The sequence below is a fragment of the Candidatus Corynebacterium faecigallinarum genome (assembly GCF_052264515.1).
Classification (GTDB): Bacteria; Actinomycetota; Actinomycetes; order Mycobacteriales; family Mycobacteriaceae; genus Corynebacterium; species Corynebacterium faecigallinarum.
Map to the genome: position 1 here is coordinate 1 of NZ_JBQQOC010000009.1, position 111,208 is coordinate 111,208.

General features: G+C 66.9%; 111 protein-coding genes, 3 tRNA genes, 1 other RNA gene and 2 pseudogenes (1 of these 117 cut by a window edge). 77 read left to right on the forward strand and 40 right to left on the reverse strand.

Going from position 1 to position 111,208, the window contains the following annotated elements:
- Both ACTXPP_RS06215 and ACTXPP_RS06220 read right to left on the reverse strand, forming a co-directional pair.
- A partial coding sequence (locus tag ACTXPP_RS06215; protein ID WP_443341346.1) for a helix-turn-helix domain-containing protein occupies nt 1–519 on the reverse strand: 519 nt, incomplete at its 3' end.
- 35 nt (nt 520–554) lie between these two features.
- Nucleotides 555–1,163, reverse strand: a complete 609-nt coding sequence (locus ACTXPP_RS06220; protein ID WP_443341348.1) for a recombinase family protein — start codon at nt 1,161–1,163, stop codon at nt 555–557.
- Nucleotides 1,164–1,386: 223 nt separating this feature from the next.
- Between ACTXPP_RS06220 and ACTXPP_RS06225 the strand changes: the two genes are divergently transcribed.
- The gene (locus ACTXPP_RS06225; RefSeq protein WP_443341350.1) at nt 1,387–1,734 is read left to right on the forward strand and encodes a PadR family transcriptional regulator; all 348 of its coding nucleotides are present in this window, start codon (nt 1,387–1,389) and stop codon (nt 1,732–1,734) included.
- A 12-nt stretch (nt 1,735–1,746) separates the two neighbouring features.
- Nucleotides 1,747–2,166, forward strand: coding sequence for a DUF1129 domain-containing protein (locus ACTXPP_RS06230; protein WP_443341352.1), 420 nt, complete (start codon nt 1,747–1,749; stop codon nt 2,164–2,166).
- 330 nt (nt 2,167–2,496) lie between these two features.
- On the opposite strand, the gene ACTXPP_RS06235 is transcribed toward ACTXPP_RS06230, so the two are convergent.
- Genes ACTXPP_RS06235 through ACTXPP_RS06245 form a run of 3 tightly spaced genes read right to left on the reverse strand, consistent with a single transcriptional unit; the run spans nt 2,497 to nt 4,996 of the window.
- The gene (locus ACTXPP_RS06235; RefSeq protein WP_443341353.1) at nt 2,497–3,111 is read right to left on the reverse strand and encodes a gamma-glutamyl-gamma-aminobutyrate hydrolase family protein; all 615 of its coding nucleotides are present in this window, start codon (nt 3,109–3,111) and stop codon (nt 2,497–2,499) included.
- Nucleotides 3,108–3,755, reverse strand: coding sequence for a helix-turn-helix domain-containing protein (locus ACTXPP_RS06240; RefSeq protein WP_301495453.1), 648 nt, complete (start codon nt 3,753–3,755; stop codon nt 3,108–3,110). Before ACTXPP_RS06240 ends, ACTXPP_RS06235 begins: the two co-directional genes overlap by 4 nt.
- Nucleotides 3,756–3,772: 17 nt before the next feature.
- Complete coding sequence (locus ACTXPP_RS06245; RefSeq protein ID WP_443341354.1) at nt 3,773–4,996, reverse strand: NAD(P)/FAD-dependent oxidoreductase; 1,224 nt, start codon at nt 4,994–4,996, stop codon at nt 3,773–3,775.
- Between the two features lie 133 nt (nt 4,997–5,129).
- On the opposite strand from ACTXPP_RS06245, the gene ACTXPP_RS06250 reads away from it, so the two are divergent.
- The 3 genes from ACTXPP_RS06250 to ACTXPP_RS06260 all read left to right on the forward strand — a co-directional run bounded on the left by ACTXPP_RS06250 (nt 5,130) and on the right by ACTXPP_RS06260 (nt 9,130).
- A complete protein-coding gene (locus ACTXPP_RS06250; RefSeq protein WP_443341355.1) occupies nt 5,130–6,413 on the forward strand; it encodes an allantoate amidohydrolase in 1,284 nt (427 codons plus the stop codon).
- A 178-nt stretch (nt 6,414–6,591) separates the two neighbouring features.
- The gene (locus ACTXPP_RS06255; RefSeq protein WP_301520187.1) at nt 6,592–7,716 is read left to right on the forward strand and encodes a tyramine oxidase subunit B; all 1,125 of its coding nucleotides are present in this window, start codon (nt 6,592–6,594) and stop codon (nt 7,714–7,716) included.
- Between the two features lie 100 nt (nt 7,717–7,816).
- Nucleotides 7,817–9,130 carry an ammonium transporter gene (locus tag ACTXPP_RS06260; RefSeq protein WP_443341356.1) on the forward strand — a complete coding sequence of 438 codons (1,314 nt, stop codon included), beginning with the start codon at nt 7,817–7,819 and terminating at the stop codon, nt 9,128–9,130.
- A gap of 9 nt (nt 9,131–9,139) precedes the next feature.
- Here ACTXPP_RS06260 and ACTXPP_RS06265 read toward each other — a convergent pair whose 3' ends face one another.
- Nucleotides 9,140–10,084: a hypothetical protein gene (locus ACTXPP_RS06265; protein ID WP_443341357.1), complete on the reverse strand. Its 945-nt coding sequence runs from the start codon at nt 10,082–10,084 to the stop codon at nt 9,140–9,142.
- Nucleotides 10,085–10,213: 129 nt separating this feature from the next.
- On the opposite strand from ACTXPP_RS06265, the gene ACTXPP_RS06270 reads away from it, so the two are divergent.
- Nucleotides 10,214–10,825 carry a protein-L-isoaspartate O-methyltransferase family protein gene (locus ACTXPP_RS06270; RefSeq protein WP_301497846.1) on the forward strand — a complete coding sequence of 204 codons (612 nt, stop codon included), beginning with the start codon at nt 10,214–10,216 and terminating at the stop codon, nt 10,823–10,825.
- Between the two features lie 65 nt (nt 10,826–10,890).
- Here the strand turns inward: ACTXPP_RS06270 and ACTXPP_RS06275 are convergent, their stop codons facing one another.
- Nucleotides 10,891–12,333, reverse strand: a complete 1,443-nt coding sequence (locus ACTXPP_RS06275; RefSeq protein ID WP_443341447.1) for an MFS transporter — start codon at nt 12,331–12,333, stop codon at nt 10,891–10,893.
- Between the two features lie 142 nt (nt 12,334–12,475).
- Here ACTXPP_RS06275 and ACTXPP_RS06280 point away from each other — a divergent pair, with 142 nt between their 5' ends.
- The 3 genes from ACTXPP_RS06280 to ACTXPP_RS06290 all read left to right on the forward strand — a co-directional run bounded on the left by ACTXPP_RS06280 (nt 12,476) and on the right by ACTXPP_RS06290 (nt 15,548).
- A complete protein-coding gene (locus tag ACTXPP_RS06280) occupies nt 12,476–13,105 on the forward strand; it encodes a hypothetical protein (RefSeq protein ID WP_301497842.1) in 630 nt (209 codons plus the stop codon).
- Nucleotides 13,106–13,231: 126 nt separating this feature from the next.
- Nucleotides 13,232–15,016 (forward strand): alkaline phosphatase D family protein, encoded by a 1,785-nt coding sequence (locus tag ACTXPP_RS06285; RefSeq protein ID WP_443341359.1) that lies wholly within the window; start codon nt 13,232–13,234, stop codon nt 15,014–15,016.
- Nucleotides 15,017–15,089: 73 nt separating this feature from the next.
- Nucleotides 15,090–15,548: a hypothetical protein gene (locus tag ACTXPP_RS06290; RefSeq protein ID WP_443341360.1), complete on the forward strand. Its 459-nt coding sequence runs from the start codon at nt 15,090–15,092 to the stop codon at nt 15,546–15,548.
- Between the two features lie 5 nt (nt 15,549–15,553).
- On the opposite strand, the gene ACTXPP_RS06295 is transcribed toward ACTXPP_RS06290, so the two are convergent.
- Nucleotides 15,554–16,465, reverse strand: a complete 912-nt coding sequence (locus tag ACTXPP_RS06295; protein ID WP_443341361.1) for a 3-hydroxyacyl-CoA dehydrogenase — start codon at nt 16,463–16,465, stop codon at nt 15,554–15,556.
- A gap of 24 nt (nt 16,466–16,489) precedes the next feature.
- A pseudogene (gene citH, locus ACTXPP_RS06300) lies at nt 16,490–16,954 on the reverse strand (citrate transporter CitH); the annotation flags it as partial.
- Between the two features lie 13 nt (nt 16,955–16,967).
- Here citH and ACTXPP_RS06305 point away from each other — a divergent pair.
- A pseudogene (locus ACTXPP_RS06305) lies at nt 16,968–17,174 on the forward strand (helix-turn-helix domain-containing protein); the annotation flags it as partial.
- A 39-nt stretch (nt 17,175–17,213) separates the two neighbouring features.
- Here the strand turns inward: ACTXPP_RS06305 and ACTXPP_RS06310 are convergent.
- Entirely contained in the window at nt 17,214–18,101 is an 888-nt protein-coding gene (locus tag ACTXPP_RS06310; protein ID WP_301494779.1) for a quinone oxidoreductase family protein, read from the reverse strand.
- A gap of 77 nt (nt 18,102–18,178) precedes the next feature.
- Between ACTXPP_RS06310 and ACTXPP_RS06315 the strand changes: the two genes are divergently transcribed.
- Together ACTXPP_RS06315 and ACTXPP_RS06320 are read left to right on the forward strand one after the other, a co-directional pair.
- Nucleotides 18,179–18,658, forward strand: coding sequence for a hypothetical protein (locus ACTXPP_RS06315; protein ID WP_301524593.1), 480 nt, complete (start codon nt 18,179–18,181; stop codon nt 18,656–18,658).
- Nucleotides 18,658–19,503: a CoA transferase gene (locus ACTXPP_RS06320; protein ID WP_301494782.1), complete on the forward strand. Its 846-nt coding sequence runs from the start codon at nt 18,658–18,660 to the stop codon at nt 19,501–19,503. The genes ACTXPP_RS06315 and ACTXPP_RS06320 overlap by 1 nt, the downstream gene beginning before the upstream one ends.
- Nucleotides 19,504–19,522: 19 nt before the next feature.
- Here ACTXPP_RS06320 and ACTXPP_RS06325 read toward each other — a convergent pair whose 3' ends face one another.
- Together ACTXPP_RS06325 and ACTXPP_RS06330 are read right to left on the reverse strand one after the other, a co-directional pair.
- Nucleotides 19,523–20,131 (reverse strand): LppP/LprE family lipoprotein, encoded by a 609-nt coding sequence (locus ACTXPP_RS06325; protein WP_301494783.1) that lies wholly within the window; start codon nt 20,129–20,131, stop codon nt 19,523–19,525.
- A 10-nt stretch (nt 20,132–20,141) separates the two neighbouring features.
- Nucleotides 20,142–20,702, reverse strand: coding sequence for a GNAT family N-acetyltransferase (locus ACTXPP_RS06330; RefSeq protein WP_301494785.1), 561 nt, complete (start codon nt 20,700–20,702; stop codon nt 20,142–20,144).
- Nucleotides 20,703–20,822: 120 nt separating this feature from the next.
- On the opposite strand from ACTXPP_RS06330, the gene ACTXPP_RS06335 reads away from it, so the two are divergent.
- On the forward strand, nt 20,823–21,407 hold the full coding sequence (locus tag ACTXPP_RS06335) for a metallophosphoesterase family protein (RefSeq protein WP_301494787.1): 585 nt from the start codon (nt 20,823–20,825) through the stop codon (nt 21,405–21,407).
- An 18-nt stretch (nt 21,408–21,425) separates the two neighbouring features.
- Here the strand turns inward: ACTXPP_RS06335 and ACTXPP_RS06340 are convergent, their stop codons facing one another.
- The gene (locus ACTXPP_RS06340) at nt 21,426–21,746 is read right to left on the reverse strand and encodes a hypothetical protein (protein ID WP_443341365.1); all 321 of its coding nucleotides are present in this window, start codon (nt 21,744–21,746) and stop codon (nt 21,426–21,428) included.
- A gap of 168 nt (nt 21,747–21,914) precedes the next feature.
- Here ACTXPP_RS06340 and ACTXPP_RS06345 point away from each other — a divergent pair, with 168 nt between their 5' ends.
- Both ACTXPP_RS06345 and ACTXPP_RS06350 read left to right on the forward strand, forming a co-directional pair.
- Nucleotides 21,915–22,556, forward strand: coding sequence for a hypothetical protein (locus tag ACTXPP_RS06345; RefSeq protein ID WP_301494790.1), 642 nt, complete (start codon nt 21,915–21,917; stop codon nt 22,554–22,556).
- A 48-nt stretch (nt 22,557–22,604) separates the two neighbouring features.
- Complete coding sequence (locus ACTXPP_RS06350) at nt 22,605–23,558, forward strand: D-isomer specific 2-hydroxyacid dehydrogenase family protein (RefSeq protein WP_301494792.1); 954 nt, start codon at nt 22,605–22,607, stop codon at nt 23,556–23,558.
- A gap of 25 nt (nt 23,559–23,583) precedes the next feature.
- Here the strand turns inward: ACTXPP_RS06350 and ACTXPP_RS06355 are convergent, their stop codons facing one another.
- Complete coding sequence (locus tag ACTXPP_RS06355) at nt 23,584–24,186, reverse strand: DUF1990 domain-containing protein (RefSeq protein WP_443341366.1); 603 nt, start codon at nt 24,184–24,186, stop codon at nt 23,584–23,586.
- 118 nt (nt 24,187–24,304) lie between these two features.
- Between ACTXPP_RS06355 and ACTXPP_RS06360 the strand changes: the two genes are divergently transcribed.
- Complete coding sequence (locus ACTXPP_RS06360; protein WP_301494795.1) at nt 24,305–25,069, forward strand: chymotrypsin family serine protease; 765 nt, start codon at nt 24,305–24,307, stop codon at nt 25,067–25,069.
- Between the two features lie 17 nt (nt 25,070–25,086).
- Here ACTXPP_RS06360 and ACTXPP_RS06365 read toward each other — a convergent pair whose 3' ends face one another.
- A complete protein-coding gene (locus ACTXPP_RS06365) occupies nt 25,087–25,587 on the reverse strand; it encodes a flavodoxin domain-containing protein (protein ID WP_301494797.1) in 501 nt (166 codons plus the stop codon).
- Between the two features lie 85 nt (nt 25,588–25,672).
- Between ACTXPP_RS06365 and ACTXPP_RS06370 the strand changes: the two genes are divergently transcribed.
- Nucleotides 25,673–26,485, forward strand: a complete 813-nt coding sequence (locus ACTXPP_RS06370) for a TetR/AcrR family transcriptional regulator (protein ID WP_443341369.1) — start codon at nt 25,673–25,675, stop codon at nt 26,483–26,485.
- Between the two features lie 421 nt (nt 26,486–26,906).
- Here ACTXPP_RS06370 and ACTXPP_RS06375 read toward each other — a convergent pair whose 3' ends face one another.
- The 3 genes from ACTXPP_RS06375 to ACTXPP_RS06385 all read right to left on the reverse strand — a co-directional run bounded on the left by ACTXPP_RS06375 (nt 26,907) and on the right by ACTXPP_RS06385 (nt 28,932).
- Nucleotides 26,907–27,050 (reverse strand): hypothetical protein, encoded by a 144-nt coding sequence (locus ACTXPP_RS06375; RefSeq protein ID WP_301524595.1) that lies wholly within the window; start codon nt 27,048–27,050, stop codon nt 26,907–26,909.
- A 245-nt stretch (nt 27,051–27,295) separates the two neighbouring features.
- The gene (locus ACTXPP_RS06380) at nt 27,296–28,486 is read right to left on the reverse strand and encodes an MFS transporter (protein ID WP_301494800.1); all 1,191 of its coding nucleotides are present in this window, start codon (nt 28,484–28,486) and stop codon (nt 27,296–27,298) included.
- Nucleotides 28,487–28,548: 62 nt separating this feature from the next.
- Nucleotides 28,549–28,932, reverse strand: a complete 384-nt coding sequence (locus tag ACTXPP_RS06385; protein ID WP_443341370.1) for a MerR family transcriptional regulator — start codon at nt 28,930–28,932, stop codon at nt 28,549–28,551.
- Between the two features lie 295 nt (nt 28,933–29,227).
- Between ACTXPP_RS06385 and ACTXPP_RS06390 the strand changes: the two genes are divergently transcribed.
- The 3 genes from ACTXPP_RS06390 (at nt 29,228) to ACTXPP_RS06400 (ending at nt 32,281) form a co-directional block, all read left to right on the forward strand.
- Entirely contained in the window at nt 29,228–31,039 is a 1,812-nt protein-coding gene (locus tag ACTXPP_RS06390; protein ID WP_443341449.1) for a BCCT family transporter, read from the forward strand.
- A gap of 84 nt (nt 31,040–31,123) precedes the next feature.
- On the forward strand, nt 31,124–31,978 hold the full coding sequence (locus ACTXPP_RS06395) for a 3-hydroxybutyryl-CoA dehydrogenase (RefSeq protein WP_301494805.1): 855 nt from the start codon (nt 31,124–31,126) through the stop codon (nt 31,976–31,978).
- A gap of 93 nt (nt 31,979–32,071) precedes the next feature.
- Complete coding sequence (locus tag ACTXPP_RS06400; protein ID WP_443341372.1) at nt 32,072–32,281, forward strand: CsbD family protein; 210 nt, start codon at nt 32,072–32,074, stop codon at nt 32,279–32,281.
- A 78-nt stretch (nt 32,282–32,359) separates the two neighbouring features.
- Here ACTXPP_RS06400 and ACTXPP_RS06405 read toward each other — a convergent pair whose 3' ends face one another.
- The 5 genes from ACTXPP_RS06405 to ACTXPP_RS06425 form a co-directional block, all read right to left on the reverse strand.
- A complete protein-coding gene (locus ACTXPP_RS06405; RefSeq protein ID WP_301494816.1) occupies nt 32,360–34,234 on the reverse strand; it encodes an ABC transporter ATP-binding protein in 1,875 nt (624 codons plus the stop codon).
- A 17-nt stretch (nt 34,235–34,251) separates the two neighbouring features.
- Nucleotides 34,252–35,493 (reverse strand): MalY/PatB family protein, encoded by a 1,242-nt coding sequence (locus ACTXPP_RS06410; RefSeq protein ID WP_301494809.1) that lies wholly within the window; start codon nt 35,491–35,493, stop codon nt 34,252–34,254.
- 22 nt (nt 35,494–35,515) lie between these two features.
- A complete protein-coding gene (locus ACTXPP_RS06415) occupies nt 35,516–37,036 on the reverse strand; it encodes a carboxylesterase family protein (protein WP_301494811.1) in 1,521 nt (506 codons plus the stop codon).
- Complete coding sequence (locus ACTXPP_RS06420) at nt 37,033–37,698, reverse strand: TetR/AcrR family transcriptional regulator (RefSeq protein ID WP_301494812.1); 666 nt, start codon at nt 37,696–37,698, stop codon at nt 37,033–37,035. Before ACTXPP_RS06420 ends, ACTXPP_RS06415 begins: the two co-directional genes overlap by 4 nt.
- 66 nt (nt 37,699–37,764) lie before the next feature.
- A complete protein-coding gene (locus ACTXPP_RS06425; RefSeq protein WP_443341374.1) occupies nt 37,765–38,937 on the reverse strand; it encodes an oxygenase MpaB family protein in 1,173 nt (390 codons plus the stop codon).
- Between the two features lie 168 nt (nt 38,938–39,105).
- Here ACTXPP_RS06425 and ACTXPP_RS06430 point away from each other — a divergent pair, with 168 nt between their 5' ends.
- The 17 genes from ACTXPP_RS06430 to ACTXPP_RS06510 all read left to right on the forward strand — a co-directional run bounded on the left by ACTXPP_RS06430 (nt 39,106) and on the right by ACTXPP_RS06510 (nt 56,814).
- Nucleotides 39,106–41,214 carry a M3 family metallopeptidase gene (locus ACTXPP_RS06430; protein WP_443341375.1) on the forward strand — a complete coding sequence of 703 codons (2,109 nt, stop codon included), beginning with the start codon at nt 39,106–39,108 and terminating at the stop codon, nt 41,212–41,214.
- 18 nt (nt 41,215–41,232) lie between these two features.
- Complete coding sequence (locus tag ACTXPP_RS06435; RefSeq protein ID WP_443341376.1) at nt 41,233–41,508, forward strand: hypothetical protein; 276 nt, start codon at nt 41,233–41,235, stop codon at nt 41,506–41,508.
- 269 nt (nt 41,509–41,777) lie between these two features.
- Entirely contained in the window at nt 41,778–43,613 is a 1,836-nt protein-coding gene (locus ACTXPP_RS06440) for an AMP-dependent synthetase/ligase (protein WP_443341378.1), read from the forward strand.
- A 150-nt stretch (nt 43,614–43,763) separates the two neighbouring features.
- On the forward strand, nt 43,764–44,450 hold the full coding sequence (locus ACTXPP_RS06445) for a hypothetical protein (protein WP_301496246.1): 687 nt from the start codon (nt 43,764–43,766) through the stop codon (nt 44,448–44,450).
- Nucleotides 44,451–44,469: 19 nt separating this feature from the next.
- Nucleotides 44,470–45,663 (forward strand): radical SAM family heme chaperone HemW, encoded by a 1,194-nt coding sequence (gene hemW / locus ACTXPP_RS06450; protein WP_301496248.1) that lies wholly within the window; start codon nt 44,470–44,472, stop codon nt 45,661–45,663.
- A gap of 8 nt (nt 45,664–45,671) precedes the next feature.
- Nucleotides 45,672–46,733, forward strand: coding sequence for a heat-inducible transcriptional repressor HrcA (gene hrcA / locus ACTXPP_RS06455; protein ID WP_443341379.1), 1,062 nt, complete (start codon nt 45,672–45,674; stop codon nt 46,731–46,733).
- An 87-nt stretch (nt 46,734–46,820) separates the two neighbouring features.
- Entirely contained in the window at nt 46,821–47,969 is a 1,149-nt protein-coding gene (gene dnaJ, locus ACTXPP_RS06460; RefSeq protein ID WP_443341381.1) for a molecular chaperone DnaJ, read from the forward strand.
- A gap of 8 nt (nt 47,970–47,977) precedes the next feature.
- Nucleotides 47,978–48,733 carry a 16S rRNA (uracil(1498)-N(3))-methyltransferase gene (locus ACTXPP_RS06465; protein ID WP_443341384.1) on the forward strand — a complete coding sequence of 252 codons (756 nt, stop codon included), beginning with the start codon at nt 47,978–47,980 and terminating at the stop codon, nt 48,731–48,733.
- Between the two features lie 61 nt (nt 48,734–48,794).
- On the forward strand, nt 48,795–49,190 hold the full coding sequence (locus ACTXPP_RS06470; RefSeq protein ID WP_443341385.1) for a hypothetical protein: 396 nt from the start codon (nt 48,795–48,797) through the stop codon (nt 49,188–49,190).
- Nucleotides 49,191–49,263: 73 nt separating this feature from the next.
- Nucleotides 49,264–50,370: a PhoH family protein gene (locus ACTXPP_RS06475; RefSeq protein ID WP_443341386.1), complete on the forward strand. Its 1,107-nt coding sequence runs from the start codon at nt 49,264–49,266 to the stop codon at nt 50,368–50,370.
- Complete coding sequence (gene ybeY / locus ACTXPP_RS06480; RefSeq protein WP_443341388.1) at nt 50,367–50,996, forward strand: rRNA maturation RNase YbeY; 630 nt, start codon at nt 50,367–50,369, stop codon at nt 50,994–50,996. The genes ACTXPP_RS06475 and ybeY overlap by 4 nt, the downstream gene beginning before the upstream one ends.
- Nucleotides 50,989–52,401, forward strand: coding sequence for a hemolysin family protein (locus tag ACTXPP_RS06485; protein WP_443341390.1), 1,413 nt, complete (start codon nt 50,989–50,991; stop codon nt 52,399–52,401). Before ybeY ends, ACTXPP_RS06485 begins: the two co-directional genes overlap by 8 nt.
- Nucleotides 52,398–53,420 carry a GTPase Era gene (era, locus tag ACTXPP_RS06490; RefSeq protein WP_301494364.1) on the forward strand — a complete coding sequence of 341 codons (1,023 nt, stop codon included), beginning with the start codon at nt 52,398–52,400 and terminating at the stop codon, nt 53,418–53,420. The genes ACTXPP_RS06485 and era overlap by 4 nt, the downstream gene beginning before the upstream one ends.
- Nucleotides 53,421–53,483: 63 nt before the next feature.
- Nucleotides 53,484–54,020: a DUF4282 domain-containing protein gene (locus tag ACTXPP_RS06495; protein WP_443341391.1), complete on the forward strand. Its 537-nt coding sequence runs from the start codon at nt 53,484–53,486 to the stop codon at nt 54,018–54,020.
- An 18-nt stretch (nt 54,021–54,038) separates the two neighbouring features.
- Complete coding sequence (gene recO, locus ACTXPP_RS06500; RefSeq protein ID WP_301494367.1) at nt 54,039–54,833, forward strand: DNA repair protein RecO; 795 nt, start codon at nt 54,039–54,041, stop codon at nt 54,831–54,833.
- 77 nt (nt 54,834–54,910) lie between these two features.
- The gene (locus ACTXPP_RS06505; protein ID WP_301494369.1) at nt 54,911–55,636 is read left to right on the forward strand and encodes an isoprenyl transferase; all 726 of its coding nucleotides are present in this window, start codon (nt 54,911–54,913) and stop codon (nt 55,634–55,636) included.
- Nucleotides 55,633–56,814 (forward strand): VIT1/CCC1 transporter family protein, encoded by a 1,182-nt coding sequence (locus tag ACTXPP_RS06510; RefSeq protein ID WP_443341392.1) that lies wholly within the window; start codon nt 55,633–55,635, stop codon nt 56,812–56,814. The genes ACTXPP_RS06505 and ACTXPP_RS06510 overlap by 4 nt, the downstream gene beginning before the upstream one ends.
- Nucleotides 56,815–56,839: 25 nt before the next feature.
- Here the strand turns inward: ACTXPP_RS06510 and ACTXPP_RS06515 are convergent, their stop codons facing one another.
- The gene (locus tag ACTXPP_RS06515) at nt 56,840–57,253 is read right to left on the reverse strand and encodes a Fur family transcriptional regulator (RefSeq protein ID WP_301494373.1); all 414 of its coding nucleotides are present in this window, start codon (nt 57,251–57,253) and stop codon (nt 56,840–56,842) included.
- Between the two features lie 386 nt (nt 57,254–57,639).
- On the opposite strand from ACTXPP_RS06515, the gene ACTXPP_RS06520 reads away from it, so the two are divergent.
- Nucleotides 57,640–59,022 (forward strand): glycine--tRNA ligase, encoded by a 1,383-nt coding sequence (locus tag ACTXPP_RS06520; protein ID WP_301494375.1) that lies wholly within the window; start codon nt 57,640–57,642, stop codon nt 59,020–59,022.
- 17 nt (nt 59,023–59,039) lie between these two features.
- Nucleotides 59,040–59,642 (forward strand): hypothetical protein, encoded by a 603-nt coding sequence (locus ACTXPP_RS06525; RefSeq protein ID WP_301494377.1) that lies wholly within the window; start codon nt 59,040–59,042, stop codon nt 59,640–59,642.
- A 135-nt stretch (nt 59,643–59,777) separates the two neighbouring features.
- Here the strand turns inward: ACTXPP_RS06525 and ACTXPP_RS06530 are convergent, their stop codons facing one another.
- On the reverse strand, nt 59,778–61,850 hold the full coding sequence (locus ACTXPP_RS06530; RefSeq protein WP_301494379.1) for a TPM domain-containing protein: 2,073 nt from the start codon (nt 61,848–61,850) through the stop codon (nt 59,778–59,780).
- A 50-nt stretch (nt 61,851–61,900) separates the two neighbouring features.
- On the opposite strand from ACTXPP_RS06530, the gene ACTXPP_RS06535 reads away from it, so the two are divergent.
- Entirely contained in the window at nt 61,901–62,560 is a 660-nt protein-coding gene (locus tag ACTXPP_RS06535) for a YdcF family protein (RefSeq protein ID WP_301494381.1), read from the forward strand.
- 10 nt (nt 62,561–62,570) lie between these two features.
- The gene (locus ACTXPP_RS06540) at nt 62,571–63,875 is read left to right on the forward strand and encodes a deoxyguanosinetriphosphate triphosphohydrolase (protein WP_301494383.1); all 1,305 of its coding nucleotides are present in this window, start codon (nt 62,571–62,573) and stop codon (nt 63,873–63,875) included.
- A gap of 24 nt (nt 63,876–63,899) precedes the next feature.
- Here ACTXPP_RS06540 and ACTXPP_RS06545 read toward each other — a convergent pair whose 3' ends face one another.
- Nucleotides 63,900–64,367: a guanyl-specific ribonuclease gene (locus tag ACTXPP_RS06545; RefSeq protein WP_301494385.1), complete on the reverse strand. Its 468-nt coding sequence runs from the start codon at nt 64,365–64,367 to the stop codon at nt 63,900–63,902.
- 121 nt (nt 64,368–64,488) lie between these two features.
- Between ACTXPP_RS06545 and ACTXPP_RS06550 the strand changes: the two genes are divergently transcribed.
- Entirely contained in the window at nt 64,489–65,343 is an 855-nt protein-coding gene (locus tag ACTXPP_RS06550; RefSeq protein WP_301494387.1) for an SDR family oxidoreductase, read from the forward strand.
- Between the two features lie 30 nt (nt 65,344–65,373).
- Here ACTXPP_RS06550 and ACTXPP_RS06555 read toward each other — a convergent pair whose 3' ends face one another.
- The gene (locus ACTXPP_RS06555; RefSeq protein ID WP_443341394.1) at nt 65,374–67,131 is read right to left on the reverse strand and encodes a GMC oxidoreductase; all 1,758 of its coding nucleotides are present in this window, start codon (nt 67,129–67,131) and stop codon (nt 65,374–65,376) included.
- Nucleotides 67,132–67,295: 164 nt separating this feature from the next.
- Here ACTXPP_RS06555 and dnaG point away from each other — a divergent pair, with 164 nt between their 5' ends.
- The gene (gene dnaG, locus ACTXPP_RS06560) at nt 67,296–69,284 is read left to right on the forward strand and encodes a DNA primase (protein WP_301520477.1); all 1,989 of its coding nucleotides are present in this window, start codon (nt 67,296–67,298) and stop codon (nt 69,282–69,284) included.
- Between the two features lie 18 nt (nt 69,285–69,302).
- Here the strand turns inward: dnaG and ACTXPP_RS06565 are convergent, their stop codons facing one another.
- Nucleotides 69,303–69,689: a hypothetical protein gene (locus tag ACTXPP_RS06565; protein WP_443341395.1), complete on the reverse strand. Its 387-nt coding sequence runs from the start codon at nt 69,687–69,689 to the stop codon at nt 69,303–69,305.
- A gap of 181 nt (nt 69,690–69,870) precedes the next feature.
- Here ACTXPP_RS06565 and ACTXPP_RS06570 point away from each other — a divergent pair, with 181 nt between their 5' ends.
- The 3 genes from ACTXPP_RS06570 (at nt 69,871) to ACTXPP_RS06580 (ending at nt 72,193) form a co-directional block, all read left to right on the forward strand.
- Complete coding sequence (locus tag ACTXPP_RS06570) at nt 69,871–70,989, forward strand: S-(hydroxymethyl)mycothiol dehydrogenase (protein WP_301494391.1); 1,119 nt, start codon at nt 69,871–69,873, stop codon at nt 70,987–70,989.
- Nucleotides 70,986–71,657 (forward strand): MBL fold metallo-hydrolase, encoded by a 672-nt coding sequence (locus ACTXPP_RS06575; protein WP_301494393.1) that lies wholly within the window; start codon nt 70,986–70,988, stop codon nt 71,655–71,657. The genes ACTXPP_RS06570 and ACTXPP_RS06575 overlap by 4 nt, the downstream gene beginning before the upstream one ends.
- Before the next feature lie 155 nt (nt 71,658–71,812).
- Nucleotides 71,813–72,193, forward strand: a complete 381-nt coding sequence (locus ACTXPP_RS06580) for a metal-sensitive transcriptional regulator (RefSeq protein WP_443341451.1) — start codon at nt 71,813–71,815, stop codon at nt 72,191–72,193.
- Nucleotides 72,194–72,196: 3 nt separating this feature from the next.
- Here ACTXPP_RS06580 and ACTXPP_RS06585 read toward each other — a convergent pair whose 3' ends face one another.
- A complete protein-coding gene (locus ACTXPP_RS06585) occupies nt 72,197–72,661 on the reverse strand; it encodes a hypothetical protein (protein WP_443341396.1) in 465 nt (154 codons plus the stop codon).
- Between the two features lie 176 nt (nt 72,662–72,837).
- On the opposite strand from ACTXPP_RS06585, the gene ACTXPP_RS06590 reads away from it, so the two are divergent.
- Genes ACTXPP_RS06590 through ACTXPP_RS06605 form a run of 4 tightly spaced genes read left to right on the forward strand, consistent with a single transcriptional unit; the run spans nt 72,838 to nt 75,138 of the window.
- On the forward strand, nt 72,838–73,314 hold the full coding sequence (locus tag ACTXPP_RS06590; protein ID WP_443341397.1) for a hypothetical protein: 477 nt from the start codon (nt 72,838–72,840) through the stop codon (nt 73,312–73,314).
- The gene (locus tag ACTXPP_RS06595) at nt 73,311–73,841 is read left to right on the forward strand and encodes a hypothetical protein (protein ID WP_443341398.1); all 531 of its coding nucleotides are present in this window, start codon (nt 73,311–73,313) and stop codon (nt 73,839–73,841) included. Before ACTXPP_RS06590 ends, ACTXPP_RS06595 begins: the two co-directional genes overlap by 4 nt.
- Nucleotides 73,842–73,849: 8 nt before the next feature.
- Entirely contained in the window at nt 73,850–74,479 is a 630-nt protein-coding gene (locus ACTXPP_RS06600) for a sensor histidine kinase (RefSeq protein WP_443341453.1), read from the forward strand.
- The gene (locus ACTXPP_RS06605) at nt 74,476–75,138 is read left to right on the forward strand and encodes a response regulator (RefSeq protein WP_443341399.1); all 663 of its coding nucleotides are present in this window, start codon (nt 74,476–74,478) and stop codon (nt 75,136–75,138) included. Before ACTXPP_RS06600 ends, ACTXPP_RS06605 begins: the two co-directional genes overlap by 4 nt.
- Here ACTXPP_RS06605 and ACTXPP_RS06610 read toward each other — a convergent pair.
- Together ACTXPP_RS06610 and ACTXPP_RS06615 are read right to left on the reverse strand one after the other, a co-directional pair.
- The gene (locus ACTXPP_RS06610) at nt 75,119–76,045 is read right to left on the reverse strand and encodes a bile acid:sodium symporter family protein (RefSeq protein WP_443341400.1); all 927 of its coding nucleotides are present in this window, start codon (nt 76,043–76,045) and stop codon (nt 75,119–75,121) included. The genes ACTXPP_RS06605 and ACTXPP_RS06610 overlap by 20 nt on opposite strands.
- A 197-nt stretch (nt 76,046–76,242) precedes the next feature.
- Nucleotides 76,243–76,316: transfer RNA gene (locus tag ACTXPP_RS06615), tRNA-Ile, on the reverse strand.
- Nucleotides 76,317–76,536: 220 nt separating this feature from the next.
- Between ACTXPP_RS06615 and ACTXPP_RS06620 the strand changes: the two genes are divergently transcribed.
- Nucleotides 76,537–76,608 (forward strand) — tRNA-Asn (locus ACTXPP_RS06620).
- Nucleotides 76,609–76,782: 174 nt separating this feature from the next.
- Here ACTXPP_RS06620 and ACTXPP_RS06625 read toward each other — a convergent pair.
- The 3 genes from ACTXPP_RS06625 to aceE all read right to left on the reverse strand — a co-directional run bounded on the left by ACTXPP_RS06625 (nt 76,783) and on the right by aceE (nt 80,948).
- Entirely contained in the window at nt 76,783–77,640 is an 858-nt protein-coding gene (locus ACTXPP_RS06625; protein WP_443341401.1) for a serine hydrolase domain-containing protein, read from the reverse strand.
- Between the two features lie 5 nt (nt 77,641–77,645).
- On the reverse strand, nt 77,646–78,002 hold the full coding sequence (locus ACTXPP_RS06630) for an acyl carrier protein (protein ID WP_443341404.1): 357 nt from the start codon (nt 78,000–78,002) through the stop codon (nt 77,646–77,648).
- A gap of 138 nt (nt 78,003–78,140) precedes the next feature.
- The gene (aceE, locus tag ACTXPP_RS06635; protein WP_443341405.1) at nt 78,141–80,948 is read right to left on the reverse strand and encodes a pyruvate dehydrogenase (acetyl-transferring), homodimeric type; all 2,808 of its coding nucleotides are present in this window, start codon (nt 80,946–80,948) and stop codon (nt 78,141–78,143) included.
- Between the two features lie 354 nt (nt 80,949–81,302).
- On the opposite strand from aceE, the gene ACTXPP_RS06640 reads away from it, so the two are divergent.
- From ACTXPP_RS06640 to bsaP, 6 genes are all read left to right on the forward strand, one after another.
- A complete protein-coding gene (locus ACTXPP_RS06640; protein ID WP_443341407.1) occupies nt 81,303–81,731 on the forward strand; it encodes a DUF3052 domain-containing protein in 429 nt (142 codons plus the stop codon).
- Between the two features lie 69 nt (nt 81,732–81,800).
- Nucleotides 81,801–81,876, forward strand: a tRNA-Val gene (locus ACTXPP_RS06645).
- 302 nt (nt 81,877–82,178) lie between these two features.
- Entirely contained in the window at nt 82,179–84,662 is a 2,484-nt protein-coding gene (locus ACTXPP_RS06650) for an HtaA domain-containing protein (RefSeq protein WP_443341409.1), read from the forward strand.
- Nucleotides 84,663–84,668: 6 nt separating this feature from the next.
- Entirely contained in the window at nt 84,669–85,751 is a 1,083-nt protein-coding gene (locus tag ACTXPP_RS06655) for an SURF1 family cytochrome oxidase biogenesis protein (RefSeq protein WP_301496848.1), read from the forward strand.
- A gap of 80 nt (nt 85,752–85,831) precedes the next feature.
- Complete coding sequence (gene bioB / locus ACTXPP_RS06660; protein ID WP_301520525.1) at nt 85,832–86,830, forward strand: biotin synthase BioB; 999 nt, start codon at nt 85,832–85,834, stop codon at nt 86,828–86,830.
- Nucleotides 86,831–86,832: 2 nt separating this feature from the next.
- Nucleotides 86,833–87,069 (forward strand): biotin synthase auxiliary protein BsaP, encoded by a 237-nt coding sequence (bsaP, locus tag ACTXPP_RS06665; RefSeq protein WP_367618688.1) that lies wholly within the window; start codon nt 86,833–86,835, stop codon nt 87,067–87,069.
- A 14-nt stretch (nt 87,070–87,083) separates the two neighbouring features.
- Here the strand turns inward: bsaP and ACTXPP_RS06670 are convergent, their stop codons facing one another.
- Nucleotides 87,084–88,304, reverse strand: a complete 1,221-nt coding sequence (locus tag ACTXPP_RS06670) for an arsenate reductase/protein-tyrosine-phosphatase family protein (RefSeq protein WP_301498790.1) — start codon at nt 88,302–88,304, stop codon at nt 87,084–87,086.
- A gap of 127 nt (nt 88,305–88,431) precedes the next feature.
- Between ACTXPP_RS06670 and ACTXPP_RS06675 the strand changes: the two genes are divergently transcribed.
- The 7 genes from ACTXPP_RS06675 to ACTXPP_RS06705 all read left to right on the forward strand — a co-directional run bounded on the left by ACTXPP_RS06675 (nt 88,432) and on the right by ACTXPP_RS06705 (nt 92,233).
- Nucleotides 88,432–89,286, forward strand: a complete 855-nt coding sequence (locus tag ACTXPP_RS06675; RefSeq protein ID WP_443341412.1) for a Nif3-like dinuclear metal center hexameric protein — start codon at nt 88,432–88,434, stop codon at nt 89,284–89,286.
- Entirely contained in the window at nt 89,283–90,029 is a 747-nt protein-coding gene (locus ACTXPP_RS06680) for a zinc ribbon domain-containing protein (protein ID WP_443341413.1), read from the forward strand. The genes ACTXPP_RS06675 and ACTXPP_RS06680 overlap by 4 nt, the downstream gene beginning before the upstream one ends.
- Nucleotides 90,026–90,706 (forward strand): histidine phosphatase family protein, encoded by a 681-nt coding sequence (locus ACTXPP_RS06685; protein WP_301498346.1) that lies wholly within the window; start codon nt 90,026–90,028, stop codon nt 90,704–90,706. Before ACTXPP_RS06680 ends, ACTXPP_RS06685 begins: the two co-directional genes overlap by 4 nt.
- A 19-nt stretch (nt 90,707–90,725) precedes the next feature.
- An RNA gene (gene rnpB, locus ACTXPP_RS06690) (RNase P RNA component class A) lies at nt 90,726–91,156 on the forward strand.
- A 77-nt stretch (nt 91,157–91,233) separates the two neighbouring features.
- Nucleotides 91,234–91,656 carry a YidH family protein gene (locus ACTXPP_RS06695; protein WP_443341414.1) on the forward strand — a complete coding sequence of 141 codons (423 nt, stop codon included), beginning with the start codon at nt 91,234–91,236 and terminating at the stop codon, nt 91,654–91,656.
- A gap of 2 nt (nt 91,657–91,658) precedes the next feature.
- Nucleotides 91,659–91,976 (forward strand): DUF202 domain-containing protein, encoded by a 318-nt coding sequence (locus ACTXPP_RS06700; protein WP_443341455.1) that lies wholly within the window; start codon nt 91,659–91,661, stop codon nt 91,974–91,976.
- A gap of 59 nt (nt 91,977–92,035) precedes the next feature.
- Nucleotides 92,036–92,233 carry an SPOR domain-containing protein gene (locus ACTXPP_RS06705; protein WP_443341416.1) on the forward strand — a complete coding sequence of 66 codons (198 nt, stop codon included), beginning with the start codon at nt 92,036–92,038 and terminating at the stop codon, nt 92,231–92,233.
- A 16-nt stretch (nt 92,234–92,249) separates the two neighbouring features.
- Here the strand turns inward: ACTXPP_RS06705 and panB are convergent, their stop codons facing one another.
- Complete coding sequence (panB, locus tag ACTXPP_RS06710) at nt 92,250–93,092, reverse strand: 3-methyl-2-oxobutanoate hydroxymethyltransferase (RefSeq protein WP_301498350.1); 843 nt, start codon at nt 93,090–93,092, stop codon at nt 92,250–92,252.
- A gap of 85 nt (nt 93,093–93,177) precedes the next feature.
- Here panB and glnA point away from each other — a divergent pair, with 85 nt between their 5' ends.
- Nucleotides 93,178–94,521, forward strand: coding sequence for a type I glutamate--ammonia ligase (gene glnA, locus ACTXPP_RS06715; RefSeq protein ID WP_443341417.1), 1,344 nt, complete (start codon nt 93,178–93,180; stop codon nt 94,519–94,521).
- A 29-nt stretch (nt 94,522–94,550) separates the two neighbouring features.
- On the opposite strand, the gene ACTXPP_RS06720 is transcribed toward glnA, so the two are convergent.
- Nucleotides 94,551–95,660: a trypsin-like serine protease gene (locus ACTXPP_RS06720; RefSeq protein ID WP_443341419.1), complete on the reverse strand. Its 1,110-nt coding sequence runs from the start codon at nt 95,658–95,660 to the stop codon at nt 94,551–94,553.
- A 192-nt stretch (nt 95,661–95,852) separates the two neighbouring features.
- Between ACTXPP_RS06720 and ACTXPP_RS06725 the strand changes: the two genes are divergently transcribed.
- The 9 genes from ACTXPP_RS06725 to ACTXPP_RS06765 all read left to right on the forward strand — a co-directional run bounded on the left by ACTXPP_RS06725 (nt 95,853) and on the right by ACTXPP_RS06765 (nt 105,762).
- Nucleotides 95,853–98,993, forward strand: coding sequence for a bifunctional [glutamine synthetase] adenylyltransferase/[glutamine synthetase]-adenylyl-L-tyrosine phosphorylase (locus ACTXPP_RS06725; RefSeq protein WP_443341420.1), 3,141 nt, complete (start codon nt 95,853–95,855; stop codon nt 98,991–98,993).
- Nucleotides 98,994–99,084: 91 nt separating this feature from the next.
- Nucleotides 99,085–100,125: a FecCD family ABC transporter permease gene (locus ACTXPP_RS06730; RefSeq protein ID WP_301495326.1), complete on the forward strand. Its 1,041-nt coding sequence runs from the start codon at nt 99,085–99,087 to the stop codon at nt 100,123–100,125.
- Nucleotides 100,122–100,928 carry a heme ABC transporter ATP-binding protein gene (locus tag ACTXPP_RS06735; RefSeq protein ID WP_443341421.1) on the forward strand — a complete coding sequence of 269 codons (807 nt, stop codon included), beginning with the start codon at nt 100,122–100,124 and terminating at the stop codon, nt 100,926–100,928. The genes ACTXPP_RS06730 and ACTXPP_RS06735 overlap by 4 nt, the downstream gene beginning before the upstream one ends.
- A gap of 122 nt (nt 100,929–101,050) precedes the next feature.
- Nucleotides 101,051–101,704 carry a biliverdin-producing heme oxygenase gene (locus ACTXPP_RS06740; RefSeq protein WP_443341423.1) on the forward strand — a complete coding sequence of 218 codons (654 nt, stop codon included), beginning with the start codon at nt 101,051–101,053 and terminating at the stop codon, nt 101,702–101,704.
- A 23-nt stretch (nt 101,705–101,727) separates the two neighbouring features.
- Nucleotides 101,728–102,384 carry a hypothetical protein gene (locus ACTXPP_RS06745; protein ID WP_443341426.1) on the forward strand — a complete coding sequence of 219 codons (657 nt, stop codon included), beginning with the start codon at nt 101,728–101,730 and terminating at the stop codon, nt 102,382–102,384.
- Complete coding sequence (locus ACTXPP_RS06750) at nt 102,381–102,845, forward strand: NUDIX hydrolase (protein WP_443341427.1); 465 nt, start codon at nt 102,381–102,383, stop codon at nt 102,843–102,845. The genes ACTXPP_RS06745 and ACTXPP_RS06750 overlap by 4 nt, the downstream gene beginning before the upstream one ends.
- Nucleotides 102,846–102,869: 24 nt before the next feature.
- Nucleotides 102,870–103,616 (forward strand): fructosamine kinase family protein, encoded by a 747-nt coding sequence (locus ACTXPP_RS06755; protein WP_301495335.1) that lies wholly within the window; start codon nt 102,870–102,872, stop codon nt 103,614–103,616.
- Between the two features lie 143 nt (nt 103,617–103,759).
- A complete protein-coding gene (locus ACTXPP_RS06760) occupies nt 103,760–104,221 on the forward strand; it encodes a PH domain-containing protein (protein WP_443341457.1) in 462 nt (153 codons plus the stop codon).
- On the forward strand, nt 104,218–105,762 hold the full coding sequence (locus ACTXPP_RS06765) for a PH domain-containing protein (RefSeq protein WP_443341429.1): 1,545 nt from the start codon (nt 104,218–104,220) through the stop codon (nt 105,760–105,762). The genes ACTXPP_RS06760 and ACTXPP_RS06765 overlap by 4 nt, the downstream gene beginning before the upstream one ends.
- Here ACTXPP_RS06765 and ACTXPP_RS06770 read toward each other — a convergent pair.
- Nucleotides 105,719–107,047: a glycosyltransferase 87 family protein gene (locus ACTXPP_RS06770; protein ID WP_301495339.1), complete on the reverse strand. Its 1,329-nt coding sequence runs from the start codon at nt 107,045–107,047 to the stop codon at nt 105,719–105,721. The two genes, ACTXPP_RS06765 and ACTXPP_RS06770, sit on opposite strands and share 44 nt — an antisense overlap.
- Before the next feature lie 119 nt (nt 107,048–107,166).
- On the opposite strand from ACTXPP_RS06770, the gene ACTXPP_RS06775 reads away from it, so the two are divergent.
- The 3 genes from ACTXPP_RS06775 (at nt 107,167) to ACTXPP_RS06785 (ending at nt 109,873) form a co-directional block, all read left to right on the forward strand.
- Nucleotides 107,167–107,910 carry a sulfite exporter TauE/SafE family protein gene (locus tag ACTXPP_RS06775; protein WP_301495341.1) on the forward strand — a complete coding sequence of 248 codons (744 nt, stop codon included), beginning with the start codon at nt 107,167–107,169 and terminating at the stop codon, nt 107,908–107,910.
- A gap of 123 nt (nt 107,911–108,033) precedes the next feature.
- Nucleotides 108,034–108,456 carry a DUF4259 domain-containing protein gene (locus ACTXPP_RS06780; protein ID WP_301495342.1) on the forward strand — a complete coding sequence of 141 codons (423 nt, stop codon included), beginning with the start codon at nt 108,034–108,036 and terminating at the stop codon, nt 108,454–108,456.
- Between the two features lie 82 nt (nt 108,457–108,538).
- Nucleotides 108,539–109,873 (forward strand): MFS transporter, encoded by a 1,335-nt coding sequence (locus ACTXPP_RS06785; protein ID WP_301495344.1) that lies wholly within the window; start codon nt 108,539–108,541, stop codon nt 109,871–109,873.
- Here the strand turns inward: ACTXPP_RS06785 and moeB are convergent.
- Together moeB and ACTXPP_RS06795 are read right to left on the reverse strand one after the other, a co-directional pair.
- Complete coding sequence (moeB, locus tag ACTXPP_RS06790; protein WP_301520795.1) at nt 109,867–111,069, reverse strand: molybdopterin-synthase adenylyltransferase MoeB; 1,203 nt, start codon at nt 111,067–111,069, stop codon at nt 109,867–109,869. The genes ACTXPP_RS06785 and moeB overlap by 7 nt on opposite strands.
- On the reverse strand, nt 111,066–111,208 hold the 3' end of the coding sequence (locus ACTXPP_RS06795) for a thiazole synthase (protein ID WP_301495348.1). 670 nt of this gene lie beyond the right edge of the window; only the last 143 of its 813 coding nucleotides appear in the window; its start codon lies beyond the right edge, outside the window; its stop codon occupies nt 111,066–111,068. Before ACTXPP_RS06795 ends, moeB begins: the two co-directional genes overlap by 4 nt.

Below are 111,208 nucleotides of genomic sequence, written 5' to 3' on the forward strand. Positions count from 1 at the left end.
GATGATGGTGAGCCAGGGGCGAGTCGGCGTGCCGTCCGGGTTCTGGATGAGGATGTCGAGTTGGGTGTGATCGGCCTGCCAGATGGCGTTGGGGCGTTCAGCCCGGTGCCGGTAGACGAGTTCGTGTCGATCCCGGTAGGACGCCGGGCCCTCCAAGGCGAGGGTGACCATCGCCGGGTCAAGCGCTTGGATGATGCCACGCACCGTGGCGTAGCTGGGTGGTTTCACCGATAGTTGCTGTGCTCGGGAGTTCACCAGGCGGTGCAGGGCGGCCATCGATGGCCGTGGCCTGGTGAGTCCGAGGTGTTCTATGTAGGCGACCAGTTCCGCGGATATGCGATGTGCCCCGGCATCGGATCGTGTGGTGGTGCGCAGACCGTGGATTCCGTCGGCCCGGTAGCGGGCAGCCCACCGGGATAGAGTGCGGGTGCTGATGCCGGTGGACCGTGCCAGGTCGGTCAGGGTGATGCCGTCTTCGATGTGCAGGCGAAGGATCTCCCAGCGCTGCATCTCGTCCATCACCATCACCTCACGACCTGGTCATTGTGCCCGCATCAGGCGGGCAGTGCTGACTGTCGTCGTTTAGCACCCTGCAGATGCCGGTACAGTGTTGCCCTCGACCAGCCGACCATGCTCGCGGCGTCTTCGGCACTACGGCCTTTGGCTCTCTCCTCGGCGACGATAGCGAGCTTGCGGTCGACCACCTCTGGATCCACAGGTGGTCGGCCGAAGCGGGTGCCCTGGGCTTTCGCTGCGGCGATGCCGGCGTTGACGCGTTCGGTGATCAGTTCTCGTTCGTACTCAGCCAGAGTCCCCAGCATCCCGAGCATCAGCCGACCCGAGGACGTCTCCGGGTCGATGCCGTCAGAGACCGACTTAATCTTCACCTCTCGTTCGCGCAGCAGGTTCACCGTGTTGAGTACGTCGAGCAGGGATCGGCCCAGCCGGTCGATGCGCCACACCACCACCGTGTCACCGGGTTGGGCATAGGCGAGAAGTTTCTTCATTCCGGGACGCTCGATCGCATTCTTCGCCCCGGAGGTGACATCGCTGAAGACATCACGGTTCTGGACCCCGGCGGTGACCAAGGCGTCGTGTTGAAGTGTCGGATCCTGACCGACGGTGGATACCCGGGTGTAGCCCAACAGTCTCATACCCACCATCATGCCTCACTAAATCCCAGCATGGAAGAAGGCGGGACACTTTTCGGTGAGACAGGTTGGTAAGACATTTTTCGTGTTGGTTTCCGCAGGAGCCGCGGATTTTGAGATGCTCGTTGTGCGTGTCTTGTAAACCTTTAGATTTCCAAGACTGCGGGTCGAGTACCCGTTCAGGTCGAAACTACAACTAGTTGCTATAGAGACTACTTCTATATATGGTGTAGTCATGTCAGAGACTAAGAGCTTCGGAGAATGGTTGCGTCCTTCGCTTCCAGTGCTACTTCTTGGCCTGCTTAGCGATGATCCGTGCCATGGTTACGGTCTCGTCGAAAAGCTCCGCGCCGCTGGTATCTCTGCGCGGGGAACGACGGTGTACCCGCACCTGAGCAAACTGCAGGACGCCGGTTACATCGTTAGTCACTGGCAGACCCCGGAGACCGGGCCGGCCCGGAAGATCCTCACCATCACCGATGAGGGCAAAAATCACTACCAGCACCTGCAAGCCCAGTGGTCAGACGTCTGCGACATCCTCACAGCCACCGTCACCACCCCGAGCACCACGAAACCCAGCTAGGAGAGCACACCGATGAGCTACCACCATGACCTCGCATACGAACTTCGCCGCAGAGGCTGCGGCGAAGACAAAGTCGTCGAGGTGCTGCACACCGTCGATGATGCGGTTTCCTCCACCGGCGGCACCGCCGAACAGGAACTGGGCAGCCCGGAAGACTACGCCGCCCAGTTCGACGGGCCGCACAAACGCACACCCGGTCAGAAGGCCCTCAACGTGTTCGGCCTACTGGGTGTCATCTGTGTCGCTATCTACGCAGTCTGGCCTCAGTGGTTCGGGATAACCACCCCGGTACTGGAGCAGTTCGCCGGGATGATCGCGCTGCTGATACTCGTGGTAATCGGTGTGATAGTCGGGGCAGTCATCGACCACCGGCTGCCGCAGACATACAAACAGCAGCAGGTAGAAAGCACCAGCCAGTCACCTACCGTCTAGCATCGCCAGAGAAGAACGCTCGGTCATCCAGCACACCTGCCGGGGGATTCCTGAGGGGAGGAAACAACGTGAGCTTCAGGGCATTCGGCGCACCGCTGACTCCCCTAGTCATAGGGTGTCTGCTCATCGCGATGTCCGACACGCCGTCATCGTGGCGTGCCGTAGTCGGCTTCGCCTGCCTTGCCTTTGCACTTGTCGCGACTGTCCTCGCCTTGGCGAGACGACGGGGTAGCGCTCGGCCGGTAGATAGTCACCCTGACGGTGACAAGGGTCCGCCACGAGTCGAATGAGCGGCGAAGGGCGAAAGGACCCGATGCGGCGGTGACGTGGTCACCACCGAACGTGGCAGAGCTTCTGCCGGGACCGGCCTATGCACCAGTTCCGAGACCACGACACCGAGTCATCAAGATTCCACGCCATATAGCGATCACATTCACAGTCCAACCCCTCGCCGAGCCGGTCGATCGCCTGGTGGTGGGTGCAGAGCACCGGGTCATCAGCGAGAGCTCCCGTCACCACCGTCTCCACGAAGGGGTCGTCCCCGTGGTGTCGGTGACCGTCCAGGTGCTGGACCAGGGTGCCGCCGAGGGCGACATTGATGATCTGCAGGCCACGGCAGATCCCCAGCAGCGGGGTACGGTTCGCCACCGCGGTGCGGACCACCTCGATCTGGGCGGCATCGGCGGTGGGGACGAGATGGCCGACACCGGGGTAGGCGGTGGCGCCGCCGTAGAAGGACGGGTGGACGTCCTCACCGCCGACGATGACGATGAGGTCGGCGGGTGCACCGGCATCCCCGGCATCCCCGGCACAGAACACCGGGGTCCAGCCCAATGACTCGACGGTGTCACGCACCTGGTCGTTGAGCCCGGTGATCAGGGACTGGAATTCCGGGTCGTGCGGACGGTGGTCCGTGGGGTGGTGGATGGCCACGCGGTAGGTCATGAACGGTCCTGGGGGTAGGCGGTGACGGCGAGGAACCTGATCGGGAGTTCGGTGAGCTCGGTGGGGCCGTGGACGGCCTGGCCGTCCAGCAGCAGGGCATCGCCCGGACGCATCCGGAAGTCGGTGTCCTGGTGCCGGTAGACCATGTCGCCCTCGAGCATGTAGAGCAACTCGGTGCCGGGGTGCTGGAAGCGCGGGTGGGTCTCGGACGAGTCGTGCAGGGTCACCAGCACCGGCTCCAGGTGCGGGCCGGAGGTGGCGTCGCCCTGGCCGCGGAAGGAGCCGAGGAGTTCGTAGATGTGGTTGTGGCGGGAACCCCGTCCGGCGATCCGGGTTCCGGTGCCGGCCGGGGTGTAGGCGGCGGGACGCTCCACCTGGGCATCGTCGAACAGGGTGGACACCGGCACATCCAGGGCCTCGGCGAGGCTGGCGACGGAGGTCAGGGAACAGGAGGTCTGTGCGTTCTCGATCTTCGACATCATGGCCTTGGACAGCCCGGCCCGTTCGGCCAGGCCGGCCACCGACATGCCCCGGGAGTGACGCAGTGCGCGCACCCGGTTGCCCAGCCCGACCTCGATGGACCGGTCCTCGACCGGGGTCGTGTCGTCGAGGATCTCGTGGTCGGGGGTGATGTCGGAGGTCATGTCGACAGATCTTAACGTCATCTCATCTCCCCGGCGCCGACGTACGGGTGCAGGCTGACGGTGAGGTCGTTCTCGGCGAACCGGGACAGGCGGAAGTCGGCCGCACGGATGTCCGGGTCCCGGGAGTCGCCGAGCAACAGCAGGTCGGCGACCAGGTCGGCGACGGCCGGGGCGATCTTGTAGCCGTGACCGGCGAAGCCCACCGCGAGGAAGAGCCCGTCCACCCCACTGGGGCCGATGATCGGGTTGTAGTCCGGTGTGGTGTCGTAGCAGCCGGCGTAGGTGCTGGTCAGTGCGGGGTTCGGCATATCCGGCAGGCGGTGCATCATCTTGCCGATGGTCCACTCGATGAAGTTGTCGTCGGCCTTGTTGGGGTAATTGTCCGGGTCAGCCCAGTGAGGTTCGGTGTGGTCGGAATTGCCGCAGAGGATGTCGCCGTTGGGCTCCCCGCAGAGGTACTGCAGGCTGACCAGGTCGGACAGTACCGGCACCTGGCCCAGGTCCGCGCCGGGGTTGACCAGCATCAACTGGGCCCGCTGGGCGTACACCGGCAGATCGAGGCCGACCGTGCCGCCGAGTTCGCGGGCCCAGGCGCCGGTGGCGAGGATGACCTGTCCAGCGCCGACCGTCGTGCCGTCGGCCAACTCGACGCCGGTCACCGCACCGTCCGCCCCGGTGGTGAAACCGGTGACGGTGGTGCTGGTGCGGATCTTCGCGCCCTGCTTGCGGGCGGCCAGCGAGAAGGCCATGCCGAGCATCGGCGCGTCACCACGTCCACCGAGTGCTTCATAGGCGATGGAGGCGAAGTCGTCGACGTGCAGGCCGGGCCACAGGTCACGGGCGGTGTCCCCGGAGATGAACTCGACGTCCACCCCGAGACTCTGCTGCATGGCGATGTTGGCGGCCAGGGCGTCGGCGTTCTCCTCGCCGACGCCGACCATGTACCCGCAGTTGCGGAAGCCGCAGTCGTCGTCGAGGATCTCTGTGGCATTGTGCAGGAACTGCATGCCGTTCCAGCCCATCTTCGCCACCGAGGGGGAGCCGTAGTGGGCGCGGACCACGCCGGAGGATTTGCCGGTCATCCCGGCGCACAGCTGGTTGCGCTCCAGGACCAGGACGCTCTTCTCACCGCGGGAGGTCAGTCCCCAGGCGATGGCCAGGCCTTCGAGGCCACCGCCGACGATCACGTAGTCGTAGTTGTTGGGGTTGTTGGGGTTGTTGGGGTTGTCGTGTGTGTTCATGTTCTCCCACTGTCTGCTATCGTATGAACCGTGATTCTTGTCGTGAAATGCCAATCACTGACAGGAAACATAGGGAATGTGACGACTGTGTGACACGGCCGTTGCATTCTCACGACAGGAGAGACATCCGACCATGAACGAGCATCAAGAAACCACCACCGATCCCGTCGCCGCCGAGATCGACGTGACCGCACTGATGGAGACCTTCCGCACCATGTGGGGCGAGCTCAACGCCATCGGTGTGGGGGAGTCCGGCGTGCGCCGCTTCTCCTGGACCGAGGAGGACGCAGCACTGCGCGCCTGGTTCACCAGCCAGGCCGAGGCCCGGGGGATGGACGTCGCCACCGACGTCAACGGCAATATCCGGGCCTGGTGGGGTGAGCCGGCGGCCGGTGCCGTCGCCACCGGTTCCCACCTGGACTCCGTGCCCGACGGTGGATTGTGGGACGGCCCGCTCGGTGTCGTCCTCGGGTTCCTGGCGGTAGACGCACTGGCGGCCGCGGAGCGGAGTGGGACGCTGACCCGTCGGCGTCCCCTCGCCGTCGTCGACTACATGGACGAGGAGGGCGCCCGCTTCGGGGTGGCGTGCCTGGGGTCGAAACTGATGAGCGGTGCGATCGACCCCGAGGCCGCCCGGGGGCTGACCGATGCCGACGGGGTGACACTGGCAGAGGCGATGCGTGCCGCCGGTGCCGACCCGCAGGCGATCGGGGAGGACCATGAGGGGCTGGCGCGGACCGGCGCCCAGGTGGAGGTGCACATCGAGCAGGGAAAGAACCTCGTCGGGCTGGACGCGCCGGTGGGGGTGGCCACCGCCATCTGGCCGCACGGTCGATGGGAGTTCACTTTCGAGGGCGTGGCCGACCATGCCGGCACCTGTCGGATGGAGGACCGCCGGGATGCGGCCGTTCCTTTCGCGTCCACACTGCTGGCGGCGCGGGCGGTGGCCGAGGAGATGGACGGGGCGCGTGCCACCTTCGGACGCTTCCAGGTGGTACCGGGTGGGCCGAATGTCGTCCCGGCGACGGTCGTCGCGTTGCTGGATGCCCGGGCGAAGGATGACTGGACCCTCGACGAACTGGTCGAGCGGATCTCGCGCGTCGCCAGGGAGACGACCACGGCCAACGGGGTGACGCTGACGGTGACGCGGACGTCCTATGCTCCGGTCGTGGACTTCGACCCGGACCTGCGGGAGATGCACGCCAAGCTCGCCGCCGACGCCGGGGAGTATCTGCCGGAGCTGCCGACCCAGGCCGGGCATGACTCCGGGATCCTGGCCGCCCGGGTGCCCACATCGATGCTGTTCGTGCGCTCTCCCCACGGGATCTCACACTCGCCGTTGGAGGACGCCGCAGACGATGATGTGGTAGCTGGCCTGCGCGTTCTCGTCCGCGCATTGGCGCATCTCGTGTCATAGCTGAGGGTCCGGGGATCGTTAATCCCCCAGTAATGGAGTCGAGACACCACGGCAAAAGCGTGCTCATAGAGTTTCTCACTGTTCAACGTTGAACACTGTGATGAACGCAGCGATGAACACGCCAGTAGGCAGGCGAGAGACGCCCGCCCCGTGTCACGACCCCGAGGAGTCAGCAACCATGACGACCATCAACTTCCGGTACCTCAGCGAGCCCGACATGATCGAGGCCGGTGTCCTGGACATCGCCCGCTGCGTCGATGTCATGGAGGAGACCCTGATCCTGCTCAACCAGGGCGACTACATGATGGCCGGACTCAACCACAATTCCCATGGCGCGATGATCTCCTTCCCGAAGGATCCGGGGTTCGAGGGAATGCCCGCCGACGGCCCGGACCGTCGCTTCATGGCCATGCCGGCCTACCTCGGCGGGCGTTTCAACAACACCGGTGTGAAGTGGTACGGCTCCAATGCCGAGAACAAGCAGGACGGACTGCCGCGCTCCATCCACGTCTTCGTCCTCAATGACACCGTCACCGGTGCGCCGAAGGCGATCATGAGCGCCAACATCCTCTCCGCCGTGCGGACCGGGGCAGTCCCCGGTGTCGGCGTGAAGTACCTGTCCAACCCGGACTCCACCGTCCTCGCCGTCATCGGCCCGGGCGTGATGGCCAAGACGAACACCGACGCCATCATGGCGCTGCGTCCCGGCATCGAGACCATCAAGGTCAAGGGGCGCAGCCAGCGCGGCGTCGATTCCTTCGCCGCCTACATCAACGACAGGTACCCCGGCGTCGAGGTCGTCACCGCGGACTCCATCGAGGAGGCCGTGAAGGACGCCGACATCGTGATGGCGTCCACCACCACGGACGCCGCCGGGCCGTCCGCCTTCCCGTACTTCAGGCAGGAGTGGCTGAAGCCCGGTTGCCTTGTCGCCGCCCCGGCCGCCGCCCGCTTCGACGATGAGTTCCTCGCCGGTGATGCCCGCCTGGTCGTCGACGCCTACGGACTCTACGAGGCCTGGGAGGAGGAGTACGGCGACCAGGCGTTCGTCCTGCTCGGCATCCCCGGCACCAAGTGGTACGACCTGGCGCGTGAGGGTGCGCTGCCGAAGGAGAAGATCGAGGTCGTCGCCGATGTCGCCGAGGGCAAGGCCCCGGGCTGGGATCCCGAGACAGTGACGATCTACTCCGTCGGCGGCATGCCCGTCGAAGATGTCGCCTGGGCCACCGACCTCTACGCCGCCGCCGAGGAGAAGAACATCGGCCAGGTGCTGAACCTCTGGGACACGCCGGTGCTGGCGTAATCCGAGTTAATCCGAAAGAAACCGCGGCGGGATACCGCCGCAATGGCAGCACCATAGATTCATCAACGAACACGACATGACACACAAAGAGGAGTGAACAATGCCAGCTGCAGACGTAGCGTGGATTCTGGCCGCATTCGCCCTGGTTCTACTGATGTTCCCGGGACTGGCGATGCTGTACGGCGGAATGCTGAACGGACGAAGCGTCCTGAACATGATGATGATGGTGATGTCGTCCCTGGCGGTCACCACCGTCGTGTACGTGATGGTGGGGCATGGTCTGGTCCTCGGCGACACCGTCGCCGGACTCCGGTTGATCGGTGACCCCTTCGAATTCGCCTTCTTCAACGACCTGATGACCGACGACGGTGCCGGTACCACCCTGGACTCCGCCTTCTTCGCCCTCTTCGCGGCCATCAGTGTCGCCCTGGTCGCCTCCGGCGCGGCAGGACGCATGAAGTTCGACGCCTGGATGATCTTCTCGGCGATCTGGGTCCTGCTGGTGTACGCGCCGATGGCCCACTGGGTCTTCGCCGCCGATGACGAGGACGCAGGCACCAAGGGTGGCTGGATGGTCAACGTCCTCGACCTCCACGACTACGCCGGTGGTACGGCGGTCCACATGAACGCCGGTGCCGCCGGACTGGCCCTGGCCATCTTCCTGGGTCGTCGTCGTGCCAAGAGCGGCGACAAGCCGCACAACCTCCCGCTGATGCTGATCGGCGCCGGCCTGCTGGCCGTCGGCTGGATCGGGTTCAACGGCGGTACCGCCGGTGCGGCGGACTTCCTGGCCCAGTACGTGGTCATGACCTCGCTGCTGGCGCTGGCCGGTGGCATGCTCGGCTTCATCATCATGCAGCGACTGGTCAACGGCCACTACACCCTGCTAGGTCTCGGTACCGGCATGATCGCCGGACTGGTCGGCATCACCCCGGTGGCCGATGCGGTGCACCCGGTCGGCGCGATCTGCGTCGGTTTGCTCGCCTCGGCGGCCGCATTCGGTGCGATCAAGCTGGCCCGCCGCTGGGGCATCGACGACTCGGCGGACGTCTTCGCCGTCCACGGTGTCGGCGGTATGGCCGGTGCGATGTTCGTGGTCTTCTTCGGTACCGCGGCTGCCCCGGCGGAGCGTGCCGGAGTGTTCTTCGGCGGCTCCCCGGACCTGATCTGGCGTGAGATCGTGGCCATCGTGGTCACCGTCGGCTTCTCCTTCTGCATGACCTACGCCATCGCCTGGGTCATGGACAAGATCCACCCGATCCGCATCTCGGAGGAGGACGAGGGTGCCGGCATCGACCTGGCACTGCACTCCGAGGCCGCCTATGAGCGGTCGATGAACACCGCTGCGGCTGAGGCCGAGGTCGACAGTGACTTCGCGGACACCCAGACCACCGCCGACCAGAAGATTCAGTAGCCAGAAGAGTCAGTGGTAGGCCGGGGACCATTCCTTCGGCAAGGTGCCACTGCGGATCGAGCCGTAGAACTTGCTCGCCGCCGAGACCAACCACTTCAGGTGGAGACCCTCCGGGATCGGCTTCGTCCCGGAGGAGTACGGCTCCAGGTCGGTCGGGACCACCGACTCATTGGTGATGACCTGCCGCAGGATCCACTCCACGGCCGCCTGTTCGAAGATCTTCGTCTCCTCGGGCAGGAGGGACCGGAACTTCCGTTTCGGGGAGTCACCGTCGTGAGCGAGGACAAGGGCGGCGCAGGTGCGGACCACCGCTCCGAATTTCTCGTCGGCGTTACCGTCGGTGGTGTTCAGAGCTTCCTTGACCTGCGCATCGACCTTCCTTTCCCAGACCTGCGGGAACATATTCACCTGGTCGGCGTCATCGCCCTTGCGCTCCGAGCCGCTCTTCATACTGCGGGTGATCTTGATGATCTCTTTGAGACAGTCGTCCAGGGACGCGGGGTAGTCGGTCACGGCGAGTCGGTGGATCTCCGGCGGGGCCAGGAAACCGCGGGGGGGGGACTGGGACGGGCCGATCTTCACGGTGTTCCGGATGTCCCAGACATAGGACACCGGCCCCAGCGCCTTCTGGATCGAGATGGGATTGCTTCCCGGCTTCGGAGCTCTGTTCAACCGGTGCCACTCGTCCGGGGTGGCCAGGTAGGTCGCCTCCGGATCCGTCGTCAGCGCGATCGAGGCGTTGAACGGTGCGACCAGCGGGATCAGCCCCAGGCGGCTGAGATGGTCCATCACCAATCTGTGCTGTTTGGCCTTGGTGCAGTGTGCGTGCATGGTGTTCAGGGCCTCCATGATGAGGTCCGGATCCTTGTCACGGTCATCATTCTCATCACGGCGATCACGGTGAGTAGGGGGTTCAGCGGCGGTGGGGTCGAAGCGGTCCGGGTGGTTGTACATGGTGTCGTGGTGTCTCCTTGTCGAGGGGTGTGGCACTGAGGCTCATTGAGACTACCGGGGCGTCCGGACACGAAATGTTGGCGTTCGAACACAGTGTTCGAGAGATCCTATGTCGCTAGGCTGGGGGGCATGAGCCGCATCGACGATGCCATGCGAACTGTGGCCCGCGAGGCCTTCCTTCCCGAGAAGCAGAAGGGCAGCGCAGGTTTCGACATCGCCCTCCCCATCGGAGGCGGTTCAACCTGCTCGCAGCCCACCACCGTGCGCACCATGCTGGAACTGCTTGACCCGGTTCCCGGGAACAACGTCCTCGACGTCGGCTCCGGGTCCGGGTGGACGACCGCCATCCTCGCCGCGCTGATCCGGGAAGGTGGCACGCAGGACGGCACAGTGACAGGGGCCGTGACCGGGGTCGAACTGCTCGTCGAGATGGTCGACAGGTCGCAGGGCACCCTGGACGCTCTCGGGGTCACCAACGCCCGTGTCCTGCATGCCGATGAGTCCGTCCTGGGGTATCCCGACGGCGCACCTTACGACCGCATCCTTGTGTCCGCGGATGCCCGAGGCAGTGTGCCACAGGAACTCGTCGACCAACTGGCGCCCGGCGGGGTCCTGGTCTGCCCGGTCGACGGGGTGATGACCGTGGTCCGGAAGCCAGTCGATCCAGGGCAGGATGTGCAGGCCAGCCAGTACGGGTTGTACCGCTTCGTCCCGCTTGTCAGCCGACGCGATCGCCCCTGAGCGCCGATCGTGATCGCCCGTCCGTCGTCGTCACCGCAGCGACCCGGGTATTCGTGTCACGCGGTTCATTTCTCATCGCCGTGAACAGGACGGACCGGCCCCGACCCCGGTGCGCGCGGCAGTGACCAGGCCGACACGAGCAGCAGCACGGCGGCAACGACGACGCCGTAGAACACGCCGGTGGTGGCGTCCACGATGGTGGCCGGGTCGTCCGGCCCGGCGCCGTCGGCGATGATCCCGTTGGAGACCGTACCGTAGACGGCCACGGCCACGGCACTTCCCACCGAACGGGCGAACATCGTCAGCCCGGTGACCTCCGCTCGCTCGGACCACCCGACCGATGCCTGGGCAGCGACTACGTTCGGCGCGGCGACGAACCCCAGGCCCGCGCCGATCACCAGTGCCACGGCCACCACCAACCACACACTTGGGTGACCCACTATGACCAGCAGCAACAGAGCGCCGACCGTGGTGATGGTCGAACCCATGGTGATCGATGCACGGAAGCCGTGGGGGATGTAGATACGTCCTGCATTCGCACTCGCCAGCGGCCAGGCGATCGTCAGGGCTGCTACTGCGAGGCCAGCGGCGACCGGGGTCGCGTGTGCTGCGCGCTCCAGGTAGGTCGGCACGAAACTGGTGAGGCCGAGCACAATGCCGCCGATGGACGCGGAGATACATACCGCGTTGATGATCAGGCGGCGGCTGAGCAGATGCATACTGATCACCGGTTCAGCTGCGCGGCGCTCCACCAGCGCGAAGACCCCGAGGGCCAGTGCCCCACCGCCGAAGCAGACCAGGGACTCCTCGGAGGCCCAGGCCCATCCGGTGCCGCCTTCCAGCAGCCCCAGAAGCAACAGGGTGAGGGCGACGGTGAGCACGAGCGCACCTTCGACGTCGATCCGGTGGCGGGTACGCTCGACCTTCTCCTGGAAATTGCGCCAGACCATCACCGCGGCGAGCAGCCCCAGCGGAACATTGATCACGAATATCCAACGCCACGAGACATACTGGGCGAACACACCGCCGATCAAAGGCCCCATCACCGAAGACAGGCCCCACACACTGGCCAGGTAACCCTGGACGCGCGCCCGTTCCTTCACCGTGTAGATGTCTCCGGCGATGGTCTGGCCCATCGGCTGGACCGCACCGGCACCGATACCCTGGACGATGCGGCATATGATCAGCAGCGTCATCGACGGGGCGAACACGGCGATCGCCGACCCGATGATGAACATGGCGATGCCGGTGAGGATGACCGGTTTGCGTCCGTAGGTGTCGGCCAGCTTCGAGAAGATGGGGACGGTGACGGCCTGGGCCAGCAGATATCCGGAGAACAGCCAGGGGAAGCGGGAGAAGTCGCCGAGGTCGGCGACGATGCTGGGGACGGCGGTGGCCAGGATCGTGGCGTCGACGGCCATCAGTGCCGAGGACAGCATGATGGCGATGAGGATGGGGCCGCGGCGGTCCCGGAACACTGATCCTTCTCCTGACGTCATTCGCGCCAGGTTAGCGTCGGAATAGGCGGGGCGATGCCCGGGGGCCGTAGTAGGAAGGCACTCCTCATCACTTTCTCCACTTTCATTAACTTCCATAACATGGCACGGTGGAGGGGAGACACCGACAATCATCTGTGAAAGAGGTCCCGCCGTGCGTCGTACCCGCCGACCCGCAACCGTCACCACTGCTGCAGCCGCTGTCGCGGTCGCATTGGGGTTCGGGCTGACCTCGTGCAGTTCCGATTCGGACTCCACGGTGGAGGACGACCACGTCAACGCCGCCCTGTCGAGCTCAGACGCAGCGTATGAATCTGACGCTCCGGATCCCACCCTCGGTGACTCCGCACCGGCACCGGCACCGGCGACCCAGCAGGAGCAGTCGGAGCAGCCGGATCAGGACCAGGAGCAGGAAGCCACCCAGGTCGAGCTCGGTGACTACACCGTCACCATGTCCGACGGTACCGCACTGACCTGCATGTTCCGCGAGGACCAGGAAGCCGACGGCTTCGACTGGGGCTGCCAGGCCAATGTCGAGACCGAGTGGCCGGCCACCCGCGGCGGCGACGCCAACGGTGTGGCTTACCGCAAGGGTGGCGACCCCGAGCTCTACGCCCTGCTCGGCAACGCCGCCGGTGTCGACCTGGTCGGTGAGCTCGAGCCGGGCACGGTCACCCGCGTCGGTGACCGCTTCACCGTCGACCTCACCGAGGACGGCGCAGCCCTCATCTCCGCCGACGGCGTCACCGCCCGACTGACCCAGCAGGACTACTCCCTGCTCTAGGGTGAACCCGGGATGAACACCTGCCGACGATTACGTTGCCGCAGGTGGCTCACTTGGTAAACCCCGGTGGGCACCGATAGGCTCTCGTGACGTCATGATCCACAGGCGTCACCGAGGAGAACTTCAATGAAACGCCGCCGTTTCCTGGCAGGTGCAGCAGCAGGAGGGGCCGGCGTCGTCGCCGCACGGTTCGTCGGACAGGCGTCCGCCGGGGTAGCCACTGACGAGGCTACTGGCGGCGAATCCTCTGGTTCCGCACGGTCCGACGAGGTCTTCGCCCACTCCGTCGCTTCGGGTGACCCCCGATCCGACAGCGTCGTCATCTGGACCCGGGTGACCCCCACCGCCGACGCCACCCCGGGATCCGGGGCAGGGGAGCCCACCGAGGTGCGCTGGGAGGTCGGAACCACGCCGGACTTCGGCTCGGCCGTCGCGTCCGGCACCCTGACCACCGACGCCGACCGGGACCATACGGTGAAGGTGGACGTCACCGGGCTGTCACCGGCGACGACCTACCACTACCGTTTCACCGTCGTCGGCGGCCCGGCAGCCGGAGCGTCCTCCCGCGTCGGACGCACCCGCACCGCGCCGGCCGACGGCGACGACCCCGGCCGACTGCGCTTCGGGGTGGTGTCCTGCTCCAACTATGAGGCCGGCTACTTCCGCGCCTACCGCTCGCTCGCCGAGCGCGACGACGTAGAGTTCGTCCTGCACCTGGGTGACTACACCTACGAGTACGAGACCGGTGAATACGGCGCGGCCTACGACAACATCGTGCGCAGGACCGCGCCCGCGAACCGCACCACCACGCTCACCGATTACCGGATCCGACAGGGGCACTACCGGCGCGACGCGGACCTGGCGGACCTGCACGCCTCCAAGCCGATGATCTGCGTATGGGACGACCACGAGTTCTACGACAATGCCTGGCGTGACGGTGCCACCGGCGACTCGGACTACCCTGACTATGCAGCGGTGAAGCAGGCCGCCACCCAGGCCTACTTCGAATGGATGCCGGTGCGCGCCGGCGAGGGATTCGGCACCACCGACACCCGCCACCTGTACCGGCACCTGCGCTACGGCACCTTGTTCGAGCTGATCATCCCGGACCTGCGCACCTACCGGGACGCCCAGGTGCTGATGTCCGAATCGGAGTCCGGGGTGCCCGCCGACCCGGACTACCTACGCTCGGTCGGCAAGGATGAACGCACCATGCTGGGACGCACCCAGTTCGACTGGTTCGCCGACGTCCTGACCACCTCACCGACCACCTGGCAGGTCATCGGGAACTCGGTGATGTTCGCCCCGATGACCCTGCCGAACACCCTGGACCCGCGGGTGCACGACTGGCTGGTGACCCAGCTCGGCCTGCCGGAGGACGGCATCGCGCTCAACGCCGACCAGTGGGACGGCTACATGGCCGAGCGTCAGCGGATCGTGGACCTCATTACCGACCGCAACAACCGCGGCGAGGGCAATGTGGTGTTCCTGACCGGTGACATCCACACATCCTGGGCGTCCGACATCCCGGTGGACGCTGGGGCCTACCGGCTGGGCAGGGACACCACCGCGGCGGCCGCGGAGTTCGTCACCCCGTCGGTCACCGCCGCGAGCGCCTATGATTCCATCGCCCCTGCACCGGAGGTGAAACCGGTGATCGACGAGGTGCTGACGCTGGGGGAGCGGATCATCACCGAGGTCGACTCCTGGTACAAGTACGTCGACCTGACCCGCCACGGTCACATGGTGGTGGACATCGACCACCACCGCACGCAGGTGGACTGGTTGTACGGGGAGGTGCTGAGTCCGGGCGCCGGACTGTCCCACGGGGCGAGTTACCTGACGGACGCCGGGAATCCGGGAGTGCGGCGGGCGGCCGGGGAGTTGGACAGGTCGCAGACGGTGTACTGAGGCTGACTGGTCGGGTTCCTGCCCCTTTCACCGGGGGGGGGGGGGGGCTGATCAGCGCAACAATGGAGACGCCATGTTCTCCAGCAAAAGTAGGAAACGCCGGAAACGGAATGACCCCCGGAATGACAGCGGGCGGCCGGTGATCCTGTCCTTCGCGGCATTCGCCCTGGTTTTCGTGGTCTACCTGGCGCTGCTCTTCACGGGAACAGTGGATTTTTTGTTCGAGCACGGCTTGGTCGCGATGCTCGCGGGCGGTTTCGCCGTCACGGGTGCGGGCATCGCACCTCTGGCGTGGGCTGATTACCGGGGTACCACCTGTTCCGATACGCCGATGTGGATAGGCCTGTTCACGGGGCTGGCGCTCTGGTGCATCGGCCCAGTCCTGTCCATACTCGGGGGAGTGGAATGGACCGATTGGACCGGAGGAGGAACCTACAGAATGCCCTTGTGGGGGGTCTCCGCCGTCACCTGGGGTGCCATGGTGACTGTCGTCTGGCGCACAATCCGGCACCTGAGGTCAGGTGACTCGTGACGTCCCTACTCGTAGATGACCCAGTCCGGGTTGGGGCGGACGATATTGCCTTCCTCGTCGTACTCGTAGAATCCGACACCGTCGCCGAGGCCGGCCTTGCCCTGCTGGATGCCCCGCTCATCGAGCAGGTCGGCGAACTTCTGCTTCGCCTCGGTGGAGTTCGGGTTGCCGCGGGCGATGTTCACCGCCACATTGAAGCCGACGATGTCGTAGGTCTCGAACGGACCCTTCGGGGCGCCGGTGGAGACCTTCCAGTCCTCGTCGATGACGTGCGGGTTGGCGACCTCGTTGGCATAGAGATCACCGGCGGCGTCCAGCCACGGGATGAGCAGGCTGTTGAGCAGGTAGCCCGGGGTCTCCTTGTGGACCGGGAAGGGCTGCAGGTTGATCTCGCGGGCGAACTCGATGGTGCGCTCGAAGACCGCCGGATCGGTCTTCGGGGTCGCCATGACCTCACCGGTGTTCAGACGCCAGACCATGTTGGCGAAGTGCAGAGCCAGGAAACGGTCCGGGTGGCCGGTGGCGTCCGCGAAATCGGAGGGGCGCAGTGAGGAGGAGTTGGTCAGCAGGATCGCGGAGTCCTTGACCGCCTTACCGACATTGCCCCAGACCTCCTGCTTCAGCTCCAGGTTCTCCGGGATGGCCTCGATGACCACGTCCGCGGAGCCCACGGCCTGGGCCAGATCGGTGGAGGTGGTGATCCGCTCGATGGCGCTGTCGAACTTGTTGTCGAAGAAGTCGTCCAGATCGCGCTCGTAGTGTGCGCGCATCCACTCCCAGCGCTCGGGGAGCTTGTCCAGGAACTCCTGCTTCACGTCGTAGGCGACGACGTCCTTCCCTGCGTAGGCGGCCTGCATGACGATCTGTGAGCCGAGCACGCCGGTGCCCAGCACGGTAACTGTGGTGATTTCACTCATAGTTACCAAGAGTACGCTTAGAAATTAGCCGGTGTAGAAGGGGATGACTCCGATGAGTATCGCCACGGCGAGCATCACCAAGGAGACGATGACCGCGCGCCACAGGACCTTGCGGTGGTGGGCACCCAGGCCGACGTTGGCCAGGGACACCAGCAGCAGGATCGCAGGCACCAGCGGGGACTGCATGTGCACCGGCTGACCGGTGATCGACGCCTGCGCCATCTGCACCGGTTCGATGCCGTAATGGGACGCACTCTCTGCCAGAACCGGCAGGACTCCGAAGTAGAAGGCGTCATTGGACATGAAGAAGGTGAACGGCATCGACAGCAGGCCGGTGATCGGAGCGAGGTAGCCACCGAGCGAGTCGGGGATGACGGTGGTGACCCACTCGGCCATGGCGTCGACCATGCCGGTGCCGTTGAGGACGCCGACCAGGGTCGCGGCGGCGAAGACCATGCCGGAGACGGCGACGATCGAACTGGAGTGGGACGCGACGGCCTGGGCCACCGAGCAGCTCGTCCTTGCCGCGGTGGGCGACGAGGAACGGACCGCCACCGAGGTCGCCGAGCTCACCGGGGTGTCACGGGCGACCGCGCAGCGACGGCTGGCGACGATGGCCAGCCGCGGCGTGGTGATCGTCCGGCTGCGCTACGGGCAGTCGGGGCGTCCCGAGCACCTCTACTCCAAGTCGGGGAAGGCGCAGTGGTGATGAGGGCGACATGGACATGGGCGGTATGCACGGTGAACCTCAGGTGACGATGACGACCTTCCCGGCGGTGTGGCCGTCCTCGACGGTTGTGACCGCTGCCGCAGCATCCGACAAGTGGTGGACGGCACTGATGTGGGGGCGGACATGGCCGGCGGCGATCAGCGTGAGGATCTCGGCGAAAACCGGCCCCGAACGACGCCGGGTCACCGGAGGCCCACCGGCGGTACTGCGCACGGGAGCTTCGGCAAACCGGGCGGTGACTTCCTCGAGTACCGGTGGTCCGACGGTGTCGAGGATGGCATCAGCGTCCGCGACCCGGTCCACCCACCCCTCACCTGAGGCCACGAACGTCGCGCCCAGTTCGGTGACCAGCTCGCGTTTGGACTCCGAGGCGACCCCGACGACCTGAAGGCCCAGGTGGCGTCCCAACTGCACCGCGGCGTGACCGACTCCGCCACCGGCACCGGGGACGACGACCGTGCCACCGTCCGGCAGGCCAGCGTCCCGCAGTTCATGGAGGCCGTCCCACGCAGTGCCGAGGGCGACCGGGACGCACGCAGCCTGTTCGGGGGAGACACCGTCCGGAACCCGTGTGGTCTGGGTGGCGTCCAGCAGGACCCGTTCGGCGTAACTCCCGGTGCCCGCCAGCGTGCCGCCGACGACCAGGTCACCGACCTCGAATCCGGTGCCGGAGGAGGCGGCGAGGACACGTCCGGCGGCTTCGCGTCCCATCGCCATGGGGAAGGCGACCTCGACCTTGCCGATGCGCCCGCCCTGGCGCACCTTGATGTCGGCGGGGTTGACCGTGGTGGCCAGCATCTCGACCAGCACTGCGGTGGTGGAATCGCCGGGCAACTCAGCGTCGGGCACGTCCAGGAGGCCGGCGACCTCCGGGCCGCCGTAGCGGGTGAAACCGTGGATGAGCATGGGGTCGATGCTACGTGTTCGAACGAATGGGCGTAAGGAGAGGTTTCCTGTCCGTTCCATGACGTAATCTCTTGACCATGAGCCCGTACCAGGACGACATGTCCTCCTTCGTCAACCCGGCCGCCGTGGACCCCGCGATGCGGCTGCGCCTCTACCGCCCGACGGCCGGGAAGAAGGTCGCCGCCTGGGTGTCTCTCGGTGTCGGCATCATCATGTTGACCAGTGTGTTCACTGCTTCGTGGGAGAGTCTGGTGGGCGATATCCTGATGAGCATCGGGTTGGGGACCCTGTGTATCGTCCCGGGCGGGTACTGGTTGCTGTGCAACCGGCGTGACTCGAAGCTGGTCACCAACTGGATGGTGGCGAACCGGGACTACCAGGCCAACTGGGAGATGCTCGCCGCCGACGAGAAGGAACTGTTCTCCCGGCCCGAGGCACTGCCGGAGATCCCGGAACGTCGGTGGAAGACGGTGTGGCTGATCATGGTCGGTGCCTTCGCCGTTGCCATGGTCGGTGCCGCGTTCCTGCCCGACACGACCACCACCGGGGCCGCCTGATGACATCGTTGCCGTTGGAGGGTGTCCAGGTCGTCAGCCTGGCGGGGAACCTGCCGGGGCCGGCTGCCGCACGGAGGCTGGTGTCGTTGGGTGCCTCGGTGACGAAGGTGGAGCCGCCGTCGGGGGACATGCTGAGTCTCGCCGCATCCGACTACTACCAGTGGTTGTCGGCCGGGCAGACTGTGGTGACCCTGGACCTGAAGGACCCGGCAGGACGGGCCGAGTTGGACGCGCTGCTGGCCGATGCCGACCTGCTGCTGACCTCGCACCGTCCGGCGGCGCTGGAACGCCTCGGGCTGGGGTGGGAGACACTCCACTCGGCTTTTCCGACGTTGTCGCAGGTGGCGATCGTGGGCCACGGCGGCGAGGACGCCGACGTGCCCGGCCACGATCTGACCTACCAGGCGGTCGCTGGCACGCTGGGGAAACCCCCGGAGCTGCCGATGCTGCCGGTGGCGGACCTGGGAGGTGCCGAGCGATCTGTGGCGGATGCGGTTGCCCTGCTGTTCCAGGCGGCCCGGAGCGGGCGAGGTGGATACCGTGAAGTCGCCCTGGCCGACGTCGTGGAGGACATGGCCGCCTCGGTGCGTTTCGGACTCAGCGGTGCGGGCACCGCGCTGGGTGGAGCCATGCCGACCTACGGTGTCTATCCTGCGGCCGACGGTTTCGTTGCGGTTGCGGCCATTGAGCCGCACTTCGTCCTCGGCCTGGCCCAGGCACTGGGGGTGCCCGAGTTCGAGGACGTCACCGCCGATGCCCTCACCGAATTCTTCGCCACGAAGACGGTCACGCAGTGGACGCAGTGGGGTAGGGACAACGGGCTTCCGGTGCAGGGGATCGAGTGAGCAGTTCCAGGGCCAGCTTCTAGGGCTCGTTGGGGATACGTCCCTCAGTGACCACCGTGCCGTCCACCCAGCGGAAGGTGACCTCCTCGGTGTAGTTCGGGGCCTCGACATTCGCCCCACCTGCCTCATCCAGGGCCTCCCAGTCCTTGAACTCGACGGTGACGGAGTCCTCGGTGGTGTCGACCACCGTGTGCTGCTGGGGAGCGTCGGCCTGCGGGAAACCGGAGTACCCGCCCTGGTGGAAGAGCATGGGCTTGTTCTCGAACTGGGCGTTCCCCTGCGGGTCCTGCTCAACGGTGGCGTAGGTGAGGTCGTCGCAGACGTTGAAGTTCAAGTCACCCTTGTAGACCCACGTCGAGTCCGCCAGTCCCGGCGGCGGAAGATTGTCGATACCGTCGGTGATGACCGCGGACTCCGGATCGACCTCGCAGTCGGCGTCGTCCTCACCTGCCGGTTCCTCGACCTGGACCTCCTCGGTGACGGTGACGGTCTCGGACGGGGGAGCAGCGGCGGTGGGGTCGGCGGAACCGTCGGGATCATCCTCGGTTCCGCAGGCGGACAGGGCGAGAGCGCTGACGGTGGCGACGGCAGCGGCGACCCTGAATGCAGGTCGTGGTGGATACCTCATGATCCCGAACCTAGACGTCTACGGGGCGTCGCATAGCGATCCGCGGGGAGACATCCAGACCGGCGGCCCCCTCTGCCACCCGGATCCGGCGGAGGTCATCACCGAGCTCGGTCGGCGGTACTTCGACGAAGCCGAGACGCCGGTACAGCGGACCATTCCACGGCACCTCGGAGAAGGTCGTGAGGCACACCCCCGGGACACCGGTTTCGCGGGCAAGCGCGACGGCGTACTCCACCAGCCGGGTGCCTATCCGCTGGCCGCGGAAGGCGGGGTCCGCCGAGACCTGTTCGATCAACAGGTCGCCGTCCGCCTGCCCGAGCCACAACCAGGCAGCGAGACGTGGTCGGTCCCGGGAGGTGGTCGGGGCGTCCACGACGTGGATCTTCCCGTCTCCGATGGCGGCGGAAAGGTCGTCGTCACCGGGTGGATCGTCGTCGGCGATGGCGTCCAGACCGATGTCCCTGAACGGCGCACCCGCACGGCGCTCCAGCGCCTGGATATCGCCGACATCCGTCGTGGTCGCGCGGCGGATCAGTGGTCCTGAAGATCCAGGGACAGCGGATGTCGTCATGCCAGACAGGGTACCGCGACCCCGCCACCGACAGCGGGGGCGTCCGAGGACGGCTGCAGTGGCGGCTAGGATGGGTGACAGTCAGACGTCCGACCCGCCTGAACATCAGAAAGCGGTGCCATGGGGCAGCAGTGGTTCACCAGTGACCTACACCTGGGACACCGGTTCGTGTCCGACCTGCGCGGATTCGACGACACCGAGGAGCATGACCAGGTGATCCTGGACAACCTCGGCTCGGCGCTGCGTCCCGGTGACGCGGTGTGGGTCCTCGGCGACATCAGCTGTGGGCCGCGGGAGCACGAGGACCGGGCCATCGGGCTGCTCGCCGAGCTCTTCGACACCGCCGGGGTCACCGCCCACCTGGTGGCGGGAAACCACGACAGCTGCCACCCCCTGCACCGCCGGGCCCACCAACGCCAGCGTGACTACCTGCAGGCCTTCGCCTCAGTGCAGGCCTATCAGCGCATGGTGTGGCGCAAACAGGAACTGTGGCTCAGTCACTTCCCCCGGCCCGGCCTCGACCACGACGACATGTCCTCGCGCCATGACGACGTGCGCCTCAACGTCCCCCTGCTGGTGCACGGCCACCTGCATTCCCCGACGCCGGTGACGGGCCCCGGAATGGTCGACGTCGGCGTAGACGCCTGGGGCCTGCGACCAGTGTCGCAGGCCCGGGTACAGGACATCCTGTTCGACCCCGTCTAGAGGGTCGTCGTCCAGTTGTTACTGGGCGGGTGCCTCGGCCGGCTCGCCGCCCTCGACTGCGGTCGTGCCCTCGGCGACCCCGGTACCGTCGACTGCAGCGCCCTCAGCGCCCTCAGTGATGGGGGCGCCGTTCTCGTCGGTGGCCTCGGCCCCGTCATCGGCCTCAGCCTCGCCGGAGGTGGTGGCCTTGCCGGCACCCTCGTAGCCCGGGTCGGGGGTGACCTCGGTGACGACGGTGGTGTTGTCGCTTTCCTTCTCGTTGGGAGGGCTGCAGGCGGTCACGCCGAGTGCCAGGGCAGCGGCGGCGATCAGTGCGGTGGTCCGGCGGGTGCGGGTCATCTCATGTTCTCCTGGGGTCGTCACAATCTCGTCAGTCGCATCGAGTTCGTCCCTGATCATAGTGGGTGGAGGCCGTGGTCACGAACACGGCCCGCCCCTCGGGTGGATATGTGGGGGGCCGTGGTGCTGTAAAGTTCACGCCCATCGCAGCAAGGAAAGGACGTGTCAATGAACACGAACAACCAATGGGGGAACCCCGACGAGGACCCCACCGAGGTGTTCCCCGGTGTCGGGGGAGACAAGCCGCAGCCGCCGCAGTACCAGCGGCAGGAGGACCAGACCCAGTACCTCGGTCCGTACCCGGGCCAGAATCCGGGCCAGCCCCAGGACCCGTACCAGCAGCAGGGGGAGCCCTACTACCAGGACCAGTACCAGGACCAGTATCAGGGGCAGCCCCCGTACCAGGACCAGTACGCCGAGCCTCAGTTCGGTGCGGCACCGCAGCAGAACCAACCGAACCCGCCGAAGAAGGGGCGCACCGGGCTGATCATCGTCGTGGTGCTGGTCATCGCCGCCCTGATCGCGGTGGTGCTCCTGGCGGTCAACCTGTTGGGTGGCGACGACGACTCCCCGGCGCCGGCACCGGTGACCACCACAGAGAACGATCCGGAACCTGATACGGACACCAATCCGGACACCAACCCTGACTCCAACCCGGACGACGGCGACCTACCCAACGACTGGGAGATCCCGTCGGAGCTGCCTGACCTGCCGTCCGAACTCCCGGACGGCACCGACATCGAAGAGCGCCTCAACGAGGGCCTCGACGAGCTCGAGCGGCTGACTGAACAGTTCAGGAACGGCCGGTAGAAATGTTCGCAGTGCGCCTGGGAGACTGATCCGGGTATCAAGGAGCACATGAACACCACAGATTCTTCAGCTTCCGCGAACGTCTACTTCGCCGGCCACCCGCTGCCGCAGACCCAGGCCGCCCTGCAGGACGCCGGCGCCGCCATCGTCGAGAACCTCGACGAGGCAGACGCGGTGATCGCCCACGGCGTCTCACCCGAGAAATTCCCCGAACTGCCTGAGCGGGTGCGGTGGGTCCAGCTCTGCCAGGCCGGCATCGAAGCCTACTTCGACGCCGGGATCGTCACCGCTGGAGTGTCCGGCACCCGACGCTGGACGAATGCCGCCGGTATGTACGGACGCCAGGTCGCCGAGAGTGCGATGGGCCTGCTGCTCTCGGTGACCCACCTGCACAAGCGCATCGCACAGGCCGCGTCGTGGAGCATCTGGGAGGAGATCGACGAGCAGACCCGTTGGCTGGCGGGCTCCACCGTCGCCGTCGTCGGTGCCGGTGGCATCGGCCACCACCTGTCGGCGATGCTGGCACCGTTCGGGGCCGAGGTCCTCGCCGTCAACCGCAGCGGACGGCCGGTCGAGGGCGCGCGTGAGACGGTCACCGTCGACCGGCTCGAGGACGTCCTCGCCGTCGCCGACCACGTCATCATCGCCCTGCCGCTCACCGACGACACCCGGGGACTGTTCGACACGAAGCTGTTGGCGTCCTGCCGGCCGGGGGTGACGATCGTGAACGTCGCCCGCGGTCCGGTGATCGTCACCGACGACCTCGTCGCCGCGCTGGAGTCCGGTCAGGTCGGGGGAGCGGGGCTGGATGTCACCGACCCGGAGCCGCTGCCGGACGGTCACCCACTGTGGGCGATGGACAATGTCACGATCACCACCCACTCGGCCAACACCCGGGCGTCGATGGACAGGCAACTCGCCGAACCAGTGACCGAGAACTACCGGGCCTTCGTCGCCGGTGAGCGGATGCCCACCGAGTTCGAGCCGTCGCGGGGCTACTGAGCTCGAGACCTACCGGTTTCGAGACCTACCGGGAGGCCGACATCCCCCGGATGTAGAGCGTCGCCATCCGGTGCTGGGCCAGACGGGCCACCGGTCCGCCGATCCGGGTGAGCAACCGGGCGGGGCGGGAGAAGGCGCTGACCGTGGCGGTCACCGTGCCGTCGTTCTCCAGGGTGACCGCGAAGCGTTCCTCCCCGGATTCCAGGTGCCCGGGCAGCGTGCCGTAGATCAACTCGAAGGAGTCCGCCAGCGGCAGAGCGCTGGTGTCGCTGCGTCCGGCATTGAGCACCAGGCACGGTGAGGTCATGGGCCGGAACACTCCGACGCCCAAGGCCACGGTGACGGTGTCACCGGAGGTCAACGGGTGCTCCTCGTCGATCAGGCAGGAGTCACGGCGCAGCAGGGCACCAGCCCGACGGTGGGCGCGTCCGGTCAGCAGATTGTCGACCGCCCGCGTCATGTCCGCGTGGCCGTGGCCGATGACCTCGGTGCGCGACAGGGTGTGGAAGCCGGAGGTTTCCAGGCGCTCGGCCAGCTCCGGGAGGTCAGCGAGACGATGGATATAGGTCGACACCCCGACCAGGCTGCGCGGGTAGGTCAGTTCAGTGGCATCCGGTGGGGTGTCCATGTGACACAGGCTACAGAAAGAAGCGGGACGAATCGGCCGTCAGACGCTAGACTGCCCGTACCCCTTGTTTTCCGAGTATGAATAATCGTCCCCTAGGTACAAGTAAGGACCATGTCGTATGTTCCGTAAGTCTTTCAACCGTGTCCTCTCCGCCGGTGCCGTTGCTGTGGCAGTGGTCGCCGGTGGTGCGGTCGCGGCACCGACAGCAACCGGGGCCACCTCCACCCACGCCGGGGCGGGGATCATCGTCACCGACGAGCACGGCGCAGGTGGACTGTGCACGCTGAACTCGGTGACGGAGAAGAACGGGGACTTCTACGGGATGACCGCCGGGCACTGCCTGAACCCCACCGAATTGGGTGCTACCCCGGAGAAGGTCACCACCGAGTCCGGCCAGCTGCTGGCCGACAAGGAGGACATCGCCGCCGGCGGATACGTCAGCGGCGGCTCCGCCTCCCCGTTCGACCCGAATGCGCCGCTGGACGACTTCGGCTGGTTCCGGTTGGACGAGAGCGTGACCGCCAAGGCGTCCTCGGTGTCGAGCACCGCCAACACCGGCATCCCGCTGCTCGATGATGCGCTGCGCGGCCACTCGATGCCGCTGGGCGAGCCGGTGCCGGTGTCCCAGAACCTCGTGGGTCGTATCGTGTGCAAGGACGGCACCATGACCGGACGGACCTGTGGTCCGGTGCTGGACGTCAACGTGCGGTCCCAGGAGATCACCGCATTGATCCCGGCGATCGCCGGTGACTCCGGGTCGCCGCTGCACATCGCCGGTCGTGACGGAAAGCGCCACATCGTCGGCTCTCTGTCCAACGGCACCCCGGTGCTGTTCAACACCTTCGACGGCACCCGCGAGCACCTGCCGAAGGTGGGTGCCTGACGGTAGTTGTCGGCAAGTCAGAGAAGGGTCCGCGCCCAGGCGCGGGCCCTTTCTTTCTCGCCTGCTGCCAGGGGGCCGGGGACGTCCGTCACGGTGAAGTCCTCGCCACGGGTGGCGGTGACCCGCTTCTTCTTCAACCCCTTCACCGCTGCCTTGGCGGCGGACCCGGCCATGGCACCACCGGTGGTGGTGGACACGACGATGATGCGGGTGCCCGAGGTGGCCGAGGTGCCGGCCGCGGCGTCGATCCACTCGCGGATGCCGGCGGTGGCTACGGTGCCGGCGCCCTTGTCAGCGGCTTGTTGACGGGTCTTCGCCGTGGGCAGTCCCATGTTGTGGGTCGGGACTGCGAGGATGACCAGATCGGTGCCTTCGGTCCCGGCAGCAGGAGCTTCCAGGGCCTCCTCGGCGGTGATGACGCTGGCCTCGGCTCCGGCGGAGGTGAGCCCGGCGGAGAGCTCCTCGGCGATGGTGGCGGTGTTGCCGAAATAGCTTTCGGTGATGATCACGGATTTCATGGTGTTCTCCTTTCCGTGGCGGTGGATGCCCCACTGAGAGACCCAGGGTGAGACACTGTGTATCAACTAGGCTAACATGGGCTCCATGAACAGTCGAGAGACCGGGGGCGCCCGGGATGCGAAAGAGAGAATCGTCGACGCCGCCGTGGCCAGGCTGCACCGTGATGGCCTGACGGTCGCCCTCGACGGCATCAGTCTGGAGGAGGCGATCGCCGATGCCGGGGTCGCCCGGGCGACCGGTTACCGGCGGTGGCCCAACCGGCAGGACTTCGCCCGGGCAGTACTGGTCCGGGTCGTCCGGGAGGCCGACCTGGTGCCGGAGAGCGAGGACACCCTCGCCGCGATCCGCACCGCCGTCACCGAGGTCGTGTCCGCCGCCGAGCGCGGTGAGATCCACGACCCCGGACGCACCGCCGTGGTTGAGGCGCTGCGCATTGCCACCGAGGCCGACCACCACCGGCTCGCAGCGTCCCACCAGTGGCGTGACTACCTGGCGCTACGGGTGACATGTGAAGGGCTGCCGGACGAGGACCTACGCGGTGAGCTCACCGCTGAGCTGCGGCAGGCCGAGCGCGCCTTCGCCGCCCACCGCGGACGCACCTACGCGCGGGTCACCCGCGCGCTCGGCTACCAGGTCCAGGTGCCGGGACTGGGGGAGGACGCCAGCCTGGAGCTGATGTCGTCGACACTGGAGGCCATGATGTCAGGACTGATCATCAGCGGCGACGGCAGTGGGGACAGTGCCGAGTGCTTCACCTCCCGGGCCTTCGGCGCGGAGGTCGACGGGGAGTGGACTGCCGCGTCCTACGCGCTGACATCAAGTTTCCTGACGTTCCTTGCCCCTCCCGCGGTGCCGGCGGTGGACGCTGACCTGCGAGGCGTCCTGACTGAACTGTGACGGCACTTTGACGGACATCGCAGATCGTTACCAGGGAACTCCAACAACCGGGTCGTAGATTGAAATTATCGCCTCCGAGGGAGGGTTCATCGTCACAGGAACCCAACGCAGCGCTCGTCACGCTGACCCTTGATCGGGACCTCGGGGTGAGGTGATAGGACAGGAACGTCGTCGAAAGGACACACACCGTATACGGCAGTTGAGCATTCTCCTCTTGAAACGTCAGCAGTTGACCCCCGGTTCGTCAGGAGCCGGGGGCCAACTGTGTCCGGTGACAGTGTCGGAGAGGGTGTGTACTCTCATGGGTGTCAGAGTTTTCGGCTCCGGTCGGAGGCGCTGCGAATAAAACAGCCCCGGCGGTGTTGGTCCACCGCCAGGGTTACCCGAGCACCAACGTGCCCGACCTCTTCGGTTCAGGCTCCTACCCGAACCATCCGAGGATGTCGGTCACGATCTTTGTAACCTTGCTTGCCACGGTGATCCCTATCAGGATGGTGGCGGCGAGGTACTTTTTATCGCGACCGGGTCGGTTGTCGGGATCCTCACCCGAGGGTGAATCAACCAAGACAACCACCTCCTTCGCATAACGGTGATGGCCCCACGCCATCAGACGTGGACCCGCGCCCGGGCAACACGAACCCCTTCACAGCAGACCCGGGGTGACCGGGTAGCAAAGGGTCCACGCAGCAGCGAGGAGGGCGGCTACGATGAGCCGCACCGAGTCGAACTATATAGTGCGGTCCGGACACGTACCGGCGCTGTCAGTGCCAGCCTGCTGGCATCCGGGATAACACACTCTTTGCCATCACCTTATGTCGGGAACCGCCGCACGATCATCAGCGTCGCGGCCAGGCTGACCAGGAAGATCACAGCGGCGGCGACAGCAGTACCGGTGCCGTCGAAGCTCGCCACCGACCAGCCACCCACCGCACCCGCAATCGAAATACCGACATAGAGTGCGCTGGTGCTCAGAGCCACCGCCTCCGTTCCGGCCTCGCCCGCCAGCCGGAGGATCCGGGCGTTCATCGGCGGATTGAAACCCCACCCGGCGAAACCGTAGAAGGCCGAGAGGCTGATCACGAGCCACACCTGGGCGGAGTCCGTGGACAGCCCTGCCACCGCCAGACCGACAACAGCAACGGCCATCGACGCGAACGCCGAGACCAACGTACGGTCCGCACCCCACAGGTCGGTGAGGCGTCCGCCGACGAACGTCCCCACCGCGCCGGCCACGCCCACGACCGCGATGAACACTGCCAGCCATGCACCCTCCTGACCGCTGAGCGAGCGGGTGATCGGAACGATGTAGGTGTAGATCAGCAGGCCACCGGACGCACCCATCACCGTCCCCAACACAGAGGTCAGCACCGCAGGACGGCCCAGGACCCGCAGTTGCGCCCGCACCCCGATTTCCGGGGCGTCGGGCAGGCGGGGCAGTAGTCGGGCGTTTGACAGTGCCACCAGGATCGAGAAGCCGGCGACCGCGACGAACGTCGAGCGCCAGCCGAAGGTATCCGCCAGCAACGAGCCCAACGGAACCCCGATGAACAAGGAGACCGTCAATCCGGCGGCGACGACGCCCAGGGCACGGCCGTCCCTGCCCGGGGCGTCCAACCGCGCGGCCATTCCGAACACCGCCGGGCTGACCATCGCCGCGATCAATGCTGCCACGACCCGAAGCGCCATCAGTACCGCGTAGGACGGCGCAATCGCCGCCACCAGATTCACTGCGGCGAACACCGACAGTCCGCCGACGACCATCGGCTTGCGGGGGAGGCGGGCTGTGGCGACCGCAAGGGGAGGGGCGGCCAGAGCATAGGTAATGGAGAAGACGGTCACCAGCTGGCCGGCCGCGGCCTCGCTGACCGCCAGATCATCGGCGATGTCCGGGAGGATCCCCGCGATGATGAAGTCGTCCGTCCCGATGACGAACGTGACCAACATCAGGGAGACCAGCCAACCCGCGCGGGTAGGGGTCCTGGTTGTCGTTGTGTAACTCATGCCCCGGAGGCTAGAACCTTCACGCAAGTGTGAAGGTCAAGAAGGTGGGGTGAAAGAGCAGGTCAGTGGCGTAGTTTCTCGGCATACTCCGCCAACTGGTCGCGGGTTGCGGACAACCGATTAATCAGGTCGTCCAACCGCTGCAGCCGGGTGTTCACCGTCTCCAGCTCCGCCCCGCAGGCCGCGCCGCCTACGCTGTCCATGCCGTCTGCACCGTCCAGGCAACCCGCCTCCAGGTACCCACGGACATCGGAGACGGCCAGTCCGACGTCCAGAAGCCCCTTGATGTTCTCCGCACGCGCGATGTCCGTTTCGCCGTACACCCGGTACCCGTTGGCGCCCCGGACAGGGAACAGGAGTCCCTGCTCTTCGTAGTGACGCAGGGACCGGGTGCTCACTTCGATCACGTCCGCGAGTTCACCGATCTGCAACTGGCGTTGATCCATGTGTTCCACCGTAGACGGCTGGAACCCTGATGAAACACCGTCGGAACACCGCCGGAATACTGCTGGAATCCTGCAGGAATCCTGGCGGAGCATTGTCAGGAACCGGGAGCCGACGATGTCGTTTCCGCTACTGTGGTCAATGTTGTCCACCTGACCTCAATAATCCGGGAGCACTGGCTGCACGATTCGCCGGGGCCCCGGAGGAATCGGATTCGTTGTGACTTCTTCACCCGACAGCGCAACCACCCCGGCTGCCGCCGAGTCTTCGGCAGGCAGTGGGACGCCTGGGGGGGAGGTGAAGAAAAGAGGCCCAGACAAGCTGATCCTGGGGGTGTCAGCGGGATTCATCATCGTCTTCGTCTTCGTCTGTGTCGTCTTTGCATCTCAGGCGCGTGACGGCTTCGGCTCGGTCGCCAACTGGCTGATGACCAACCTGAACTGGCTCTACATTGGCGGAGTGACCATCTCGCTGCTCTTCTTACTGGGCCTGGCGATCAGCCACTTCGGACGCATGCGCCTGGGGCCGGACGGCGTGAAACCCGAATACTCCCTCGGCAGCTGGTTCGCCATGCTCTTCGCCGGTGGTCTCGGCGCCGTGCTGATGTTCTGGGGTGTCGCTGAACCCCTCAACCACGCGATCAACGTCCCGTGGCAGAACGAAGAACCGATGTCCCATGGGGCCGTGGACCAGGCCATGGGCTTCACCATGTACCACTTCGGCATCCACATGTGGGTGCTCTTCGCCCTGCCGGGACTCGCACTCGGGTACTTCATCTACAAGCGCAACCTCCCGCCGCGCTTGTCCTCCGCCTTCGCACCGATCCTGGGTGGTGCCATCTACGGCTGGCCCGGCAAGCTCATCGACGCGCTCGCCATCATCGGTACCGTCTTCGGCATCGCCGTGTCCTTCGGCCTCGGTGCCCTCCAGATCCAGTCCGGTATGGGAACGGTGTTCGGCATCGACGCCTCGACCCTGCTGCTGATCGGCATCATCGTGGCGATCGTCGCCCTGTCATGCTGGTCGGCGGCCGTCGGCCTGGACAAGGGAATCAAGAACCTCTCCAACATCAACATGATCATGGCCGTGTGCCTGATGCTCTTCGTCCTCATCGCCGGGCCGACCCTGCTGCTGCTCCGTGGCACGATGGACGCTGCCTCGCTGTACGCCGAATGGCTGCCGAAGCTGATGTTCTGGTCCGACTCCGACCAGATCTCCGCGGAAGGATGGCAGGGCACCTGGACCGTCTTCTACTACGCGTGGACGATCTGCTGGTCGCCCTTCATGGGTATGTTCCTGGCCCGCATCTCCAAGGGCCGCACCGTCCGCGAGTTCGTCGCCGGTGTCCTGGCTCTGCCCGCACTGTTCGTCCTGATCTGGTTCTCCATCTTCGGCTACGCCGGGATCAACGCTGAACGTGAGAACCCGGGAAGCCTGTCGGGACCGGTCGTCGAGGATGGCGATGCGCCGTCCTCGCTGTTCATTCTCCTGGAGACGATGCCATGGACCACCGTCGTCAGTGCGCTCGTTCTCCTGGTCGCCGCAATTTTCTTCGTCACCTCCATCGACTCGGCCGCGTTGGTCATGGACATGTTCGCCGTCGGTGAGGAGAACGTGACCCCGACCTGGCAGCGTGTGCTCTGGGCGGTGTCCATCGCCGCGGTCGCCGCAGCGATCCTGGTGATGTCGCCGGACGCCGGCATGGAGGCGTTGCAGGAGATTGCGGTCATCATCGGTCTACCGTTCTTCCTGATGTTCTTCGTGATGATGTACTCGATCCTCCGGGGAATGCACAACGACTACCACGCCCGACCTGAGCCCATCACCAGACAGTGGGACAAGGCCCACTCTCCCGAGGCGTTGGAGGAGAATGAGCGTAAGCCCGCGCCCGGCTACGACGAATCCGGTGACCAGCTGCCCCGGGCGTCCTACGACAGCGACGGCAACCTCATCGTCCCTGGCAATATCATCGTCGCCGGTGACATCGGCGTGGTCGGCGAGGTCGCCGACGCCGACGCCGGGGACTACGAGGTGCTGGAGGATGTCGATGTGCCGGACCTCAACAATGGCAGTTCGGCTCCTGAAGAGGATTCCGACGAGAAATCCTGAGGCCAAGGTTCGGACCGGGCACGTGACACCGGTTACACTATGCATGTATAGCAATGATCGACTTGAGCATGAAGGAGTACGACAATGGTTCAGCGCGTAGGCGTCATCGGAGCCGGCCAGATGGGCGGCGGCATCGCAGAGGTGGCCGCCAAGTCCGGTAGCGACGTCCTGGTCTGGGAGGCGAAGCAGGAAGCCCTCGACTTCGGCAAGGCCAAGATCGAGAAGTCCCTGTCCAAGGCCGTCGAGCGCGGCAAGCTGTCCGAGGAGGACCGCGACGCCGCCCTGGGTCGGCTGACCTTCACCACCTCGCTGGAGGACTTCGCCGACCGTGAGCTGGTCATGGAGGCGATCATCGAGAACGAGGAGATCAAGAAGGACGTCTTCTCCAAGCTCGACGCCATCGTGACGGACAAGGGCGCCCCGCTGTGCTCCAACACCTCCTCGCTGCCGATCCAGGCCATCGCCTCGGCCACCGAGAACCCCGGCCGCATCATCGGCCTGCACTTCTTCAACCCGGTGCCCGTGCTGCCGCTGGTCGAGGTCATTCCCGCGCTGACCACCGACGAAGCCACCATCGAGACCGCGAAGACCTACGCCACCGAGGTGCTCGGCAAGACCGCCATCCAGGCCAAGGACCGCTCCGGCTTCATCGTGAACTTCCTGCTGGTGCCCTACCTGCTCTCCGCCATCCGCATGGTGGAGCAGGAGGTGGCCACCAAGGAGGACATCGACACCGGCATGAAGCTCGGTGCGTCCCACCCGATGGGTCCGCTGACCCTGGCCGACATGGTCGGCCTCGACACCTGCGCCTTCATCGCCGATGTCATGCACGAGGAGTACGGCGATCCGTCGTACGCCTGCCCGCCGCTGCTGCGCCGTATGGTGCAGGCCGGCCACCTCGGTCGCAAGACCGGCAAGGGCTTCTACGACTACAAGTAGGGCTGCAGGTGAATTGATCTCCTGCACGGTAGCGGGACTTCAACTACCATCGGGAGAGTACGCACGCCACCGACAGTGAAGGAGCCCCACACCATGGCAGATTTCGATGAACTGAAGAACAAGGCAGAAGGCGCCGCCGGGCAGGCGAAGGAAGCTGTCGGCGACGCCACCGACGACAAGAGCCTGAAGGACGAGGGCAAGGCCGACCAGGTCAAGTCCGACGCCAAGGACAAGCTCAACGAGGCCAAGGACGCCGTCTCCGACAAGGCCAACGAGATCATCGGCGGATTCAAGAAGGACTGATGGAGGACTAGTTTTCTTCATCCCGCTGAGACAAGGACGACCCCACAGTGATGTGGGGTCGTCCTTGTCGTTTAGCCTCTATTCCTCGTCCCCTTCGTCACCATCGCCGTGGAAACCGAAGCTGCGCAGCCGCTTGCGGTCCTCGGCCGAGGAACTCGCGGTCAGCCGCAGCAACTCCCCGTAGATACCGCCACTGACCGCCAACTCCGCCGGCGTACCGATCTCGTCGACCCGGCCCTCAGACAAGGTCACTATGGTGTCCACCGAGGCGATCGTGGACAGTCGGTGGGCGATCACCAGGGTGGTGCGTCCCACCATCAGCTCCTCCAACCCGGCCTGCACCGCGCGCTCCGCGCGGGTGTCCAGCGCCGAGGTGGCCTCGTCGAGGACCAGGATCGGGGCGTCCTTCAGCATCGCCCGGGCCACCGCCACACGCTGCTTCTGCCCGCCGGACAACCGCAGGCCGCGCTCACCGATCACTGTGTCATAGCCCTGGGGGAAGGCGCGGATGAAGCCGTCGGCGTTGGCACGGCGGGCGGCGTCCTCGATCTCGGCGTCCGAGGCGTCCGGACGCCCGTAGGCGATGTTCTCCCGGATCGTGCCGGAGAACAGTGCCGCGTCCTGGAACACCACGCCGACCATGCCGCGCAGCTGGGCGGCCGACAGCTCGGCGATGTCGTGGCCGCAGACGCGCAGCGTGCCACTGGACGGGCGGTACAGACCAAGCAGCAGGTTCACCAGGGTGGACTTGCCACCGCCGGACTCGCCGACCAGGGCGACTTTCTCGTTGAACCCGGCGGTGAGGCTGACATCATGGATCACCGGATCATCCACGTCATAGCCGAAGGTCACGTTCTCGAACTCAACGACCGGGGTTCCACCGGGGCGGCTACAGCCTTCCAGCGGGGCCGGCGGATCGGGGATCGCATCGCGCACATCCTGCTCCGGGATCACCGAGGGGCCGTACTCACGGGAGGCGGCGAGCAGTACCGGGGATACGGTGGCCTCCTCGAGCTCCTCCATCGCCTCGAAGTACTCCCGGGAACCGGCGGCAGCGCGCTGGGCGGAGTCGACCATCCAGCTCATCATCGTCGCCGGCTGCTTGGCCATCGCCACGAGCTGCACCAGCAGCACCATGTCGCCGATGGTGAAATTGCCGTTGAGCGTCTGCAGGAACAGCACCAGGTAGATGGCGAAGAAGACGACGTTCATGCCGGCCATGCGGAAGATATCCATCATGTGCCACCAGCGGGACTGCTCCTTGGTGACTGACACCGTCTCGGCGAAGTGCTGCTGGAACAGGCGCAGTTCGCGCAGTTCCGAGACGAAGGACTTCACCACCTTCACCTGGCCGATGACCTCGGCGAAGCGGCCCTGGGCGGCGTCGACGTGGTCGTTCTTGGTCTTCTCCCACCGCATCCAGCGCTTACTGGTCAACGCGGTCAGCCACAGGTACATCGGGAAGATGATCACCAGCAGCAGGGCCAGCGGCCAGTAGTACCAGGCGGAGATCGCCAGCACCACGATCACGGTGAGGATCATCGAGAAGAAGTTGTTGGCGAAGGCCTGCAGGAACTGGGTCAGCCCCAGGATCGAGCGGTCCAGCCGGGAGATGATCGTGCCGGTGATCTGCTTGTCGAAGTAGCCCTGGGGCAGGGAGAGCAGCTTGGCGAAGTAACGGTTCGACAGGATCTGCCGCATCCGCATACCCATCACGTCACCGAACCAGCCACCGATGTTGTGGATCACGGTGTGCGCCAGTTCGGCGAGCAGCAGGCCGACGGCGACGGCGATGACCACCGTCGTCGCATCCTCCACGGTGACCGAACCATTGACGGTGTCGACGATGGTGTCGGTGGCGTGCTTGATGAGGAACGGCGACGCCATGGAGAGCAGCACGGTGACCGTGGCTGCCAGAATGACCATCACATAGTAGGGCCACAGCTCCCGCATGGAGCGGACGATTCGGCTCAGGCTTCGCACGCCGCTCCCTCACGGAGGTCGGCGGTGGCGATGCGGTCGAGGGTGGCGTCGATGATCTCGCGGGAGGTGCCGAAGTTCAGCCGGATGAACCCGGCCCCGGTCGGGCCGAAGTCGGTGCCCTCGTTGAACCCGACCCGGGCGAGCTGACGCAGCCGCTTCGCCGGGGCGGTGACCGTACCGTCCTCGCCGCGCAGCCGGTCGACGCCGGAGACATCCAGCCAGGCCAGGAAGGTCGCCTCCTGGACGGGCAGGACGATCCCCGGCAGCACCTCGGGCAGGCGTGCCTCCAGATGCCGCCAGTTCGCCTCCAGGTAGTCGACCTCCGCCTGCAGCCACTGCCTGCCGTCGCGGTAGGCGGCGGTGGCTGCGGCCAGACCGACGGTGGACGCCTCACCGGTGACCAGGTTCGACAGTCGGCCGAGTTCCCGGGCGTCTTCCTTGTTCGTGGTGATGATCTGCGCGCACTTCAGGCCGGCGGTGTTCCAGCCCTTGGAGGTGGCGGTGACGGTGACGGTGTTCGCCGCGGCGGTGTCGGAGACGGTCGCGGTCGGCACATGGTTGCCGGAGAAGACCAGTGGGGCGTGGATCTCGTCCGAGATCACCCGCACGTTGTACCTGGCGGCCAGTTCCGAGACCTCCACCAGCTCCTCGGCGGTGAAGGCCCGGCCCAACGGGTTGAAGGGGTTGCACAGGATGAAGCTGCCGACTCCGTTGGGGTTGTCGGTGGCGGCGAAGGCACGCTCCAGGGCCTCGAGGTCGAAGACGGCCTCGCCGTTGTCGCCGGTGGCCATCGGCACGTAGGTGGCCGGACGGCGCGTGGCGGCCGGCACCTTCTGGAACGGCGGGTAGGCTGGCAGCGGGATGATGATCGTGGAGTTGGCGGCGGTGAGGTTGTCGATCGCCACGATGATGCCCTTGACGACGTCGGGGACGATCACCACCGAGGCGGGGTCCACCGCCCAGCCGTGCCGCTCGGCGGAGAAGGCCGCCAGAGCCTCGGCCAGCGCGGTGGCGCCTCCGACCTCGGGGTAGCCGAAGTACTCGCGGTCCACGGCATCCTGCACCGCCGCGGCGACGGCCGGGCAGGTGTCGAAGTCGGTCTCGGCGACCCAGAGTGGCAGGACGTCCGGCTCGAAGGCCGTCCACTTCATCGTCCGGCGGGCGCGCAGGGTGTCGAGGTCGGGGAAAGACAGGAGGGAAGACAGGGAAGATTCGCGGGATGAGGCCATGCCCTCCACTCTATCCGCCGGGTCAGTACAGTTGCCCCAGGAGTTGGCGAAGTGGCCGCCAGGGGTCGGCGACCGTCCGGGGCGCGGAGGTATCTGACTCGCTGACCTCTCCAGACATGTCGAAGACCCGGGCGGTGCGCTCCGGTGCGGTGAAACGGGACCAGCCGGGGGAGTAGCCGTGGGCGATGTCCACCACCGCGGCACGGAATGCGGCGGCCGGTCCCCCGGCACCGGAGAGACGACGCACCGCGTCCGGGCCGCAGGCCGCGGCGACGTCGGCGCGTCCGACCGTGAGGGTGTCGAAGAGCTGCGGTAGTTCACCGCGGTGCAGGGCGTAGTGGCCCAGCTCGCCGACCCGGTCGCCGTCGCGACCGCCGATGAACTCATAGGCCCACACCGTCGCACCCCGGTCCAGGGCACCCTCGGCGATCGCCGAGGCCCACCGGCGGATCGCCCGGTCGCCGACGGTGCGGCCCAGCGGACGTACCGGTTTCGAGGTGGACACGAACCGGCACCAGGAGCGCAGGGTGCGCAGCGGTACGCCGAGGACGACCATCACCGGGGCCACCAGCCAGGCTGACAGGACCTTCGGCAGACGGAGTGCCCCGATGACCCGGCGAAGCAACCGGTCGGTGTCGACGACCAGGGGATAGGTGACGAACTCGTCGTGCATGGTGCCGACGAGCATGGGCACCGGACGTAACTGCCCGAGCTCCAGGGGGTAGGGGCCGACCGCGCAGTCGGTGGAGTGCAGTGCGGCGAAGCGGCGGTAGGCCCTCCGCAGCTGATTGGGGGACAACGACTCCAGGTAGGCGCGTGTCGGTCGCGCCCCGGGCCGCCCCGGTGACAGCAGGGCGGCCTGTGCGGTGAACCGGCGGATCCCACCGGTGCGACGGGGCAGACCCGGGGACATCAGCACCGCCCGGTGGAACAGCGGGTCGGCGGCGCGGACGGTGAGCAGCCAGGCGATGAGCCCTGCGCCGGCGGACTGGCCGGCCAGGGTCACGTTGCCGGGATCGCCACCGAGCCCACCGACGACCTCACGGACCCAGTGCAGTGCGGCGAGCAGGTCCTGGACCCCGCGTGGCTGGTCGGTGCCGGTATCGCTGCTGCTGGGGTCGTCGGCCAGCGGCAGAAAACCCTCGAAGCGTTTGCGGTAGTTCACGCTGACCACCACGCAACCGGCCCGGGCGAGCACCCCGCCGTCGTACCAGGGCTCGTCGCCGTGGCCCAGCTCGTAGCGTCCGCCGTGGATGAAGACGATCACCGGCGCGGTGGCTGGGGCACCTGGCGTTCCGTCCTCCGCCGGTGCGTAGACGGTGGCGGTGTGGGTGTCGCGCAGCGACAGTCGTTCGTCGGTGTCCGGGCACGCCAGAATCCCCTCCCAGCGCGGGGCGGGGAGGGGTTCGGCAAACCGGGTGTCGGCGGTGTCGTGCGTCGCGGTGACCGGGACGGCGCGGAAGACACGCGTGCCGTCGCCCCGGAGAGTGCCGCTGACGGTGCCGGAGGGGGTCTGCAGCACCGGGGAGGACACGTCGGTCACTTCGAGTGGGCCGCAGCTTCCTGCATGATGATCGAGATGACGCCCTGGGCATGCAGCTCCAGCTGGGCGCGCAGATCGGACTGGTCGTTCATCTCATGGTCCACGAACAGACCCTCGACCCCGGAGACCGTGTAGGTCACGATGGCCGTGCGGCGCTCCTCGGGGACGTAGCTGAAGTGGGTTGCGGCGATGGTGCACAACCGGTCGATGATGTCCTTTCGCATCTGCAGGTACATCCGCCGGGGCTGGGGGTCGTCATTGCGCTTGAGCAGAGCCAGCGGCAGACACAGCCGGATGAACTCGGGGTGGTTCTCCAGCGCGTCCAGCAGCTGCTCGGCGATCATCGGCAGCCGGAGGAGGATATCGCCCTCCGTGGCGATGTCCCAGGCATCGTTCCATGCGTTGAAGCTCTTCTCGATGACATGGGACATCAGGTCATCCTTGTCCCGGAAGTGCCAGTAGATGGAACTGGCCGGCAGACCACAGCGTCGTGAGATCTCGGCGATGCTGGTGCCGTCGTAGCCGCGGTCTGCGGCGATGGTGCTGGCGGCATCGATGATCCGCTGTCGGGATCGTTCGCCGTCCGCCCGTCGGTTGCGGGCGCGTTGGCGGGGTGCGGTCTTCTGGTCATCCTGGTCGGTGACCTTCGCCGGAACGGTCATGGGCACATCCTACTCAGAGAAGTCGTCAACGAAACAGGGGAGGGAAGCCCCGGGGGCCTCTCTCCACTAGGACGCCTTCGAGAATGCCTTCGTGGATTCTTCGACGGCGGCGAGGGTGCGCTTGGTGCTTTCCTCGTCATCGGCCTCGGAGAACTCCAGGATCTGGTCCACGTGGTTGTGGCCGTAGGAGTCCTGCCCGGCGCCCTTCCGGCGCTTCTCCAGCAGCTCCTCGCGCTGCTCCAAGGGGGTCAGCGGATTGCCGAACATGCGGCGTGCGACCTCGGGGGTGTAGACCTTGGGGCTGTCGGCCGGGACCTTGTAGTACACCGGCTTGATGTAACGCAGGGCGCGCGGGCAGATGCGCTCGACGACCCAGCTGATGAACCACGGCATCTTGTTCGCCGCGGCCAGGAACGGCTTCCAGCCCCAGAACATCAGCTGGTCCATCGCCTTCGACTGCTTCACGCCGAGCATCGGACGCATCCAGTGCGGGTAGGTGGCGATGATGCTACGACGGAACAGCGGGCGGAGGACCTTGCGGATCGGCGTGGGCAGGCCGACGAAGGCCGTGTCACCACCGTCGATGATGTGGTCGACGTTGCGGATCGCGGCTTCGGAGGCCGACAGCTTCTCACGCCAGTCGTCGAGGTGCTTCAGGACCTCACCGCGGGTCTTCGGGACGTCGGCCGGGTCGATCGGCTGGAACTTCGCGGCGGTGACCATCTGCTCCCAGTACTCGTTCTCCTCGTCACGGGAGAGCTTGCCGGGGCCGAACTTCTCGTAGGTGTAGAGGATGGAGTGCCATGCGGTGACCAGGATCCACAGCTGCGAGGACGGGCGGTTGGCCTCGTAGTCGTTGCCGGTGACCGGGTTGGTGCCGTAGGAGCGGTCGTGGACCTTCATGAGGATGTCGGACATCCGGGTGACGGTCTGCGCGTCGGCGAACAGGACCGCGGCGAAGTACTCCATGGTGCGGTCGTAACGGGTGGGGGTGCGCTTGTACACCTGGCCGGAGTCGTCGACGGCGGCGACCAGGTCCGGATCGAGGTGCTCGATGGTCACTGCGCGAAAGAAGCCCTGCAGTGCGGAGGTCGGGAAGGTCCAGACCTTCCAGGCGACGGAGCCGGGGCCGAAGAAGCCTTCGTCAGCACGGGTGGCCATGTCCTTGGCTGCGCCACGGGGAAGTGGGACCCGGGCGTCGGTGGTACGTTCCTGCGTCGCGGCGGTCGTGGGTGTCATGGGGAAACTCCTCGTAGAGGGTCGGGTGCAGATGCGGCCGGGACGCATCGTCATCGTGTCCCGCACGTTGTGATCTGTGACACTACAGAGTGTACATATCTTCTGTAGCGAAATGGACAGAAAACTCTGCGGAGAGCTTTTCCGGGCGCTCCCGATAGGGTGGTTGCCATGACTGGTGACAACCCGCTGCTGCAACCTTCCGACCTGGACCACGAACTGCCGGATTTCGCCCACATCCGGATCGCTGACCTGGTCCCCACCTTCCGTACCGGGCTGCTTGACCAGCAAGCCGAGATCGCGGCGATCACCGCGAACCCGGAGGAGCCCACCTGGGATAACACCATGGACGAGCTCGAGGCCAGTGGTCAGCTGCTGTCCCGGGTGTTGGCCATCGCCTTCAACTTCGCCGGTACCGACGCCACCCCGGAGGTAGTCGAGGTCGAGCAGACCATCGCCCCGGAACTGTCGTCCCACCTCAGCGCGATCACCCTGGACCAGGACCTGTACCAGCGCGTCCGCTCACTGCCCACCCCGCCCGAGGGGAGTGAGGAGGCCGCACTGTTGGACTACTGGCTGCGCCGTTTCCGCCGTGGTGGTGCCGCCCTGGACGAGTCCGGCCGCGCCGAGCTGCGAAAGATCGACACCCGGCTGGCGGAGCTGTCCACCGGTTTCGGACGCAACCTCGTCGACGCCACCGAGGCTGGCGCGGTGCTGTTCACCGAGGAGGCCGAGCTGGCAGGGCTTGATGAGACCCGCAAGGCCGGCCTCGCTGCGGAGGCGGACGCCGCCGGTCACCAGGGCTGGCTGGTCCGGCTGGGTCTGCCGAGCGTGCAGCCGATACTGGAGGAACTGGAGAACCCGGCATCCCGCAAGCGGGTGGCTGCAGCATCGCGCGGCCGGGGATCGGGGGAGGTCGGGAACAACACCGACAGCGTGCTGGAGATCGTCCGGCTCCGGGCGCGCCGGGCACGACTGCTGGGCTACACCAGTCACGCCGACTTCGTCGCTGAAGAGGAGACGGCCGGATCGGTGGCGGCGGTCGAGGATCTGTTGAACCGGGTGACCCCGGCCGCGGTGGCCAATGCCGGTGGTGAGTACAAGCGTGCCGCTGATCTGGCATCCACCTCGGGCGAGGCGGAGGGGCTCTCCGAGGCGGACTGGCCGTACTGGGCGGCGAAACTGCGGGCCGAGGAGCTCGCCGTCGACGAGGCGGAGCTGAAGAAGTACTTCCCGCTGGACCAGGTACTGGTGGACGGGGTCTTCTACGCCGCATCCCGGCTCTACGGCATCGAGGTTGCGGCGCGTCCCGACCTTCAGGGCTACCACCCGGACGTGCAGGTGTGGGAGGTGCGCGAGGAGTCGGACGACGGGCAGGGCGACTCCATCGGCCTGCTGCTCACCGACCTCTACGCCCGGCCGACCAAGCGGGGCGGGGCGTGGATGAGCAGCTTCGTCGAACAGAACAACCTGCTCGGCCAGACCCCGGTGGTGGTCAACGTGCTCAACATCGCCAAGCCCGTGGACGGCGCCCCGGCTCTGCTCAGCCTCGACGAGGTCGCCACCCTGTTCCACGAGTTCGGCCACGGACTCCACGGCCTGCTCTCGGACGTGCGTTACCCCAGCTTGTCAGGCACCAACGTGCCGCGGGACTTCGTGGAGTTCCCCAGCCAGATCAACGAGAACTGGGCGCTGGAGCCGGACGTCCTGAACAACTACGCCCGCCACGTCGACACCGGTGCGGCACTGCCGTCGGAGTTGGTGGCCGCGGTGAAGGAGCAGTCCCGGTGGGGGCAGGGCTTCGCCACCACGGAATACCTCGGCGCCTGCTGGCTGGACCTGGCATGGCACCGGCTGAGCGTGGAACAGGCCGATGCGGTGACCGACATCGCCGCCTTCGAACAGGAGGCGCTGGAACAGGTCGGCATCACCGACCTGGCGATCGCACCGCGGTATGCCTCGACCTACTTCAACCACATCTTCGCCGGCGGCTACTCCGCCGACTACTGGAGTTACCTGTGGGCCGAGGTGCTCGACGCTGACGGCTTCGAGGGGTTCGTGGACACCGATGCGGCAGTCTCGCCGGCCGCTGGCGGTGACACTGGCGCCGTCAATGTCGACCTGGACGACGTGCGCTTCGCCGGGGAGCGGTTCCGCCGGATGATCCTGTCCCGGGGGGCGACCATCGACTACGACGACGCCTACTGGATGTTCCGGGGTAAACAGCGCAGCGTCGAGCCGTTGCTGCGTCGGCGGGGACTCGCTGGTTCGGAAGCGTGACGGGTAAGCTGACGGACTGTGACCGACGGCATGACTGACGGCATCGAACAGTGGATCGTTGATCTGCCGGTGTGGATCCAGGCCCCGCTCGTGCTGGCCGTTCTTGTTCCGGTGGCCTGCGGTGTCGCCGCGGTGCTGACCATGGTGGTGGGCAGGATCCTCCCCACCTCTGCGGCGGAGCGGCGGGTGTTCGGCACCGACCCGGTGTCAGCAGGGGCACCCGAAGATGAACCCAGTGACGTGCACGGTGACGTGCACGGTGACGTGCACGGTGAAGAAGGAGAATCCCGGTGAAACACCATTCCAAGGTCAGGCAGGCACTTGCCCTGCTGATGGTTCTACTGGTCGTGGCGTGGGCCGTCTCGGTCCTGATGTGATCCAGCACAAGAAGTTCTGCGGTTGTGGGTATGGCAACACAGTTATTGATATATCATGGTGTTCTAGACCACGTTCTGCCCCGGTTGTGACAGCGTAGACTGCCGGGGTGGTGGACTGTCGGGGTGCTGCCACGGCGCGTCCCGACCGCATACCCAGCAACGATAATTTCAAGTGATTGGAGAGACATGCAGGAGTACACCTCGGAGGCGCTGTACACCATCGGCGAGAACGAGACCTGTCTGACCGTGCTCAGGGACAACACCCTCGAGCGACCCCAGACGATCCTGTACAGCCGGCCACGGAAGTTCGAGTGGGTCGACGTCCGGGCCGACGATTTCCTGCGTGAGGTGTATGACGTCGCCAAAGGACTTATCGCCAATGGCATCGAACAGGGCGACCGCGTGGCCCTGATGTCCGACACCCGCTACGAGTGGTCCCTGATGGACTTCGCCATCATGGCCGCCGGTGCGGTCTCCGTGCCGATCTACCCCTCCTCGTCGACCTCGCAGTGCGAGTGGATCGTCCAGGATTCCGGTGCCAAGATCGGCATTGCCGAGAAGTCCGGCCACGCCACCCGCCTGCGGACCTTCGTCCACGAGGGCCAGAAGGGTTCTGTCGAGGCCGGGGCCGCACAGCTCGACCGGGTGCTGTCCTTCTCCGAGGGTGCGGTCGACCAGCTGATCAAGGACGGCAAGGACATCGACGACGCCCGTGTCGAGGAGCGCATCGCCGCCACCAAGTCCTCCGACGTCGCCTCGATCGTCTACACCTCCGGTACCACCGGCCGGCCCAAGGGCTGCCGCCTGCTGCACTCGAACTGGCTCGGCGAGGCACGTGCCATCCTCACCAACCCCATCGGCGGCATCGCCGTCGAAGGCAACCGCGCGCTGACCTTCCTGCCGCTGGCCCACGTCCTTGCCCACGCCGTGTCCCTCGCCGTCACCCTCGGCGGCGCGTCCCAGTCCCACTGGTCCGAGATGTCCACCCTCGTCCCGGAGTTCTCCCGCGCCGAGCCGCACATTATCCTCGGTGTCCCCCGCGTCTTCGAGAAGGTGCACGCCGGTGTGAAGTCCAAAGCCGTCGACGGCGGCGGTATCGGAGCGAAGGTCTTCCCGCTCGCCGAGAAGACCGCCGTGGAGTACTCCAAGGCCCTGGACGGCGGACAGGGCCCCGGTGTGCTGCTCAAGGCCAGGCGCGCACTGTTCGACAAGCTCGTCTACGGCAAGGTCCGCGCCGCCCTGGGAGGCTCCCTGCAGTACTGCATTTCCGGCGGTTCCGCGCTGAACCCGGAGCTCATGCACTTCTTCCGGGGCATCGGCGTGCGGATCTACGAGGGCTACGGCATGACCGAGTCCACCGCGGCCATCGCGGTGAACTTCGAGCCGGACAACATCATCGGCACCGTCGGCAGGCCTGTCGGCGGGAACACCGTCCGCATCGCCGAGGACGGCGAGATCCTCATGAAGGGCACCGTGGTCTTCGACGGCTACTGGAACAACGAGGAGGCGACGAAGGACAGCTTCGACGAGGAAGGCTTCCTCAGGTCCGGTGACCTCGGCGCGCTGCTGCCCACCGGCCATCTGAAGATCACCGGCCGTAAGAAGGAGATCATCGTCACCGCCGGCGGCAAGAACGTCTCCCCGGGGCCGCTGGAGGACATCCTGCGCGCCGCCCCGCTGATCTCCCAGGCCATGGTCGTCGGTGACAATGAGAAGTTCATCGGCTCCCTGATCACTCTCGACGAGGAGGCCCTGGTCGGCTGGAAGAAGCGCAACGGCATCGCCGAGCACGTCACCGTCAAGGAACTGGCGAAGAACCCGGTACTGCGCACCGAGATCCAGGACGCCATCAACGAGGCGAACGATACCGTCTCCCACTCCGAGGGCATCAAGAAGTTCCGCATCTGCGCCCGTGACTTCACCGAGGAAGACGGTGAGATGTCCCCGTCGATGAAGGTCAAGCGCTTCGTGGTCTCCCAGCACTTCGCCGACGACATCGCCTGGATCTACTCCTCGAAGTAGGACCCTCGACGTAGAAGCCTCGAAGTAAATTCGAGAATTATCCCGACCCGCCCCGGCCCAGCCTCCCTGGACCGGGGTTCGGTCTGTCATACACTTGTGCCCTGCCCTACCGGGGACACGGCATACCGGACGTTGTGAGAGGAGACGCACGTGCACGACGCCGCCAGACTGCGACTGCGCGAGCTCACTCAGAGCGTGTACGACATCGGCGACGAGGTCGCCGAGTACATCGACAACCTCAGTGAGGCCATGGCTGACTGGGACACCGAACTCGTCGGCGACTGTGCCCTGGAGCTCCGTGAGGCGGTTGCCGGAGGACGTACCGAGGTGCGCGTCGCGCTCGCCGAGCTCAACGGCCTACGACAGGCCTTCGTCTCCGGCATCCGCTCCGGCTCTCTGTCGGCGTCGCTGTCGGCCAACGCCGTGATCGACGACCACCCGGGACGCACCCTGTCCTTCCTGCGTAACCAGCAGGTCGTCCCGGTGGAACAGGCGCCCGCCCCGGTGGTGAGCACCGCGACCCTGCGGCTGACCCTGCGCAAGCACAACACCGAAGTGATTGACCAGCTCACCGAACTCGCCGAATGGGTCGTCGAGCAGACCCGCTGCGCGATCGAGGAGCAGAGCGTGCTGCTGCCCCAGGCACTGGCCCGGGCGGAGAAGCACGCCCTGGAACTGGTCGACACCTGGAACGCCACGGTGGTCGGCGACCACCCGGCGTTGGTGACGGAACTGCGCGGGGAGGCCCCGCCACGCTTCCTCGCTGAACGGGCCCGGGTCGAGCAGATCGTGGGGAAGATCCGTTCCCGACGGGCCGCGGCCCAGCAGACCGGCTGAGACCGATAGCATGGGGGGAATGAGCAACGGTCTGTACATCCACGTGCCCTTCTGCAGCACACGGTGCGGCTACTGCGACTTCAACACCTACACCCCCGGTGAGGACGGGACGTCCTCCACCGCCACCTACCTCGACGCCCTGGAACGGGAGCTCGAGCGTGCTGCTGCCGACTGGGACCGCACGGGCCCGCCGGAGACCGTCTTCCTCGGCGGCGGCACCCCCTCACTGCTCGGGGCGGACGGCCTGGCCCGCATCCTGCGGGCGGTGAAGAACTCCCTGGGGCTGGCCCCCGGTGCCGAGGTCACCACCGAGTCCAACCCGGAGTCGACCTCCCCGGAGTTCTTCGAGACCCTGCTGGAGGCCGGCTACACCCGCATCTCCCTGGGTATGCAGTCCGCCGCCGGCCACGTCCTGAAGGTCCTGGAACGCGCCCACACCCCGGGCCGGGCACCCGAGGCCGCCGCCGAGGCACTGGCAGCCGGCTTCGAGCACGTCAACCTCGACCTGATCTACGGCACACCCACCGAAACCGATGACGACCTGCGGCTCACCCTCGAAGCCGCCCTGTCGACCGGGGTGGACCACATCTCGGCCTACTCGTTGATCGTGGAGGACGGCACGGCGATGGCGCGCAAGGTACGTAAGGGACTGCTGCCGGCCCCGGACGAGGACGTCTACGCCGACCGCTACGAGATGATCGACACAGCACTGCAGGATGCCGGTATGCAGTGGTACGAGGTCTCCAATTGGTCGAAGCCGGGCGGGGAGTGCGAGCACAACCTGGTCTACTGGCGTTCCGGCCAGTGGTGGGGAGCAGGGCCCGGGGCACACGGCTGTGTACGCCTGGCGCCGGGGGCCGAGGGCCACCACGACGGGCTGACCCGACTGGTGAACGCCAAACTGCCGCGACGTTACGCCGAGGCGCTGGAGGCAGGGAAGTCCCCGGTGACCACGGTGGAGCAGCTGAGCGGGGCCGACGTGCACACCGAACGGATCATGCTGGGCCTGCGGCTGCGCGAGGGATTGGACGACTCCCTGCTGACCCACGCGACCTCGGCCGTCGACCACCATGTGGGCCTGGGACTGCTGGAGCGGGTCGACGGGCGGACCCGGCTGACCGAGAAGGGACGACTGCTGGCCGACGGCATCATCACCGACATCCTGCTCGCCGAGGATGAAGAGGATGAGGCAGACGCGGTTCTTCGTGGATAATGGACCACATGAGTAAGAGAGAGGTCGCCGGCACATCATCCACCAGCCAACGGCGCGCGCAGGTGTTGCACGCGATCGTCGCCGACTTCATCTCCTCCCATGAACCCGTCGGCTCCAAGTCGCTGGTGGACCGTCACAACCTGGGGGTCTCCCCGGCGACGGTGCGCAATGACATGGCCGTCCTGGAGTCCGAGGGCTACATCATCCAGCAGCACACCAGCTCCGGGCGCATCCCGACGGAGAAGGCCTACCGCCACTTCGTCGACGGCATCGCACGGATCAAGCCGCTGAGTCGCCCGGAACGCCAGGCGATCATGGGCTTCCTCGAAGGCGGGGTGGACATGGAGGACGTGCTGCGCCGCAGCGTCCAACTGCTGGCCCAGCTCACCCGGCAGGTCGCCGTGGTGCAGATCCCGGACCTGCGCCGCGGCCGGGTCAAGCACTGCGAGATCGTGCAGCTGGCGGACACCCGCCTGTTGCTCGTGCTGATCACCGACTCCGGCCAGGTCGAGCAGCGCAATGTGGACCTCGCCGAGGCACTGCCCGCCGAGGAGCTGCCGAAGTTGCGCGAACTGATCAATGAGACACTCGTCGGTCACACCCTCGACGACGCCTCCGCGGCGATCGCCGCGATGGCCGCGGGCGAGGACGACCGGGTCCCGCCACTGCTGCGTAGACCCGCACTGACCTGCGCCACGGTGCTGGTGGAGACGATGCTGGAACGTCCCACCGACCGGCTGCTGCTGGCCGGCACCCCGAACCTGGTGCGCAGCGGTGAACTCGCCGGGGTGCTGGACGCCCTGGAGGAGCAGGTCGTCGTCCTGCGGCTGCTGTCTGCCGCCCGCGACCATGTGGCCGCCGACAACTACGGGGTCAGCGTGACGATCGGCGAGGAGAATGAACCGGCCGAGTTGCAGTCCGCCGCCGTCGTGGCCACCGGCTACGGGTCCCGTGACTCCCTGCTCGGCGGGATGGGCGTCCTCGGCCCGACCTACCTGGACTACCCGGGCACCATCAGTTCGGTGCAGGCGGTGGGCCACTACGTATCCCGCATTCTCGGCGGGGAGTAGAACGTACTACACTTAGAGGGGTTTTTGACCTCCCCACAGTGACACCCGTCAGCGATACCCATCAGCGATTAATGGAGCATATTTCCCTTGGCTCGTGACTACTACGGAATCCTCGGCCTCGACAAGGAGGCCTCGGAGCCCGACATCAAGAAGGCCTACCGTCGACTGGCCCGCAAGTACCACCCGGACGTGAACCCGTCCGAGGAGGCGGCGGAGAAGTTCCGGGAGGCCTCGGTGGCGCAGGAGTACCTCCTGGACCCGCAGAAGCGTCAGATCATCGACGCCGGTGGCGACCCCGAGCAGCAGGGCGGCTTCGGCGGCCCGGGTGCCGGTGGCTTCGGCGGTGCCGGCGGTTTCGGTGACATCTTCGACGCCTTCTTCGGCGGCGGTGCAGGCGGCGGTGGTGGCCCCCGGGCGTCCCGCGTGCGTCCCGGCAACGACGCCCTGCTGCGCATGCAGCTGACCCTGCAGGAGTGCTTCACCGGCGTGGAGCGCGAGGTCACCGTGGACACCGCGGTGGTCTGCGACAGCTGTGAGGGCAGCGGCTCGAAGACCAAGGCCGCCCCGACGACCTGCCCGACCTGTCAGGGTCAGGGCCAGGTCATGCAGGTGCAGCAGTCGATCCTGGGCCAGGTCCAGGTGGCGCGTGCCTGCCCGCGGTGCCAGGGCACCGGTGAGATCATCGAGGATCCCTGCGAGGAGTGCGCCGGCGACGGTCGCGTCCGTGCACGTCGCGACATCGACGTCAACATCCCGGCGGGTATCCGCGACGGGATGCGCATCCGGATGGCCGGCAAGGGCGAGGTCGGCCCCGGTGGCGGACCCGCCGGCGACCTCTACGTGGAGGTGCAGGTCAAGGAGCACCCCTATTTCCTGCGCGACAACGACGACCTGCACGTCACCGTGAAGGTGCCGATGGTGGACGCCGCCCTGGGCACCACCGTCGAGGTCCCGCTGCTGGACGACTCGGTCGCCACGGTGACCGTGGATCCGGGTACCCAGCCGGAGGCTGTGATGCGGGTGAAGGGCAAGGGTATTCCGCACCTGCGCCGTGAGGGGGCCGGTCACCTGATCGCGCACGTGGACGTGACCGTGCCCGACGATGTGGACCGCAAGCAGCAGGAGCTGCTCGAGCAGCTGCGTGAGCTGTCGAAGGAGTCCGCCGGGCTGCAGTCCGACGACGACGAGAAGTCCGGCGGCCTGTTCTCCCGGCTGCGCCAGAAGTTCGGACGCTAGGAGTTCCCATGACCGACCCGGTGTTCCTCGTCCCCGACCTCGCCGCGCAGCTGGATGCGGTGGGGGAGACCGGCGCGTTCGTCCTGCCGGACGCCGAGGCACGCCATGCGTCGGTCAAGCGCATCCGGGAAGGTGAAGCCGTGGTGCTCACCGACGGTGCGGGTCTGGGGGTCGCCGGACAGTGGGCCGTCGATGGCCGGGTGACCGGTTCGGCGGTGCTGGACGCTGCGTCCCACCGTCCGCGGGTGACCGTGGTCCAGGCGATCCCGAAGTCGGAACGCTCCGAGCTGGCCGTGGACCTTGCGGTGCAGGCCGGTGCCGACCGGGTGATCCCGTGGCAGGCCGACCGGTGCATCTCCCGGTGGGACAAGGATGCGAAGAAGACCGCCAAGGCGCGGGCGAAGTGGCAGGCCACCGCGGTCTCCGCGATGAAGCAGTCCCGACGCCTGTCGGGTGCGGACGTCGGCGAGCTGCTCGGCGACATCGCCGACCTGCCGCGGCACCTGGGCGACCTCCCCGGTTCGGTGCGGGTGCTCGTCCTGCACGAGGAGGCGGCGACCCCGCTGTCCCGGATCGACCTGGACGTCGACGACATCGTCCTGGTCATCGGCCCCGAGGGCGGGGTCAGTGAACGTGAGGTCGAGGCGGTGTCGGGCTTCGGCGGCCAGGCGGTCGTCCTCGGCCCCGAGGTCTACCGCACCGCCAGTGCCGCGGCGATCGCCCTGGGCGCGATCGGGGTGCTCACCGGACGCTGGGCGCGGTAGCGGCACCGGCCCCGGTGCTAACCTGGAGCCCAGGAACTCCGCGGACCAAGGAGTGGTTCCGATGCTCACCGATGCGGCACTAGCCAGGAAACTGCAGATCAAGACGGACACGGAAGTCTGGGTCTGGCCACCGGGAACGACCACGGCCGACACCGTCACCGAGGCACCGGTGGACGACATCACCGAGGCCGAGGTCGCGCTGCTGTTCACCGCTGACCGTGCCGCCGTCGACGAGGTCCTCGACGCCCACCGCGACGACCTGGCCGGCTACCGGGCGGTATGGATCATCTACGCCAAAGCAAGCTCGTCCGACAGCACCGACATCAACCGCGACCTGCTGTGGATCCAGCTCGACGGGTACAACTGGCGGGCGGTCTCCCAGGTCTCCTACAGCGACGACCTGTCGGCGCTGCGGGTCCGTCCACTGAAGGACGGGGAGACCTCGCCGGTGCAGTAGACTCAGCCGCAGCAGCAAGACAGAGAAACACAGCACAACCCACAACCCACAGCATGGAGAACCGAAGAACACTGTGAAGCAACCACCCAGGAAGATCGTGTCAACCACCGTCGACCTCGAGCCGGCGACCGCACCGATCGTCGCCGGCACCGCAGACGAGAACCTGCGGGTCATCGAGGACCTCGTGGACGCCGACCTGTTCAGCCGTGGACACCACGTCACCGTCCGGGGTGAGGCCTCGCAGGTGTCCCGTGCCCGCCAGGTGCTGCGTGAGCTGGAGTCCATGGCCGCCCGCGGTTCCGCGGTGACCCCGGACCTGACCCGCCGCACCGTCGACCTCGTCGACCAGACCAACGCCCAGGTGAGCGCCCCGACCGAGGACAGCGGGGCCGAGATGTCCGGCATGGCCGAGGTCACCCAGCCGGCGATCGTGACCCGTCGCGGCAAGACGGTGCGTCCGAAGACGCTCGGCCAGCGTGACTACGTCGACGCCATCGACAACTCCACCGTCGTCGTCGGTGTCGGCCCGGCCGGAACCGGCAAGACCTACCTGGCGGTCGCCAAGGCTGTCCAGGCGCTGCAGAACCGGGAGATCACCCGCATCATCCTCACCCGCCCAGCGGTGGAGGCGGGGGAGAAGCTGGGCTTCCTGCCCGGCACCCTCGGCGAGAAGATCGACCCCTACCTGCGGCCGCTCTACGACGCCCTGCGCGACATGCTCGACCCGGAGGCCATCCCGAAGCTCATCGAGTCCGGGGTCATCGAGGTCGCCCCGCTGGCGTACATGCGTGGACGCACCCTCAACGGTGCCTTCGTCATCCTCGACGAGGCACAGAACACCACCCCGGCGCAGATGAAGATGTTCCTCACCCGCCTGGGCTTCGGCTCCAAGATCGTGGTCACCGGCGACCTCACCCAGGTGGACCTGCCGAACCACCAGAAGAGCGGGCTGACCGTCGCCCACGAGATCCTCTCCGGGGTCGACGGGGTGACCGTCACCGAGTTCGACTCGCAGGACGTGGTCCGGCACCACCTGGTGGGACGCATCATCCTGGCCTACGACCGCTACGAGGCGGCCCAGGCGGCCGACGAGGAACTGGCCCGGCAGGACCGGGAGGAACGACAGGCGGAGCGCCGCTTCCAGCAGGTCAGGCGCAGAGAGGAAGGAAGGGTGCGATGAGCATCGAGGTTTTCAACGAGTCCGGCTACGGCGAGGTCAACGAGGAGGAGCTGATCGACGTCGCCCGCTTCGCGCTGTGGAGCCTGGACGTGCACTCCAGTGCCGAGCTGACGATCCACATCGTGGACCTGGACACCATCGCCGACCTGCACGTGCGGTGGCTCGACCTGCCGGGTCCGACGGACGTGATGAGCTTCCCCATGGACGAGCTGACCCCCGGGTGGGGACGCAAGGACGGCCCGCCCCCGGGCCCCGGCGTGCTCGGCGACATCATGCTGTGCCCGGAGTTCGCCCGCGGCCAGGCCGACCGGGCCGGCCACCCGCTGGCCCACGAGCTCGACCTGTTGACCGTACACGGTGTGCTGCACCTGCTGGGCTTCGACCACGTGTTGCCCGACGAGGAGCAGCGCATGTTCGCACTGCAGAACGAGATCCTCGCCGACTGGTACGACTCCCAGGAGGAACGCGGCGTCTCCTTCGGCCCGAAGCCCTCGGGGGCCGCGGCGTTCCCGAGTGCCGCCGACCGCGACGAGGAGGGCTGGAACAACCCGGTGCCGCCGCCGTACAGCGACAGCGCCGCAGACTCCGACGAGAGCGCCGACAGCGGCAGCGACGCTGATGCCTGACCTCCCGGTGGCGGTCGACGCGGTCATCGCCCTGCTGGTGATCCTGCCGCTGGCCGGTGTGCTGTCATCGATGGAGACGGCGTTGAGCTCGCTGTCCCTGGCCCGCGTCGAGTCCCTGGTGAAGGACGAACGCAGCGGGGCTCCCCGTCTGCTGCGGGTGATGAACAACCGCCCGACCTACATCAACCTGCTGGTGCTCCTGCGCACCGTGTGCGAAGCAGGTGCGGCGGTGCTGGTCACCGTCGTGGCCCTGGACCTCATCGGGGACAAGGGCTGGGCCATGACCGTGGCCATCGTACTGGTCTCTCTGCTGATCTACGTCGCCGTCGGCGTCGTCTCCCGCACCATGGGTCGACGCAACCCCTACACCCTGTCGATGCGGGCATCCTGGTTCCTCGTCGCGGTCACCAGGGTGCTGGGCCCGCTGGCCAGGGTGCTGGTGTGGTTCGGTGGACTGTTCACCCCGGGGCGGGCCCTGCGTGACGGACCCTTCGCCAGCGAGATCGAGCTGCGCGAGATGGTCGACATCGCCTCTGAGCGTGGCGTGGTGGAGGTCGACGAACGGCGGATGATCCAGTCCGTCTTCGACCTGGCGTCCACCACCGCCCGCGAGGTGATGGTGCCGCGGCCGGAGATGCTGTGGATCGAGGCCGACAAGAACGCCAGCCAGGCCGTACGTCTGTGCGTGCGCTCCGGTCTGTCCCGCGTTCCCGTGGTCGGGGAGAGCGTCGACGACGTGGTCGGCATGGCCTACCTCAAGGACCTGGTCGCCGCGACCTACGACTCCGATGCCACCTCCAGCCCCCGGACGACCCCGGTGTCCGAGCTGATGCGGGAGGCCGTGTTCGTCCCGGACTCCCGGATGCTCGACGACCTGCTGGAGGACATGCAGCGCGACCAGATCCACATCGCCGTGCTCGTCGACGAGTACGGCGGAACCGCCGGACTGGTGAGCATCGAGGACATCCTCGAGGAGATCGTCGGCGAGATCTCCGACGAGTACGACCGGGAGGACGACGCCCCGGTGGAGTACCTCGACCCGGGCCGCTACCGGGTGGACTCCTGGCTGAGCCTGGGCGACCTGGTGGAGGTCTACGAGGAGAACGGTGTTGACCTGGAGTTCCCGCAGGAGATCACCGATGAGGTGGAGACCGTCGCCGGCCTGGTCTCCTTCGAACTCGGCCGGGTGCCCCTCCCGGGTGCGGAGGTCGATGTGGCCGGACTGCACCTGACGTGCGAAGGTGGACGTGATCGTCGTGGTCGGGTGAAGATCCGCTCCATCGTGGTGGCCGGGCCGACCCCGGGGCCGGACGGTCAGGACGGTCCGGACAACCAGGACCCAGCCGACGACCGTGACGGTGATGACCGTGACAACCATGACGACGAGGACAAGGATCCACGATGAGTAACGACACAGAATCCCCGGACTTTCCGGATTTCCCGGACTTCGCCGACCTGCCGGAGGACGCCTATGCGCTGTCGACCACCCCGGCACCCGGGTCAGAGTTCGCCGCCCCGGAGGGTTTCCGCAGCGGATTCATCAGCTTCGTGGGCCGCCCGAACACCGGCAAGTCCACCCTGACCAACGCCCTGGTCGGTGAGAAGATCGCCATCACCGCCGACCAGCCGGAGACCACCCGGCACCCGATCCGTGGAGTCGTGCACCGTCCCGACTCCCAGATCATCGTGGTGGACACCCCGGGGCTGCACCGGCCGCGCACCCTGCTCGGTGAGCGGCTCAACGAGGTCGTCAAGGACACCTATGCCGACGTCGACGTCATCGGCCTGTGCATCCCGGCGGACGAGAAGATCGGCCCCGGCGACCGCTGGATCCTGGAGGCGGTGCGCACCGCGGCACCGAAGACCCCGGTGATCGGTATCGTCACCAAGCTGGACAAGGCATCGAAGGACCAGGTCGGCGCACAACTCATGGCGCTGCACGAGATGCTCGGCGGGGCTGAGTCGAATGCCGAGGTCATCCCGGTGTCCGCGACTGAACAGGTGCAGTTGGACGTCCTGCTGGACGTCATCACCGCCGCGCTGCCGGAAGGCCCGAAGTTCTACCCGGACGACCACGTCACCGACGACGACCGCGACACCCGCATGTCCGAGCTGATCCGCGAGGCTGCCCTGTCGGGGCTGCACGACGAACTGCCGCACTCGGTGGCGGTGCAGATTGAGGAGGTGCTGCCGTCCGAGGACCGGGAGGGCGTGCTGGACGTCCACGCGGTGATCTTCGTCGAGCGCGAAGGCCAGAAGCGGATCCTGCGGGGCAAGGACAACCGTCGTTGGGGACGGATCATCCACAACTCGCGGCAGTCACTCATCGATCTGCTTGGGCAGAATGTCTTCCTCAACCTGCACATGAAGGTGGCGAAGAACTGGCAGTCCGACCCCAAGCAGCTCGGCAAGTTGGGGTTCTGACCGCTGGCGGGTGCGCCGCGGTGTTAGTCTCGTCGGTGACCCATTGACACCTGGAGGAGACCCATGACCACCCCCGGCGACGGCAGCGGTGACGACGGCAACAGCGGCAACAGCGGCAACGACGGCTACGACCGTAACGGGTGGGGTGGCGCCGGACGTGACGGTGGCTTCCCCTCCTTCGGCAGCTACTCACAGGGTGACGGCAACCAGCCGCCGCTCTACGGGGCAGGTGCCGCCCCCGCCCCGCCGGTGAACACCGGAACCAACAGGGACCAGCTGTTCAGCTCCCTGTTCGACTTCGGCTTCACCCGCTACGCCACCCCGTCGATCGTGAAGATCGCCTACGCCTTGGGTGTGATCGCGCTGGGGCTGGCGTGGCTCGTCGCCATCATCACCGTGCTCTTCGGTATGGCGGTCGGGGACGCCGGCGCCGGGGACTTCATCCTCGGACTGGTTGGACTGGTGCTGCTGACGGTCTGGATGGTTTTCCTGTTGATGCTGCTGCGTATGGGCCTGGAGAATTTCCTGTCCAATGTCCGTATCGCCCAGGCGACCCAGGCCATGGACTACCGTCAGGCGGTCGAGCAGCAGCGACGTTAGCTGGCTAGACTGTCGGGCATGTCCCGGAGCCCTCGTCCCCACTACCGGGACGAGGGCTTTGTCGTGCGTACCCACAAACTGGGGGAAGCCGACCTGATCCTCGTCCTGCTGACCCGCGAGCACGGGCTGGTGCGTGCCGTGGCCAAGGGGATCCGACGGGTAGGGTCGCGGTTCGGGGCGAAACTCGACCGCTTCTGCCGGGTCAACGTCCAGATCTACCCGCCACGCAACGCCACCCTCTCCGGCGGGGGACTGGCCACTGTCACCGACGCCGCAACGGTGGCCACCTACGCCCCACAGATCGTCGCGGACGTCGACCGGTTCTACGCCGGGGTGGCGATGCTGGAGATCGCCGAGATCACCGTCCAGGGCTCTGTCGAGGAGGCCGGACACGTCGTTGACCTGTTGGACGCCTCGCTCGCCGACCTCGCGGCCGGCGACACCCTGCCACCGCGGACGACCGCCGACCGGTTCGTCCTGCAGGCCCTGGGGTTGGCAGGGTGGGCGCCGAGCCTGGTGGACTGCGCCCAGTGTGGACGACGCGGTCCCCACCGCGCCTTCCACCCGTTGGCCGGGGGAGCGGTGTGCACCACCTGCCGACCCCCGGGTGCGTTCACCCCGCCGCCGCAGGCTGTGCGGGTGCTGTGGCTGCTCTCCCGCACCGGGGAGGCGCAGCCGGCCGCGATGGAGACCCTCGCGTCGATCGCCGCCTCACCGGAGGGACCGCACCTGTTGTCGGTCGCCCATGACCTGTTGGCCGCCCATGTGCGGCACCAGACCGAGTCAGCCTGCAAGGCGTTCGTCGCGCTCTAACCACCGCACACCCCTGACTGTGTGTTTGGCCGGGTGGGTCCTGTCGGCGGACGCTAAGCTCTGGCACAATATGGACCGTGAACAACCCTGAGATCCCTGCCGCGCTGATCCCCAAGCACATCGCCCTGGTGATGGACGGTAACGGGCGGTGGGCCCAGGAGCGGGGGCTGCCGCGCACCGACGGCCACAAGCGGGGCGAGGCCGTCCTGATGGACGCCGTTGACGAGTGCCTGGAGCTTGGCGTCGACTACCTCTCGGCCTATGCCTTCTCCACCGAGAACTGGCGGCGCAGCACCGACGAGGTCCGCTTCCTCATGGGGTTCAACCGGGACGTCCTGCGGCGTCGGCGGGACGAACTCGACGCCAAGGGGGTGCGGGTGCGCTGGGCGGGACGCCGGCCCCGGCTGTGGCGCAGCGTGATCTCCGAGCTGGAGAAGGCTGAGCGGCAGACCGCGGACAACACGAAGATGACCCTGGTGATGTGCGTGAACTACGGCGGACGCGCCGAGATCACCGACGCGGTCCGTGCAATCGCCGAGGATGTCGCCGCTGGGCGGGTGCGTCCCCGTGACGTGAATGAGCAACTCGTCGCCGCCCACATGGATGAACCGGAGATGCCGGACGTCGACCTGTTCCTGCGCCCCTCCGGTGAGCAGCGCACCTCGAACTTCCTGCCGTGGCAGTCGGTGTACGCCGAAATGGTCTACCAGGACGTCCTGTTCCCGGACTTCACCCGCGCCCACCTGCGTGATGCGGTGTACGAGTACGCCAAACGGGACCGGCGGTTCGGCGGTGTGAAGTGAGTGACGTGAACGATGCGAATGCAGCCGGGATCGGGCCGACGCAGCCGACCAAGCGTCAGCTGAACCGGTGGCGCCGTTACCTCGCCGACGAGCGGGCCGAGGGGGCGGTGTACCGGGAACTGGCCCGGAAGAAGACCGGTGAGGAACGTGAGATCCTGCTGGCCATCGCCGACGCCGAGTCCAGGCATGAAGAGTACTGGCGTGCCCGGCTCGGCGACGAGGTCGGCCTGCCGCGCCGGGCCAGCCTGGACACCCGCATCCTGGCCTGGATGTCCCGACGTTTCGGCTCGGTGTTCGTGCTCGGGCTGATGCAGTCGGCCGAGACCCGTAACCACTACCTGTCGGACAACGACGCCACCGAGCAGATGGCAGCCGACGAGGCGATCCACGCCGAGATCGTCCGCGGGTTGGCGGCACGGGGTCGGGCCAAGATGTCCGGGGACTTCCGGGCGGCGATCTTCGGGGCGAATGACGGCCTGGTCTCGAACCTGGCCCTGATGTTGGGCATGTACGGTGCCGGGGCCGGTCAGAACACGATGCTCACCGCCGGTATCGCCGGCCTGTTGTCCGGCGCCCTGTCCATGGCCGCCGGCGAGTACGTGTCGGTGACCAGCCAGAAGGAACTGCTCGCGGCATCCACCCCGGATCCGGACACCCGCACGGCGGTGCCGAAGCTGGATGTCGAGCGCAATGAGCTGGAGCTGGTCTACCGCGCACGTGGGCTGGACCCGGAGGCGGCGAAGGAGAAGGCCGCGGCGGTGTTCGCCGAGATCGCCGAGCTGGAGGGTCTCCAGGAGCTCCGCGACGGTGCGGATCTGGAAGAAGAGCTGAACACCGAGCTGAACACTGACGTCACCGGTGGCGACATCGACACCGGGGCGGTGGTCGAGGCCGAGGAGGAGACCGGGTCCGGCATGTCCGCCGCGATCTCCAGCTTCCTGTGCTTCGGCGCTGGCGCGCTGGTCCCGGTCCTGCCGTTGCTTTTCGGAATGACCGGCCTGTCCGCCATCGTCGTCGCTGTCGTGCTGGTCGGCGTGGTGTTGATGATCACCGGTGGACTGGTCGGGATGCTCTCCGGTGTGTCCCCGTGGCTGCGCGCCCTGCGTCAGTTGGCCATCGGTGTCGGTGCGGCCGCGGCGACCTTCGCCTTGGGCAGCATGTTCGACGCGGTGGGGTAGCAGCCCTACCTGGGTGTCACTGCGCTCAGGACCGCTGCGCGCGGGCGCATTCGGCACACAGCCCGAAGACGTCGGCGGTGTGCCCGGTCAGCACGAACCCGTGGGTCTCAGCCACCTGGGCGGCCCACCCCTCGACCGGCCCGCCGTCGACCTCGACGGCCTTCCGGCAGGACGTGCAGACCAGGTGATGGTGGTGGTGCACAGAACTGCAGCTGCGGTAGAGCATCTCACCGCTGTCGTCCTGCAGGGTGTCGACCAGATCCTGCTCGTTGAGCTGCTGGAGCGTGCGGTACACCGTGGTGAGTCCCACCTTGTGTCCGTGCCGGGTCAAGGTGGCGTGGATGTCCTGCGCACTGGCGAAAGTGGTGAGGGAATCGAGCGTCTCGACGACCGCCGCGCGCTGGCGGGTGTTGCGCTGTCCGATCTGTGGTGTATTCATCGTGACCCAACCCTAACCCGAGATCGCTTCTGATGGAGTGTATCGCGTCGAAAACAGGGGTGGTCACCAGGCACGATGGTGTGATTTGACAGACATGCCACAACAGCCGTAAATTAGTGCCAGTTCCCTAGGGATCGCTTGTCCCCCCCCTAAGTCGATCCCATCAAACGGGGAACCAGGCCCCATCCTCTTTGAGGACAGCGTGGCCGGGACCCGCGATAACCCCCCCCTTCGCGGGTCCTTTTTTATACCCTGATGACGGTGGGAGGGCCGGGGGTGGCTTCGACCCGGTGCAACGGTAGGATAGTCGTGATCACCTGACCACCCTGTCAGGCCACGTTCCCTAATGTTCGTCAACGTTCGTCAATGAGGAGTACCCCGAGCTCATGGCTGCCAGCAATATCGAGACCGTCGTCAATCTCTGCAAGCGCAGGGGACTGGTGTTCCCCGCCGGAGAGATCTACGGCGGTACCCGTTCCGCCTGGGACTACGGCCCTCTGGGCGTGGAGCTCAAGGAGAACATCAAGCGTCAGTGGTGGCGCCACATGGTGACCTCACGTCAGGACGTCGTCGGTGTGGACACCTCCATCATCCAGCCCACCGATGTGTGGAAGGCCTCCGGCCACGTCGAGGTGTTCACCGACCCGCTGGTGGAGTCGCTGTACACCCACAAGCGCTACCGCGCCGACCACCTGCTGGAGGCTTACGAGGAGAAGCACGGCCACCCGCCGGCCAACGGCCTGGACGACATCAACGACCCGGTCACCGGCCAGCCCGGCAAGTGGACCGAGCCGCGGGAGTTCTCCGGCCTGCTGAAGACCTACCTCGGCCCGGTGGACGACAAGGAGGGCCTGCACTACCTGCGTCCGGAGACCGCCCAGGGCATCTTCATCAACTTCAAGAACGTCATGGGTGCCGCCCGCCAGAAGCCGCCGTTCGGCATCGCCAACACCGGCAAGTCCTTCCGTAACGAGATCACCCCGGGCAACTTCATCTTCCGTACCCGCGAGTTCGAGCAGATGGAGATGGAGTTCTTCGTCAAGCCCGGCGAGGACGAGGAATGGCACCAGACCTGGATCGACGACCGCTTCAACTGGTACGTCAACCTGGGTATCGACCCGGAGAACCTGCGACTCTACGAGCACCCGAAGGAGAAGCTGTCGCACTACTCCAAGCGCACCGTCGACGTGGAGTACGCCTTCAACTTCGCCGGTACCAAGTGGGGTGAGCTCGAGGGTGTGGCCAACCGCACCGACTACGACCTGAAGACCCACGCCGAGCACTCCGGTGAGGACCTCAGCTTCTTCGACCAGGAGTCCGGCGAGCGCTGGATCCCGTACTGCATCGAGCCTGCCGCCGGCCTGGGGCGCGCCATGATGGCCTTCCTGGTCGATGCCTACCACGAGGACGAGGCCCCGAACACCAAGGGCGGCGTGGACAAGCGCACCGTGCTGAAGCTGGACCGTCGTCTGGCCCCGATCAAGGTCGCCGTCCTGCCGCTGTCCAAGAAGGAGACGCTGACCCCGACCGCCCAGAAGGTCGCCGAGGAGCTGCGTGGTCTGTGGAACATCGACTACGACACCTCCGGTGCCATCGGCCGTCGCTACCGTCGTCAGGACGAGATCGGTACCCCGTTCTGTGTCACCGTCGACTTCGACACCCTCGAGGACAACGCCGTGACCGTCCGTGAGCGCGACACCATGAGCCAGGAGCGCGTCAGCCTCGACAAGCTGACCGGCTACCTCGCCGAGCGTCTCGCCGGCTGCTAGAAGGGAAACCCGCAGGAATGCCGAACCCGTCGATCCGTTGGTCCGTGCCGTCCGACGGCCACACCTTCCCGATCTACGCAGGGCCGCCCAAGGACATGGACCGGGTGGCGGAGTACGCCGAGGAGCGTGGCGTCGCGACGATCCGCTTCGGTGGGGACACCTGGCAGCTGGAGAAGGACAAGGGTCCGTTGATGCGGGCGACGACGGGGGAGGCCACCGGTTCCCAGGTGTTCACCGCCATCGGTGACGCCAACACCTTCGGCGCCTCCCAGGTGGTGACCTGCACCGCCGACCGCCACCGGGTGGTCGTGCGGGCGGAGAACCGCAAGGAGTTCGTGCTGTTCAATGCCTCCGATCTGGAGGAGGGTGAGCAGCTGGACCTGCGTAAGGCGGAGAAGATCGGCCAGTTCACCTCGGAGAACGGCGGGTTGAAGAACCTTCACCTGCAGTTCGAGGGGTCCGGCCAGACGCTGCCGTTGGACGTCCAGGTGTTCCTGTCCTGGGTAGCGCGTCACGCCATGGAGTCGCGGATGCTGTCCAACAGCTGGCGGATCTCGATCTTCCTGTTGATCCTGGTGCCGTTCATCCTGCTGTACCTGTTCAACTTCATCGACTTCTGAGGCTTCTGGGTCTTCGGGGTCTTCAGCTTCTGAGCGAATAAGCCCGGTAGGAGTGAGTGTCAGTACTCACTCCCACCGGGCTTGTTGTCTGTCCTCATAGTTCCTCAAGGTGCTGATGGGCGGGGGAGGGGGAGGCTAGAAGCTGCCGAAGTCTCCGCCGCCACCGCCGAAGCCGCCGCCTCCGCCGAAGCCACCACCTCCGCCGAATCCGCCGCCGAATCCGCCGTTGCCGCTGAGCAGCGAGCCGAGGAGCATACCGGCCACGAGGTTGCCTCCACCACCGCCGCCACGGCCGTGGTAGTTATTGCGACGGTTGTAGTCATCGACATCACGACGCACCAGGTCACCGGCCTGTTTCGCCAAGGCATTGGCCTGCTGGGCAGCATTGTAGGCGTCTCGGGGACGCTGGTCACGAAGCTGTAGAGCCTCGTCGATCAACTGGCCGGCGGACTGGGCGGCTGACCGTGCCTCCACCCCGATCATCCGACCGCGGTTGTGGATGCTGTCCTCCACCGAGCGCAGACGGTGCGTCGCGTCCGAGATCGTCCGGTCCACCATGCCGAGGGTGCGCTGGTAGTTGTTCTCCGCACCACGGGCCTCGTCGAGCTGGATGTCCAGCTCGCCGTCGGCCTCCAGCAACTCGGAGTAGGCGCCCAGCGGGTCGGTCTCGCCGATCTCCCGGGCCTTGGCCAGGGCTGTCGTGGCCATGTCCATAGCCTCAGCCAGGTTCTCCTTGTTGACCGGGGCACTGCTGGAGGCGAGCTGGTTGGCCTCGGCGATCTCCTCGTCGACCTCGTCGATCAGGGAGGCGAGGTTCGTGCGGGCCTCCTGCAGCTGGGACTCGGCGTGCTCGACCGCGGCGAGCTGCCGGTCGGCCTGCTGGATCGCCAAGTGTGCGGCACCAGCCTCGTCGACCAAGGCACCCTGCTGCCCGGCGGGCAGGTGCAGCAGATCGCGGGCCCGGCCGATCGCCTCCTCGGCAGCGTCGATCTCCGCCTCGGCGATGTCCGGGTTGTCGTTGACCGAGTCCAGCAGAACCGGATCCACCTTCGTGGCCAGGTCCTCCAGGATCGCCCGGGATTTCGGGATCCGCGAGCGCAGCTCCACGGTCTGCTGGAAGAACCGGTCGATGATCTCCGGGGCGTTGATCAGTTTCTCCCGCAGGGTGGAGAATCTCTCCGCCTGGTCGCTGAGGTGCTTTTCCGCCGTGCCGCAGGACGACACGATCTCGATCAGCAGGCTACGCTCCTCTGCCTCGCCACCGACCAGCCTGTTCTGTACCCGCTGGTGGGCGTTGTAGGCGTTGTTGAGGGTCTTCTTCGCCGACTCGACGGCCGAGCGCAGCTCGCGGGTGCGTTCGACACCGAACTCCGCCTCGGCGGTCTCCAGCTCGTTGCTTCCCTTGCGGATGGACTCGTCGGCCTTCTGCAGTTCCTCGGCGGCCAGTGTGCGCAGCACCTGGGTGGATTGCTGGGACAGGTCGGTGGTGTCCCCGGCCTCGATGGTGCGGGCGGCCTCCAGCTCGTTCGCCTCGTTCTCTCTGCGCTTCTTTCGGGAGTACCAGACCGCGCCACCGATACCGCCGCCCACGGCGACGACGGCGGCGCCACCCCAGGCGTAGGTGGAGGCCGGGGTGACGTCGGCGATGACGTCGGCGATGGCCTGGCCGCCGCCTGCCCAATTTCCACCGCTGAGGTTGTTGATACCTGCGTCGTAAGCGTCCTCGCCAATGGAAGTGGATACACCGCTTCCGTAAGAGGTGGCCAACTGGCCGCTCGTCTCGGACTGAACGTCGATGACGGCCACCAGGACGTTGTTCCCACCTTCCTGCTCCCGCAGTGTTTCTGCGAGAGCGTCGACATTGCCGCCGATATTGTCCGTGTAGACGATGTAGCCCTTCACCCCGGTCTCCGAGACCCCGTCCGACAGCGTGCTGGCGATGGAGGACTCCTCCGAGTCGGAGAGCACACCGGCCTGGTCGACGACCTGGGAGTCCAGGGTGATGTCAGTGCCGGTGTCCGTTGCGGTTCCCTGGGCCTGGATCGAGACGTCCTGACCCGCGGTGGCGAACGCCGCGGCGCCGGTCAATCCGACACCCACCCCGGCCACACCTGCGACGGCCACGGAGGCGGCGAAGCGGCGTACTCGGGCCCCAGCGGAGGGGGTACGGGAAGCGGTCGGATTCCAGAGAATATTGGCGGCGCACATGCACTCAACAATAACGGAAATCCGTGGTTGAGGTGCGTAGAGTTAGGCGCATGAACGTCGGCAGAACCATTGGATCAACCTTGGGCGCAGCTGTGCGCGGGGCGATCTACATGATCATCGGCACCATCGTCGTCGGCCTGGTCATCACCCTGGCCATGGCCGGTCATGTCTGGGCGTACGCACGGCAGGACAACCGTGATGCCGCCGACACCATCCTCGTCCTCGGTGCCGCCCAGTACAACGGCACGCCGTCGCAGTGGTTCGCCGCCCGTCTCGACCACGCCTACGAGCTCTACGAGGACGGGGTGTCCGACAGCATCACCACCATCGGCGGCAAACTCGAGGGCGACGTCTACACCGAGGCGCAGTCCGGGGCTCAGTACCTGCGGGACAAGGGCGTGCCGGAGGAGGCGATCACATCCATCGGCGAGGGGATGGACACCCTCGGTTCTGCAGAGGCCTTCGCCCCGGTCGCCGAGGAGAAGGGCTGGGAGTCAGTCGCCGTGGTCACTGACCCGAACCACTCGCTGCGGGCCACGAACATGATCGGCGGCCAGGGTTTCGACGCCCACGCCTCACCGACCCGCCAGGGGCCGGCGGTCTCCAGCCGCTCCGAGCAGATCAACGCGATCATCCACGAGACCGGCGGGATGATCTACTACCGCATCACCGATGAAGGCGCCGGCGACTACACCGTCGACGAAGACTAGAGGACGACACGTGGAACGCTACCGCTACACCGCACACGACCTGGCCCGTATCGTCGAGGTCCCCGTCAAAGCCCTCGGCGTCGACGGGGCGGTGCCGGACGCCCGGGATGACTTCGACCGTGACCGGGCGCGCGTCCTGCACAGTGCCGCCCTGCGTCGGCTGGCGGACAAGACGCAGGTCGTCGGACCCGGGTCCGGGGACACCCCGCGCACCCGACTGACCCACTCCCTGGAGGTCGGTCAGATCGCCCGCGGCATCGGTAAGGCTCTCGGCGCCGACCCCGACCTTGCCGACCTGGCAGGGTTGACCCACGACATCGGCCACCCGCCCTACGGGCACAACGGGGAGGACGCCCTGAACATCGCCGCCGCGGACTGCGGCGGGTTCGAGGGCAACGCCCAGACACTGCGTATCCTCATCCGGTTGGAGCCGAAGACCCTCGGGCCCGACGGGAGGTCCTACGGTCTGAACCTGACCCGGGCCTCGCTGGACGCCGCCTGCAAATACCCGTGGGGACCGATCGCGCCGGACGGCACGCTGCGACGCAAGTACTCCTGCTACGCCGACGACCTCGAGGTCCTGTCCTGGATCCGTGAGGAGGCCCCGGAGGGACGCAAGTGCCTCGAGGCCCAGATCATGGACTGGTCGGACGACGTGGCCTATTCCGTCCACGACGTAGAGGACGGGATCGTCTCCGGACGCATCAGCCTGCGGGTGCTGTGGGACCTGGTGGAACTCGCCGCGCTGGCGGAGAAGGGCGCCCGGGCCTTCGGCGGCTCCCCGGAGGAACTGCTGGACGCCGCCGACCGACTGCGCGCCATGGCACCGGTGGTCCGTGCCTCGGACTTCGACGGCTCACTGCAGGACCATGTGGCGCTCAAGGGCCTGACCAGTGAGCTGGTCAGCCGGTTCGTCACCGCCTCGGTGACCGCGACCCGCTCGGCCCACCTGAACCTGTCGACCGAGGGGGACCCGCGGATCCCGTTGGGACGCTACTCCGCCGACCTGATCATCCCGGACGAGGTCCGCGCCGAGGTGGTGCTGCTGAAATCCATCGCCGTGCTCTACGTGATGGACCAGGGGCGTCACCAGTCGGACCAGGACCGTCAGCGCGAGCGCATCTTCCGGGTCACCAAGTACCTCTCGGAAGGCGCACCGGGCAGCCTGGACCTGCTGTTCCGCCCGTGGTGGGAGGAGGCGTCCACCGACGCAGAGAAGCTGCGGGTGGTCATCGACCAGGTGGCCTCACTGACCGAGTCCAGGTTGGAGCGGTTGGACAAGTCGGCCTCGTCGATCAGCGCGGCCTGGGGTTGAGTGTATTCAGGCCACTCAGACTTCTCAGTCTTCAGCGTCGGGGATCTCGCAGAAGCTGTCGTAGTGGTCGGATGTGTAGTACCAGATGTCCGGATCGGTGTGGGTGCCGCCGCCGACGACGATGCGCCGGGCACCGCGGTGGTCGAGCCCGGGGGTCTCTACGGTGTATTCGCGGTAGAAGTCGTTCGACTCCTGCGGCAGCACGCCCTCGTAGTTGCCGAAATGCTTGCCGTCGTGGTCCGGGTGGTCGAAGTCCCCACCGTCGAGAATGGTGTCGATGACCCCGTCGGCCTCGGACGGCAGCGTGTCGACGGCACAGGAGTCGCCGGAGGCGGAATCGACGGCCTGTGCAGGATCGTCACTGGTCGCGGCGTCCAACCCGAAATAGCCGGCCACCAGGGCCACAGCCACTCCGGCGATACCGCCGACGATCTTCTTCGGGTCCTTGCCGTTGCCCGAACCACTGCTGTTGGTGCCTGCACTCCGATTCACGGAGACAAGTGTCGCACAGAACCTGATCGGGGTCGGCCAACAGGCCCTCCCGGGTAGGATCCTGGTGCAGGACATTGCCGTCCAGGACGGGGCCGGACCCATGAGCAGAGGTGAGTGAGAAGTGACTACTGTGCTGGTCGTCGGTGCGTCCGGCTATGCGGGAAGGTACATCGTCGCTGAACTGGCGGGCCGTGGTTACAGTGTTCGCGCAGTGGTACGGGACAGGGGCCGTGCCGAGGCGGAAGGACCCCACGGATCCCCGGGACTGGACGGCCGTGTCGCCGAATGGGTGGTCGGGGATGTCACCGATCCGACATTCACCCGTGATATCTCCGCAGGTGCCGAGAGGACCATCTCTGCGCTGGGAGTCACCCGACAGGGCAACGACCCCTGGGAGATCGATAACCTGGCCAATCTGAATGTCCTGAACTCTGTGCTGGCACACGGAGGACGCTCCTTCACCTACGTCCACGCGCTCGGGGCAGACGACTGCCCGGCACAGCTGACGCGGGCGAAGTCCGCGTTTGCGCAGACCCTCGCCACCGCCGAGGTCGTCGCCCAGATCATCCGCCCGTCGGGCTACTTCTCGGACATGCTGGAGATGCTCCCCATGGCACGTCGGGGCCTGGTGCCGGTCCTGGATCGCCAGGTGCGCGTCAACCCGATCCACGGTGCGGACCTCGCCACGTTCATCGTCGACCGGATGGAAAGTGGTGTCGGCGGCTCCTGGGATGTGGGTGGTCCCGAGATCTTCACCTGGCCCGAACTAGCGGAGGTCGCCGGTGAGGCCGCTGGCCGATCACCACGGACCGTGAGGATTCCCCGGATGCTCCTGGAACCGGCACTGCGTCTGATGGCGCTGGTCAATCCGCAGGCGGCGGATACCGTCCGGTTCCTGACGTGGAATATGGCGCACGACTGTGTCGGGGAGACGATGGGGGAACACCGTCTCGCCGACTTCTACGCCGGCTTTTGACACTGGTCGGGGCCTACCCGCTGACCGGGACTACACCGTGCTGCGCACCGGGGTGATCGGCAGGCGCAGCGCCGCCGGCGCCTCGTCCGGCACTACCGGGTGCTCCGGACGCACCGGCGTGACCCGCTGGTAGCCGGCCAAGGTGGTCGCCTGGTCGGGGCGGGGATCGACCTGCCCCTTGTTCGGCCACAGTGCCGCGGCACGTTCGGCATTCGCGGTGATCGACAGCGAGGGGTTCACACCCGGGTTCGCGGTGATCGAGGAGCCGTCGGTGACGAACATCGACGGATAGCCCCACACCCGGTGGTAGGGGTCGACGACGCCGGTCTCCGGGGAGTCCGAGATCGTGCAGCCGCCGAGGAAGTGCGCGGTCAGCGGGATGTTGAAGACCTCCGGCCACACACCACCGGCCACAGCCTTGTCGAAGTGGGCGGCACCGCGCCGGGTGGCTTCATTGCCCTCCGGGATCCAGGACGGGTTCGGCTCGCCCTCGCCCTGACGGCTGGTCAGCCAGCGCAGCGGGCCGATTTTCTTGAGGTTGGTGGTCAGCGAGTTGTCGCGGGCCTGCATGACCAGGTTGATCATGGTGCGTTCCGACCAGCCGCGCAGGTCGAGGACGAGCTTGATCGCCAGCGGGTTCTTCACCAGTAGGCGCAGGAACTCCACCCAGCGGGGCCATCTGGTGCCACCGTCGGTGTTGAGGGTCTGCAGCAGGCCCATGGCGTTGGATTTCAGTCCGTAGCGCACCGGCTCGATGTGGGTGTCCGGGGCGGGCCAGTAGCTGGAGGTGATCGCCACTCCCTTGTGGAAGTCGTACTCCGGCTCCTTCTTCCACAGTCCGACGCCCAGCAGGGCCTCGGAGTTGGTGCGGGTCAGCTGGCCGAGGTGGTCGGAGAGCTGCGGCAGGGTGCCGTCCTCCTTCTCCCGGTGCAGCAGGTTCTGGGTGCCCCAGGTCCCGGCGGCCATGATCAGGTAGTCGGAGGTGAAGGTGGAGGTCTTCTTCCGGCCCAGGATCGGTCCGGTCCGCTCGACGGTGATCTCCCAGCCGGGTTCGTCATCGGCACCGAGCTTGCGGATCGCAGTGACCGTGGACCGGTCGTGGACCTTCGCACCGGCCTTCTCCGCAAGGTAGAGGTAGTTCTTCAGCAGGGTGTTCTTCGCCCCGTGCCGGCAGCCGGTCATGCACTCACCGCACTCCGTGCAGGCGGTGCGGTCGGGGCCGACACCACCGAAGTAGGGGTCGGCGACGGTCTCGCCCTCCTCTCCCTCCAGCCCGGCCTTCTTTCCGAAGAAGACACCGACCGGGGTCATCCGGAAGGTGTCGCCGACCCCCATCTCCTCGGCGACCTGCTTCGAGAGCTTGTCGGCCGGGGTGACGGTCGGATTCGTCACCACGCCGAGCATTTTCCGGGCCTGGTCGTAGTAGGGGGTGAGCTCGTCCTCCCAGTCGGTGATGTGGTCCCAGGCGCGGCTGCGGAAGTAGTTGTCGCCGGGCTTGTAGAGCGTGTTGGCGTAGTTCAGTGACCCGCCGCCGACACCGGCTCCGGCCAGGATCATGGCGTCCTTGAGCAGGTGGACGCGCTGGATGCCGTAGAAGCCGAGCTTCGGTGCCCAGAGGAAGTCCTTGAGGTGCCAGGAGTTCTTCGCGAACTCATGGTCCGCGAATCGTCGGCCGGCCTCGATCACCCCGACCCGGTAGCCCTTCTCCGTCAGTCGCAGGGCGGTCACTGAACCTCCGAAGCCGGAACCGACGGTCAGAACGTCATAATGCGTGCCAGCAGATGGCATGGGGAGTCCTCTTCTCATGGTGCGACGGCGTCTCGTCGGTGTAGTCAGCACCTTCGGGCAGCCGTACTGGTTCTGCAGTCCTCCCCATCGTAGGACGTTGTGTCCTGCATCACAGTCGATTCGCTCTTCTGGGCCGGTCCGCTGGTGGCGCTATCATGGTCGCCATGGCACGAGGGCGGATTCCAGACACCGACATCGCCGCGATCCGGGAACAGACCCCGATCGAGGAGGTGGTGGGCGAGTATGTCCAGCTCACCCCCGGTGGTGTGGATTCTATGAAGGGTTTGAGCCCCTTCAAGGACGAGAAGACCCCGTCCTTCCATGTCCGCCCGAACAAGGGCTACTTCCACTGCTTCTCCACCGGGGAGGGCGGGGACGTCTTCAGCTTCCTGATGAAGATGGAGCACGTTACCTTCCCCGAGGCTGTCGAGCAGTGCGCTGAGCGGATCGGCTACCGCATCAACTACGAGGGCGGGGGGCCGGTCAACCGGGTGGAGCCCGGCACCAGACAGCGTCTGATCGCGGCGAACCGGGCGGCGCACGAGTTCTACATGGAGCGGTACGCCGACGAGCAGGACGAGGGGGCGGCCACCGCCCGGGCGTTCCTGCGCGACCGTGGGTTCTCCGAGGAGACCGTCGCCGCCTTCGGCTGCGGCTACGCACCCGCCGGCTGGGACACCTTGACCAAGCACTTGCTGCGCCGCGGGTTCGAGTTCAAGGAGTTGGAGGACGCCGGGCTGTCCCGGATGGGTAACCGTGGGCCGATCGACCGTTTCCACCGCAGGCTGCTGTGGCCGATCCGCTCGGTGGCCGGCGACGTCATCGGCTTCGGAGCCCGCAAGCTCTTCGAGGACGACAACCTGGGGAAGTACATGAACACCCCGGAGACGCTGCTCTACAAGAAGTCGAAGGTGCTCTTCGGCATCGACCTGGCCAAGAAGTCGATCGCCACCGACCACCAGGCGGTCGTGGTCGAGGGCTACACCGACGTCATGGCGATGCACGCCGCCGGGGTGACGACAGCGGTCGCCGCCTGTGGTACCGCCTTCGGCGAGGAGCACCTGCAGATGCTGCGCCGGTTCATGGTGGACGACCAGTTCTTCCGCGGCGAGATCATCTACACCTTCGACGGCGACGAGGCCGGGCAGAAGGCCGCGATGCGTGCTTTCGAGGGCGACCAGAAGTTCACCGGACGCAGTTACGTCTCTGTCGCCCCGGACGGCATGGACCCCTGCGACATCCGGTTGGAGCGCGGCGATGCCGCGGTCCGGGAGATGGTGGCCGACCGGATCCCGATGTTCGAGTTCGTCATCCGTACCATCCTGCGTGGCTATGACACCCACCACGTCGACGGTCGGGTGGACGCCCTGCGCCGTATCGTCCCGGTGCTCGCCGGGATCCGCGACAACGCCCTGCGCGACGAGTACGCACGCCAGGCCGCCGGGTGGCTGAGTTGGCCGGACCCCACCGAGGTGGTCACCCAGGTGCGCCGTGAGGCCGCCCGGGGCGGGCAGGACCGTTCCGGCACCCAGCTCAAGGAGGGGGTGGCCAGGCTGACCCGTCGGGCGCAGGAGGCTGAAGCCGCGGGCACCGGTGCGCGGGGTGGTGCGGTGGCGTCGATGTTGAGCCGTCCGAACCCGGATGACATCAACCTGGAACCGGCCCGCGAGGTGCTGAAGCTGATGCTGCAGGAGCCGCAGATGGTCGGTGCGGACGCCGACGGACTGCTGCCGGAGACCTTCGAGCACCCGACCTATGTCGCGGTCGCCACCGCGATCTCCGCGGCAGGCGGGGTAGGCAGTGTCGACACCGCCGACGGCCATGCCGCAGGTGCCGACTGGTTGGACGCGGTGACCGCGGCCACCGATGACGTGATGTGCCGCGCGGTGATCAGTGAGCTGGCGGTGGAGGAGCCACGGTGCAAGCCTGAGCGCCTGGAGTTCTACGCAGGTGCGGTGGTCGCCCGGATGGAGGAGCGCTGGGTCGGCGTGGAAATCGCCGAGCTGAAGTCACGGATGCAGCAGATGCGTCCGGACCAGGGTGGGGCGAAGAAGAAGGAGTACAACGACACCTTCGCCGACCTCATGGCGCTGGAGAAGTACCGGCGTACGCTGCAGGAACAGGCCCAGTCCTACGGGGAGCCGGGCGGCTAACAGAGGGGCTGGCAGTGACTACCGGCGGCCGAAGCGGCGACGTGAGGTGCCGCCGGAGCCGTCCTGCTCACTGACCGGTCGGCCCTTGGCGTCCCGCATCCGGGGCTGGTCCGACTCCACGATGATGTCCTCCTCGAACTCGAGGGCGTCGTCCTCCAGGTAGGCGTCCTGCGAACCGTCGAGCTCCCCGCGACGGTCGGCACCACGAACGTCGCGTAGCTCGCGCATCCGCGGCTCGGGATCGATGCGGTCGGCCAGGGCCTTGCGTCCTGCCTGGACGGCACGCCGGGTGACCGGGGAGTTGATCGTGGCCTCGTAGCCCCGCCGGATCTGCTCGTAGCGACGCCGTCCTGCCTTGGTACCGAAGACGTAGCCGGCGGCGGCGCCGATGACCAGCTGGATCATTGAGGGTGCTCCTTGGTGAATCGTGGGGCGAATCGTGGGGTGGAAGGCGACCGTAGAACTATGCCGCCATCATACCTGCCGCCCCGGGTGCCCGCGGGAACACCGGGATCCCCAGAGACGCGGATTTCTCCGTATGGTTGGGGGACCAACGAGACGAACCTGCATGAAAGGAACGGCACCAGTGAATACAACGGTCAAGGGTGTTATCGCCCGCGGTAAGGGTGCAGAAGTGGAACTGGTGGATGTCATGGTGCCTGATCCGGGCCCCAACGACGTCATCGTGGCGGTCCAGGCCTGCGGTGTCTGCCACACCGACCTGGCCTACCGGGACGGTGGGATCAGCGACGATTACCCGTTCCTGCTCGGCCACGAGGCCGCCGGTGTGGTGGAGACCGTCGGTGAGAACGTCTCGCACGTCGCCGTCGGTGATTTCGTGGTGCTGAACTGGCGTGCGGTGTGTGGCGAGTGCCGGGCGTGCAAGAAGGGCGAGCCGAAGTACTGTTTCGCCACGTTCAACGCCTCCAGGAAGATGACGCTGACCGACGGCACCGAGCTGGAGCCGGCGCTGGGGATCGGCGCGTTCATCGAGAAGACGCTGATCCACGAGGGACAGTGCACCAAGGTGGATCCGTCGGCCGATCCGGCGGCGGTCGGGCTGCTGGGCTGTGGTGTCATGGCCGGTCTGGGTGCGGCGGTGAACACCGGTGAGATCAAGCGTGGTGAGTCCGTCGCCGTGATCGGGTGCGGTGGTGTGGGGATGGCCGCGGTCGCCGGGGCGAAGCTGGCCGGGGCCACCAGGATCATTGCGGTGGACCTGTCGGACGAGAAGCTCGAGCGGGCGAAGGACTTCGGGGCCACGCACACGATCAACCCGTCGGCTTTGGGTGGGGATGCCTCGGCCACCGGTGAGGATCAGCCGGTGGTGCAGGCCGTCCACGAGATCCTCGGTGGTGTCGGTGCCGATGTCGTGGTTGATGCTGTGGGACTGCCGGGGACCTTTACCCAGGCGTTCTACATGCGTGACCTGGCCGGACGAGTGGTGCTGGTCGGTGTGCCGACCCCGGAGATGCGCCTGGAGTTGCCGCTGGCGGATGTGTTCGGGCGTGGTGGGGCGACCAAGTCGTCCTGGTACGGCGATTGTTTGCCGGAGCGGGATTTCCCGTTGTACACCGACCTGTATCTGCAGGGGCGGTTCCCGTTGGGTGACTTCGTGGATGAGCGGATCAGTATTGATGCGGTGGAGGATGCTTTCACGAAGATGAAGCAGGGGTCGGTGCTGCGATCGGTGGTGGAGCTGTGAGTGTCCCAGGAGAGTCCGAGAAGTTCGCCGGTGCCTCCGAGACGGGGCTGCGTATTGACCGGGTCGTGACCCACGGGGTGTTTGCGCTCGACGGTGGCGAGTGGGAGGTGGACAACAACATCTGGCTGATCGGTGACGATGAGGAGGTGATCGTTGTCGACGCTGCCCATGATGCCGATGCGATCGTGGAGGCGGTCGGTGGTCGCCGGGTGCGGTCGGTGATCTGCACCCACGCCCACAATGACCACATCACCGTGGCCCCGGAGTTGGCGGAGCGGTTGGATACCCGGATCCATGTGCACCCGGGTGACCAGATGCTGTGGAACCAGACGCACCCGGGTGTCGGGCACGAGGATCTGTCCGATGGGCAGGTCTTCGACATCGCCGGGACCAGGTTGCGGGTAGTGAATACTCCGGGCCATTCGCCAGGGTCGTGCTGTCTGTACCTGCCGGAGGCGAAGGTGTTGCTCAGTGGTGACACTTTGTTCGCCGGTGGTCCGGGTGCGACGGGCCGGTCGTTCAGTGACTTCGACACGATCATCGACTCGATCCGGGAAAAGGTGCTGACGCTGCCGGGGGAGACCGAGGTGTACACCGGGCACGGTGATGCCACCTCGATCGGTGCGGAGGCCCCGCACCTGGAGGAGTGGATCGCCCGCGGCCACTGAGTTGGACCGGCCCTGGCGTCCCACCTTGCGGGAAAGGCCCCGACGCTGATACCCTATAGGGGTATTAACCGGGGGCTTTTCTCACGCGAACAGGAGACATCATGAGTGAGGGTACCGAGGGCACCGTGAATGACGGCGCCGTGAACGGCAACCTGCTGGCGCACCAGGACGCGGGTGCGTCCTGCGGTTGCGGCTGCGGGGATTCGGCAGCCGGGGAGGGCAACGACGGCCACGAGGGTCACGGTGCGGACGCCGGTTCGCACGGCTACACCCCGGACAAGAAGCGTTACCTCGCCCGCCTCAAGCGCATCGAGGGGCAGGTCCGCGGGCTGCACCGCATGGTCGACGAGGACACCTACTGTATCGACGTGTTGACCCAGGTCACCGCCGTGCAGTCGGCGCTGAAGAGTGTGGCGCTGGCCCTGTTGGACGACCACATGCAGCACTGTGTTCTGCATGCCGCCCAGCAGGGAGAGGAAGAGGCGATGGAGAAGCTCGACGAGGTCTCCGCCGCCGTCGCGCGTCTGGTGCGGTAGGACTCACAGTGGTGCTCTGCGAAGGGCAGTCGGGGACACCCGCCGCCGGAAGGTCAGCGCGATCCCGCCAGCGACCAGTCCCCACCCGGCATTGATCAGCAGCATCGGGATTATCGCGACCGGGTTCGCCAGCGGGCCGGAGAACTCGCCATCGAGGATGGGGGAGAGGACCCCGCTGAGAACGGTCGAGAGCTCTGCGTAGACCACACCGGCAATCATCAGGGTGAGGACCGGGGATGGTGTTCGGGCGGAGACCACGGCGACGACCCACACCACGGTGATGCCGAGCGTGAGTAGAACGGGGACGGCCGCCGAAAGTTCGTAGCCAGCCTGGGTTGCGATGATTCGCACCACTGGTCGGATCAGCGCGACCACGCCGAGGGCACAGGCCAGCAACCAGTCCACTGTGGTTGTCGAGGGGGCCGAGGTGGAGGAGGGGGAAGGTGAAGTGCTCGGTGAAGGAGTCATAGCCATGACGCTATTGCGGCCCGAACAGCAGCACATCGGCCTACGGTCTCGACATCCCCATGCCATTGGTCGCCAATGGACGGCGTCGGACTGCAACGGACTACGTCGAGAAGCGACACCGGGAGACGCGCGTAGACGGATGTGCACCCTGCGGCCCGGCCGTAGCGTCAGTGAGCATGTACAGCAACACCGACACCGAGGTGGACCAGAGCCCACGCCTCGGGTTCTCCGTCCCCGTCCTCGTCCTTCTCGCCGCTCTCGGCGCACCTCGAGTGGTCTTGCACGATCTCGACATCATCCACGAGGGGACGTTGATCAACTCTTTGTTCGTCTTCGTCCCGCCGCTGATCTGGATCATCGCAACCCTCGTTGCCCGGGCGCAACGTCCATTCGTCACCAATCTGGCGATCGGGGCGATCTACGGGGTCTTCCTGTTGCTGGGCCACCAGATCTTCTGGGATTCGGCCTTCGGCGGCAACCCGCCAGCACTCGGCGGGAACCTCAGCGACCTGGATCCAGCGGTGGAGACGGTGATCCTCCGGGTGCTCTCCGGACTGTCGAGTCTGCTGACCGGAGTGATTGTCGGCGTGGCCACCGGGGCTGTCGCCGTCGCAATCTCCCGAGCTCGCCAGGCGTTAGGCTCGGGGGCGTGACCGACACCGACCGTGGTACCCCGAGCGTCCCGCCCTGGGTCGTCGACGTGTCCATGGCCGTGGCGGTGTCGACGGTGCTCATCAGCGTCGTCGCACTGTCCCAGGTCGGGACCGACCACGTACCGAGCCTGGCGTCCTACCTCTTCGTCGCGGCCTTCGGCGTGGTGCTTTTGGTCCGTCGGCAGCTGCCGCGGACGGTACTGGCCGTCAGTGTTCTGGGCACGTTCGCCTACTACGTCCTGGAGTATCCGCCGATCGGTGTGGCCCTGCCTGTCGCCGGTGCCCTGTTCTCCACCGCGGAGCGGGGCAGGCTGGGCTGGGCGGTCGGTGGCGGGTCGGTGGCGGGTCGGTGGTGTTCGCCGTGTCACTGTACTTCCGCCTGCGCGACGACCCCCAACCCGTCGGGTACCTGCTCGGCACCGAGTCGGTGTCGACGCTGGCGCTCATCGCCGCGGCGATCTCGCTGGGCTACGGGGTGCACGCCCGGCGGCGTCACCTCGCTCAACAGCGACACATCACCCAGCTAGCCGAGCAGGTGGAACGCCAGCACATCTCCCGTGAACTCCACGACTCCGTCGGGCATGGCCTGTCGGTGATCTCCCTGCACGCCGCCGTCGCCCGTGAGGAGATCACCGACGACCAACCGGCGGCCGCACCGCTGGACCAGATCAGATCGCAGGCCTCGAGCACCCTGAACCAACTACGCACCATGCTCCGCCTGCTGCGGGAACGCGACACCGACGGTGAGCGCAGCGTCCTGTCCCTCGACGACATCGGGGTGCTCACCGCCGACGTCGAGGCCGCCGGCATCGCCGTGGACGTCGACATCAGCACGCGCTCCGCCGACCTCACCCCGGCGGTGGACGCCGCGTCCTACCGGATCGTCCAGGAGTCGCTGACCAATGTGCTGCGCCACTCCCACGCCACCCGGGTGCGGGTCTCGGCGCACATTCAGGACGCCACGCTGGTGGTCACGGTGGCTGACAACGGTGGTGGCGGTGACACCGGTGACCGTAGCGGTGGTGGCTCGCTCGGCCACGGGGTCACCGGCATGGCCGAACGGGTGCGGGTCCTCGGCGGGACGTTCACCACCTATTCCACCGGCACCACCAGCCCTGCCGGATTCACCGTCACCGCGAGGATTCCGGCAAGGTTGGAACCATGATCCGTATCGTGCCCGTCGACGACCAGGAACTCGTCCGCGCCGGACTACGCCAACTCGCCCAACGCGACGGTGACATCGAGGTCGTGGCCGAAGCCGCCGATGGGGAAGTGGGCGTCAGCCTGGTCCGGCAGTATCGGCCTGATGTGGTGCTCATGGACATCCGCATGCCACGGATGGACGGCATCGCCGCCACGGAACGCATCGTCGCAGACCCGGACCTTGCCGAGGTACGGGTACTGGTGTTGACCACCTTCGACGAGGACCGTGACGTCCTCGCCGCGATCCACGCCGGGGCGTCCGGCTACCTGCTGAAGGACATCTCGCCGGTGGACCTGCGCGCGGCGATCCGTTCCGTCGACGCAGGGGACGGGTCGCTCTCGCCGTCGATCGCCCCGATGATCCTCGCCAGGCTCGGGGAGTTCGGTGTCTCAGCGACGCGTCCCGAACTGCTGGACGGGCTGACCGGCCGGGAACGGGAGGTGCTGGAACGGGTGGGGCACGGTGAGACCAACGCCGAGATCGGCGCGCACCTGCACATCAGCCCGGCGACCGCGAGGACCTACGTCAGCAGGCTCCTGTCGAAACTCCACGCCCGGGATCGCTCGCGACTTGTCGTCCTGGCCTACGAATCCGGACTCGTCACCCCTGGGGGACGGTGACGTCGGAATCCTCCGCACTGGCGGTGGTCGGGGCGTCCGACTTCTTCAACGCCCGACGGCGCCACACCAGCAGGGCGACACCGAAGATGTACATGGTCACGCTGAACAGCATGGCCGGCGCAGCGATCTCGGTCGAGCCGATGACCGACAGGGCGATCACCATCGACATCGTCGAGTTGCGTGTACCGTACTCGACGGCCAGGGTGACCTTGTCCTCCGCCGGACGCTTCAGCATTGCACCGACCGCCCAGCCGGTGGCCATCACCAGGGCGTTGAAGATGAGGACAGCGAGGCCAACCTCGCCGATCAGCGGGCCCAGCTCATCGCCGAGATCGATGACCAGGAAAGTGAACACGCCGACCAGGACGACCGCGCCGACGACCGCGATGATCTTCTCCAGCTTCGCGGCGATGCGCTCCGATTTCGCCCGGATGAACATACCGATGATCACCGGCACGCCGACAACGCCGACGACCAGTCCGATCGCCTCGCCCGGGGGGACGGTGACCGTTCCGACATCACCGGTGACGTCCTCGAACAGGCGCACGGTGATCCATACCCACAGCGGCAGGGTGGCCATCATCAGGATCGAGGTGATCACGGTCAGCACGATGGACAGCGGGACATTGCCCTTGGCCAGATGCGCGAACAGGTTCGTGGTGACACCGCCAGGGGCGGCGGCGAGCAGCATCAAGCCGACAGCCAACACAGGGGAGAGATTGAGAATGAACGCCAGCGCCAGGGCAATGAGCGGGACGACCACCACGTGACCGATCAGCCCCCAGGTGACGGTGGATGTGGAATTCACGCTGCGCCTGAACTGGGTGGGGGTGAGGGTGAGGCCGATGCCCACCATGATCACGGCGAGGCCGATAGGCAACAGTTGTGCGCCGATTCCATCCTGCATGTCTGACTCCCTGGGTTGGTGAACGGCGTTAGGTCGCCGATGGCAGGAAGTTTAGGGGGGGAAAGGTCCCATAAGTGTGATTTGCAAAACAAAGACTGAGGCAGTGTGAGGTAGGTCGTAGGCGGCGTGTGCCGGGTGCAGTCAGAGGGCATATCACCTGTGTGACGATATGCCCTCTGAACTGCTGGTACTCACTGTGGGGCCAGCGGGGCTTGAACCCGCGACCAGCGGATTATGAGTCCGCGGCTCTAACCAACTGAGCTATAGCCCCGTGCGCTTATTTAAGCACAGGCCTGTGGGGAAATTGTCGGGTGGGTGGTTGGGGCGAGGGGAGCGACAGTGAATCATGTCGGTGTAGTTCCGGTTGTCGTTCTTGCGGAGTTCGGGTGGCCATTTCCGTGTTCTTACCTGCAGATTTGATAGAACTCCGGTGTCTGGGTAGAGTATGTCCTCGTTGCCAGGGAGAGCTTCTTCCGGGACAGCAGAGACATTCCCTCATAGCTCAACGGCAGAGCATCCGACTGTTAATCGGAAGGTTACTGGTTCGAATCCAGTTGGGGGAGCAACACCACCCCCGGTGCGGAGACCTACGTAGGTCACCGCACCGGGGTCTTTCGTTGTGTGTTCCCCGTGTGGCCTCGTGTGCTCGCTGCGTTCTCACTCCCGCTCTCGGGTGGGCAGGAGGGGGTCGGACCACCCGGGAGTGGGAGTGAGAGCGAGGATGGGGCGCGTCGGCGTCAGAAGGCCGACCACAGGCGGTCGTTGAAGCCGTCCCAACGCTGCTTCGCCCAGTCCCCGAAGGGACGGTTAGCCAGGACGACAGCCGCGCGTCCCGTAGGTCGGTGGAACCACAGGAAGGTACCGGCCTGGCCGAAGTGGCCGGCGACCTCGGCGGGCATGCTGTCCGGCAGCCAGTGCGGCGACTTCTCCCCGTGCAGCTCCATGCCCAGGCCCCAGGGGCAGGGACGCTGCGACCCGTAGCCGGGGACCACACCGTCGAGTTCGGGGAACTGCGGGGTCAGCGCCTCGTCCCACAGCTCCTCGGAGATCAGCGAGGGGGAGAGAAACTCTGCGGCCAGCACCGCCAGGTCGCCCAGCCGGGCACCGAACCCGTGACCTGCCGAACCGGACAGGTGGACGTCGATGCCCAACGGCTCGCAGAGCCCTTCGCGGACGTAGGTGAAGAACGGGATGCCGGTCGAGGACACCAGGTCGGCGAGGATGTCGAAACCGGCAGAGGAGTAGATGCGGCGACTGCGGGCCGGTTTCTCCTGCGCCCGGGAGTGCATGCCGACCCCGGAGGCGTGGCTGAGCAGTTCACGCACCGTTACGTCCTGCGGTGCGTCCACCGTTGTGCCGTACTCTGCGGCGATGTCGTCCACGATGTCATCAAGGTCGAAGGCACCTTCCTCCACGGCGATGAGCACGCTGTAGCAGGTGATGAGTTTGCTGACGCTGGCCAGGGCGAACAGCCGGTCAGCGTCGCCGTGCAACACGGGCCCGTCTACGTCGGTCGTGACGACCGCGGCGCCTACGGTGCCTACCGGCCACTCGTCGACCTCGGCGAGGACTCCAGTGATTCCGTCGGCGGACATGGCGCTCACTCGCCGGTGCTGGTGCGCGCCTCGATGAACCGCACGATGTCCTTGACGGTACGTGCAGCGTCGATGTCCTCTTCCTCGATACGTACGTGGAAGGCGTCCTCGATGCGGATGGCGACGTCGATGCGCGACACCGAGTCGATGTGGAGGTCGTCGGTGATGTTGCTGTCGAGTTCGATCTCCTCGACGTCCACCCCGGTGGCCTCCTCGATGATCACCGCGATCCGGGTCGCGGTGTCCATCGCGGTGTTGCGGGCGTCCCGGGCGCTCCGGCCGGGCGCTGCCGCGGAGTCGGCGTCGTCAGAGCCAGTGAGTTTTCCGGCCAGCTTCTGCTGTGCCTCGGGGGAGATCTCCAACGCTTCTACGGCCTTTCGCGTCTACCGCCGACACCTGTGGGGTGTCGGTGAGTGGGGGCAGGGTTCTCCGACCCACTCTAGCAGCGCAGGACTCGCAGGCAGGGTTCGCAGGTAGGGCCCGCAAGCCCTACCTGCGACCTATGCCTTCGTCGGGTCGGTGAGGTTGAACTCCTCGGCGATGGCGCGCACGTCGTTCCAGGAGTACTGGTGGGCGCGGGCCAGGGCGGAGAGCACGGCCACCACGATCGACTCGGCATCGGAGTTGAAGTAGCGCCGGGCCGCTGCGCGGGTGTCGGAGAATCCGAAACCGTCGGTGCCCAGGGTGGTGTACTCGCCTGGGACGTAGGCCCGGATCTGTTCCGGCAGGTCGGTGGCGAAGTCGGAGACGCCGATGAACGGGCCGGAGGCGTCGTCCAGCAGGTGGGTCACGAAGGGCTTCGGGATCACTCCGTCGGGGTGGCGCAGCTCCTCCTTGGCCTGGGCAGCGCCCTCGCGGGCCAGCTCGGTCCAGGAGGTCACCGAGTACAGCGCAGCGCGCACACCGAAACGGTCCTGCAGCATCTCCTTGGCGCGGATGGCCTCGGTGACACCGACACCGGAGGCCAGGATATTCGCCTCGAGCTCGGACTCCGGGGCGTCACCGACGTCACCTGCGGAGTTCTCGCCGGTGCCGATCAGCTTGTCGGCGGGGGAGTACAGGTAGATGCCCTTGAGCAGGCCCTCGACATCCATGTCGTCCGGAGCGGCCGGCTGGTGCACCGGCTCGTTGTAGACGGTCATGTAGTAGATGACGTTCTCGCCGGGGCTGTTCTCGCCGCCGGAGCCTTCGCCGTACATGCGCTGGATTCCGTCGCGCATGATGTAGGCGATCTCGTAGGCGAAGGCGGGGTCCCAGGAGACCACGGCCGGGTTGGTCGACGCCAGCACGGGGGAGTGCCCGTCCATGTGCTGCAGACCTTCACCGGTCAGGGTGGTGCGTCCGGCGGTCGCGCCGATGAGGAAACCGCGGGCCATCTGGTCGGCGGCGGCCCAGATGCCGTCGCCGGTGCGCTGGAAGCCGAACATCGAGTAGAAGATGTACAGCGGGATCATCGGCTCGCCGTGGGTGGCGTAGGACGTTCCGGCGGCGGTGAAGGATGCCACCGCACCGGCCTCGTTGATGCCTTCGTGCAGGATATGGCCCTGCTCGGACTCCTTGTAGGACAGCATCAGGTCGGCGTCGACCGGGGTGTAGTTCTGACCGTGGTTGTTGTAGATCTTCAGGGTCGGGAACCAGGCGTCCAGACCGAAAGTGCGGGCCTCGTCCGGGATGATCGGGACAAGGCGCTTCTTGATCTCCGAGTCGCGCATCAGGTCCTTGAGGGCACGGACCAGGGCCATCGTGGTGGCGACTTCCTGGGATCCGGATCCCTTGAGCACGCTGCGCATCGAGCCCTTGACCTCGGGCACGGCCAGGGGGGTGTAGCCGTGGCGGCGCTCCGGCAACGGCCCGCCGAGGTCCTTACGTCGCTCCAGCATGTAGCGCACCTCGGGGGACTCCGGGCCCGGGTTGTAGTAGGGAGGCAGGTAGGGGTCCTTCTCGAGCTCCTCGTCGGTGATCGGGATCTCCTGCTTGTCGCGGAACTGCTTGAGGTCCTCCAGGGCCAGCTTCTTCATCTGGTGGGTGGCGTTGCGGCCCTCGAAGTTGTGGCCCAGGCCGTAGCCCTTGATGGTGTGGGCCAGGATGACGGTCGGCTGGTCCTTGGTGTCCAGCGCCCGCTGGTAGGCGGCGAAGATCTTGCGGTAGTCGTGGCCACCGCGGCGCAGGGCGAAGATCTCCTCGTCGGTCATGTCCTCGACCAGCTTGGCGGTTTCCGGGCTGCGCTCGAAGAAGAACTTGCGCACGTAGGCGCCGTCCTTGGCCTTGAACGTCTGGTAGTCACCGTCGACGGTGGAGTTCATCACATCCACCAGGGCGCCGTCCTTGTCCTTGGCGAGCAGATCGTCCCACTCGCGGGCCCAGACGACCTTGATCACGTTCCAGCCCGCACCCCGGAAGAAGCTCTCCAGCTCCTGGATGATCTTGGTGTTGCCGCGGACCGGGCCGTCGAGACGCTGCAGGTTGCAGTTGATGACGAAGGTCAGGTTGTCGAGGTTGTAGAGGGCGGCCTGTTGGATCAGCCCGCGGGACTCCGGCTCGTCCATCTCACCGTCGCCGAGGAACGCCCAGGTGTGCTGCTGGGAGGTGTCCTTGAGGCCGCGGTCGTGCAGGTAACGGTCGAACCGGGCCTGGTAGATCGCGTTCATCGGGCCCAGTCCCATCGACACCGTCGGGAACTCCCAGAAGTCGGGCATGCCGTGGGGGTGCGGGTAGGACGGCATGCCGTGCTCCGGCTTCGACTTCTCCTGACGGAAGGCGTCCATCTCCTCCTCGCTGAGGCGCCCCTCGAGGAAGGCGCGGGCGTACATGCCGGGGGAGGCGTGGCCCTGGAAGAAGATGTGGTCGCCACCGCCGGGGTGGTCCTTGCCGCGGAAGAAGTGGTTGAAGCCGACTTCGTAGAGTGCGGCGGCCGAGGCGTAGGTGGAGATGTGACCACCGACGCCGATCTCGGGCCGCTGGGCGCGGTGCACCATCACCGCGGCATTCCAGCGGATCCACCGCCGGTAGCGCTTCTCCATCGCCTCGTCGCCGGGGAACTCCGGTTCCATGGTGGTGGGGATGGTGTTGACGTAGTCGGTCGACAGCAGCGGGGGCAGGGCCACCCGCTGGGCCGAGGCGCGTTCCAGCAGACGCAGCATCAGGTATCGGGCACGGTCGGGGCCAGCGTCACTGAGCAGGCCATCCAGGGAGTCCATCCACTCCTGGGTCTCGTCGGGGTCGGAGTCCCTGAGATAGGACGCCACGCCGTCGCGGATGTTCCTGAAGTTGCTGTCGGAGCGTCCGCTTCCTGATGGTGTTGTCGTCATGAAATTTCCTCCTGGGTGTGGAAAGGACCGGTGCCACGGTGGGAATGTGTGATTCGGTGGCGGGAATTCGGTACCTGTCAGCACCCGATGTTACGGAAGTCCGGAACATGAAATGTTTCGGCGATCACACCAAAAAAGGTGGAAGTCTGGTCAATATCCGGTCCGTCACCTACTATTCACAAGTGATCGGTATGTGAATCTGCAGGTGGCACACGACGTGAGTCGCCAGTGGACGAGCGCAGCCGGACGGTTGGATGTCCAAGGTGACGGGCCAGCTGGAGAAAATCACCCTAGATAAGGGTGGAATTAGTAATGACGACAGATTTAATTCGACGAAAGGTCAGGGAACCGCAAGTGGGAGACGCCTCCGGCGCAGCAGTGCACGAACAACAGGAATGGGCCAGCCTCATGGAGGTCACGGCTGACCAGGTCGTGCAGGAGCTTGGTTGGGACGAGGACGCCGACAGTGCCATCAGCGAAGCGCTGGAGGAGGCGATCGGGGAGGAGCTCCTGGACGAGGAGACCGACGAGATGGTCGACTTCGTCCTGCTGTGGTGGCGTTCCGACGACGGCGACCTGGTCGACGGTCTCGTCGACGCCACCCGCAACCTCGGAGAATCGGGCCGTATCTGGTTGCTGACCCCGGCGGCCGGTACCGACGGGACCGTCGAGCCCGGTGTCATCGCTGAGTCTGCCCAGGTCGCCGGCCTGGTGCAGACCAAGTCCACCCGTTTCGGTGAATGGCAGGGGGCCTGTCTGGTTCCCCGTGGGATGAAGCGCTAGAGTTCTAGCCGGACCACGGTTCACCATGCGTGCCTCCCCACGTTCCGCACGGTACGTGGACGGTGCAACGCGCATTTAGCTCAGCTGGAAGAGCAGCTGGTTTACACCCAGCAGGTCGGCGGTTCGAACCCGTCAGTGCGCACCATCTTTGACCAGCGACTTTCCTCGGCGATTCTGCCGTCGGGTCGCTGGTCTTCTGTATCTGCCCCGTCGTTGCCCCGTCGTTGCACTGGCGATGTGTGAGATGGCAGGGCAGCCATGGCTGGCGCCCCCGGGCAATCATGACCCGACCCCCGATGGGGGTGGTTGTGCGGATGCTGGTGGCTGGTCAACAGAGGCATGGTCGACTAGCCTTGCCTAACTGAAAATAGGTGTAAATCCACATGCATCACGCCGGATCCCTGCGGGTCTGTGCGGGTCCATGTGATGACGTTGAAAGTGCACGCTGTGAACTCAAGGAAGTCCCTGCGGTCCGCCCGCTCACTGCGCATCGCCTCGGTCTCCGTTGTCGTCGCCACGCTGCCCCTGGTCGGAGCGGTCGCCCTGCCGGGCGTCGTGACGTCGGCTGCGGCAGAACCGGTCGTTGCCGAACAGGGGGCTGCAGCCGGTTCCGGGCAGATCTCCTCGGTTTCGCAGGGCACCTTGTCCTGGGGTATCAAGCAGTCTTTCCGTAACTACCTCACCGGCCCCATCGCCGGTGGTCACTGGAACCTCGACGGCATCGGGTTCACCGGCGGAGCCAAGACCGAGGACGGTGCCTTCCAGTTCTCCGCCGACCCGGCCGGAGCCCGGGTCCGGGGAGACGACGCCGACATCCCACTGAACGGCTCCATGACCCTCACCGGGCACGCCGGGCTGATCAACGTCACCCTGAGCAACCTCGAGATGCAGATCCGCGGTAACCAGGCGCAGCTGATCGCCGACGGTCGCTACCTCGCCGCGGACGTCGAGGCGGTGGTCAGTCTTGCCGGCGGCCCGCCGGCCTTCAGCGGCGAGCCGGTCGCTACCTTCACCCTGGACGAGGCGCTGTCCGAGGCAGGTGCCGCTTCCGGTGCGGCGACCGTGACCGGCGACAGCTGGATCCACGAGAACCTCAACAAGGCACTGCTCGGCAACTACGGTGCCGGCAAGAACGACGGTGACCGGTTCAGCCTGGACCTGACCACCACACCCGGTGGCGCCCAGGGCGTGGACAGCAGCGTGCAGATCGCCCGCTCGGCCGGGCAGTCGGAGGCAGCGGCACAGCCGGGCCCGCAGGCTGAGCAGGCCCCGGCGGCACAGCCCGCCCAGCAGGCTGAGCAGGCCCCGGCGGCACAGCCCGCCCAGCAGGCACAGCCCAACACCCAGGGACAGGTCGCGGCCGCGACGACACCCACCACCGGCGTCTCCCAGTGTGGTGAGATCCAGTCGGCTTCCGTCGGCTGGGGCATCAAGCAGTCCTTCCGCAGCTACCTCAACGGCCCGATCGCCATGGGCGGTTGGAACCTCAACGGTGTCGGCTTCTCCGGTGACCCTCGTGGCCAGGGCACGTTCGACTTCACCGGCGACGCGGGTGCCGCGACCCTCTCCGGGCAGGACGCCGACATCCCGCTCAACGGCTCCGTCAACCTGCACGGCCACTTCGGGGCCCTGGACATCACCCTGTCGAAGATGTCGGTGAAGGTCCGCGGCACCACCGCCCAGTTCATCGCCGACTACCGCTCCACCACGGTCAGTGGATTCACCCCGGGTGCCGAAGTGACCGGTGCCGACACCGGCTCCCAGGTGGCGATCGCAGAATTCACCCTGGACCAGCCGATCACCTCCGCCGGCTCCGGTGACATCACCCTGTCCGGCCCCGGATTCATCACCGCCGAGGGCAACAAGGCCTTCGGCGGCAACTACGGCGAGGGCAACAACGAGGCCGACCCGCTCAACGTCACCCTGGCGACCGACGGTAACGATTGCGCCAGCGGAGCAGGGGAGGGCCTCGGCGCCCTGGACGCCGCCACCCCGGCCACCGGAGGTGGAGCTGCCGCAGGAGCCGGCGCCGTCGACACCGGCTCCGGTAACCCGGACCTTGGCGTGACCGCACCCCGGGTCACCGGTGTGGCCAACGACAGCGAGAATTCCTGTGAGGCCTCGGACGGGTCCACCCAGGTCGCCGAGGCCCGGATGGGCTGGGGCGTCAAGGAGTCCTTCCGCAGCTATATCCGAGGCAGCATCGCCAACGGTGGCTGGGACCTGGGAGGCGGCGCGGTCTACAGCGGCGGAGTCTTTGTGTTCACCGGCAACGACGGCACCGCGGAGGTCGCCGGTGGTTCCCTCACCAGCGCCAACCTGACCTTCGGTGGCTCGGTCCACTTCACCGGTCACGAGGGGGTGCTGGACACCACCGTGGCGAACCCCGAGATCCGGATCGACGGCAACACCGGCACCCTGTTCGCCGACGTGACGTCCAACGACACCGAGGGCAACCCGCACAACTACGGCCGTATCGCCGTGGCGGACCTGTCGGTCGACGGTGCCAGCGTCACCGACGGTGTCGCCGAAGGCACCGCGACGGTGACGCTCACCGCCGACGGATCGTCGGCGATGGGTACCTTCTACGAGACCGGTGCCGCGATGGACCCGCTGAGTTTCGCTGCGGCCCTGGGCTGCGACGGTGAGGCGGGCTCGCTGGGTGACATGCCCGAGGACGAGACGGAGGACGGTCGCGAGGACGATGACTCCGACGCTGATGCCGCCGACGGCGAGGTCACCATCCGCGGCAATGACGACGCTGACTCGGCGGCATCCGACAGCTCCGACGGCGATGACGAGAGCGCGCTGATGTCCTTCATCACCACCCCTGCCTCGGCGATCCCCAGCGCGATCGCCCTGATCGCGGTCATCGTGGCCGGTTGGCTCGGGCTACGACTGCGGGGAACACGGCAGTCGGGACTAGACTAGGCCGGTGTGACTGAGAACGACCCGGTGTCCACCCCCTCCACGACCTCAACCTCCGCCCCGACCGCACCGCGGTCCGGTGGTAAGGGTGACCGTCGTCGCAGGGGGTGGCGTTCGTTTCTGACCCCGGGATGGGTGATCACCGCAGTGGTCGCCATCGCCTTCTCCTACTTCGCCTTCACCGTGCTCGCGCCCTGGCAACTGGGCAAGAACCGGGACACCCAGGACTTCCAGGACCGTCTCGAGGCGGCCCTGGAGACCGACCCGGTGCCCGCGCAGGAGGTGCTCCCCACCGACGGCAGTAGTGCCGGGGTGGAGAAGGAATGGTCGAGGGTGGAGTTGCAGGGCACATTCCTGCCGGCCGACGAGGTCCTGCTGCGGAACCGTCCGGTGTCCAGCACCCAGGCCTACCACGCCCTGACCCCGTTCCGGCTCAGTGACGGGATGACGGTCATGGTCAACCGGGGATGGTTGGACGCCTCCGGCGACTTCGGCGCCGACGACGTCCCCGAGGTCACCGGGGAGCAGACCACGGTCACCGGGTTCGTCCGCATGTCGGAGGACGCCCCGTCGAACTCGCCGATCACCGAGGACGGCAGGGTGCAGGTCTACGGTATGTCCACTGCTGCGGTGGGGGACACGGTGGACCTCGACCTGGCGGACGACTACGTGCAGTTGGACGCCACCTCGGTGGAGGCGACCGACCCGTCCGGACGGCTGTCCGAGATCCCGCTGCCGGACCTGGACTCCGGGCCGTACCTGTCCTACGGGCTGCAGTGGATCGCCTTCGGGGTGATGGTACCGGCTGGTCTGGCCTATTTCCTGTGGGCGGAGATCCGGGAGAGGCGCCGTCGTCGCGAAGAACTCGCCGCCGCTGATTCTGAGGCTGCCGAGACTTCCACCAGTTCGTCGGACGCGCCGGCCACGCAGGAAGCGCCCGCGGAGCGGGACGCACCGGCGGAGCAGGAAGCGGACGGTGCACCCGCGACATCAGCGCCGATGTCGAGGGAACGCAAACTCCAGGAACGCTACGGCTCGAGCCGCAGCGGGCTCTTCGACCGTCGAAGCAACCGTGACGAGGAGAGGTTCTGACGCCCTCCTGACACACCGTCTGACCGTGGAGAATTGTTTTCGCGTTGGAACTTGAACACTGTTCAGTATACCGTGGTCGCATGACCGACATTCTCACCACTGCACGTGCCCGGGTCCTCGACGAAGGACGCGGCCTCGACTACGAGGACCTCATCAAGGTCCTCGACCTCCCCGACGACCAGATCCCCGACCTCCTCGCCCTCGCCCACGAGGTCAGGGTGAAGTGGTGCGGTGAAGAGGTCGAGATGGAAGGCATCGTCAGCCTGAAGACCGGTGGTTGCCCGGAGGACTGCCACTTCTGCTCCCAATCCGGCCTCTTCCAGTCCCCGGTGCGCTCCACCAAGCTGGACATCGCCGAGCTCATCGAGCAGGCACGCCAGACAGCCAAGACCGGCGCGACCGAATTCTGCATCGTCGCCGCCGTCAAGGGGCCGGACGAGAACCTCATGGTCCAGCTGGAGAACGCCATCGAGGAGATCTACGCCAACGTCGAGGGCATCGACGTCGCCGTCTCCGTCGGCACTCTCACCCCCGAGCAGGTCAACCGCATGAAGGCCGCCGGAGTGCACCGTTACAACCACAACCTCGAGACCGCCCGCAGCTACTTCCCGAAGGTCGTCACCACCCACACCTGGGAGGAGCGTCGGGAGACCATGGAGCTGATCAAGGACGCCGGCATCGAGGTCTGCTGCGGCGGCATCGTCGGCATGGGCGAATCCCCGGAACAGCGCGCCGAGTTCGCCGTGCAGCTGCGCGAGCTTGACCCGCACGAGGTCCCGCTGAACTTCCTGGACCCCCGCCCCGGAACCCCCTTCGCGAACATGCCGGTGATGGACGGCAAGGATGCCCTGCGGGCCATCGGCATGTTCCGCCTGGCCATGCCGTCGACCACCCTGCGCTTCGCCGGCGGTCGCGAACTGACGCTCGGCGACATGGGCGTGGAGCAGGGGCTGACCGGAGGTATCAACGGCATCATCGTCGGCAACTACCTGACGACCCTGGGCCGCCCGGCAGAGCAGGACATGGACATGATGGGTCGGCTGAACCTGCCGATCAAGGTTCTGTCGCGGAGCGTGTGACCGTGGCACGCGAGAGAAGGCGAGGTAAGGGCACCGGGCCCTTCGACCCCTACACCGGTGCCGACCTGGGGGAGGGCGAGCACATCGAGTACTCCCCGTCGCAGAAGGCCGGGCTGGACGCCCCCCGGTTCTGTCCGGAGTGCGGGCGACGCCGCGTCGTCCAGGTCACCCCGCACGGGTGGACGTCGACCTGTTCGCGACACGGCACGGTCGACTCGATGGACTTCGAGCTGCGGTAGCGGCCTGCAGGTATTCAGGCCCGGGCGGCGATCTGCGCCCGGGCCCAGTCGACGATCCCGGGGATGGACTCGGACAGCTGACGCGACACCACCGCGAAGCCGTCCGGCCCACCGTAGTAGGGGTCCTCGACCTCCTTGTCCCCGGCGGGGCCGAAACTGCGGACCAGGGCGATCCGGTCCTCGTCTACGCCCTGCTTCAGCAGTGCCTTACGGTGCGCGGCGGTCATGACCAGGAACAGGTCGGCATCCCGGTGCTCCGGGCCGAACTGGGCGGCACTGTGACCGGAACCGTTGAACCCGTCCTCCTGGAGCTGCGCGACGGCCCGCGGATCGGCGGCTTCGCCGACGTGCCAGCCATCGGTGCCGCAGGAGTTCAGTCGCACCTCGTCCTGCAGACCCGCCTGCACCAGGGCAGCACGCAGCATGATCTCGCCCATCGGGGACCGGCAGATGTTCCCGGTGCAGACCACGCAGATCAGCGGCCGTTTGTCGGCCCAGTCGGCGACCAGGCGTCCCATCTCCCACTGGTCGGCGACGGAGTAGTCAGCCTTCTTGTGCTCGGCACGGTTACCGTAACCCCAGTCCACCAGCGCGGCGCGGATGCCGTAGGCGTGGGCGCCCTCGACATCATGGATCCGGTCGCCGATCATGAGCATGTCCGGACGCCCGGCCGGCCCGCCGTCGGCGACGGATGTGGTGTCCAGTCCCAACAGTGACAGTGCCTGGGCGACGACCTCCGGCTTGGCACGGCGGGACCCGTCGTCGGACGCGGTGGCAAAGGCGTCGAAGAAGCCGTCCAACCCGAAATGACGCAGCAGACGCATCGCCGAGGACTCGGACTTGGAGGTTGCGGTTACCAGGGTGAAACCGGCGTCCTTCCAGCCACGCAGCAGGGCCTCGACCCCGTCGAAGGGACGGGCCTCCAGCCAGCCGCCACCGTCGTAGTGCTCGCGGTAGCTGGCCAGGGTGGACGTACAGGTCTCCTCGTCCAGGCCGAGACCACGCAGGGTGTCGATCATCGGTGGGCCGGCGATCATACGCAGCTGATCCTCCGACGGTACCTCGACGTCATTGTCCTCCAGGGCGCGCAGGAAACTGGAGCGGATCCCCGGGTAGGAGTCCACCAGTGTCCCGTCGACGTCGATCAGGAGGGTGCGGCCCGTCCCGTCGAGGGTGCCGGTGAGGTCCGGTGCACCCGAGTTGCCGTTGTCTGCTGCCCAGTCTGCGTCTACCACAGCAACCAGGGTGCCAGAACTTGAAGATGAATGCCGGTAATGAGGGGCACGGGTTGCGCCGGAATGCGGTAGTCACCCTGGGTCGCGGCAGTGACCCGGATGCAGACGAGCAGCTATCGTGGAGGGCGTGAACGCTCCCTCTGCACCTCCCGGACCCCCGACCGTCGCCGATGTGGTGGCGGTCATCGAAGAGGCGTACCCGCCGCATCTCGCTGAATCCTGGGACGCCTGCGGTCTGGTCTGCGGTGACCCGGCCGAGGACGCAACCCGGGTCCGGGTTGCCCTGGACTGCACCGATGCGGTGGTGGACGCCGCGATCGAGGAAGGTGCGGACCTGCTGTTGGTGCACCACCCGTTGTTGATGCGTGGCGTCACCGGTGTACCCGCCGACAGTCCGAAGGGACGCATCGTGCACCGGTTGATCCGCGCCGGAGTCGCCCTCTACTCCGCCCACACCAGTGCCGATTCCGCACGCCCCGGGGTCAACGACCGGCTGGCTGAACTTCTGGGGGTTACCCCCGGTGAGCCCCTGGCGCCGTGCACCCCGCAGGACGCCACGGAGACCGGCTACGGCATCGGACGGGTCGGCGCGCTGGACACCCCCATGACCCTGCGGGAGTTCACTGCCCGGGTCGCCGACCGGCTTCCGACGACCCGCTGGGGCGTGCGTGCCGCCGGCGACCCGGAGCACATGATCCACCGGGTGGCGGTGTCCTCCGGGGCCGGGGACAGTTTCCTGGGCACGGTCAAGGGCCTGGACGTCGACTGTTTCGTCACCTCCGACCTACGCCACCACCCGGTCGACGAGCACCTGCGTGCCGGTGGTTGCCCGGTGATCGACACCGCCCACTGGGCCAGTGAGTTCCCCTGGTGCGCCCAGGCCGCCGACCTCCTCGCGGCCGCCGACCCGCGCCTGGACACCGGGGTGATCGGTGTACGCACCGACCCATGGACCCTGCACGAGGGCGGTGACGGACGGTGACTGACAGCGTGTCCGGCGTCCCGACGGTGCTTCGGGAACTCACCGAGGTCGATGACCGTGCCCGGTCACTGACCGCACGGCGTCAGGCACTGCCCGACACAGAGCAGGTCACCGCACTGACCGCGGACGTCGACCGACGGCGCAGCGAGCTGGCCGGACTACGACGTCGCTCCGACGACCTCGACTCCACCGTGCGTCGCCTGCGGCAGGACGCCTCCCGCCTGCGGGAGCGCAGGCGGGAGGACATCGACGGGCTGCGCTCGGTCACCGACATCGAGCGTCGGCGCGACCTGCGCCACGACCTCACCGTCGCCGAACGCCGACTTGGTGAGGTCGAGGAGGCCATGGAGCGGGAGGAACGACTCCTCGCTGCCTTCATCAGCACTGACGGGGAACCTGACAAGGTCACCGCCGCGGTGGTCGCCCTTGAGACGGCGGTGGCCGAACGTGACCGGGCCCGGGACGTCGAGAAGGCTGTGCTCGCCGACATCGACCGACAACTGGAGGACCTGGCGGCGGCGTCGTCCGCCTTGCGCGACCGACTGCCGCTGGACGTCCGCGCGCGCTATGAGGAGGCCGAACGCAGCACCGGGGCCGGGGCGGCACTTCTGGCAGGTAACCTCTGCCGGTCGTGTTTCATGAGCCTTGACCCCCAGTCATTGGCCAGGATCATCGCCGCGCCGCAGGACCAACTGGTCACCTGCCCGGAATGTGACTGCCTGCTGATCCGGGAGGACTCATGAGTACATCGACGTCAGCGACGTCACGACCCGGGTGGATGGGGGAGGACTGTGCCGGGGCCGGCCTGCGGGTGCTGCTGCTGCGCCACGGACAGACCCCCATGTCGGTCGCCGGGGTGTTCTCCGGACGCAGTGACCCGGAACTGACCGAGACCGGCCGCGACCAGGCCGCCCGCGCGGCGGAGTACCTGGCCAGGCGGCAGGACGCCGGCGAGGGGATCACCCGGATCATCTCCTCACCGCTGACCCGGACCCGGCAGACCGCCGCTGCGGTGGCCGATGCTCTGGGGATGGCGGTGACCACCGACGACGACCTCATCGAGACCGATTTCGGTGACTGGGAGGGGCTGACCTTCTCCGAGGTGCACCGGCGCTGGCCGGACGAGCACCAGGCATGGTGCGACGACACCAGCGTCCCCGCCATCGGTGGGGAGCCCATGGGTGCGGTCGAACAACGCTGCGCCGCCCTGCTCGACCGCCTGCATGATGCACCGGAGATGCAGACGGTGCTGATGGTCAGCCATGTCTCGCCGATCAAGTCGATCCTGCGTCAGGCACTCAACGTCCCGGCCACGATGTACACCACACTGCACCTGGACCTGGCCGGCCTGTCGGTTGCGGAGTTCTACCCCCGACGTTCCGTGGTCACCGAGGTCAATGACACCCACTACCTGCGGTAGTGCTAACGTTGGACCTCGTCGAGAGGGCCGGGTGATCGCGGTTCCGGGGACGGCCCGTCACGGGACACGCCCGGAATCGAGGAAAGTCCGGACTCCACAGGGCACGGTGGTTGCTAACGGCAACCCGGGGCGACCCGCGGGCCAGTGCCACAGAAAACAGACCGCCCGGTCACCAGTGGCCGGGTAAGGGTGAAACGGTGCGGTAAGAGCGCACCAGTGCGTCGGGTGACCGGCGCAGCTAGGTAAACCCCACCAGGAGCAAGGTCAAGTGGCTGCACCGGCAACGGTGTGGCCGTGTCCCGTCGGCGGCCCGTCGGACAAGGGACAGGTAGACCGCGTGAGGCGGCCGGTGACGGTCGACCCAGATGGATGATCACCTCGCCGGGCAGGAACGGCACCGCCGGTCCTCGCCTGGTAGGACAGAATCCGGCTCACAGGCCCTCTCGACACCCAACTTCCTACCTCGACCCGGTGGCGTCGGGAGACAACCGGGATACAGGCGCGCTGTCCGACTAGAATGGCTCACCGTGAGTGCCAAGGACGACGCGACCAAGGGCAAGGCCACGGATGAGGCCACGGCGACCGGGGACCGACGGTCACTGACGACCCGGTGGTTCTTCCCTGACGGTGAGGAACCTGACCCTCGTTTCACGCTGGCCAATGAACGCACCTTCCTGGCCTGGATGCGTACCGCGCTGGCATTCGTCGCCGGTGGAGTGGGTATCGAGGCTCTGCCGGACTCGGTGCTCGAACCTGGACTGCGGACCTTCGCTGCCCTGGCGGCGATCGGTACCGGCGTCCTGCTCGCTGCGGGATCCGCGGTGCGTTGGCTACGGATCGAACGCGCGATGCGCCACGATAAACCCCTGCCTGCGCCGTCCATTGTGCCGGCGCTGTCGGCCGGTGCCATCCTCGCCGCGGTGATTCTCGCGCTACTGGTCATCGGGTGACCATGGTGCGGGATCCGGGGCTGCAGCCTGAGCGGACGAACCTGTCCTGGAGCAGGACGGCGATGCGCCTCATGCTCACTGCGACCGCAATGCTGCACTGGGTCAGCTCCTACGGTCGGCCAGTGGTCCTGGTGGCGGGACTCCTGGCGTATGTGGGCCTGGTGATCTACATGACCCAGGTCAGGCGTTATCGTCGGCAGTTCCTCGGAATGGAACGTGGCAGCATCGCGCCGTCCGTACTGGGAGTCGTGACGCTGACGGTGTCGACGGTGGTCCTGGGGCTGGTCTCGCTTGTCCTCGTGATCATCGGTGCACTGTGAGGCCCCGTCTCGGGCAGCGGAGCCGTCGAGCGGGCACACAGATGGTTACGATGGCGGGCATGACCACGAACACGGACAACACCGACAGCACCAACGGGTCCTGGTACTTCGACACCGCCACCGGCGAGGTGACCCAGGGCAAGACCTCCGGGTGGGATTCCCGGATGGGCCCCTATGCCACCCGGGCGGAGGCGGAACGCGCGCTGACCACCGCCCGTGAACGCACCGAGGCCGCTGATGAGTGGGACGAAGACTAGTTTCGCCTAGCGCCGCCTAGAAGCAGTGCTCCGCGGCGGGGAAGGTGCCCTCGGCAACCTCACGACGGTAGGACGCTGCGGCGGCGGTGAGGTCCGCGCCGACCTCTGCCCACTGCTTGGCGAACTTCGGACGGTGTCCATCGGCCGGCAGCGCGGCGATGTCGTGCCACACCAGCACCTGGGCGTCGGTGTCGGGACCCGCCCCGATGCCGACGGTGGCGATGTCGACCTCGGCGGTGGCATTCGCCGCCACATCCGCCGGCACCATCTCCAGCACCACGAAGTCGGCACCGGCGTCGGCAACCGCCTTCACATCGGCGATCAGCTGCTCGGCGCCGTCGCCGCGTCCCTGCACCTTGAACCCGGACAGGGCGTTGACCGACTGCGGCGTGAATCCGACGTGCGCGCACACCGGGATGCCCGCGGCGACCAGGGCCCGGATCCGCGGGACCATGCGCACCCCGCCCTCGATCTTCACCATCGCCGCACCGGACCGACGCATCATCTCCGAGGCGGACAGGACGGCCTGTTCATCGGAGGCCTCGTAGGTGCCGAAGGGAAGATCTGCGATGACCAGGGCGTTGCCGGCACCCCGGACCACGGCGGCGGCGAGGTAGATCATCTCGTCGAGGCTGATCTGCTGGGTCTGGCCGTAGCCGAAGACCACGTTCGCCGCGGAGTCACCGACCAGCAGGCATTCGATTCCACCGTCGGAAAGGGCCCTGGCGGTGGAGTAGTCGTAGGCGGTGAGCATGGCCCACTTGTCGCCGTCCGCCTTGCGGGCGCGCAGGTCGCCGATGCGGACCTGACGGGTGGGGGTGAGGTAACCGGTGGAGGGTCGTTGCGTGCTGTCAGCCATGTCCACATATTGTGCCACCTTCGCCGGACAGATGTTAACGAACTTGTCACAATCCGGGGCCCTCATCACAGCTACGATGGTCGGCATGAGCCGTCAACAGGAATACGTCCTGCGTACTATCGAAGAGCGCGATATTCGCTTCGTCCGTCTCTGGTTCACCGACATTCAGGGATACCTGAAGTCCGTGGCCGTGGCGCCAGCCGAACTGGAAGGGGCGTTCGCCGAGGGGATTGGTTTCGACGGGTCGTCGATCGAGGGCTTCTCCCGCGTGGTGGAGTCCGACACCATCGCCCGTCCCGACCCGTCGACGTTCCAGATCCTGCCGTTGGACAGCGGCACCGGCGACCAGTCGCTGACCGCACGCATGTTCTGCGACATCGCCATGCCCGACGGGCAGCCCAGCTGGGCTGACCCGCGCCAGGTGCTGCGTCGCCAGCTCAACCGTGCCGCGGACGAGGGGTTCTCCTGCTACGTGCACCCCGAGATCGAGTTCTTCCTGCTCAAGGAGGAGGACGGTCCGGACGGGCGCCCGGTGCCCTCGGACACCGGTGGCTACTTCGACCAGGCGGTCACCGATGCTGCCCCGCTGTTCCGGCAGGACGCCATCACTGCCCTGGAGTCCATGGGAATCTCCGTGGAGTTCTCCCATCACGAGGCCGCCCCCGGCCAGCAGGAGATCGACCTGCGTTTCGCGGACGCATTGTCGATGGCCGACAACGTGATGAGCTTCCGCTACATGGTCAAGCAGGTCGCCCGCCGCAATAACGTGCGGGCGACGTTCATGCCCAAGCCGTTCCATGACTACCCCGGTTCGGCGATGCACACCCACATGTCCCTGTTCGAGGGCGAGGACAACGCCTTCCATGACCCGGACGACCTGTTCTACCTCTCGACCACGGCGAAGTCCTTCATCGCCGGAATCCTGGAGCATGCCCCGGAGATCTCCGCGGTGACCAACCAGTGGGTCAACTCCTACAAGCGTCTGACCAGTGGGGACGAAGCCCCGATGGCGGCGACGTGGGGGGCGTCCAACCGTTCGGCGATGATCCGCGTGCCGATGTACACCGTGCACAAGCCGTCGTCGCGCCGGGTGGAGATCCGCACCCCGGACTCCGGGGCGAACCCCTACCTGACCTATGCGGTGTTGCTGGCTGCCGGCCTCAAGGGCATCAAGGAGGGCTATGAGCTCTCCCTGCCGGTGGAGGAGGACGTCGCCGGGATGACCCGTCGCGAACGCATGGCGATGGGGTACAAGGACCTGCCCGGTGACCTGGATCTGGCACTGCGCGAGATGGAGAAGTCCGAGCTGGTCGCCGATGCCCTCGGCGAGCATGTCTTCGAGTACTTCCTGCGCAACAAGTGGCGGGAATGGAAGGCCTACCAGTCCCAGGTCACTCCCTGGGAACTGGCCCACAACCTGGAGTTCTAGGTTCCCTCAGCCCGACATCAGGCCCGACATCAGAAGGCGTAGATCTTCAGGTTCTGGGCGTTCATCACCGATTCCACGGTCTTGGCCCCGGCGGTGGCGGCGTCCTCGTACCGCAGCCAGCTGGTGACACCGACGGCGTAGATCGAGGTCTGCGAGGAGTCGGACGGGTCGAAGGCCCACACGGCTCCGCCGGAGTCCCCGTGGTCGGAGATGGCGTCGTAGGTCATGGAGATGTCATTGGTCATCTGCTGGAAATTTCCGCAGGACAATCCCGACCGGAAGCCGAGTCGGCACATGTAGGGCTGATTCTCCTCGAGCCAGTCCTTGCCCGCCCAGCCCTTCACTTCGACCTGCGTGGAGCCCATGCTCACCGACGGGGTGGCGCTGGCGTACCCGAAGTAGTCGGAGTAGATCTCGATGAGGGCGTAGTCAGGTCCGCCGTCGACCTGGCCGTTGGAGCCGGAGTAGGCCTGCCACACGATCTCACCGACATTGACCGCGTTCTGGCCTTGCGCCTGGACGTAGATCTTGTCGCCGACGTCGCCGCAGTGCCCGGCGGTGAGGTTGAGCAGTCGGCTGTTGTCCCCCTCGGGGTGCACCATCCACCCGAAAGAGCAGTTGCCCTGGCCGCCGGAGCCGTCCACGATGTACTTCGCGCCGGGGGCGAGGGTGCCGGCGGTGTCCAGGAACTGGAAGTCCGCCGAGTTGCGGTACACCTTGCGCTCCCGGGCGATGGCGGGGCTCTCCGGCACCCCGGGGGAGGAGGTGGAGATGCCGGGGTCCGGAGATCCGGAATTTCCGTCGGCCCTGGTCGGGCTGTCGGGACTGCGGGAGGGGTTGGGGGTCTCGCCACTGCCACCGTCGGCCTGGCTGGCGTAGAAGGCGTCCGCGTCGGCCTGGGTCGGACACTCCTCCCGCTGGTGGTAGGACCGTTTCTCGGTGGTCCACCGGGTGTTGCTCAGGGCGCTGGCATCGGCCGGGGCGACGGTGTCGGGGCACTCATGGGCATTGAAGCTCCCTGCCTTCTCGACCTCCTCTCCGCAGGAGGCGAGGCCGAGCCCCAGCACAGTGGCGGTGAGCAGAGCTGTGGTGCGGCTGAGGCGGCGTGAGTGGCCAGCAGTCTGAGAGAAACGTCGCATGATCCTTAATGTAGCGGGTGCCCCGGACACGAAGTGGTGAGTATGGGGAAATGTCCCCGTGGCAGGGGGTGCGTCGGATCACGCCCGGACATGCCGTCCGTCCATCCCGTCCGGGGATGCCATTACGATGGGTGGCACCGTTGGATCGGGGAGAGACCCCGAGCGCCGGTCCCGTAGGAGTTGAGTCCAGGAGTGAACCCACTACGCACCACCCGCTCTCCCATACCGTCCCCGGCATCGCTCGGCCTGAGCCGGCCGTCCGCCGGTGACGACCTGGCGGCACTGGGGTGGGACGACGAGGAACACCTCGACCTGTTGGGGGTGCTGTCCTCCGTCGGTGACCCGGACCGTGCCCTGAACGCCGTGGTCCGGTTGGTCGAGACCCTGGAAGATGATGCGGTGACCGGGGAGGCGTCCGCCAAGGAGCTGCTGGCGGCCCTGGACACCGACCCGGCGTTCCGGGTGCGGCTGCTCGCGCTGTTCGGTGGCTCGACGCTGCTCGGTGACCACGTGATCGCCAACCCGCTGGTCTGGCCCCAGCTGACCGGTCAGCTGCCGGAGCGCGAGGAGACCATGGGGGAACTGCTGGAGTCGGTTGGTGCCGAGCCGGTGCAGGAGGACGAGGAATCCCTGCTGTACCGGGCCAGCGTGACTGGGATTGACGCAGACCGGGCGATGCGCACGGCCTACCGCACCGTGCTGGCCCGGATCGCCGCGATCGATCTGGCCGCGACCTTCATCCGGCGCGCCGCCCGCACCGGCCGGGATGCAGAGAACCAGGACGACAAGGTGACCCCGCCGGTGTCCTTCTCCGACCTCACCGCCCGGTTGTCGGACGCTGCCGATGCGGCACTGACCGCGGCGCTGGCGGTGGCCACCGCCACGGTGTTCCCCACCGGCGAGGTGCCGGTGAAGCTCGCGGTCCTGGCCATGGGCAAGTGTGGTGCCCGCGAGCTGAACTACATCTCGGACGTCGACGTCGTCTTCGTCGCCGAACCTGCCGACTCCCGGACGACCTGGCTGGCCGGCGAGTTCATCAACATCGGTTGCCGGGTGTTCTTCGAGGTGGACGCCGCACTGCGTCCTGAAGGCCGCCACGGCGCGCTGGTGCGCACCCTGGACTCCCACCTGACCTACTACCGACGCTGGGCGTCGACCTGGGAGTTCCAGGCTCTGCTCAAGGCCCGGCCCATGACCGGCGATATTGAACTGGGTCGTGAGTATGTCAACCAACTCGCACCGATGGTGTGGAGTGCCGCCGAGCGCGAGGACTTCGTCCCGGACGTGCAGGCCATGCGCCGCCGGGTGATCGACAATGTGCCCGACGAGCTGACGCCGCGCGAGCTCAAGCTCGGCCCCGGCGGGCTGCGCGACGTGGAGTTCGCCATCCAGTTGCTGCAGATGGTGCACGGCCGGGTCGACGAGTCGCTGCGGGTTCGCTCCACGGTTGACGCACTTGATGCACTGGTCAAGGGCGGATACGTCGGACGCGAGGACGGTCACATCCTCACCCGGTGCTACGCCTACATGCGGATGCTGGAGCACCGGATGCAGCTGCAGCACCTGCGCCGCACCCACCTGCTACCTGCCGCGGACGACACCACCGGCCGGTTGTGGCTGGCGCGGACCGCCGGAGTCCGCGGTGACGGGCAGGAGGGGGCGGTGGACGCACTGACCTCCAATGTGCGCAAGGTCGGCCAGCAGATCCGCCAGCTGCACAACAAGCTCTTCTACCGCCCGCTGCTGACCTCCGTCGTCGCCATGTCCGTCGACGAACTGCGCCTGACCCCCGAGGCCGCCCAGCGGCAGCTCGCCGCGCTGGGGTACACGCACCCGAGCCGGGCGATGGACCACCTCACCGCCCTGGCTTCCGGCACCTCGCGCAAGGACCGGATCCAGGCGATGATCCTGCCGTCGCTGCTGGAGTGGCTGGCACCCACCGCAGACCCGGACGCCGGACTGCTGGCCTACCGGAAACTCTCCGAGGCGGCCTTCGACAGTGCGTGGTTCCTGCGACTGCTGCGTGACGAGAACATCGTCGGCAAACGCCTGATGCACATCCTCGGGACATCGCCCTATGTCGCCGACCTCTTCATCGCCTCACCGGACGCCGTGCGTCTGCTCTCCGACGGGGCGAACGGTCCGAAGCTGCTGGAGAAGGACCCCTCCGTGATCAGCCATTCGCTGGTCGCCGCAGCCGCCCGTCACCGGGACCCGGACAAGGCCATCGCCGCCGCCCGCTCATTGCGCCGCACCGAGCTGGCCCGGGTGGCCTCCGGGGATCTGCTCGGGCTGATCGAGACCCCGGAGATCTGCCGCTCCCTGTCCTGGGTGTGGGACGCCGTGCTCGAGGCTGCGCTGGCCGCGGAGATCAGGGCGTGGGAGGACCAGAACCACCGGCAGGCGCCGGCCCGGATCTCGGTCATCGGGATGGGCCGGTTGGGCGGGGCGGAACTGAGCTACGGCTCCGATGCCGATGTGATGTTCGTCTGTGAGCCGGTCGCCGAGGTGACCGCCGGGGCTGTCGACGGCGATGGTGAACCCGGCACCGAGAATGATGCGGTGGCCTGGGCGACCGCCATCTGCAAGCAGATGCGTACCCGCCTGTCACGACCCTCCCAGGACCCGCCGCTGGAGGTGGACCTGAACCTGCGTCCCGAGGGACGCAGCGGCCCGACCGTGCGCACCCTGGAGTCCTACCGCAACTACTACAGCCGGTGGGGTGAGACCTGGGAGTTCCAGGCACTGCTGCGGGCCACCTGGATCGCCGGGGACAAGGACCTGGGCATCCGGTTCCTGCGGATGATCGACGAGTTCCGCTACCCCGAGGGTGGCGCGGACCGCACCACCGTCCAAAAGGTACGCCGGATGAAGGCCCGGGTCGACGCCGAACGGCTGCCCCAGGGTGCCGACCGCTACACGCACACCAAACTCGGCCGCGGCGGTCTCACCGATATCGAGTGGACCGTCCAGTTGCTCACCATGCAGCACAGCCACCGCATCGACAACCTGCACAACACCTCCACACTGGAGGTCCTCGAGGAGATCCGGGTCGCCGGGCTGCTCTCCGAGGCCGATGTCGTGACCCTGCGCGAGGCATGGCTGACGGCGACCCGGGCCCGCAACGCGATCATCCTGGTCAACGCCAAGCGACGGGACCAGCTGCCGGCACCCGGGCCACTGCTGTCACAGATAGCGGCGGCAGCGAACTGGACGCCGGAGGACAGCCAGGGATTCCTCGACGACTACCTGAAGATCACGCGCCAGGCCCGCCGCGTCATCGACCGGGTGTTCTGGGGCGAGGAAGTCACTGATGCGGAGTTCGACGACTGACCGGCTGAGGCTGACTGTCCGAAGTCCGGCACCCCCGATTCGACCAACCCGTTGTGCAGGCTAACCTGACTACACCGGTAAGGTCGAGGTAATGAACGAAACCCTCCGCCGGAGACGCGTCACCCGTGTCACCACGCTGAGCGTGCTACTACTCGCATTGCTTCTGGTCGTGGGGCTGAATCTGGTGCTCGGCCAGTTCGCCCTGACCCCGTCGCAGGTGTGGGACGCACTGCTGAACCGCACCGACACCCCCGAGGCAGAGCGGGCCGCCAATGTGCTGTGGCAGATCCGCATGCCCCGCATCGTGCTCTGTCTGCTGGTCGGTGCAGCTCTCGCCGTCGCCGGTACCCTGCTGCAGGGCCTGTTCGGCAACCCCCTGGCAGAACCGAGCGTCATCGGCGTGACCTCCGGTGCCGGCGTGGGTGCGGCCTGTGCGATCGTCTTGAACCTCACGGTGTTCGGGGCTGCGACCGTGCCGTTGCTGGCCTTCGCCACCGGTGTGCTCACCACGCTGGTGATCTACCGGCTGTCCTCGATCAACGGCCAGGTGAAGGTGCTGACCCTGATCCTCACCGGAATCGCGGTCAACGCGGTAGCCGGCGCGGCGATCTCCTTCCTCATTTTCCTGGCTCCCACCTCGTCCCGCGAGCAGGTCATCTTCTGGCAGATGGGATCGCTCAACGGTTCCCAGTGGGACCATGTCGGCATCGTCGTCATACCGGTCGTGGTGTGTCTGGTGGCGGCGATGCTCATCGCCGGACAGCTGGACGTCCTGAGCCTGGGTGAGCGCGCGGCCGGTCACGCCGGAATCAACGTCCCGATGATGCGGGTGGTGATCGTGGGCCTGTCCACCGCTCTGGCGGCGTTGGCGGTGAGCTTCGCAGGAATCATCGGCTTCGTCGGCCTGATCGTCCCGCATATCCTGCGCCAGGTCATCGGGGCGTCCAACCGCTGGCTGGTGCCGCTGTCCGCGGTGGGTGGTGCCGTCCTGCTGCTGTTGTCCGACCTGGCCTCGCGCACGATGATCGCCTACGCCGACCTGCCGATCGGTATCTTCACCGCCCTGGTCGGCGGTCCGACGTTCTTCGTCTTGCTGCGGCGCATGCTGAAGAAGGGGGGTGTGCTCGGATGAGCGAGATGACCGACAAGAACGACACCGTGCTGAGCGCTGAGAACCTCGTGGTCTCCGTCGGCGGGGGAGCGGGGAGCCGCGGTGGTACCGAGATTCTGCACGGTGTGGACCTCACGCTGCACCGCGGCGAGGTCCTGGGGTTGATCGGCCCCAACGGTGCCGGCAAATCCACGCTGCTGGGGGCGCTCTCCGGCGACCTGACACCGGTGTCCGGGGACGTCCGGCTGGTCGGACACCCCTACAGCGACTACTCCGCCAGGGCCGCGGCGCGGGAACGTGCGGTGATGCTCCAGGACTCCCACGTGTCCTTCTCCCACCTGGTCCGCGACGTGGTGGGGATGGGACGCTCGGCCTGGCCGTCCGACCCGGCCCGCGACGAGCGCATCGTCGACGACTGCCTGGAGCAGGTCGGGATGATGCCGAAGCAGGACCGTGACGTGACCACCCTGTCGGGCGGTGAGCGCGCGCGGGTGGCCTTCGCCCGGGTGATGGCACAGCAGGCCGGCTGCGTGATGCTGGATGAGCCGACGGCGGCGATGGACATCGGCCACCAGGAACGCACCATGTCGACGGTGCGCGGGATCGCGGCCGCCGGCACCGGTGTGCTGGTCGTCCTGCACGACCTGAACCTGGCCGCCCAGTACTGTGACCGGCTGGCGTTGCTCAGCGACGGAAGGGTCGAGGCACTGGGGTCACCGGCGGATGTCTGCACGTCAGAGCGGCTGAGTGCGGTGTACGGGTGGCCGGTGAGTGTCAGTGCCGTAGAGGGTCAACTGTGGATTCGGCCCACCCCGCAGGAATAAGCCATGTGGATGATTCCTAAGTAGGTCAGCCGATGCTAACATTGCGGTGCATGATGCCCACGAGCACCTGATTATCGGCATTCTGGTGTGATCGACAGAAGAACTGAGGACCTGAGGAAACGATGACTGCGACGATGACCACCCTCTCGGAGCTGCTCCGGGAGGACACCCGTCAGGCTCATGAGGAGGCGGAACACTCCATCTACATGGAGCGCCTGCTCGACGGGAGCCTGGACGCCGCCGCGTTCACCGCTCTGCAGGAGCAGGCCTACCTGTTCTACTCGGCTCTGGAGGACGCGGTCGAGGCCTGTGCGGACGACCCCCGCTTCGCCTTGATCGCCGATCGCCAGCTGGACCGCCGCGCGGCCCTGCAGGCCGACCTCGGGGCCCTGGGTGGCACCGTGGACGCCGCCCCTCTCGAGGAGACGGCCGCATATGTCGCCGAGCTGCAGCGCATCGCCCGGGAGCAGGACGTCCCGGCACTCGTCGCCCACCACTACACCCGCTACCTGGGTGACCTGGCCGGCGGCCAGGTCATCGGCCGGATGATGGGTCGTCACTACGACGTTCCCGAGACGGCCACCTCCTTCTACCGCTTCCCCCACATCGAGAAGCCGAAGCGCTACCGGGACGCCTACCGCGAGTACTTGGACGCCATGGAGCTTGACGCAGGGGAGCGGGAGCAGGTCATCAACGCCGCCCGCGCCGCGTTCGCGTACAACTCCGGGGTGTTCGAGGGGCTGCGGCGCACTCTCGACATCACCCCGCAGGACTGATCGGAACCAACGGAGACAACTAGATGCACGGATACCAGGACGCACCACGGCAGGACCCGAGGATCGTCGACGAGGCAGCAGAAGTGCTGGACGTCGCCGCGGCTTCGGCGGTCGACTGCCTGCGGCGCTCCACGGTATTCCTCCGGATGGCCGACGGCACCCTGCCCTTTGCCGGCCGTGCCGCGTACCTGGAACAGCATTGGGAGGGGCTACGCCTGCTGCGCGACGCCCTGGATGGGCGGTCAGCGGTGTTGCAGACCGCCCTGGTGTCTGCCACCAAGCGTTTCGCCAGGACCCTGGACCGCGCCCACGCCACCGCCCGGTGGCGTGACCGGCACGTCACGATGCCCTCGATGCTGCGGTTCCGACGGCACACCACCGAACTCCTCGACGAGGGTGACCGCCTCGCCCTCGCGGCGCAGGCCTACCTCCGGCTGCTGGTGGGCGGCGAGTGCCCGACCAACGGCGGACCCGGCATCATCGACCGGCAGAGCCTGGCCGCCGCGGTCACCGCCCTGGTCGACGACGAAGAGCAGCTCGAGCGGCTTTCCGAGGAACTCAGCGCAGCCGTCCTGCTGCTGATGCAGCATGGTTCGGACGTCTGCCGTGGCTATCCGCAGCGCGACTCCGAGGACAGCTGCACCGTCACCGTGTCCACCATCCGGCGCGCACTACAGTGACTGCGACTCATACGTCGACTGCAGCGACCGTGCATGTCAGTGCGGTGGCCATCCTGCGTGACGCCCCGGGAGCAGTCGGTGGTCTCGAAGTCCTGACCGTCCGGAAACAGGGCGCCGCGTTGTTCCAGTACCCGGGAGGAAAACCTGAGGCAGGCGAGTCCGCACGTGACACGGCAGTGCGCGAGATCGAGGAGGAGACCGGCCTGACCATCGACGCGGACGCGTTGACCGGGGTCGGCTCCTTCAGCGCAGTCGCGGCCAATGAACCGGACACCACCGTGGTCGCCGACCTCTTCGCCGTGGCTGCCCCCGATGATGCCGTCCTCCCTGCCGCCGAGATCGCCGAGGCGGTCTGGCTTCCTCTCGGTACCACCACGCATACGCCCGACGACCCGTCCCACTCGATGGCCCCGTTGATGTTCGAGACCTTCCCACGTATTGCGGCGCACTGCCGGGCGTAGCCTGCCGGACTAGCCTTGAACGATATGTCCACGTTTCGCAAACACAACCCCGGCCGCACCGGTGACTGGGAGGCGGCCTGTCTGTCCTGGCTGGATGATGCCGCAGACGGCGGGGGAGCGCCGGTGGCCGAGGTCGTCGACCGTGAGGGTGACGACCTGCTGTTGCGCCGCGTCCCCTCCACCTCCGCCACCAAGGATGCCGCCGAGCAGTTCGGACGTCGTCTGGCAGCGACCCATGCCGCCGGAGCACCCCATTTCGGCTCCGGGCCCGCCACCTGGGAGGGCAGTGGCTACCAGGGGCCGAATGATCATCTCCTGGAACTGCCGTTGGCCGAGTACACCAGTTGGGGGCGCTTCTACGCCGAGGTCATCATCGCCCCACTGGACCGTCACGCCGGAGGCGTTCCCGGTACAGACGCCCTGCTCGACCGGCTGAGCTCCGGGGACTTCGACGATGGGCGCCCACCGGCCCGACTGCACGGGGACCTGTGGTCCGGCAATGTGATGTGGTCACCGGACGGTGCGACCCTGATCGACCCGAGCGCCCACGGCGGACATGCGCTCACCGACCTCGGCTTCCTCACCATGTTCGGAGCTCCATACTTGGAGACCATCCTCGACGCCTACGCCGAGTCTGCCGAACTGTCCGAAGGCTGGCGTGAACTGATGCCACTGCATCGCCTGCACATCCTCTACCTGCATGCCGCCGTCTTCGGCGGCGGCTACATTGAGGAGACCCGGCGCACCGTGGAGCAGGTTCTCGCTCTCTAGAGGGGCCGAGGCGCCAGTCCAGTACCCACTTATGCGACCCCAAGACAGCCTGTGCCACACTGTGAGGCATGACAGACAACGTGACCGGAGGGGTCCGCAGAGACACAGTGGACACAGTGGCCACCCCGGTGTCACTCGACTCGATGAACGCCGTGGCGAAGGGTTATGTTCCGGCCACCTTCCTCGCCAACCTGCCCTGGACGATCATCCCGTTGATCGCCAGCGTCGTCATCGCCGTGCTCGTCGACGGCATCTGGTCGACAATCCTGTGGATCGCCGGCGGTGTCCTGGTCGTCCTGCTGCTGTGGCTGCTGTGGCTGATCCCGGTCCAGGCAGACCGCCGACGTTGGCTGGAGACCGAGGACGAACTGCTGGTCACCCGTGGGCGACTGTGGCGTCGGTTCACCGTGGTGCCCTATGGCCGGATCCAGTACGTCGATGTCACCGCTGGCCCGGTCGAGCGCCTCTTCGGGGTCAAGCGGGTCAAGCTGCAGACCGCCTCGTCCACCAGTGACTCCGAGGTGGTCGGCCTGGCTGACGCCGACGCTGATGCACTGCGCGACCGTCTCGCCGTCGCCGCCCGCGAGCGGATGAGCGGGCTGTGAGCGAGCGACCCGGGGGTGAACAGGTGTCCACCGACACCGGGGTGACCGACCCGGCGGTCACTGAACCGCAGTGGCGGCGCGTCCACGCCCTGAGCCCACTGCTGCGGATGTGGGCGGTGGTGATCGGTGTCGTCGCCGTGGTGATGTTCCAGCAGTCCGACCTGATCGTCTCGGCATGGGAGGCACTCGGCAGGTCCTCGCTGCCCTCCGTGCTGGTCGTCGGCGGGATCGTCGCGATTTTCCCCGTGGCCTTCGCACTCGGTTGGCTGGTGTCGCTGCCGTGGTGGCGGGCGACCGGGTACCGGGTCACCGGGGAGGAGATCGCGGTGCGCCGCGGGGTGATCTCCCGGCAGCTCAGGACGGCCCGTTTCGACCGGGTGCATGCCATCGACCTCGTGGAACCGTTGGCCGCGCGGTTGTTCCGGCTGGCCGGGGTCTCGGTGGAGACCGCCGGTGGTTCCGATTCCGCGGTGACGGTGGAGTACCTGCCACGGGCGGACGCCGAGGAGCTGCGGGCCTCCCTGCTGCACCTGGTCAACGGCACACCCGACGACGCAGACGACCGACTCGAGGGTACAGGCGGTACAGCGGGCACAGTCGACACAGCGGATCCGGCCGCTGTGATCGTTGCCCCGATCCCGATCTCCCGGTCCATTGCCGCGGCCGCCCTGTCCGGGGCCACGGTCGGTGTGCTCATCGCGGTGGTCGTCGCGGTGGCCACACCTGCTGGCCTGGCACTGCTGGTGCCGGTGGCCATCGGTGTGGTGCCGTGGCTGTGGGGAATCCTCAACACCAGCTGGCGGTTCACCGCCCGGCTCAGCGGGGATGTCCTCGGGGTGACTTTCGGACTGACCGAACGCCGACGCCAGTCGGTGCCGCTGGGCCGGATCCACGCCGTGGAGGTCTCACAACCCATGATCTGGCGACTACTGGGCTGGTGGAAGGTCAAGGTCGACATTGCCGGCTACGGTGCCGAGGACGGTAAGAGCGGGTCCACCACCACGCTCCTACCGGTCGGTGGCCTCGACCAGACTCTGCGTGTCCTGACCTTGCTCGCCCCGCTGTCGGCCTCCCAGGTCACCGACCTGGCTCACCCGGAGGGGATGAGGGAGAACCCGGGCAGCGAGACAGGCGGGGTCAGCGGGGCGGGTGAGACCAGCGAGATCGTGGTCTACCGCAGCCCCGACTCGGCACGCTGGGTTTCCCCGGTGGACCGCACCCGCCAGGGGATGACGCTGGTGGCCGAGCACACGGAGCCGACCCAGCCGACCCAGCCGACCCAGCCGACCCAGCCCCAGTGGCAGGCGGTGATCTCCCATCACGGACGGCTACGTCGTGTGGTCTCGGTGATCGCCCCGGCGCACATCCAGGAGTTGAGTCTGCGTCGTGGTCCGCTCCAGCAGCTGCTCGGACTGTCGGGAGTTCAGCTGGACCTGGTACCGGGACCGGTGACGATGACCGGACGCGACCTCGTCGCCGCCGACGCCGTCGACCTGGTCACCCGGCTGCGGTCGCGGGTGCTGCCCGGCCGGACGCACTGAGCGTCCACCCGGCGCAGACCACCGCCAGCACTACCACGGTGATGGAACGCAGCGTGAGCACCACCGTGGCCCCGAGATCAGGGGCGGAGGAGAGCAGCCCGTCGTAGAGCAGCGGGTAGACCATCGCCGTCAACGCGGCGAGGAGCAGCACCAGCCCGGACACCGCCAGGATCCACCGTCGCGTCTTCCCGGTGAGGACCAGCAGGTCGACTGCGGCGACCGGGGCGAGCCAGACGATGTACTGGGGCGAGAAGACCTTGTTCGTCGCGATCACCAGGACGGTCAGCAGCAGGACCGAGGCCAGCACGAGGGTGGGCGTCCAGTCGTCACGCACCAACCGGACCACCGCCCAGGCCGCGGCGGCGAGGAGCATCACAACCTGTGCGACGGTGGCGACGGCGATGGCGGCGTCGGCCCCGGGCCCGGTGATCTCGTAGGACTTCGACGCGGCATAGCCGATCTCCCACGTTCCTGCCGTCGACGGATCGCGGTAGGACGCGATCGCCGCGGCGAGCATCAGGGGAGTGGCGGCCACTGACTCGATCTGCAGGCCACGGTCGCCCTGATAGGTCAACGGGGACACCAGCCGGTCCACCGACCCGGCCGCCACGACCAACAGACACAGCGCGGCCAGGGAGACTGCGAATACCGCGACCCGCACCCAGGTCGACCGGCGACGCCAGCCGCCGATCAGTACCGCACCCAGCACCCCAGGCCACAGTTTCATCATCGTCGCCGTCGCCAGCAGGGCCGGGGCCAGATGTCGGGCCCGGGAGTTGGAGAACAGCAGCCAGACGGCCCCGGCGATCACCAGACCGAGGAAGAGATCGAGTCGGGTCACCACGATCGGGCCGGAGACGGCGATGAACAGAATCCAGAACCACACCGCGGTGGCGGTGCCCCGGACCTTCCCCCGCCACCACAACAGGGCCGCGAAGACCGCGGAAGTGAGGATATTGAGCAGGATGAACCCGGCAATGAACCGGGACTCCGCAACATCGGTCAACTCTGGCCCGGTGAGGAGGTGCACCAGTTTCACCGGCCAGGTGCCCACCTCCGGGTACTCGTCCATCGCACCGTCCATCTGCCCGGTCATGCCCCACCGGTAGTAGCGGACGTCCCCCAGGGCTTCCCCGTCGTGGCTGACCCAGTACACCGGGATCACGTGGGCGACGACCCAACCGAGTGCCACCACGAGTGGGTGCGACATCCAGCGGGCGACACCGCGCCGGGGCGACGGCGGCGCAGTAGGCGTGGTGGGTGGTGGGGACGCGGCGGGGCTCACAGTCGGCGATTCTAGCCGTGGGGCACCGCTGCGCGCGGAGACGTCAATAGTGCCGCGGACAGCACGTGGGCAGCACACCAGCCGGCCGCTTGTTTTCAGGAACATATAAGGTGGGGGCAGTGGACATCGTTATCCTGGTCTTCGTGACCATCCTCATCGGGTCGTGCATGCAGCGGGTCTCCGGGATGGGGGTCGGACTCCTCGGTGCCCCGGTGCTGAGTATCGTCATGGGCCCGGTGGACGGGGTGATGGTCATCAACGCACTGGCGGCGGTCAATGCCGCGCTGTCCACCCTGTCTGTGCGGAAGGACGTCGACTGGCGGAAGTTCGCTCTCATCGGTCCGGTGATGGTCGTCGGGGCAGTGCCCGCAGCCTGGCTGATCCACTCCATGTCCCTCCCGGGACTGCAGCTCGTGGTCGGTGTGCTACTGGTCATCGCCCTGTTGATCACCACGGTGGGGCTGAAGTTCGTGCCCCTGGCGACGGGGCCGGCACCCGCGGTGGTCACCGGTGCCGTCAGTGGTTTCACCAACACCCTCTCCGGGGTCGCCGGTCCGGTGATCACGGTGTATGCCCAGGCCGCCCGTTGGGACCAGCGCAGCTTCGTCGCGACACTGCAGCCCTTGTTCGTCGTCTCCGGTGTGGTCAGCTTCCTGATTAAGTTCCTCACCGACGCCGGTGACATCTCCGGCCAGCCCTGGGGGATCTGGCCGGGAGGTCTGCTCGCCATGGTCATCGGTATCACCATCGGCGCCCGCCTGTCGGGACGGGTCGACCGGGACAAGGCCAGGAAGCTGTCCCTGGCCGTCGCCGGGGCTGGCGCTGCGGCGGTGCTGGTCCGCGGAGTGGCCGGCCTCGTCTGACTCTGCTGTCAGGACAGGAGCTGCTGGTCATGGTGGTATTCTCGGCGATCAACTGCAACAACCACCTACAACAAACACCGGAAACAAATAGCGAGAGCGGGCAACGCCATGGGCGTCTGGGAGATGGGACCTTTCGACAACGACGACGCCGGTGACTGGGTCTTCGGCTTCGACGACTCACCGGTCGACGAGCGGCTGGCATTCATCGACCGCGCCTTCGCCGCTGTCGCGGGCGAGGCCGACGACGGCTACATCGAGATGGACACCAGCACCCCGGCGGTGGCCGCAGCCGCGGTGCTGGCGGCGTTGGTCGATCCGTCCTACGAGATCGACTCCTCGTACGGGCCACACAGTCTTGCCGAGACCCGGGCCGCTGATCTCACCCTCGACCAGGGGATCCGTGATCGTGCTCTCGCCGCGCTCGACCAGGTCCGCGGCAACGGGGACGTCGAGTCCGAATGGGTTGCCCTGTGGTCGGAGGGTGGCGTCCTGGACCAGGCGCTCGCCCCGCTCGACACGATCGCCGCAGTATTGTGCGACAGGTGAACAAGTTAAGAGGTCAGGCGGTAAATTGGTGACCCACCTCTCGGTCTGACCACAGGACCTACAGGGGCTAAGGTGGGGAGTCATGCCCGCTTCACCAGACCCCTCCGCGACACCTCACCAGTCGGTGGGGCGCGCGTCCGACGCGTTGAGCGGTCGCGCCCTCGCCGTCTGGGGCGCGGCCGTGGTCGCCTACATCCTGGCGATCACTGGCCGGACCTCCCTCGGTGTCGCCGGGGTCGAGGCGATGGACCACTTCAGCATCGACGCCTCCCGCCTGGCGGTGTTCACCTCGGTGCAGGTCGGGGTCTACGCCTGCGCGCAGATCCCGATGGGGATGCTCATCGACCGCTTCGGCCCACGCCGGATGCTGGTGGCCGGCGCCCTGCTGATGGGGATCGGACAGGTTCTGCTCGGGGCGACATCGTCCTACCCGGTGGCGATCATCGCGCGGGTAATCGTCGGAACGGCGGACGCCACCGCCTTCCTGTCGGTGATGCGGATCCTGCCCGCCTGGATCCCGATGCGCAAGACCCCGGTGTTCACCCAGCTCACCGGCGGGTTGGGCTATGTCGGACAGTTCATGTCGGCGGTGCCCTTCACCCTGCTGCTGCACTCACAGGGCTGGACGGTCGCCTTCGCCAGCCTGGGTGGTTTCGGCGTGCTCGTCGCCATCCTGGTCTGGCTGGCAGTCGCCGACACCCCGGACCCCACCCCGGCAGGACAGACCGGCCAGACCGGCACGACCGGTGCAGTAGCAGCCCGGCCGAGTATCGGGACGACCCTGTCGGTGGTGGTGCGGCACCCGGCCTGCTGGATCGGGTTCTTCGTCCACTTCACGCTGATGAGTCAGATCGTGTTCACTCTGCTCTGGGGAAAGCCGTTGATGACCCTGGGCATGGGCCTGTCCGAGGCGCAGGCTTCCACCGTGCTGGTGCTCAATATGGCCGTGAGCGTGGTGGTGGGGCCGTTCGCCGGGATCATCTCCGCCAGGGCCGGACGCAACCGCTCGCTGGTCACCCTGGTGGCGACCGTCCTGGTCGCGGCCAGTTGGGTGGTTTTCTTCCTGCCGGACGCCCCGCGTGGCTTCGCCGCGATCCTCGCGCTGAACATCATCCTGCCCGGGCTCGCTCCGGTGGCGAACTACGGCTTCGACACCGTCCGCGAAGAAGTGGACCGCCGGTTCACCGCCACGGCCACCGGCCTGTCGAACATGGGTGGATTCCTGGCGGCGATGGTGGCCTCACAGCTCGTCGGCCTGGTGCTGGACTTCTCGGCCGACGGCGACACCTACACCTGGGGTGACTTCCGGGTCGCCTGGTGCGCCCTCGGGGTGGTCTGGGCGCTCGGCATCGTCGGCCTACTGGTCAGCCGGGTGAAGATGGTGCGCTGGCGCGACGCCAAGGCGGCTGATCAGTAGGTCGGAAGGTCCGGATGCAGGTTATGCACCCAGGCCAATACGCCGCCAGCCAGATGCGCGGCGTTCTCCTCCCGGGTGCCGAAGTAGGACGCCACCGCGTCCAACGCCTGTTCCGAGCGGCTGCCGGCCTTGCAGTGGAAGACCACGTCGCGGCCACGGGTGGCGTCCGGCAGTGCCTCGGCGCCACGGTCCTGCAGCTCGGCCAGTGGGACGGCGAGCGCACCCGGGATGGACACGATCTCGCGCTCCCAGGGCTCACGGACGTCGACCAGTACAGCACCAGTGTCCAGCCGGGACTGCAGCTCCTCCGGTGAGACGGTCGGGTAGGCCCCTGCACCCGTTGCCACGGCGCATGCGTCACCGACACCGTCGTTCACCGCGGTGACCAGCGGAGCGTCCGGATCCGGGAGGATCGTCAGTTCGCGGAAGGTCATCGCCATCCCGTCGTGGATCAGCAGGCGACCGAAGAGCGGGCTTCCGGTGCCGTTGATCAGCTTGATCGCCTCGGTGACCATCAGCGAGCCGATGGTGCCGGGCAGCGCGCCGACGACCCCACCGGCGGCGCAGCTGGGCACCTCGCCGGGGGCGGGGGCGTCCGGATGCAGGTCACGGTAGCTGATGCCGTCGTGGCCGGGGCCGTTGGCGAAGACCGACAGCCGTCCGTCGAAACGCAGGATCGAGCCCCAGACACACGGGGTGTCGGTCAGGGTGCAGGCATCCGAGACCACGTAGCGGGTGGCGAAATTGTCCGCCCCGTCCATCACCAGGTCATAGGCGCCGACGATGTTCACGGCATTGTCCGCGGTCAGGCGGGTATGGTGCTGCTCCACGGTGACCAGCGGGTTGATCCGGGCCACCGCGTCAGCCGCGGACTCCACCTTGGCCCGACCGATGTCGGACACACCGTGGACCACCTGACGCTGGAGGTTCGACACATCGACCACGTCATCGTCGACGATCCCGATGGTGCCCACCCCGGCGGCGGCCAGGTAGTGCAGGGCCGGGGAACCCAGCCCGCCGGCACCGGTGACCAGCACGCGGGCGTTCTTCAGCCGACGCTGACCCTCATGTCCGATGTGCTCCAGGGTGAGGTGGCGGGCGTAGCGCACCAGCTCGTCCCGGGTGAGTTCCGCAGCGGGCTCGACGAGCGGGGCGAATGGGAGGGACTTCGGCGATTTCGGCGACTCTACGGTCACAGCGACTCGGCCTCCCGGCTGGAACCGGCGGCGATACGTCCCTCCATCGGGGAGGACGCCAGTGCCCCGTCGGCCAGGCCGCGCTTGGGGATGCGTCCGGCATGCCGGGCGAGATGTCCCGCCGTGACGGCATGGCGCA

What these genes read in the sequence shown, in the direction of transcription:
- ybeY (WP_443341388.1), top strand. Translation starts at nt 50,367, where the DNA reads ATGAGCATCGAGGTTTTCAACGAGTCCGGCTACGGCGAGGTCAACGAG.
- hrcA (WP_443341379.1), top strand. Translation starts at nt 45,672, where the DNA reads ATGAGTAAGAGAGAGGTCGCCGGCACATCATCCACCAGCCAACGGCGC.
- ACTXPP_RS06265 (WP_443341357.1), bottom strand. Translation starts at nt 10,084, where the DNA reads ATGTACAACCACCCGGACCGCTTCGACCCCACCGCCGCTGAACCCCCT.
- recO (WP_301494367.1), top strand. Translation starts at nt 54,039, where the DNA reads ATGTCCCGGAGCCCTCGTCCCCACTACCGGGACGAGGGCTTTGTCGTG.
- ACTXPP_RS06235 (WP_443341353.1), bottom strand. Translation starts at nt 3,111, where the DNA reads ATGACCTACCGCGTGGCCATCCACCACCCCACGGACCACCGTCCGCAC.
- ACTXPP_RS06515 (WP_301494373.1), bottom strand. Translation starts at nt 57,253, where the DNA reads ATGAATACACCACAGATCGGACAGCGCAACACCCGCCAGCGCGCGGCG.
- ACTXPP_RS06410 (WP_301494809.1), bottom strand. Translation starts at nt 35,493, where the DNA reads ATGGCCTCATCCCGCGAATCTTCCCTGTCTTCCCTCCTGTCTTTCCCC.
- ACTXPP_RS06340 (WP_443341365.1), bottom strand. Translation starts at nt 21,746, where the DNA reads ATGACCCGCACCCGCCGGACCACCGCACTGATCGCCGCCGCTGCCCTG.
- ACTXPP_RS06310 (WP_301494779.1), bottom strand. Translation starts at nt 18,101, where the DNA reads ATGCTCATCCACGGTTTCACCCGCTACGGCGGCCCGGAGGTCGCCGGC.
- ACTXPP_RS06330 (WP_301494785.1), bottom strand. Translation starts at nt 20,702, where the DNA reads ATGACGACATCCGCTGTCCCTGGATCTTCAGGACCACTGATCCGCCGC.
- ACTXPP_RS06315 (WP_301524593.1), top strand. Translation starts at nt 18,179, where the DNA reads ATGAGCCCGTACCAGGACGACATGTCCTCCTTCGTCAACCCGGCCGCC.
- ACTXPP_RS06735 (WP_443341421.1), top strand. Translation starts at nt 100,122, where the DNA reads ATGAGCGAGATGACCGACAAGAACGACACCGTGCTGAGCGCTGAGAAC.
- ACTXPP_RS06700 (WP_443341455.1), top strand. Translation starts at nt 91,659, where the DNA reads ATGGTGCGGGATCCGGGGCTGCAGCCTGAGCGGACGAACCTGTCCTGG.
- ACTXPP_RS06730 (WP_301495326.1), top strand. Translation starts at nt 99,085, where the DNA reads ATGAACGAAACCCTCCGCCGGAGACGCGTCACCCGTGTCACCACGCTG.
- ACTXPP_RS06250 (WP_443341355.1), top strand. Translation starts at nt 5,130, where the DNA reads ATGAACGAGCATCAAGAAACCACCACCGATCCCGTCGCCGCCGAGATC.
- ACTXPP_RS06685 (WP_301498346.1), top strand. Translation starts at nt 90,026, where the DNA reads ATGAGTACATCGACGTCAGCGACGTCACGACCCGGGTGGATGGGGGAG.
- ACTXPP_RS06385 (WP_443341370.1), bottom strand. Translation starts at nt 28,932, where the DNA reads ATGGATCAACGCCAGTTGCAGATCGGTGAACTCGCGGACGTGATCGAA.
- aceE (WP_443341405.1), bottom strand. Translation starts at nt 80,948, where the DNA reads ATGACGACAACACCATCAGGAAGCGGACGCTCCGACAGCAACTTCAGG.
- ACTXPP_RS06360 (WP_301494795.1), top strand. Translation starts at nt 24,305, where the DNA reads ATGTTCCGTAAGTCTTTCAACCGTGTCCTCTCCGCCGGTGCCGTTGCT.
- ACTXPP_RS06755 (WP_301495335.1), top strand. Translation starts at nt 102,870, where the DNA reads ATGTCCACGTTTCGCAAACACAACCCCGGCCGCACCGGTGACTGGGAG.
- ACTXPP_RS06370 (WP_443341369.1), top strand. Translation starts at nt 25,673, where the DNA reads ATGAACAGTCGAGAGACCGGGGGCGCCCGGGATGCGAAAGAGAGAATC.
- ACTXPP_RS06355 (WP_443341366.1), bottom strand. Translation starts at nt 24,186, where the DNA reads ATGGACACCCCACCGGATGCCACTGAACTGACCTACCCGCGCAGCCTG.
- ACTXPP_RS06625 (WP_443341401.1), bottom strand. Translation starts at nt 77,640, where the DNA reads ATGTCCGCCGACGGAATCACTGGAGTCCTCGCCGAGGTCGACGAGTGG.
- ACTXPP_RS06400 (WP_443341372.1), top strand. Translation starts at nt 32,072, where the DNA reads ATGGCAGATTTCGATGAACTGAAGAACAAGGCAGAAGGCGCCGCCGGG.
- bioB (WP_301520525.1), top strand. Translation starts at nt 85,832, where the DNA reads ATGACCGACATTCTCACCACTGCACGTGCCCGGGTCCTCGACGAAGGA.
- ACTXPP_RS06495 (WP_443341391.1), top strand. Translation starts at nt 53,484, where the DNA reads ATGACCACCCCCGGCGACGGCAGCGGTGACGACGGCAACAGCGGCAAC.
- ACTXPP_RS06230 (WP_443341352.1), top strand. Translation starts at nt 1,747, where the DNA reads ATGAGCTACCACCATGACCTCGCATACGAACTTCGCCGCAGAGGCTGC.
- ACTXPP_RS06535 (WP_301494381.1), top strand. Translation starts at nt 61,901, where the DNA reads ATGAACGTCGGCAGAACCATTGGATCAACCTTGGGCGCAGCTGTGCGC.
- glnA (WP_443341417.1), top strand. Translation starts at nt 93,178, where the DNA reads ATGAGCCGTCAACAGGAATACGTCCTGCGTACTATCGAAGAGCGCGAT.
- ACTXPP_RS06295 (WP_443341361.1), bottom strand. Translation starts at nt 16,465, where the DNA reads ATGAGTGAAATCACCACAGTTACCGTGCTGGGCACCGGCGTGCTCGGC.
- hemW (WP_301496248.1), top strand. Translation starts at nt 44,470, where the DNA reads ATGAGCAACGGTCTGTACATCCACGTGCCCTTCTGCAGCACACGGTGC.
- era (WP_301494364.1), top strand. Translation starts at nt 52,398, where the DNA reads ATGAGTAACGACACAGAATCCCCGGACTTTCCGGATTTCCCGGACTTC.
- ACTXPP_RS06220 (WP_443341348.1), bottom strand. Translation starts at nt 1,163, where the DNA reads ATGGTGGGTATGAGACTGTTGGGCTACACCCGGGTATCCACCGTCGGT.
- dnaG (WP_301520477.1), top strand. Translation starts at nt 67,296, where the DNA reads ATGGCACGAGGGCGGATTCCAGACACCGACATCGCCGCGATCCGGGAA.
- ACTXPP_RS06745 (WP_443341426.1), top strand. Translation starts at nt 101,728, where the DNA reads ATGCACGGATACCAGGACGCACCACGGCAGGACCCGAGGATCGTCGAC.
- ACTXPP_RS06405 (WP_301494816.1), bottom strand. Translation starts at nt 34,234, where the DNA reads ATGCGGGAGCTGTGGCCCTACTATGTGATGGTCATTCTGGCAGCCACG.
- ACTXPP_RS06470 (WP_443341385.1), top strand. Translation starts at nt 48,795, where the DNA reads ATGCTCACCGATGCGGCACTAGCCAGGAAACTGCAGATCAAGACGGAC.
- ACTXPP_RS06380 (WP_301494800.1), bottom strand. Translation starts at nt 28,486, where the DNA reads ATGAGTTACACAACGACAACCAGGACCCCTACCCGCGCGGGTTGGCTG.
- ACTXPP_RS06325 (WP_301494783.1), bottom strand. Translation starts at nt 20,131, where the DNA reads ATGAGGTATCCACCACGACCTGCATTCAGGGTCGCCGCTGCCGTCGCC.
- ACTXPP_RS06420 (WP_301494812.1), bottom strand. Translation starts at nt 37,698, where the DNA reads ATGACCGTTCCGGCGAAGGTCACCGACCAGGATGACCAGAAGACCGCA.
- ACTXPP_RS06780 (WP_301495342.1), top strand. Translation starts at nt 108,034, where the DNA reads ATGGGACCTTTCGACAACGACGACGCCGGTGACTGGGTCTTCGGCTTC.
- ACTXPP_RS06285 (WP_443341359.1), top strand. Translation starts at nt 13,232, where the DNA reads ATGAAACGCCGCCGTTTCCTGGCAGGTGCAGCAGCAGGAGGGGCCGGC.
- ACTXPP_RS06785 (WP_301495344.1), top strand. Translation starts at nt 108,539, where the DNA reads ATGCCCGCTTCACCAGACCCCTCCGCGACACCTCACCAGTCGGTGGGG.
- ACTXPP_RS06425 (WP_443341374.1), bottom strand. Translation starts at nt 38,937, where the DNA reads ATGACACCCACGACCGCCGCGACGCAGGAACGTACCACCGACGCCCGG.
- panB (WP_301498350.1), bottom strand. Translation starts at nt 93,092, where the DNA reads ATGGCTGACAGCACGCAACGACCCTCCACCGGTTACCTCACCCCCACC.
- ACTXPP_RS06245 (WP_443341354.1), bottom strand. Translation starts at nt 4,996, where the DNA reads ATGAACACACACGACAACCCCAACAACCCCAACAACCCCAACAACTAC.
- ACTXPP_RS06590 (WP_443341397.1), top strand. Translation starts at nt 72,838, where the DNA reads ATGTACAGCAACACCGACACCGAGGTGGACCAGAGCCCACGCCTCGGG.
- ACTXPP_RS06430 (WP_443341375.1), top strand. Translation starts at nt 39,106, where the DNA reads ATGACTGGTGACAACCCGCTGCTGCAACCTTCCGACCTGGACCACGAA.
- ACTXPP_RS06525 (WP_301494377.1), top strand. Translation starts at nt 59,040, where the DNA reads ATGCCGAACCCGTCGATCCGTTGGTCCGTGCCGTCCGACGGCCACACC.
- ACTXPP_RS06240 (WP_301495453.1), bottom strand. Translation starts at nt 3,755, where the DNA reads ATGACCTCCGACATCACCCCCGACCACGAGATCCTCGACGACACGACC.
- ACTXPP_RS06520 (WP_301494375.1), top strand. Translation starts at nt 57,640, where the DNA reads ATGGCTGCCAGCAATATCGAGACCGTCGTCAATCTCTGCAAGCGCAGG.
- ACTXPP_RS06485 (WP_443341390.1), top strand. Translation starts at nt 50,989, where the DNA reads ATGCCTGACCTCCCGGTGGCGGTCGACGCGGTCATCGCCCTGCTGGTG.
- ACTXPP_RS06555 (WP_443341394.1), bottom strand. Translation starts at nt 67,131, where the DNA reads ATGCCATCTGCTGGCACGCATTATGACGTTCTGACCGTCGGTTCCGGC.
- ACTXPP_RS06760 (WP_443341457.1), top strand. Translation starts at nt 103,760, where the DNA reads ATGAACGCCGTGGCGAAGGGTTATGTTCCGGCCACCTTCCTCGCCAAC.
- ACTXPP_RS06290 (WP_443341360.1), top strand. Translation starts at nt 15,090, where the DNA reads ATGTTCTCCAGCAAAAGTAGGAAACGCCGGAAACGGAATGACCCCCGG.
- ACTXPP_RS06605 (WP_443341399.1), top strand. Translation starts at nt 74,476, where the DNA reads ATGATCCGTATCGTGCCCGTCGACGACCAGGAACTCGTCCGCGCCGGA.
- ACTXPP_RS06720 (WP_443341419.1), bottom strand. Translation starts at nt 95,660, where the DNA reads ATGCGACGTTTCTCTCAGACTGCTGGCCACTCACGCCGCCTCAGCCGC.
- ACTXPP_RS06395 (WP_301494805.1), top strand. Translation starts at nt 31,124, where the DNA reads ATGGTTCAGCGCGTAGGCGTCATCGGAGCCGGCCAGATGGGCGGCGGC.
- ACTXPP_RS06530 (WP_301494379.1), bottom strand. Translation starts at nt 61,850, where the DNA reads ATGTGCGCCGCCAATATTCTCTGGAATCCGACCGCTTCCCGTACCCCC.
- ACTXPP_RS06255 (WP_301520187.1), top strand. Translation starts at nt 6,592, where the DNA reads ATGACGACCATCAACTTCCGGTACCTCAGCGAGCCCGACATGATCGAG.
- ACTXPP_RS06705 (WP_443341416.1), top strand. Translation starts at nt 92,036, where the DNA reads ATGACCACGAACACGGACAACACCGACAGCACCAACGGGTCCTGGTAC.
- ACTXPP_RS06350 (WP_301494792.1), top strand. Translation starts at nt 22,605, where the DNA reads ATGAACACCACAGATTCTTCAGCTTCCGCGAACGTCTACTTCGCCGGC.
- ACTXPP_RS06335 (WP_301494787.1), top strand. Translation starts at nt 20,823, where the DNA reads ATGGGGCAGCAGTGGTTCACCAGTGACCTACACCTGGGACACCGGTTC.
- ACTXPP_RS06345 (WP_301494790.1), top strand. Translation starts at nt 21,915, where the DNA reads ATGAACACGAACAACCAATGGGGGAACCCCGACGAGGACCCCACCGAG.
- ACTXPP_RS06225 (WP_443341350.1), top strand. Translation starts at nt 1,387, where the DNA reads ATGTCAGAGACTAAGAGCTTCGGAGAATGGTTGCGTCCTTCGCTTCCA.
- ACTXPP_RS06585 (WP_443341396.1), bottom strand. Translation starts at nt 72,661, where the DNA reads ATGACTCCTTCACCGAGCACTTCACCTTCCCCCTCCTCCACCTCGGCC.
- ACTXPP_RS06610 (WP_443341400.1), bottom strand. Translation starts at nt 76,045, where the DNA reads ATGCAGGATGGAATCGGCGCACAACTGTTGCCTATCGGCCTCGCCGTG.
- ACTXPP_RS06365 (WP_301494797.1), bottom strand. Translation starts at nt 25,587, where the DNA reads ATGAAATCCGTGATCATCACCGAAAGCTATTTCGGCAACACCGCCACC.
- ACTXPP_RS06565 (WP_443341395.1), bottom strand. Translation starts at nt 69,689, where the DNA reads ATGATCCAGCTGGTCATCGGCGCCGCCGCCGGCTACGTCTTCGGTACC.
- ACTXPP_RS06440 (WP_443341378.1), top strand. Translation starts at nt 41,778, where the DNA reads ATGCAGGAGTACACCTCGGAGGCGCTGTACACCATCGGCGAGAACGAG.
- ACTXPP_RS06465 (WP_443341384.1), top strand. Translation starts at nt 47,978, where the DNA reads ATGACCGACCCGGTGTTCCTCGTCCCCGACCTCGCCGCGCAGCTGGAT.
- ACTXPP_RS06320 (WP_301494782.1), top strand. Translation starts at nt 18,658, where the DNA reads ATGACATCGTTGCCGTTGGAGGGTGTCCAGGTCGTCAGCCTGGCGGGG.
- ACTXPP_RS06270 (WP_301497846.1), top strand. Translation starts at nt 10,214, where the DNA reads ATGAGCCGCATCGACGATGCCATGCGAACTGTGGCCCGCGAGGCCTTC.
- ACTXPP_RS06740 (WP_443341423.1), top strand. Translation starts at nt 101,051, where the DNA reads ATGACTGCGACGATGACCACCCTCTCGGAGCTGCTCCGGGAGGACACC.
- ACTXPP_RS06260 (WP_443341356.1), top strand. Translation starts at nt 7,817, where the DNA reads ATGCCAGCTGCAGACGTAGCGTGGATTCTGGCCGCATTCGCCCTGGTT.